Origin of the sequence: Sorangium sp. So ce185 (assembly GCF_051526825.1) — a bacterium.
In the GTDB taxonomy this organism is placed as follows: Bacteria; Myxococcota_A; Polyangia; order Polyangiales; family Polyangiaceae; genus Sorangium; species Sorangium cellulosum_D.
The window spans coordinates 9,995,276-10,110,618 of record NZ_CP150316.1 but is presented as its reverse complement, the minus strand read 5'-3'; the positions used below and the strand labels follow the sequence as shown (position 1 = coordinate 10,110,618).

The following is a 115,343-nucleotide window of genomic DNA, read 5'->3' as shown; positions in this document are numbered from 1 at the left end:
CTCGTCCCGATCCTGGGCTGCAGCAGCGAGCCTGAGGGCACGAATCCTCTGGTCGAGGGCCCTACGGCGGGGCCGACGTTCCACAAGGACGTGGCGCCCATCCTGCAGAAGCGCTGCCAGGGCTGCCACTCGCCCGGCGAGATCGCGCCCTTCAGCCTGACCGAGTACGCGGACGCGAAGCAGGTCTCGAGCCGGATCGTGGCGGTGACGCAGGACCGGACGATGCCGCCCTGGGGCGCGATCGAGACGGACGAGTGCACGCCGCGGTTCGGCTGGAAGGACGACAGCAGGCTCACCGACGCGGAGCTCGCGACGCTCGAGGCCTGGCATGACGCCGGCGCCCCCGAGGGCGACCCCGCGGACGCGCCCCCGGCGCTCGACTCGTCGGGGATCCATGGACTCGAGGGGGTCAGCGCCACCATCGAGCCTTTGAAGCCGTACGTGACGGGCGGCGACGAGGACCAGTTCCGCTGCTTCGTGATGGATCCGAAGCTCACGGAGGACACGTTCGTGAACGGCATGAACGTGATCCCGGGGAACTCGAAGGTGGTCCACCACGTGGTCGTCTTCACCGACCCGCACGCGGAGAGCGACGCCATGGCCGACGCCGACGGCGGCTACGAGTGTTTTGGCAGCGCCGGTGTCCAGGACACCCAGGTCCTCGGCGTGTGGGTGCCTGGCGGGCGGCCGACCGAGTTCCCGTCCAACGCCGGCTTCCTCGTGCGCGCTGGATCGAGGCTGGTGATGCAGGTCCATTACCACCCGGCGGGCGCGACCGCCGAGCCTGACGCGACGAAGATCCAGCTGCGGTTCCTCCCGGAGACGCCGGAGTACCGGGTCGTCTTCGTGGCGTTCGGCAACTTCCCCTCGCAATTCCCGAACGGCGACGGCCTCCAGCCGGGGCCCAACGACAGGGAAGGGGTCGAGTTCTTCGTCCCGGCGGGGGCCAAGGATCACACCGAGGTCATGAAGATGACGCTCCCCGAGACGTTCATGGGGGAGTCGCTGGTGGATGGCATCCGGCTCTACAGCGCGATGACCCACATGCATTATGTCGGGACCGACATGAAGGTCGACGTCGAGCGCCCGAGCCCGCAGGGCGCCGATCCGGCCGAGGAGTGCGTGGTCCAGACGCCGAAGTGGGACTTCAACTGGCAGCAGACGTACACGATCGACGCGCCCATCGAGGAGCTCCCCGTCCTGAAGACCGGCGATGTCATGAGCTTGCGTTGCCTCTACGACAACACGATGGACAACCCCTTCGTGCGGAAAGCGCTCAAGGAGGAGAACCTCACGGCGCCGAGGGATATCGTCCTCGGCGAGAGCTCGCTCGACGAGATGTGCATCGGGCTCTTCAACGGGTTCGTGAAGAACTGACGGGCGCGCCGCACAACTTATTGAGCAGCAGGAAGCGGGTAGCCGCATCGACGGTCAGGCTCTGGACTTCGCGCCTGCTGGACACGAGATCCTCGCTCAGTCGTACCGGAATCTCCTGTACCAGCACACCAGGCAGAAGACGAGCATCGCTCCCAACACCGTCACGCGCACGTCAGTGAGCCAGAACCTGGGGTGCAGCGCGATGGGCACCGCGCCGGCCGCGAGGATCGCCGCGAGCTGCCCGAGATGGCGGCTCCGGAGATCGGCGAGACCCCGCGGGCGACGCACTCGCAGGGGAGCCCCACCGAGCGTGGCCGACGCGCCAAAGGACGACCTGAGCTGGCGCACCAGCGCGTCGTACGAGGCATCATCGTCGGGCACGGGCTGGAGCGACAGCTCGACCCGAGGAGCCCACCAGAGCAGCCTGCGGAAGTACCACCGCCGGAGCGCTCCTCCCGCTTGGCACGCTCCCAAGAAATGCATGTATCGAAGGAGCGCATCGCACAGCGGCGCGGAGAAGGTCTCCCGGGCGACCGGGCGGACGACGAGGATCTCCCCGATGTGCGCCGGGTCGAAGCGGGCGTCGCGCTCCAGGAGCCTGCCGTTGTTCCACCATGTCGCCTGCTCCAGGGGCACGACCCTCGCCAGCCGGTCCTCCTCCGTGGTCGCCGGTGAGTCATCCATGATGCGGACGCTCTCCTGCATCTGGAGCGCGTTCCGGCCCACCGCGAGCACGCAGCTGGGCGGGGAACCGCGACTCGGTCGGCGGTACATGACAGCGACGGTGGCCTCCTCCTCCAGGGAGATCCCGAGGGAGGGGATCTCGACTCGGACGCGGCGCGGGTCAGCATGGAGGCGGATCACGTGCGGCATGCAGGATCCATAACCCGGTGGCGCTGCGCGGGCGAACAGAGCCAGACCACCGCCTCAGCCGAGCCGCGATGGCCATGCCGCGATGGACGCTCGCTTGGCCTCGCCGGCGCGGTCCAGCGCGCAGACTCGCACCTGGGATCCGCCCCGCCGGCCTGGTGCCCGCCGCGGAGCTCCCCCTGGACTCGGGGCACACGCAGGTCACACGACGTGACGGATCCGGGACGCTGCCCGGAATTTACAGGGTGGAGACGGCTGCACCGGCCCCTGCGGGTCTACCGCACGAGCCTGGCACGCTGCTTGAGAATCTAGCATGGCTGTAACCACCCGAGAGACTACCCGATGCCCTCAGTTACCCATGAAGCCCTGGTGGAGCTGTTCAAGCACCGGCCGACCCTGGCCGCCGAGTTGCTGCAGGACGCGCTCGGCCAGCCGGTCCCGGCCTTCACGGAGGCGCGCGTCGAGTCCTCCGACCTCGCCGAGATCATTCCCTCGGACCGGCGGGCGGACGTCATCGTCGTCCTGCTGGTCGGCGAGCAGGAGCGCCCGGCGATGGCGATCGTCGTCGAGGTCCAGCTCGGCGTGGACCTGGACAAGCCGTACGTCTGGCCGGTCTACGTCACCCAGACGAGGGCCCGGCACCGCTGCCCCACCCGGCTGCTGGCCGTGACGATCGATCCGAAGATGACGCGGTGGTGCTCGCAGCCGATCGACACGGGCCACCCTGGCTGGATCCTGGTGCCGCTGGTGCTCGGCCCCCAGGGCGTCCCGGTCGTCACCGACGCCGAGCAGGCGAAGGCGGCGCCCGAGGTGGTCGTGCTCTCGGCGATGGCGCACGGACAGGAAGAGGTGGGGGAGGCGATCGGCGTGGCGTTCCTGGCGGCGGCAGCCGAGCTCGATGAGGAGCGGCGCGCCTTGTACGGGGACCTGGTGCTATCCTCGCTGAACGAAGCGGCGAGGCGGACGTTGGAGGCGATGATGAAGGGCGGATACGAGTTTCAGAGCGAGTTCGCGCGCAGCTACGTGGCGAAGGGCCGGGAGGAAGGGATGCGCGAGGGCACCCTGAAGACCAAGGCGCAGGCCGTACTCGTCGTGCTCGAGGCTCGCGGGCTGGAGGTCCCCGCCGATGTGCGGGAGCGCGTCATCGTGAGCACCGACGTGGCGGAGCTGGATCGCTGGCTGCGCCGGGCGGCCGTCGTCAGCGACGCGAAGGAGCTCTTCGCCACGAACGGCTCCTGAACAACGCCGCAGCTCTGCGGGCCGGCGGACTTCCGCGGTCTCGTGCCGCCTATGATGGGCACGCCTTCGCGCGCGCTGATGCCTTCCTAGCGGTTGAAGAGCAGCTTGTCGGCGAACTTGCCCTCGAGCACGTGGGCGAGCAGGTCGGGCGTCGACAGCCCGCGCGTGATGAGCTCGTCGGGCGCCGGCGCTATCACGATCGAGCAGATTCCCGGCCATGGCGTCGCGTTCTGGGCTGTCTTGCTGTTGGGGGGTGTTGCGGCTCAGGCTGGCTGATGGCTCGCTGAGCAAGCCCGCGATGGTCATCAAGGGGCCTGCTCGATGAGCTATCAACCAGCCTGAGCGTCAACAAGCCCCGTGCCCTGACGTCGGGGCACACGGAGGTCACACGGCGTGGCGAACCCGGGGGGCTGCACGTAAACAGGGCCAACCTGTCGATTGGTCCGTTGCGGACGTAGTCGCCGGTGGATGGCCGTACGACTCCGCTGAGCTTGTTCCGTCGGTGATCGTTCCTGTGGTGGCCCGCGGCTCGCTTGGGCGGCGCACATGCGAACACCTCATCTCGCCTCAGTAATGTTGCTCTCCCTCTCGTCTGCGCTCGGTGCTGCCTCGTGCGCCCTGAGCCCGGGTGCGACGTGGGAGACGGACGACGACATCGAGGCCTGGATCACGGCCATGGCCGGTGGTGTGCGGGACAGCCAGCAGGACTTGGACGAGTCGGAAAGCCCCGAGTTGTTGGTCATGCAACAGGCGACGGATGTCACACCGGATGCGGCTCCGCGCGGCAGATGCGAGGACGCCTGTATGGCCTATTATGGGGTTATTGACAGGTTCTGCTCGCAAGTTCCAGTGAAGTGGAAGATTCGCTGCCATCTCGCGAAAGCTTCTGGAAATGCTGCATGCCACGCACGTTGTCCCTGACGACCCGGTTGACGGACTGGGGTAAGATCGGGTGCTATTATGCCAGCATGGACATCATCGGCGAACGGAAAGTTGTCTTTCGGCCAGCCGGAGCGGAGCGAGAGCGCGAAATTTCCCTTCGTGTCGGCCGACCTCAAGAGCGGCCGGATGACGGCTGGGAGGTCCAGATCGACATCTTGGATCCAGAGAAACCATGGGAACTGCCGCCAGTGTGGGGGACCGATGGGCTAGGGGCGGTCATCCTCGGCATCTTCGCGCTCTCCAAGTACGTCGAGTGGTACACCATGAGGGGGCGGCTGACGTTGCCCGAGCACGGAGAAACCGCGTTCCCCGAATGGGCAGTCCTGCTGGAGGCGAGCACGCCGCCGGCTCCTGCCCAGGGGACAACGCCGGCCATGGATGGTGAGGCGGAGGGGTAGGATCGCTCTACTCGCCCCCGTTCACCCGCCGATCCAGGCAGCCCCTCGAAGCCCGCCGGCCCGGCTGAACGCGGGAGGGCCGGGTGAAGAAGAAGCGGAAGGGGCCAAGCGCCCGCCTGCCGCGAGACATCCCCGAAGGCGACCGACGATCGAGGCGATCCTTGCTGGCTGCTGCGCCACATGCTGACCCGGTGCGGCGTGCCCGCCCACGATCGCGACGACGTGCTCCAGGAGTGTGTCTTCGTGGTGGAGGCGCCGGGAATCGAAACGCCTGCCGAGGGTGGGGATCCGCAGGGATCGCGTGGGTTTCCGCACGAGATGGGAGCGGCAGCCGTGCCGTCGACGGCAGCTAAGTGCGCGAAACCGCGTCAGGCAGACGAATCGCGGACGAAACCGGCGGACCCGCGGACGGTGCTTCTGGGCCAGCTGGCGGGAGGCATGAGGGAGGCGCTCGCCGTGGGCGACGTCGACACGGCTCGCGTCGCCCACGATACGATCGGCCGCCTGCTCGGCGCGCCGGGGGCCGACGCGGCCGGCGTCATTGACCTCGCCGCCGAGCGCGTTCGCCGCGGCGGGTAGCGCCGGCCGGAGCGGCGCTCGCCGCGGGCGACGTGGAGGCGGCGCGCATCGCCCATGAGACCATCGGGCGGCTGCTCGCTGCAGCAGCGACAAGGAGGTCGAGCCGTCCAGCGCGTAAGCGGCCTAACGCCCTGGGCTTCTGCCGCGGGCGGGCGAAGCCTGTCCGTCGGCGAGCAAGCCCTTGTTGGGCGGCATAGGTACACACGCGCCACGACTGCGAGCTTTGGTGCTCGACCACGACCCCATGAGTCAGGCCTTCAGGTTACCCGGGAACGTTTGTGGGGGAGGCTCACGTCGTGAACGCTGCCCACTTGTTGCGAACAGCGAGCCACAGGCCGGCGGCAAGGACCACACTACCCAGACCTCCCAGAGGCTGCACAAGGGCCATCTGGTAGAACAGATTCGCGAGGGCCAAGATGATGTAGCCGGTGACGCCAATGGCTTTCCAGCGCCATGCGAGAACGACGCAGAGCAAAGAGGCAACGGCATGCACGGCGTTGAACCAGGGAGTGGGGCCGTCGCCTCGTGTGATCATGTAGCACGCAAACAGCCGGGCCGCTTCGCCGAAGGCCATGAAGATCATCCACGCGGTCAGGAACGGTCCTCGTGTGGGCGAGTCGCTTGGAACGTGGCGTCTATTCATGGGCTTGGTCATGACGTCTCCGAACGTAGGGCACAGGAAAGGCGGCCTGCTAGCAAGAAGTGGGGTCCCGGTCGGTCTGGATGTCGAGGGCCCATGCTGCCAGGCGCCCTTGGTCTCCTGGAACAGGTCGATTCGTGCGAACGCCATGGCGAGTGGCAGTGTTGGCGCAGCGATGGCTACGACAGCGGCTCTGTCACTGAGGACGAGTCCAGCAACCAAGCTCGATAGCGGCGCTATTCTAAATGTAATACATGCCAGGGTCGCCAAGTGCGATGGTTTCCGCTGAGGCGTTCTGTGGAGGGTACGGGCGGCGTCGTCATGCGTGGAGTCCAGAACGTTGGCGAAGATTGACAACGAGACGACCCTTCCGTTGACGTCGCAGCAACTGCCGCCGAGTCTTCTGCTCGCGCGGCCGGGCACCGCATTCAGAGCGGTCTCTCTGGTGCTCGCTGCCGCTCCCGCTACCCCCATGACCACCCCATCCTGCAAGGCCAGCGGAGATACCGTTCCGTGTCAAGACGGGGCATGCGCTCGGCAGGGTGCCGCCGGCAGGGTGGGGGGAGGCAGGCCGGCCGGGCAGGGGATGGGCCGGTCCCGCAGGGGAGGGCGCCCACCGCTGCCTACATCATCACGAAGTCGCGTCCGCTCGCCCGGCCTGCTCGCGTGCTCCGGGCGTCGCAGACCTCGGACCCGGGATCTGTCCCGCCGGCCGGCTGCCCGCCGCGGAGTTCCGTGGAGCCCGTACCCTGGCGTCACCTGCCGCGCCGGTTCCCGGTGGTCTCGCTCACGCCGGACCCACCACAAATCCAGCGGCGCCGAAATTTGTCAGGTCACACGCAGGTCACACAAAAGCAAGAAGACACGGCTCTCGCCGTGTCTTCTGAGTGGAGGCGCCGGGAATCGAACCCGGGTCCGCAAGGCATCCAGTCTACCTTCGTTCACGTGCGTAGTCGCCATGCGCCGGCGACGGCGTTCGTAGATTCGGCTACGACCTATCCCTCACTGAATCTCGGCCGCGTTATCGAGGGCACCCTCACGCGACCCAGCCCTGTGGTTGACACCCTTAGAGTACTAGGACGACCTTCTCCTCGGATGGCTTAGCGGTTATTAGGCCGCAACAGCGTATGCGTTGTCGTTCGCACTTGTAACGTCCCGCTTGATAGGCGGAGCAGGAGCCGCCAGCACGCAGACAGACCTTCAGTCCCCACGTCGAAGCCGATCGCCCCCTCGTGGTTCGTTCAGACGGACCAAACATTGCTAGAAACTGCGCTGCCGTCAACCCCTTCGCGTCAGATCGCTCTGCCGCTGAGCGCGCTGTGCGGCGGCCGTCGGTCCGCGGTCTCGGGTTCCCGGGTCGGTCCGCCTCTTCCCGGCCTTCTCTCTTCGGCCTGCCCCCGGCGCCGTCCTCACGCATCCGTCCGCTTCCGCGGCTCCGCCGCGCTCCCCTGCGTCCGCTCCGCTGCGCCCTGCCGCGCCCGCTCCCGCGCTTGCACCTGCTCGCGCTCGCGCCTGCCCCCGGGCGCGAGCGCCGCTTCCCCCGCTCGCGTCGCTCCCCGCTGCCGCCCCCTCGCGCCGCTTCCGCCGCTCGCGTCACCCTCCCCGCCTCCCGTCGCCTCCGTCTGCTCGCCAGCCGCTCTCGACGGCTCCCCCTGGCTCGGCTAAGAAGCCCGCGAAAAGGAAAAGGAGACGGGCAGCTTATGACGAGGATGGTCCTGTGCGTGAAGCTCGGCCGCGAGGCTGAGGGGCTGGAGAAGCCGCCGCTCAAGGGCGAGGTGGGCAAGCGGATTTACGACAACGTCTCGAAGGAGGCGTGGCGGATGTGGCTGGAGCACTCGAAGATGCTGATCAACGAGTACCGCCTCGATCTGATCTCCGAGGCCGGCCAGCGGATCTGGATGACCGAGCTCGACAAGTACTTCTTCAGCGGCGGGAACGAGGCCGCGCAGCCGCCGCCCGACTTCGTGGCGCCCAAGGACAAGCAGGAGTAGCCGCCTCCCGTCGGCCCTGCCGCCGGCGGCGCTCCCGTCCACCTGCCGGCTGCGGTCCTGCGCTCACCCCCGGCTCATCCGCACCGCCTCTCCCCCGGCCCGCTCCCCCGGCCCCAACCCCCCGGCCCCCCGGGCCCCCTGGCCCCCCAGCCCCCCCGCTCACCCCCTCACTTCAGCGGCCCCGGTGCCGGCAGCGCCCCCCCGCCGCGCACGTACTCGATCAGCGCCGCGCCCATCTGCTTGTCGACCTTCTCGCACTTCGCGCTGACCGCCCCCATCGTCGCGCCCTTGCACTCCTTCCGCCGCTCGGCGACGATCTTGCCCACCTTCTCGTCGGCCTGGAACGCCTCGCGCGTCTTCTCATCCAGGCTCTTCCACGGGATCGGCGCGAACTTCGGCTTCGGCGGCACGTGCTGCCGGACCTCCTCCGTCATCAGCGACGCGCACGTCCCGTCCCAGCGCAGCACGTCGTAGCCGCCCCCGGCGCCGCTCACGACCATGCCCCCGGTGTCCGGCGCCCGGTGATAGAGGATCAGCACCTCCTCATCGAACAGCAGCTTGTCGTTCGAGGACGACCCGCCGGAGGCGTTCCACGCCTCGGTGTCGCGCGTGAGGTACCCGCGCGTGAACGGCGACCCCTTGGCGAACAGGCTGAGCGCCACGTCCGGATAGAACCCGCTGCAGAGCCGCTTCACGAACGCCGCCGGCGGCACACACACATCGCCCTTCTGCTCGCACGTCGTCGGGATCTGCCTTGACGCATCCGCCGCCGCGTCCTCCTCCTTCTTCCCGTCCCCGTCCTCCGCCGCCTCGCCGCCCGGCGCCGGCGCCGACGCCGCCGCCTCGGCCTCCGCAGGCTCCGGCGCCGACGGAGGAGGCGCCGCGCCGCCACAAGCGACAAGGGAACCGATCAGAACAAGCACAAAAGAGCTCTGGACAGATCGCATGGCCCACGAACCTACCGGAGCCGGCACGACCCTCCGCATGGAAAAACGTCAACAACCCACGACGCAACGCGCCAACACGACCGCAAACATCGTGGCGCAACGCAGGAAATCCACCCCACCGTTCACAACGCAATGCGCCACCCGTCTCGACGGTTCCCCGCGACGGCCGTGATGGTTCAGTTTTCCGACAGCGCTTGACATCAGCTGCCCATCAGCAGAGTCTGAGCCCGTTCCGGCAGGAGGTGGTCATGCTGGATCTTTCTTCGTCCGCATCATCATCATCGCGTGTTGGCGGTTCGCGTAAGTGGAAGTCTCACACAGGCGCTCGTTCTTGGGGACGACGGGTGTCCGCTGGTCTCGCTCGGTGTGCGATACTCGCCTCCTGGGCGCTCCTCGTCGGCTGCGGCGCGGCCGAGGAGCAGCTCGAGCCGTGGGACACCGGCGAGGTGATCACGGGGGCAGGCGGCGGCTCCGCCTCGGGTGGATGGGAGAGCGTCGCGGACGGCTCGGGCGGGACCGGGGGCGGCTGGCCGTCGTCCGCGAAGCTCGGGCCGCCGTATCCCATCGTGCTCGCCCACGGCTTCTTCGGATTCGAGGACTTCGCGGGCGCCGGATACGTCAGCTACTTCTACAACGTCAAGCAGACCCTCGCCGAGGGCAACGAAGCGGTGTTCACGCCCTCCGTCGATCCGTTCAACAGCTCCGAATACCGCGGCGCTCAGCTGATCGCGCGGATCGAGCAGATCCTCGCCGAGACGGGCCACGAGAAGGTGAATATCATCGCCCACTCGCAAGGCGGCCTCGACGCCCGCGTGGTCGCGCACGATCGGCCCGATCTCGTCGCCTCCGTCGTGACCGTCGCCACGCCGCACCTCGGGTCGAAGATCGCCGACATCGCGCTCCAGCTCGTCGCCCACGAGCGCCTGCAGGACGTGCTCGACGACCTGCTCAACGCGATCGGGGCGCCGCTCTACGACCAGATCGGCGAGGAGACGAGCGTGTTCGCGTCGCTCGAGCAGTTCTCGACGCCAGGCATCGAGGAGTTCAACGCGAGGTACACCGACTCTCCCGGGGTGTTCTACGCCTCCTTCGGCGGCAGGACCGACCGCGCGCGCGGCGGCCGCGACTGCACGGCGCTCGCCCCGGCGCCCTTCGTCGCGCAGTTCGACGAAGGCCTCGATCCGGTGCACCCGCTGCTCGCGCTGACAGAGACCATCCTCGACGGCGGCTTCGGGGAGTCGATCCCGAACGACGGCCTGGTGCGCGCGCGGGACGCGCGCTGGGGCAACTTCTGGGGCTGTCTCCCCGCTGACCATTTCGACGAGATCGGCCAGCTCTTCGGGCAGAGCCCGGGCGAGGGGAACACCTGGCTCTATATCGACTTCTACCGCGCCGTGATCGAGCGGCTCCGGCAAGAAGGCCTCTGACCGCCGTCGAAAACCGCCCCGAGCGGCGCCCGGTCCAGTACCATGCCCGGCCGATGCTCAAGGCGCTGCTCACCTCGTCGCTCCCGCTGCTCGCCCTGCTCAGCGCGGCCTGCAGCAGCGACGTGCGCCGGTTCCCCCTGCGCGATCCGGTCTGGCGCGACGCCGATCTGAACCCCGTCGCGCTCCCCTGCCGGCCCGATCCCGAGGCGCCCAAGGACGACCCGCGGCACCGCCTCTGCACGCCGGAGCCGTACGAGTCGTCGTTCGCGTGGGACGCCGCCGACAACCTCGTCTTCCGGCCGGTGACGCGGTTCCTCGCCGTGGATCCGGGCGGGGAGGCGGTCAACGTCAACAGCGTCGACGAGGTGCCGGACTCGAGCTGGTTCACGAACCGGATCGGAAAGCGGCCGCTCTCCGTCGAGGAGCTCGTGAGCGGGCCGTGCGGCGACAAGACGCTCGACCCCGAGGCGCCGGACGGGTCCTGGGTCATCGACATGGGCAAGCCGAACGGCGCGAACCCCGGCTTCCGGATCAAGGTCGAGGGGGTCGGCAAGTTCATGCTCAAGGCCGATCCCGCGGAGCAGCCCGAGCGGGCGACCGGCGCCACCGCGATCGCGGCGCGCCTCTACCACGCGGCCGGCTACTGGGCGCCGTGCGACTCGGTGGTCTACCTGAAGCCGTCGGTCCTGAAGCTCTCGCCCGGGCTCACCGTGACCGACAACAGCGGCACCTCGAGGCCGTTCGATCAGGCGGCGCTCGACGGCGTGCTCGCCAAGGCCGCGAAGCGGGGGGACCGGGTCCGCATGGTCGCCTCGCGCTGGCTGCCGGGCCGCGCCCTCGGGCCGTTCAAGTACGAGGGGACCCGGGAGGACGACCCGAACGACGTCATCCCGCACGAGGACCGGCGCGACCTGCGCGGCGGGCGCCTGCTCGCGGCGTGGCTCAACCACTTCGACTCGCGCGAGCAGAACTCGATGGATGTCTGGCTCTCCGAGGACGAGGACGACAAGGACGCATCGCCCGGCCACGTGCGGCACTACTACATCGATCTCGGCGACTGCTTCGGCAGCGAGTGGGACTGGGAGGGCATCTCGAAGCGCCTCGGCCACGCCTACTACTTCGACGCCGAGTACGTGCTCCTCGACTTCGTCACGCTCGGCATCCCCGAGCGGCCGTGGGACCGGGCCACCCGCGACCCCCAGGGCGACATCTTCGGCTTCTTCAACGCCCGCGACTTCCGGCCGGAGCGCTGGCGGGGCGGCTACCCCAACCCGGCCTTCGGCCGCATGACGGAGCTCGACGGCGCCTGGGCCGCGCGCACGCTCGCCCGCTTCACGCCGGAGCTCGTCGAGGCCGCGGTGCGGGCCGGCGATTTCACCGCCCCGCGGCACACCGCGTGGCTGATCGACAAGCTCCTCCAGCGAAAGCAGGCGATCATGGCGCGGTACCTCACGCGCCTGTCGCCGATCGCCGACGTCGCCGTGGCCTCGCCGGCGGAGCTGTGCGGCGTGGACCTGGCGCGGCGCACCGGCGTCGCGCGCGCGCAAGATCTCCGCTACGAGGCCGCGATGTACGCCGGCGAGGCGCTCGCCCTGCGCGCGCGGCCGGTCGTGCGCCCCTCGCCGGACGGCCGCGTGTGCCTGTCGCTCCCGCACATCGCCGATCAGGGCGGCGCGCCCGACGGCGCGCCCTCGCGCTACGCGATCGTCGACATCCTCAACGGCCAGGCGCCCGGCCCGCTGCGCGCCCACCTCTACGACCTCGGCCCGCGCCGCGGCTACAAGCTCGTCGGCATCGAGCGACCCGACGATCCATCCGCGCCCGACTGAGCCCCTGAACCCCCGCGCCCGCCCCACCGAGCGGCGGTCACCCGCACAGGAGACGGGTCCAGATCGGCGTTTTCGGCGCGGAAGCGCACTGAAGTGCGCTGAGCACCGAAAACGCCGAGATGGGCCCGTATCCGAAGCGGGTGACCGTCGCTCGCTCAGAACCCGCTGCTGGCGCCGACCATCAATCGCAGATCTTGCAGGCCGGCCCCCTGCGCGAAGGTCTCGGTCGCCGAGCCGATCAGGAAGTCGAAGGAGTGGTCGCGCGCGCTGCTCGTGCGCAGGCCGAGCACGAACGACATGCGCAGCAGGTCGAGCTCGAAGTCGCGGAGGTGCTCGCTGAACACGTTGCCCGCGGCCACCTGCACCGTGCCGTCGAGGAACGCCCAGATCGGGTATCGGTACTCCAGCGTCGCCGCGGCGGCGCTCCGCCCGCGGAGACGGCCTTCGCGGAACCCGTGCATCGGCGCGCCGCCGCCGAGCTCGGTGAGCTCGGTGAAGGGGACCTCGTCGGGGCCGAGCGGGTCGGCGAAGGCCGCCGAGAGGACCAGGCTCACGATGCGGTCGTGCCCGGTGAGATCGACGAACCCGCCCAGCGAGCCGCCGTAGCGGATCCACCGGCTCTGCAGCGGCCGCTCCAGGTCGGCGGCGTGCTCGCCGGAGAGCTCCAGCCGGACGCCGTGGCCCCGGTCGGGGCGCGGACGCCGCGAGTCGAGGGCGGCCCGGGCCCCGATGCGGTACGCCGTGTACCCCGTGTCGAACGCGGGCGGCAGCGGATAACGACCGTTCGCGACCCGCCAGCCGACCGTCGGCTCGCAGCAGATGTCCTCGAACTCGACGGTCTTCGCGCCGGTGTACGCCTCGACGAAGCTGAACGCGTCGAAATCGACGTGGACCGTCGCGCTCCCCTGGATGCTGTGGGCGGCGTAGCGGGCCCAGTCGCGCCCCAGGGACCTCGGGCCGATCCCCGCGAACAGCCAGTCAGGCCGGGTGTCCGCCTCGCCGCGGAGCTTCAGGTGCGCGCGCCCGTCGAGCGGGATGCGGTCGGCGATCGTGAGCCGCAGCCAGTCGATCCCGCCCGTCGCCGCGTGCACGCGGAGCTCGTTGCCCGGGAAGAACAGGTCGTCGTAGAAGAAGTAGACCCCGACGCTCTCGCGAAAGCCGAAGTCGAAGAGCGCCGTCGGGACGATGCCAATCGTGTCGTTGGGCCCGAAGGTGAAGATGTCCTTGAGCTCCTCGATCCACTCGCCCTTCTCCGCCGCGACCGTGAGATAGCCGAGCGGCCGCCGGACCAGGTACTCGCTGGCGAGGTAGGCGGGGAAGAACAGGACGCGCGGCACCCAGAGGAGCGCGTCGCCGGCGCTCGCCCCCTCGTCCGGGCGACCATCGTAGTCGGGCAGGGGGCGCCTCGCGCTGGGCGCCTGCGGCGCCGCGACGGGAGGCCGCGCCGGCGCAGCCGCCGCGCGGGGCGCTGACGGAGATCCCGGGGCCGGAGGTGGCGCCGCGGCCGCTGGCGCCGCGGCTCCCGCCTGCGGCGCGGCCGCCCCAGTCTGCGGCGCGGCCGCTCCAGCCTGCGGCGCGGCCGCCCCAGTCTGCGGCGCGGCCGCCCCCGGCCGCGGCTCAGCGGCCCCCGCCTGCGGCGCGGCCTGCGCCTCGGCGCACAGCGACAGCACCGCGCAGCTCGCGAGCGCGGCCGTGCGCCGCCGAAAGCCCGTGCCGATCGCGCGCGTCCATCCCTTCTCGTCAGGTCCCAATCCGCCTCGTCTCTCGCACGTCGCCGCGCGGGAGCCTAGCGGAGTTCCCGACCGGCGGGACGTTTGTCCGCGCGGCGCGCCCTCTGTCCAACGCCCTGTACGGCGCTTCACACACGCGGCGCCGCGACGGAGGTTGCCGGCCGGGACCAGGCTGGATAGCCTCCCGCGCTCGGGCATCGGTCCTGTTCCGGTGCCGCCTGAACGGCGGTTGTCCCGGGATGGAGCGGCGCGTGGCGAGCACTGGCGAGAACGAGACACCGGCCCGAGGGGTCCTTCACCGGCTCCTGTCGATCTTCGCCGAGGTGAAGCCGCGCGAGGTCTTCAGCGTCCTCGTGCTGACGCTGAACGTCTTCCTCCTGCTCACGGGCTACTATCTCCTCAAGGTGGTCCGCGAGCCGCTCATCCTCGCGGGCGGCGGGCTCGAGATCGGCGGGCAGAAGCTCGACCTCGACGGCCCCGAGGTGAAGGCCTACGCGGCGGCGGGCCAGGCGCTGCTCCTCGTCGGCGTGGTCCGCGCCTACGGCGCCATGGCCCGGCGCTTCGGGCGCATGCAGCTCACCACCGCGCTGACGCTCTTCTTCGCCGGGAACCTGGTCCTCTTCTTCTTCCTCGCGCGCCTCGGCGTCCCCCTCGGGGTGCCGTTCTACCTGTGGGTGGGCTGCTTCAACCTCACGGTGATCGCGCAGTTCTGGTCGTTCGCCAACGACGTGTACACCCCCGAGCAGGGCAAGCGGCTCTTCGCGATCGTCGGTATCGGGAGCTCGCTCGGCGCCATGTTCGGCGCGCAGATCGCGAAGCGCGTCTACGTGCCAATCGGCCCCTACAACATGATGCTCGTCGCGGCGGGCGTGCTGCTCGCCTGCCTGTGGCTCACCTACCTCGTCCACCGCGACGACCTCGCGGGCCCGGGCGGCGGGCCGAAGAAGGCCGACGCGCCGCCCGGCGGCGCGGCCGGCGGCTTCAAGATCATCGCCGGCGACCGCTATCTCCTCCTCATCGCCGCCCTGACGCTCGTCCTCAACTGGGTGAACTCGACCGGCGAGTACATCCTCGATCGCACCCTGATCGAGTCCGCCACGAGCGCGCTCGGCCAGGAGAGCGCGCCGGCCGCCGCAGGCGAGAAGGCGCCGGCCGACGCAGGCGAGAAGGCGGCGGCCGCCGCCGGCGAGAAGGCGCCGGCCGCCGCCGAGGGCGCGGACCCGGGCGCGCCGCTCGCCGCGGGCGCCCCGGTCTACCTCGTCGATCCGGAGGCGTCGCGCCTGCTCGAGGGGAAGATCGCCGCGGTCAAGGGCGGCGCGTTCGACGTCGAGGCCGGCGGCAAGGTCGTCGAGGGCGCCGAGAAGGGGCTCGTCCACCCGCGCACCGAGAAGGGGAAAAAGGCGGCGCTCGGCGCGATCATCGGCACCTTCAAGGGCGATTTCTTCTACTGGGTGAACACCCTCGGCGTCGTCCTGCAGCTCTTCCTGGTCTCCCGCATCTTCAAGTACTTCGGCGTGCGGTTCGCCCTGTTCATCCTCCCGACCATCGCCCTCCTCGGCAACGCGTCCCTCGCGGTCCTGCCGGCGCTCGCCGTCGTGCGCGTCGCGAAGATCGCCGAGAACAGCACCGACTACTCGGTCCAGAACACGGCGCGGCAGGCGCTCTTCCTGCCGGTCGGCCGCGACGCGAAGTACAGCGCCAAGGCCGCCATCGACACCTTCGTCGTCCGCGCGGGCGACGTGCTCGCCGCCGTCGGGGTGATCGTCGGCCAGGTGCTCGCGCTCTCCGTCCGGCACTTCGCCATGGTCAACATCGCGCTCGCGCTCGCGTGGCTCGGCGTCGTGGTCGGCATCGCCCGGGAGCACAAGCGGCGCGCCGCGGACGAGCAGGACGCCGAGGACCTGAAGGCCGCGTAGCCTCAGGGCCGGCCCGCCGCCGCCTCCGCCTTCCAGGCCTCGTAGGCCTCCATCAGGGCCAGGTACACCCAGCGGCCGATCACCTCGGCCCCCGCGCCCGACGGGTGCGCGAGATCGGCGCCGCCGAGCCCCCGCTGGACCCATACCCCCATCGAGCCGGAGCCGCCCATCGCGCCGAACGTGTCGAAGTAGCCGCACCCGACCTGCCCGGCCACCCGGCGCTGGATCGCCGCGAGCTTCGGGATCACCGGCCGGCTCCGGTAGACCTCGCCCTTCTTGTCGGCGCGGTCCATCGGGCCGACGAGCAGGCACGACGACTCGGGCAGCGCCGCTTTCACCTGATCGAGCACCGCCTTCATCGTCGACTCGACCTGATCGAGCGGGAACAGCTCGCCGTCCTCGCTCTCGTTCATGCCGTACTGGAACACCGTCAACGACGGGTTCCGCGCGCGCAGCTGCTCGGCGAAGTGGGCGTCGTCGCTCTTGTCGAGGAAGCGGATGCGGCAGCCTTGGATGCCGATCGCGTCGAGCACCACCCCCGGCGTGTCCCGCTCCATCCAGACCCCGAACGCGCGCACCCCCGGCCCGCGCGCCCACACCTCGAGCGCGTGCGGCCCGTCGGGCACCTCGTAGGTCGCGATCGCCGAGCTGACCGCGTCGGCCCGCGTGTCGATCGTCTCGCGGCTCTCGCCGTCGATCTTGATCTCCATCCGCCCGCCGTCGGGGTGCTTCAGGTAATCGACGGCGAACCGCGACACCGCGCGCCCGTAGCTCCCGGTCTCCGCGGTCGCGAAGCGCGAGAACACCCCCGCGCCCTGCGAGCGGAACGACACGCCCCCGAGCCCGTACAGCCCGTCCTTGGCGAACGGGCCGACGACGCGGCTCACCTGCCAGCCCGGGCCGGCGGAGCGCACCACGTCGTTGTGGAAATATCCAGGCCACGCGTTGGCCATCAGCATGAACCCGTGGCCCGCGTCGCCGAACCGCTTCTGCAGCTTGCGCCGCAGCGTCGCGGTCACGAAGTCGCTCGCCACGATGGAGTCGCCGAAGTAGGTGACGCGCGCGATCGACCCCGGCGCCTTGCGCTCCACCGCGGCGAGCGCGCGGAAGAACGGCGTCATCGCCTTGCCGCTCGGGTCCTCGATCGGGCGCGGCGGCTTCCCCTCGGAGGCGACCGCGGCCGGCACGAGCTCGGCGGCCGCGGGCGGCAGCGCGACCTCCTCGGGCTGGCGCAGCTCGGCCTGCTCGGTGGTCTCCGTGGCGAGCGTCGTCTCCCCGACCGACGCGACGGGCGCCGGCGCCGGGACCACGACGAGCCCCTCGCCCTCGGGCAGCGGCGTGAGCAGCCGCAGCCGCGAGAGGCTCGGGTGCGCGTAGGGCAAGAGCACGAGCAGCGCGAGCGTGGCCAGCGCGCCGGCCGCCGGCGAGACGAGCCCGTTCCGCGGCGGCGAGCCCGCCGGCGCGCCTCCCGCGGGCGGCGCGCCGCGCCCGCCGGGCGGGGGATCGCCGCGGTCGGCCGGCTCGCGATCAGAGGGCCCGTGGACGGCCGGCTCGTGGGCGCTGGTGCTGCTCGTGGAGGTCATCGATGCGCGGACGGGAGAGGAGGGGGGCGCTCTGCGACGGCGTGCCCGCTCAGAGGCCGGCGTCCGGAGGAGCGTTGCGCTTCTCCAGCTTGTCCAGGGCCGCGGTCGCCCTGTCGCGGCAGCTCATGTCGCCCTGGTGGATGCAGATCGCGCGCAGCAGCTTGATCTCGCTGGCCGACGCGCGCCCGCCCCAGACCTTCGGCTCGAGCGCCTTTCGCTGCGCCGGGTACGAGCTCGAGTCGAGCGGAGCGCTCGCCTGCGGGGCCCCGGTGCCCGCGGCGCTGGGCGTCGAGGACGCCGGCGGCGCTGGCGTGGGCGTGTGCGCGTGCTGCTGCGGGGACCAGGACATCTGCGGCGCGCCCTGCGGCGCGGGCTCCGGCTCGGGCGGCGCCTCGGGGTCGACCTGCCGCCGCATCTCGGCCACCCGCTCGCGGAGCGCCGTCGGGACGCCCGGGGTCTTCGCGATCTCGTTGAGCAGCGAGAGCTTCTCGCCCTTCGTCGCGGCCCGCTCGACCTGCTGGAACATCCCCTCCGCCCAGCGCTCCTCGATCTCCCGGAAGCGCTGCGTCTCCCGGGCCGGCGCCGTCTCGGCGATCTCCTGCAGCTTCCGGTGCGCGGCGTCGATGTTCCCCGCGCGGAGGTGCTCGTGCGCCGCGTCGAGGATCTGCGCGTCGTTCCCCCCGACCTCCGGCGTCGCGGGCCGCGCGTCCGGCTCGGGCGCCGCCGGCCCCTGCGAGCGCGCGCGGGTGACCGCGACCACGGCGATGGCGAGGATCACCGCCACCGCGAGGAGGATCCCCACCGCCTTGCTCGCCCCGCCGAGCGAGCGGGACGACTGCACCGCGGGCGCCACGCTCCCGTACACGCCCGCCGAGGCGGCGCCGCCGTCCGGTCCGGCGCGAAAGATCTTGCCCGCGGCGACGAAGCGGAGCCGCACGTCGCCGAGCTCGAGCGCGTCGCCCGCCTCGAGCAGCCCGCGCTTCAGCTCGACGCCGTTGATGCGCACGCCGTTGGCGCTCTGCTTGTCGACGACCTCGTAGCGGCCGTTGCCGAGGCTGATGAGCTCCGCGTGCAGGCGGCTCACGGAGCTGTGGTTGATCGAGATCGTCGCGTCCTCGGAGCGCCCGATGGTGAAGCGCTCCCCGTCGAGCGGGAACTCCGCGCCGGGCGTCGGGCCGACGACCATGACGAGCCGGTTCGGGCGGGTGTGGAGCGGCAGGTGCGCCGTGCTGCGGCTGCCGGGCGGCGGCGTGGGGCTCGTCACCGCGGACGAGAGCGCCTCATCGACGATCTCGATGCGGTAGTCGCCGAGCTGCACGAGGTCGCCGTGGCGCAGGTGCTGCTCGCCGGTGACGCGGCCGCCGTTGACGAACGTGCCGTTGTAGCTCTCGAGATCGCGGATGATCCAGCCCTGGCCGTTCTTGACCAGCGTCGCGTGGCGCCGCGAGACGTTGCGGTCGGTCAGCCGGATCGAGTTCGACTCTCCGCGCCCGAGCGCATACTCCTCATGGGCGAGGGGGAGCCCCGTCTGTTTCCCCTCGTCATCCTCGATCGTCAGCTTCCACATAGCGGGTTCGGGGCATTCAGGCGACGCCAGGCTCGCCCCGCGAGCCGCTGTGGATCGGTGGCATCCGCCGCTCGCCGTGCGAGCCTCCTCTTCGAGGCCGGACTACTTTAGCGAGTCCGCCTCCGGGAAGGCAATGACGGCGCGTCGGCCGATGGCGAGCGGCCGGGACCGCGGCGTTTCGCCGGCCTCCGGCGGCCAGCGGCCGACGGCGGGGGGCAAGAACCCGGCGGGCCAGCAGGCGGGCGCGCGGGCGAGGGCGCGCTCGCAGGCGCCGAGAGCCGCCGTGCGCCGCGCGCCGCCGGCTGGACGCGGTGTTGCCGCGCCCGCAAGCGGCGTCGCCGCGCCCGCACGCGGTGTCGCCGCGCCCGCAAGCGGCGTCGCCGCGCCCGCAAGCGGCGTCGCCGCGCCCGCGCACAGCCGCGGCGGAACGTCGCGGCCGCGCGGCGTTCCGCCCCGGGTCCGCGCTCGGCGCGGCGCGCAGCGGGCTAATGGCCGCCTCCCACGGGCCGAAACGGGTGGAGGAACGCCGACAGCGCCCCCGGGTTCCGGGTCTGCAGCCAGAGCCGCCCGTGGCCCTGGAGCTCGCAGACGAGCCCCTCGCCGGACAGGAACAGGCCCTTCAGGCCGGCCAGCTTGCGCACCTGATACCGCAGGCCCTCGGTGAACGCGAGCAGGTGTGTGTTGTCGCAGATATATCCCTGGTGCTCGCGCCCGACGTCGATCGCGTGGATACCGCCGTAGCTCGAGAACCAGATCAGCCCCTCGCCGTAGGCCCGCAGGAGCGACAGGCCGCCGGCGAAGAAGCCCTTGGCCCCCTGCCACTTCGTGTCGAGCGTGATGCCGGGCGTGGAGGCGAGATAGGCGCCCGACTGGAGGAAGACCTCCATCCCCGAGCGCAGGATGATGCGCTCGATCGACCCCTCGGGCGCCGGCGCGAGCCGCATGGACTGCATGGGCGCGGTCGCCGTGAACGTGTTCTGGAAGAGGCTCTCTCCGGCCGTCAGCCTGCGCTTGAGCGCGCTGGCGAGCCCGCCTTGCAGGCTCGTCTTCATGTCGATGGCCGCGTCGCGCGCGACCATCGCGCCGCTCTCGGCGATGATCTGCTCGCCGGCGTGCTCGAAGGTCACGTGGAGCACGCCGAACTCGGGGTTGTCTCGGATCTCGTCGCGCACGCCTTCCCCTCGGTCTCTAGGGTTGCCGCGGGGCGAGCCGCGCGCCGATCGCCGCGCCGTACCGGCCGGCGTTGCGCGACTGGACCCACAGGCTGCCGCTGCCCTCGACGTGGCAGACGAGCCCCTCGCCCGAGAGCCACGTGCCGAGCCACGTCGACGTGTTCTTGCCGATCCGGCACGAGAGCGTCGACTCCCACGCTGCGAGGTGGCCCGTGTCGATGACGACGTGGCCTCTCACCGGGAGCTCCTCGAGCGCGCCGAAGGCGCCGATGATCATCTGACCTTGCCCGGCCGTCTCGAGGGCGAAGAGCCCCGCTCCCGAGAAGAAGCCGCGCAGGCCGCCCGAGCGCGTCTTCACCTCGACCTCCGGGCTGGACGCGACATAGGCGCTGCTCTGGACGCACCATTGCCTGTCGCCCACCTCGAGCACCGCCATGTCCCCGGACAGCGGCGTCGCGAACAGCACCTCTGCGTGGCCGCCCTCCGCGATGAACGAGTTCCGGTAGAACGACTCTCCGGCCAGCATCCGCTTCAGGCCCGACATGATGCCGCCCGACTGCGTCTCCACCCGCACGTTGGTCGACATGCCCACGAGCGCGCCGCTCTCGGCGATCACGTGCTCGCCCGGCGCGAGCCAGCACTGCGCGAGGGCCTGGGAGGGACGGTAGAGGAGATTCACCTGCATCGGACGTCTCCGTCGCCCCTCAGGGCGGGAGCAGCGGCGCGAGCCACCCCACGAGCGCGCCGGCGCTGCGCGACTGGATCAGCACGCGGCCGCGGCCGGTGAACTCGCACACCACGCCTTCGCCGGAGACCATGAGGCCCATGAGCCCCCCGCCAGGGCTCCTGATCTTGAGCGCGAGCGACGCGTCGAACCCGACGAGGTGCCCGCTGTCCACGATGAGCGACCCGTCGCAGGGGAGCTCCTCGATCGCGCCGTAGCTCGTGATCCAGAGATCGCCGACGCCGGAGGCCTCGATGAAGAAGACGCCCTCGCGCGCGAGGACGGCGCGCAGCCCACCCCAGCGCACCTTGACGTCGATGTCGCCCGCGCTCGCGAGGTAGGAGCCGGCGCTGAAGAGCATCGTCTCCCCGCGGAGGGGGACGTGCTTGACGCGGCCGCTGAGCGGCGGGGCGAGCCACACCCACCCGCCCTCCGGCGCCTCGATGTGGTTCACGAAGAACGTCTCGCCGCCCGCGAGCTTCCGGAGCAGCGCGACGACTAGCGCCTTGAGCCGCCCGAAGAGCCCGGCGCCGCGGCCGGCGTTGAGCCGGACGACCGTGCGCAGGCTCGGCGAGCGCGCGACCATCGCGCCCGCCTCCGCGAGCAGCGCCTCGCCCGGATCGAGGCTGACCTCCAGCAGCGCGGACGACGGCTCATGCTTGGTGCGATGCTGCATTCGTCTACCCGCGGGGCACGTACATATAACGGACCCACGGCGGGAGCGGAAGCGGGAAGAAGGTGTGTCGAGGTGAGCCGGCGCGGCGTATTTCATGTTTTCTGTCCAGCGGCTCGCTCGCGCTGACTTCTACCCTTCGGCGTGGGTAGACTGAGCGCGTGAGCGACAGGCGACTTACGGCCTCCGAGCCGACGCCCCGCACCGAGCCGCGCAGCGAGCAGGGCCAGGGGTCCGGCTTCGTCGCCGCGCCCCAGCGCATCGCGGGGCGCTACGAGATCCTCGGCCTGCTCGGCACCGGCGGCATGGGCAGCGTCTATCGCGTCCGCGACCTCGAGCTCGACGAGGTGGTCGCCCTCAAGATGCTGCGGCGCGATCTCGCCGACTCGGCCGGGATGCTCGAGCGCTTCCGGCAGGAGGTGAAGCTCGCGCGCCGCGTGACGCACCGGAACGTCGCGCGGACGTTCGACTTCGGCGACCACGAGGGCGAGAAGTTCCTCACGATGGAGTGCGTCGACGGCGAGTCGCTGCACAGCGTGCTCGCGCGGACGGGCCCGATGCCGGCGCAGCAGGTCATCGGCATTGGCTGCGCCCTGTGCGACGGGCTCGGCGCCGCGCACGCGGCCGGCATCGTGCACCGCGACCTCAAGCCCGAGAACGTGCTCCTCGACAGGGGCGGGCGGGTCGTCATCACCGACTTCGGCATCGCCCGCACCTCGTCCGGGCCGAGCGCCGGCGAGTCGTCCGGCTTCGTGCTCGGCTCCCCCGCGTACATGTCGCCGGAGCAGCTGACCGGCGAGCCCGACATCGACGCGCGCACCGACATCTACGCGCTCGGCATGATCCTCTTCGAGTGCCTCACCCACCGGCGCGCCTGGCCGGGCGCCGGCGCGATCGCGGCCGCGATGGCCCGGCTCAGGTCCCCGCCGCCGGATCCGCGCTCGGTCCGTCCGGACGTGCCCCTCGCCGTCGCGGACGTCGTCCTGCGGTGCATGGCGACGCGCCGCGAGGATCGCTACGCGAGCGCGGCCGAGGCTCACCGCGCGCTCCTGCTCGCGCGCTCGCGGGTGTCGATCGCCCCGCAGCCGGCGCAGTCGCTCGCCTCGGTGATCGCCGCGTCCGCGGCCACGGCCGCGCCGACCGCGCCGCAGCCGATCGAGCAGAACCCGACCCGCGTCGCCGCGTCGGTCGAGGCGGTCACCGCGCCGCAGCCGCGGCTCATGTCGCCGACGCTGTCGGCGCCCGCGCCCACGCCGACGCCCACGTCGCCGCCCTCGTCCGCGTCCTCGCCGGGGCTGAAGACGGTCGCCGTGCTCCCGTTCCGCAACGTCGGCGCCCCGGACGACGAGTACCTCGCCGACGGCTTCACCGAGGATCTCACCGACACCCTCTCGATGACGGCCGGCCTCAAGGTGCGGCCGCGCGCCGCGGTGTCCCGGGTGCGGCTCGACGGCCGCGACCCGCGGGACATCGGCCGCGAGCTCGGCGTGCAGGTCGTGGTCGAGGGGTCGCTCCGCCGCACCGGCGGCGGCTACGGGCACGACGCGCCGCGCTCGCAGCCGTCGGCGCCGTACTCGCGGCCGGGCTCGCGCCTGCCGCCGGCGGGCGTGCGCGTGACCGCGCGCGTCATCAGCGTCGAGGACGGGTTCCAGCTCTGGGCGAAGCGGTTCGACAGCTCGCCCGAGGCGCTGCTCGCGGTGAGCGACGACGCGGCGAGCGCCATCGCCGGGGCGCTCACCGTCGACGCCGCCAGCCGCGAGCGCGAGGCGCCGAGCGACCCGCGCGCGATCGACCTGTACCTGCGCGCCCGCCACCAGCTGCGGCACCTCTGGTACGGCGACGCCGCGCCGGCCGTGTCGCTCTTCGAGGAGGCGCTGTCCTTCTCTCCGAACGACCCGAGCATCCTCTCCGGCTACGCCATCGCCTCGGCGCGGCTGATGGCCGCGCAGGGCGACGGCAGGGCGCAGCTCGCGAAGGCGCAGCAGGCGGCCGAGCGGTCGATCGCGCTCGCCCCCTCGCTCGGCGAGCCGTGGGTGGCGCTCGCGACGGTCCGCTTCAGCGCGAGCGACCCCATCGGCGCCGTGCCGGCGCTGCGCAAGGCGCTCCAGCGCGCGCCGAGCCTGGCCAAGGCGCACGAGCTGCTCGGCCGCATCCTCCTCGAGGCGGGGCTCGTCGACGAGGCGGTCTTCCGGCTCGACACGGCGCTGTCGCTGGACCCGGGCGAGCTGTTCCCGCGCTGGGAGCTCGCGCGCGGCCGGGCGCTGGTCGGCGACTGGGCGGGGGCCGGCGTGCTGCTCGACACGCCCGCGGAGGACCCGTCGAGCCGCTTCCACAAGGCGATCATGCGCGCCCGGTTCGGGCTGTGGCGCGGCGCCCCGTACCCCATCGACGACCTCTTGCCGTCGTCGGCGGAGAACGTCCCGGTCCAGTACGCGCGCATCTACCGCGACGTGCTCGCGACGTCGCGGCTCTCGGACGAGCAGCGGGCGTACTTGCGCGCGAAGTCGGACGGCTCGGAGCCGGGCAGCCGCCTGCGCCCGCTCTTCCTCCAGATGGAGGCGGAGATCCTCGCCTTCCTCGGCGAGGACGACGCGCTCTTCCGCACGCTCGCGAGCGCGGTGGAGGCGGGGCTCTTCGACGCCCTCTGGATGCAGCGCTGCGCGGTGCTCGACCGCGCGCGGTCCTCCGCGCGCTTCGCCCCGCTCCGCGCGCGCGTCGAGGAGCGCGCCGCGGCGGTCGTCGCCGCGTTCAGGGCCTGAGCGCCGCGGGCCGCGCGCGATCGGCGCTCAGGTCGCCGCCCAGATCGGCGCCCAGATCGGCGCCCAGATCGGCGCCCAGATCGCCGCTCAGCCCCTGCGCGCGCTCTTGGCGCCGCGGGAGACGGCGGGCATCAGCACGTCGCCCTCGACGTGCCCGGCGACGTCGAGGAGGGTGCGCCCCTCCGCGTCGCGCCCGGGCCGCTCCCGCGTGTAGCGCGCCGCCGGGGCGGCGAGCACGACCCCGAGCTCTCGCGCCGCGCTCGTGAGCTCGGCCGACAGCGCCGCGTCGATGAGCCGGGACCGCTCGCCGCTCGACGAGCCGGCGGGGATGGCGACGGCCACCGAGCCCGTGACGACCCCCTCGCGCGCGAGCAGCCCGTGCGGCGAGCCGGTCGTCCGCGCGAGCGTCAGCGCCACGCGCGCCGCCTCGAGGCGGTCGCGCGCGGCGGCGAGCGACGCGGCGCCGCGGCGGAGGATCTCGCGCGCGTCCTCCCCCGGGTCGCCGCGGTACGCCTCGGCGAGCTCCGCGTTCGCCTCCCTGATCCGCGTGATCTCGGCCTCGGCGGCCGCGATCTCGGCCTCGTACTGCGACAGATCGATCGAGCTCATAGCGTGTCGTCAACCTCGGTTCGTGAACAGGATGCTCCCCGCGAGCAGCGCGCCGGCCGCCGCGGCGCCGTAGAGGCAATAGCGCGCGAGCGCCGCGTGGCCAGCGAGGTAGAGCTGCAGCCCCGCGAAGCCCGCGGCGATCGCGAGCGCCGCGTAGATGAGCTGGCGCACCCCCGTGTACACGAGCGACGCGGCCTGGGCGAGGCCGCGGATCTTCACCTCGGCCTCGCCGCGGTTGGCGCGCGTGAGGTACTTGCGCAGGTCGTCCGGGATCGTCAGCGCCTTGATCCCCATGTCCTTCGCCGCGTCGAGGGCGATCTGCGCCCAGTCGCGGCTGCCGAGGACGAAGTCCTGCAGGTACGGGCGCACGACATCCATGGGGTTGAGGTCCGGATCGAGCTGCGTGCAGACGCCGGTGAGCAGGAGCAGGGTGCGCTCGAGCAGCACGAAGTCGCGCGGCACGTGGAACGCGCCGGAGAGCTCCTTCAGGCCGATGTTCATGCGCCTGAGGTCGATGAGGCTCTCGATGCCCTTCTGCGGGTCGAGCTTGATGTCCTTCAGGTTGAAGGACTCGAGCTTCACCTCGTCCTGGAAGCGCTGGTGGAAGAACTCGACGACCTTCTCGCTGACGTCGACGGTGTCGCGGCGCGAGAAGAAGCGCATCTTGCGCAGCGCCTTGATGATCCCCTCGGTGTCGCGGCGGATCACGGCCTCGAGGAACTCGGGGATGCCCTCGCGCATCTCCTGGGAGAGCTCGGCGACCGCGCCGAAGTCGAGCAGGATGAGCTCCCCGTTCGGCCCGACCAGCATGTTCCCCGGGTGCGGATCCGCGTGGTAGATGCCGTCGATGAAGATCTGCTGGCAGAAGACCTGCACGATGTGCCGGGCGAGCGCCTTGCGGTCGACGCCGTGCGCCTCGAGGGCCGCGACGTCGCCGACCTTGATCCCCTCGACGAACGTCGTCGTCATCACGCGCCGCGTGCAGTAGGGCTCGATGGGCCGGGGGAAGCGGACCTGCGGCTGCTTCGCGAAGTTGTCGGCGATGCGCACGATGTTCCTGGCCTCGCGCACGAAGTCGAGCTCCTCCAGGATCATCGAGCGGATCTGGTGGTAGTAGGCGTCGAGCCCCTGCACGGGGACGAACTTCGCGACGATCGCCATGATGCGGCGGATGGTGAGCAGGTCGAGGCGGACGATCTCGTCGATGTCGCGGTGCTGCACCTTCACGGCGACGCGGGTGCCGTCCATGAGCCACGCCTCGTGGACCTGGCCGAGCGACGCGCTCGCGAGCGGCTCGCGGTGGAAGCGGGCGAAGACCTGGTCGATGGGCCGCCCGAGCTCCTCGGCGATGCGCGCCTCGATCTCCTCGTAGGGGCGCGGCGGCACCTGGTCCTGGAGCCCCTCGAGCCCCGCGCGCAGCGTCGCGGGGAGGAAGTTCGCCATGATGCTGAGCATCTGGCCGACCTTGATGAAGAGGCCCTGGAGCTCGACGATCGTGCGCTCGATGCGGCGGGCGTTCCTCGCGTGGACCTCGTCCACGCGGCCCTGCGCCCACGCGTCGCCGAAGAGGCGGCGCAGGAAGAAGAACCAGAGGTAGCTCGCGATGACGGTGAACGTCGTCAGGTAGGCGCGGACGAAGCGGCCGCTCTGCGCGGCGTTCTGCCGGAACGAGCGCGGCGCCGCCGCGGGGCGCCGCGCCGGCTCGAGGGCCGCGGGCGCGGCGCCGGCAGCATCGGGCGGCCTCGATGCGGTGGTCGCGCCGTCGGGCGGCGTCGACGCGGTGGCCGCGCCGTCGGGCGGCGTCGACGCGGTGGCCGCGCCCTCGGGCGGCGTCGACGTGGTGGCCGTGCCGTCGGGCGGCCTCGGCGTGGCGCCGTCGGGCTCCCGATGGATCGCGCCGGGGCGCAGCTCGCCGGGCGCGCGCGCGGGCTCGGTGGGCGAGCGAAGCAACCCGGGGGACGGGCCCTGCTGTTCCGGGGCGGCGCCGTGTGACACCGCGGCAGCCTAGCATCGCTCGGCGTCAGCCCGCGAACACGCGGGCTCGATGCGGCGCGCCATGCCCTCGTCGCGTCATCGCGCGGCCGCCATGGCCTCCGCGATCGCGTCGTGGACCGCGGGTCGCGCGCGGCGGATCGCGTCGGAGGCGCGCGTCGGGTGGACGCGGTTCGTGAGCAGCACGCCGACGAGCTCGGCGTCCGGGTCGATCCAGAGGCTCGTCCCGGTGAAGCCGAGGTGGCCGAAGGTCCGCGGGCCGAAGCGGGCGCCTGCGCTCGGCCTCTCGCCGCTCTTGCCGTCGAACCCGGCGCGCAGCGACCCGCCTGGCCGCGGCTCGATCAGCCGCCGCACCTCGTCGCGCGAGAGCCACTCCGGCCGCTCGCCCGCGAGCGCCTCGAGCAGCGCCACCCCGAGCCGCGCCACGGACATCGCGTCGCCGAAGAGGCCCGCGTGCCCGGCCATCCCGCCCTGCGCGATCGTCCAGGCGTTGTCGTCGTGCACCGCGCCGCGGATCACGCCCCCGCGGAACGCCACGTCCTCGGTGGGCGCGACGCGCTCGTCGAAGCGCGGATCGCGGCGCCGCAGCGCGCGGGCCGGCGCGACCGCGAGCCCGAGGGGTCCGGTCACCTCGCGCGCGACGACCTCGTCGAGCTCGGCCTCGCCGCGCCGCGCGACCGCGGCGCCGAGGAGCAGGTACCCGAGGTCGCTGTACACCGGCGGGAACCCGCCCTCGGGCGGATCGCCCGCGCACCCTTCGCGGCGCCCGTCCGCGCAGGCGCGCAGCGCCTCGAGGGGATCGATCGGCGCGCTGTCGTCCGGCGGGTGGAGCGTGCGGTGCGCCTCGAGCCCGGCGCGGTGCGCGGCGAGGAGCTCGAGCGGCACGCGCGCCGATCGCGTGCCGGCGAGCTCGGGCAGCACCTCTCCGAGCGGCTCGTCGTACCTCGCCTTGCCGGCGCGAACGAGCCGGGCGAACGCCAGCGCGGTGAACGGCTTCGTCACCGACGCGAGGTCGAAGATCGCGTCCATCGTCGCCGCGGGCGGCGCGCCGCCCGCGCCCGCCGGCGGGCTGTCCTCGAACCACAGCCGCCCGGCCGCGCCCGATCCGTACCGGACGTTGTTCCGTGTGCGCATGGCGGCGGTGACGCAGGCGCAGGGCGCGGCGCGGTGTTCTTCGACCGCGAGCGCGGCGATCGGCGTGAGGTCGACGAGGGCCATGGCCGAGGATGAGGAGGGGCGTGCGCCCCTGTCAAACGAGCTCTGACGGCGGGCTGGACCGGGGTCGGGGAAACGCGGAACGTTCCTCGAAAGATCGAGCGGCGCGGCCGGTCCTGCTTCAGGATCTCGCGGTGAACTCTCCCTCGAGCACCGAATCACGCGCCGCCGTTGCGTCGCTCGCCGCGCTCGCGGCGAGGTACGACGATCGCCGGCCCGATCGCTGGGCGCCGGTCCCCGAGCAGCTCGACGCCGCGATCGCGTTCGACGTCGAGCTCGCCGAGGCTGGGCGCGTCGCGCGCGCGCCGCTCGTGGCCGAGCTCGCGCGCCGCTTCGAGTTCCCTGCGCACTACCTCGACGCGATCCTGCTCGTGCCGCGCGAGCGCTTCGTCCTCCCGGAGGATCTCGCGGCTTCCGCGGACGACACGCCGTTGCCGCTCGACCGGGCCGGGCACGCGACGGTGAGCGCGCCGCACGCGTACCTGCTCACGTTCAGCCTGCTCGGCCTCGCGCCGGGCGATCGCGTGCTCGAGCTGGGCACCGGCACGGGCTACGGGGCGGCGCTCGCGCGGCGCATCGTCGGCCCGGCCGGGCACGTCGCCTCGATCGAGATCGATCCTGCGCTGCACGCGCGCGCGGCGCGGCTCCTCGGCGCGCGGCCGGATCGCCATGGCGACGACGCGGCGTTCGCGGGCAGCGGCGCCGGTCCGTCCGACGAGGGCGCGAGCGTCGCGCTGCTGTGCGGCGACGGGCGTTCGCTCGCCGAGCGCGTGCTCGCGTCCGGGCGGGCGATGCCGTCGGAGCGCCCCTGGAAGGTCGCGGTGACCTACGCGCTGATCGAGCCGCCCGCCGCGCTCGAGGAGCGGCTGGCCGACGGCGGCGTCCTGGTCGCGCCGGTCGGCGCGTGGGAGGGCCACCAGGAGCTCATGCGGGTCGAGCGCCGGCAGGGCGCGCTCCTCCGCGAGGTGCACGGCGCGGTCCGCTACGTGGCGGAGCGCGGTCGCGGGTAGGCAGCTCGCTGGGCGAAGCCGGAGAGCGCGGCCGCCGGCGGGCCGGCCCGCGTCCGCCGGCGCATCGCGCGCAGGAGCGTCTCGTGCCGCTCGTGGAACGCGGCTGAGGTGCCCCTGTCCTCGGCCGCGGGGCGCTCGTTGCGCTTCCGGACCCGATGCTCCGTCGCCTCGACCACTGGAGCCGCCGCACGGCCATAGCCCCGAGGGCTGTGTCGTCCGGTTCGACCCGCCGCATGTCCAGATGACACACCTCCCTGTCCAGATGACACACCTCCCTGTCCAGATGACACACTTCCGTGTCCGGATGGCGCACCTCCGCGTCCGGGTGACTCACTTTCGTGTCCGGGTGCGAGCTGTGACGGTCCGTGCCAGCATTCGGCGCCTCGTGGCTCATCGAAGCCGCCGTCTTCCGGCCTAGCGGTGAGCGCCGGCGGGGGTCTCCGCGCGGCGGGGGCGGGTGGGCGCGGCGAGCACCGAACGAGGTGCCATAAGGTTTCAGGGGGCTCTGCGTCTCAGGCGCGCCTTGTGTGGCGCGCGACGAAACGTCCCAGGAGGCATGGCCCGAAGTGAGACATGCCGGGCGGTGTTCTCAGCGCAAGCGCTCACGCCCCCGTCTTGGCGGATGGCCGAGCGCCCACCCGCCCCCGCCGCGCGGAGACCCCCGCCGGCGCGTGCGTCTCGGGATCGCGCTCCCTCCGCATCCGCATCCGCGTCCCCGTCTCCGTCGCGCGCCCTGCGTCCCACGTCGCACCACCCCCGCGCCCCCTGGATCAGAGAAAGCCCCACCGTCTTTGACCCCCGGCCTCGCCGAACTTTATCCTGGCGTTCCCCGGAGGCGGGGCCGCCCCGGCGCGTCGGCTCGGCCCGCCGTGGACCCAGGGAGAAGACCGGAAGCACTATGGCGGAGTTCGTTTGGGAGGCGCGCGGCCGCACCGGAGAGATCCGGAAGGGCACGATGGAGGCCGAGAACGAGGCGGCGGTGCAGAACCGCCTCCGCGCTCAGCAGCTGAGCCCGACCCGCGTCAAGAAGAAGGGCGCCGCGCTCAACATCAGCCTGAGCTTCGGCTCGGGCGTCGAGGCCAAGGACCTCGTCAAGTTCATCCGCCAGTTCGCGACGATGATCGACGCCGGCCTCCCGCTGGTCCAGTGCCTCGAGATCCTCTCGAACCAGGAGCCGAACAAGATCTTCCAGGCGGCGCTGCGCGACATCAAGAACACGGTCGAGCAGGGCGCCACGTTCAGCGACGCGCTCCGGCGCCACCCGAAGATCTTCGACGACCTGTTCGTCAACCTCGTCCAGGCCGGCGAGGTGGGCGGCATCCTCGACAGCATCCTGAACCGGCTCGCGATCTACATCGAGAAGCGCGTGAAGCTCGCGCGCCAGGTGCGCGGCGCGCTCGCGTACCCGATCGCCGTCATCGTGATCATGATCGTCGTCATGGTCGTGCTGATGTCGTTCGTCATCCCGTCCTTCGAGACGATGTTCGCGGAGTTCGGGGCGAAGGACGCGCTCCCGCAGCTCACGAAGATCGTCATCGCGACCTCGAAGGCGTTCGTCACCTACCTGCCGCTCATCGCCGTGCTGACCGTCGCCGCGATCGTCGGCGGGACCTACTTCTACCGCTCGCCGTCCGGCAAGCGGATGGTGCACCGCCTCGTGCTCCGGCTCCCGATCCTCGGCCCCGTCATGCAGAAGATCGCCGTGGCGCGGTTCTCGCGCACGCTCGGCACGCTCCTCGGCTCCGGCGTGCCCATCCTCGACGCGCTCGACATCGTCGCGAAGACGGCGGGCAACGTCGTCGTCGAGGAGGGCCTCATGTACTCGCGCCAGAAGATCTCGGAGGGGAAGAACATGGCCGAGCCGCTCGGCGAGATGCAGGTCTTCCCCGGCATGGTCGTGCAGATGGTCGCCGTCGGCGAGCAGACCGGCGCGCTCGACACGATGCTGAACAAGATCGCCGACTTCTACGAGGAGGAGGTCGACGTCGCCGTCTCCGCGCTGACGTCGCTGCTCGAGCCGCTCCTCATGGTCGTCGTCGGCAGCATGGTCGGCGTCGTGCTCATCTCGATGTACCTGCCGATCTTCGATCTCGCCGGCAAGATCAAGGCGGAGTGATGTCGCCCGCGGCCTCCCCGGCGGACCCCGGCGGCGAGGCCGTGGCGCGGCCGGACGAGGTCGGGGCCGGGCCGCCGCCGGCGCCGGTCGCGTCGCCGCTCCCGCCCGGCGCTCCCGGCGGCGCCGAGGCGCCGCTCGCGAGCCGGCTCACCTGGCTCATCGCGCTGCGCCTCGCCGTGCTCACGGTCTTCCTCGTCGTGACCGCGGCGGTGTACCTCCGCGGCTTCACCCCCGGGGGCTTCTCCAGCATCGTCGCGCTCGTGACGGTCGCCGCGGCGTACGGCGTCTCCGGCATCTACGCGGTGTTCCTGCGCATGCAGCGCGCCCTCCGCGGGATCGCCCGGGCGCAGCTCGTCACCGACCAGATCACCTGGACCGCGCTCGTGTACATCACCGGCGGGGCCACGAGCGGCGCCACGTCGCTCTACGGCCTCACCTGCCTGACGGGGGCGATCCTCCTCGGCGTCCCCGGCGCGATCGTCGCCGCCGCGTCCGGGGCGGCGGCGTACCTGCTCCTGTGCGCCGCGCTCGGGCTGCACCTGCTCGGCGTGCCGCCCGACCAGCCCTCCGGCGCGTACGTGACGCAGTGGGACGAGCTCCGGTACCCCATGTTCGTCAACCTGCTCGCGATCGTGGTGGTCACGCTGCTCGCGAGCTACCTGGCGGAGCGGCTGCGCGCGACCGGCGGCCGGCTCGTGCAGGCGACGGCGCGGGCGGAGCAGGCCGAGCGGCTCGCGGCGCTGGGCCGCCTCGCCGCGGGGCTGGCCCACGAGATCCGGAACCCGCTCGGCTCGATCGCGGGCTCCATCGAGCTCCTGCGCACGGGCGGGACGCTGTCCGACGAGGACCGGAAGCTCTGCGAGATCATCGAGCGCGAGACGGCGCGCCTGAACGACCTCGTGGGCGACATGCTCGATCTGTCGCGCCCGCGGGTGCCGGCGCTCGAGGCCGTGGACCTGTCGGCGACGGCCCGCGACGTCGTCGTGCTCGCGGGGCGCTCGGGCCGCGGCGGCGACGTCGAGGTCCGCTTCGAGGGGCCGCCGTCGGCGCCCGTGAGCGCCGACGCCGCGCAGATGCGCCAGGTCGTCTGGAACCTCGTGCGGAACGCGATCCAGGCGAGCTCGGCGGGCGCGGTCGTGACCGTGCGCCTCTGGCGCGACGCGGGCGCCTGGCTGCTGGAGATCCGCGATCAGGGGCGGGGCATCCCGGCGGGCGCCCGCGATCGCCTCTTCGACGCGTTCTTCACGACCCGCACGCACGGCATGGGCATCGGCCTGGCGGTGGTGAAGCGGATCCTCGACGATCACGGCTTCGGGATCGAGGTCGACAGCCGCGAGGGCGAGGGCACCGCGTTCCGGGTGCGGGTCCCGGTCGGCCCGCTCGCGGCCGGCGAGCCGGAGCGCCGCGCGGACGCCGCGGCCGGCGCGCAGCTCGCCCCGCGATCCCGCCCGGCGGGCTGACGCGGGGGCCCCCGCCGCCGCGCTCGCCGCGCGTCACACCGGGCGCGTGGCGCTCCGTTCACGCTCTCCCGCGCGCCGCGCCTGGACGCTCCGCGGGAGATTGCGGCGGAGCCCGCCGCCGGGCGTGAATAGCCCGCGGAGACCGTCGTCTGCCCCTGGACAGCGGCCCAGCGCCGGCGGATTGCCCTGTGGTTTCGCGGTGTTCATGGAGAGCACGGACCGGACGTGACCGCGCCGGCGCGGGCCTCGTCCGACGTGGCAGGCCGCTTGCCTCGTGCGTAGAACGACTAGAACGAGGGCGAGCAGCGCAGGCGACCGAGGCTCGCGCGCAGCTCGCAGGTACAGAAGGAGAACCATACGTGACACGCAGGATGAACCATCTCTTCGCGGCGACGTTCTCGCTGCTCGCGCTCACGCTCGGCCAGGTGGGCCTCGCGAACGCCGGGCCGGCGACGGACGTGGTCAAGGCCAAGCAGACGGTCCTGTTCGACCTCCTGAAGAAGGGAGGGGCCGACAACCAGAAGAAGGTCGGCGCGATCTTCGACGAGATGCTCGACTACTCGGCGCTGGCGGAGAGCTCGCTCGGCAGCGAGTGGGCCGCCCGGACCGACGCCGAGAAGAAGCAGTTCACCGAGCTGCTCAAGCAGCTCGTGCGCAAGGCTTACGAGCGCAACCTGAAGAAGACGCTCGACTTCAACATCGAGTACACGAGCGAGACCGAGAGCGCCGGCGTCATGACGGTCAAGACGAGGGCCGTCTCCAAGAAGGACGCGCGCGAGGAGCCGGTCGAGATCGCCTTCAAGCTCTCCGAGAAGGGGGGCACCTGGCTCGTGCGGGACATCGTCACCGAGGGCGTCAGCCTGGTGGGGAGCTACCGGGCGCAGTTCACGAAGATCATCAAGAAGGACGGGTTCCCGGCGCTCGTCCAGAAGATGAAGGACAAGCTCGCCAAGGGCGACGTCTGACGCGCGACCGCTGACCGCCCGGCGCGGCCGGCGACCGGCGCGGCCAACCGGCCGGTGCGGCCGCGCGGCCGCGCGGCCGGCGCGCCGGCGCAGACCGGCCGCCTCCGGCCGCTCGCGACCCCTCCCCGGGCGGCCGGCCGCGCCTCGCTCGCTCCGTCGCGTTCCCCTTCGTCCGGCGTGATTGCCGTGAACTCGCCTCAATTGCCGCGGGGTTGATAGCCTTGGCGGGTATGGCTGCTGGACAGAGGCGCGGCCGGTCGGCGCGCGCGCTGGGCCTTTCGCCGTCGCTGCGCGCGCTCGCGCCCGGCGGCGGAGCGGCCCCGCGCCCGCCCGACGATCGCCCCGTCCTCCGGCTCGCGGTCAGCAAGGGGGCGCTCGCGATCGAGCTCGGCGAGCCGTTCGCGATCGGCCCGCTCCGCGTCACCGAGCTCGTCGTGCGGCTCGCGGGGATCCGGTTTCCCGTCGACCTCTCCGGCGGGGTCGCGCGCTTCCGGCACCGGCGCGGCCAGCTCGCCCGGCTCGTCGTCGAGGCGCAGGGGACCGAGCTCGCCGGCTGGGCCGCGCCGCGGCTGCGCGGCTTCCTCGGCGACGGCGCGCCGCAGCTGATCATCGCGCCCATCGAGGACGGCGCGCTCGTCGCGCTGCGGTCCGGCGAGGCGGCGCTCGCGTTCGAGGTCGCCGTCGCGCCCGGCGAGCGCGCGCTCAGGCTCCTGCCGGAGCGCGCCCGCGGCGTCGGCCTCGCGGCCCCGCCGCACGCGCTCGCGCTCCAGGCGCTCTCGATGATGGCGGGCCCGCACGGCCGCATCGTCGAGGGCGCGATCGTGCTGGACGCCGCGATCGAGCGCGTCGTCCGCCTGCTCCTGCCCGCCGCCGGCGCGAGGGCGCCCGCGGTGGCCGGGGTGCAGTGGGCGTCGGTCGTCGCGGAGGCGGGCCGCTTCCGCGCCGAGGGCGCGCTCGACGCGGCGCCTCCGGCGCTGGGCGATCGCGCGCTCCGGGCGCTCGAGGCGGCCGAGCTCGCGGGCGCCGCCGACGAGCTCGCGCTCGCGGGCGGCCTCGACGACGCGCGCCGCGTCTACCTCGCCGCGCTGGAGCGCGCCCCGCGGCACCCGGAGATCTCCGCGCGCCTCGCGTGGATCGACCTCCTGGCCGGCGAGCGCGCCGAGGGGGCGCTCTCGACCGTCGTCGACGCCATGCCCGCCGTCGACGCCGGCCTGCTCGGCGGCGCGCTCCTCGAGGCGGTCGGCGACCGCGACGGCGCCTTCTCGGCGCTCGCGCGCGCCGCGCACGCGGAGCCGTACGGCCCGCTCGCCGCGCTCGCCTGGCTGCGCGCGGCGAGGCTCGCGGACGCCCTCGACGTGCGCCTCGACGCGCTGAACCTCGGCGTCGCGCGCGCGCCCGGGCTCGACGCGCTGCGCTGGGCGCGGATCGAGGCGCGGCTCGACGTCGCCGACGTGCGCGGCGCGCTCGCGGACGCCGAGCACCTCGAGGCCGCCGCGCGCGGGGCCGAGGCGCGCCACGCCGCCTCCCGCAGGGCCGCGGAGGCGTTCCTCGCGCGGGGCCACGCGGCCGACGCGCGGGCGCTCTTCGAGCGGGCGCTCCGTTACGCGCCGGAGAGCCCCGACGTTGTCGCGGGCCTCGCGCGCTCGCTGCGGGCGGCGGGGGAGGGGAGGCGCGCGCTCGACCTCCTCGCCCGCGCGCGCGTCCTCGCCGCGCGCAGCGGCGCGACCGCCGGCGCGCTCGATCTCGAGCTCGGCCGCGGCCTCGCGGAGATCGCCGGCGATCTCCCCGCGGCGGTCGCGCGCGTGCGGGCGATCCCCCCCGGCGCGCCGGAGTCGCTGGAGGCGCGGCTGCTCGAGGGCCGCTGGTGCGCCGAGCTCGGCGATCTCGGGGGCGCGTCGGTCGCGCTCGGGCGGCTGCGCGACGCGGTGGAGCTCGCGCTCCAGGACCGCGCCGCCGACCCCGGCTCCGCGCGCGCGGGCTCGCCGCTCGTCGGCGGCCCGGCCGCCGTCGCGGCCCTGCTCGCCGAGGCCGCCGAGATCGAGGAGCGATCCCGCGGGGATCTCCTCGCCGCGCAGCGCCACCTCGGCCTCGCGCTGCGCCTGCGCCCGCGCGATCCGGAGATCGCCGCCGCGTTCCGCCGCGTCTCGGGCGAGCTCGCGCCGCAGGTGGCGCCTCCGCGCGGGGCGCGGCCGAGCCCGGCGCCTCGGCCCCACGCCACCGAGCAGCGGATCGAGGTCCACGTCCCCGCGCCGCCTCGCCGGCGCTCGATCCCGCCCGAGCCCGTGGTGGTCGCGCCGCCGCCGGCCCCGTCGCCGCCGATCGCCCGGACGCCGGCCGTGACCGCGCCGATCGCGCCGGCCCCCGCGCCGCGGATCGCGCCGCCGCCGGCCCCGCCGATCGCGCCGCGCGATCCCGGGCTCCTCGACGAGATGCCCACGTTCGACAGCAGCGACACGTCGACCGACCTGCCCGACATGCCGCCCGTCCCGAACAGCGTCACGCTGGCGGAGGGGCAGGCGCCGTTCGTCCGCGCGTTCGGCGTCGACGACGAGCTCCTGGCCGAGCGGCTCGCGGATCGGCTCCGCGCCGATCCCACCGACCACGGGGTGGCGATGGCGCTCGCCGACGTGCTGGAGCGGCTCGGCCGCGATCTGGATCTCCTCGCCCTGCTCTCGGCGCGCCTGGAGGAGGGGGATGAGGCCGCCCGCCAGGAGGTCGCGCCGCGGCGGCGCGGCGTGCTCGCGCGGCTCGCCGCGCGGGCGCGGGCCGAGGGGCGCGCCGCCGAGGCGGAGCTCTACGAGATGCTGCTGCACGCCGAGCTCCCCTGATCGCGACGGCGCGCCGGGCGCGCCGCGCGCTTGGCCCGATCGCCGGGCCCGTGATAGCCGGATCTCCTGCGCAGCGCGCGCAGCGCTTGGAGGTGCAGCATGGCCGAGCAGCCGACGAACCGCGTCCAGCAGGAGGGCTCGCCGCGCGAGCCGGGCGCCTCGCCCGCGAGGCCGGGCCGTCCGATCATCGTGCAGAAGTACGGCGGGTCGTCGGTCGCCGACGTCGACAAGATCGGCAAGGTCGCCGACCGCGTCGTCGCCGCGAGGCGCGCCGGCAACGACGTCGTCGTCGTGGTCAGCGCGATGGGCAAGACGACCGACGGCCTGCTCGCCCTCGCCCGGCAGGCGGCGAGCGCGGGCGGCGGCGCGGCCGCGGATCCTCCCCGGCGCGAGCTCGACATGCTCCTCTCGACCGGCGAGCGCGTCTCGATGGCGCTCCTGTCGATCGCCATCCAGGCCCGTGGTTTCGAGGCGATCTCGTTCACCGGCTCCCAGTCCGGCATCCTCACGAACGATCGCCACTTCGACGCGCGCATCATCGAGGTCCGCCCGTTCCGGATCGAGGACGAGCTCGCGCGCGGCCGCATCGTGATCGTCGCCGGCTACCAGGGGATGAGCTACCGCCGCGAGATCACGACGCTCGGCCGCGGCGGCTCCGACACGACGGCGGTGGCGCTCGCCGCGGCGCTGAGCGCCGAGCGCTGCGAGATCTACAGCGACGTCGACGGCGTGTACTCGGCCGATCCCCGGGTCGTCCCGGACGCGCGTCACCTGCCGGAGCTCGACGGCGCGGTCCTCCAGGAGATGGCCGAGTGCGGCGCGAAGGTCGTCTGCGCCCAGGCGGTCGAGTGGGCGCGGCGCTCCGGCGTGGCGCTCTATGCGCGCTCGACGTTCGACGCCGTCCCCGGCGCGCGGGAGACGGTGGTGCGCCGGTTCGTTCCTGGCTCGACGTCGTCGACGCACTCGGCGCGCGCGATCGTCGCCGAGGGCAATGTCGTGCTCGCGCGGGCTCCCGGCGGTCTCCGGCTCGACGCGCTCCTCCGCGCGGCCGGCGAGCTCGGGCTGGGCTTCCGCGATCTCTCGTTCGGCCCTGGCGGCGGGGCGTTCGTGATCCCGCTCCTCAACGTGCCCGACTGGCAGGGAGCTAAGCGCCAGCTGGTCGCGCTGCAGCCGTCGCTCGAGCTCGACGAGGGCCTGGCCTCTGTCAGCGTCGTCGGCGACGGCCTCACCGCGACCGCGTCGCCGCTGTCCCGCTTCATCGAGGTCCTCGCCCATGCCGGCATCGCCCCCCGCTTCACGGTCGCGTCCCCCCTGCGCCTCGGCGCCCTCGTCGACGCCGCCGACGCCGCCCCCGCGCAGCGCCTGCTCCACGCCACGTTCGTCGAGCCCTGAGCCTCAAGCCACCTCGTCCACCTCTTCGACCCCGTACACCGCAGGCCCCCGGGGAGGGTGTTGTCGGCGCGGGGCAGGGGGGTGGGGATGGGCCGATGTTTGAGCCTGCGATGTGCGTCATCCGGCTTGCCGGATGGCGCACATCGCAGGCGAGTTCGGCGGGGCCCCACCCCCCTGCCCCGCGCCGACAACACCCTCTCCGGGGGCCGGGCATCTCGGCGAGCTAGTGCTTCCGTTGCCGGGTGAGCGCGATAAGCCCCGCCCAGCACGCGACCCACACCACCTCGCGCGACGGATCCCACGCGATCGCCGCCGCCCCCACGGACGCAGCCTCCTCCTCGCCCCCGCCAGGCCCCGTCGCCCCGATCTCGGCGACCATCGTGGGCGCTGCGTTCGACGGCACATGGACGAGCTGCGCCCGGCGCTCGCCCTCGCGCGCGACGAGCGCGAGCAGCGGCGAGGTCTTGTGGTCGCCCGCGAACGCCAGCGCCACCACCGCGGGGAGCCCCTCGATCACGCGGAAGGTCTCGCCCCCGTCGCGCGACACGCACAGGAGCCCCGCGCCGGACAGCGCGATCGAGCGCCCGCCCGCCGCCGCCGCGAGCCGACCGTCGTCGGCCTCCGCCGCGCGCCGCGCCGCCCCGGACAGCGGCACGACCGGCGAGCCCTCGTCGTCGCCGCGCAGCCGCTCGAGCTGCGGCCCCGCGGCCGCGCTCGTGAGCGCCACGATCACCCCCTCGCTCGCGCTCATCCGGAGCACGCCGTCCCGCAGCGCGGGCCCCGGCGACAGCGACAGCGCGCCCCGCGGCGGCGCGATCGCGGCGTCGCGGCGCGGCGAGCCCGCGCTCACGGCGGAGCCGGCCTCCGGCGGGACGGCGACCGCGCCGGCCGCGGGCGACCACAGCGTCTTGCCGGCCAGCACCCAGAGCCGCCCCGGCGTCGTCGCGAGCGTCACCGGCGCCCCGCCCGAGCCCCACGCCCCGAGCGCGCTCGCCGTCTTCCCCCGGTCGTCGCTCAGCAGCAGGTTGCCGCGGCGCGTGGCGATGAGCAGCGCGCTGTCCGACAGCGCGATCGAGGACGCCGACGTGTCGACGCCCGCGCGGCGCGCCGACAGCGCTCCCGCGTCGACCACGAGCACGGTCCCGCGATCGCCGCCCGCCCGGTCCGCGCGGCGGGAGCGGCCCCCCGCGCGCGCGGCCGGCTCGCTCGCCAGCGCGGGCCCTTCGCCGGCGCCCCCGGCCACGACGCAGCCGCCGGCCACCGCGAGCGTGCTGCACGGGACCGCCGCCCCGGCGCCCTCGACCACCGTCCACGGCTGCGCGTCCCAGACCGGCGCCTGGTCGTCCGCGAGGTCGGGCAGCTCCGCGAGCAGATCCTCGCCCTCGTAGGTGCCTTCTTGATCCGCGTCGAGCGCCGGCAGCTCGCGCTCGTCGACGTCGTTCGACGGATCCTCCCCGGTCCCTTCCGCGCCGCCGTCGTCGTGCCCCTCGCCGTGATCGTCGAGGTCGTCGTGCTCGGCGTCGTCGTGCTCGGCGGCCTCGTCGGACACCCACGAGCCCGCGTCGGCGTCGTCGATCCCCTCGTGGAGCGCCCCCACGTCGATGCCCTCTTCCGCGGGCTCGTCCTCCCCGGCCGCGCCCTCGTCCACGGCGAGCTCGACGCCGACCTCCAGGTCGCTCGCGTTCGCGTCGTCGAGCCCGTGATCCGCGTCGTCGAGCGTCTGCAGGAGCTCCTCGAAGGTCTCCTCGGCCGCCTCGTCCTCGTCGTGCCCGAGCGGCGGCAGATCGATCAGCTTGTTGTCGTGCTCGTCGTGCTCGTCGTGCTCGCGCTCGTCATCATCGACGGCGGTCTTCGGCTGCGGCGCCGGGCACGCCTCGCGTGGGTCCGCCGTTCGCTCGCTGCAGTCTCGTGAGGCTGACATCGGCGGGAGTGTAGCGCCCCTCGAGGCGCTTTCGCCCCGCGCCGCGCCTCCGCCCACGCGCTCCGCCGCCCTCCAGAGCCCGCCTGCCCCGGCGCGCCGCGGCGTCGGCCTCCCCGCGGCCCCGGCCATCGCCCGCCGCGCCCGGCGACCCCGTTGCCGCACCGCACCGGAGATCATCTTTGTACAAAGATTGTCTCAGGCGCCGATGCGTCGCAGTCGCTGTGAGCAATAACACTAAAAATCCAGGCACTATACGGCGTTTTACGGACAATTTCGTGTCCTTCCGGAGCGAAGGCTTGATACAATGTTTGTGTATAGTATTTGACGAAGGGTGTTCGTGATCCTAGAGTCCGCTTCGATATGTTCGACATCGTCGTCACCTCGGCGCCGGCAACGCCCTTTGCCCATCGGGTCGCGTCTGCGCTTCGCGAGGCCCGCATGCGGGTAGTCACGTGCGAGGTCGCGCCCAACCGGCCGCCGCCGGACGCGCTGCGGGTCGACGCGGCCGTCGCCTGCGCGCAGAGCCCGGCGGCCCTCATCGACATGGCCCGCTCGCTCCGCGCGGTGCTCGACGGCCCGCCGCCCGTGATCGGCGTCAGCTCCTCGCGCACCATCGTCTCGATGGCGGAGCTCGCGGGGGTGCTCGCGGACGACGTCCCGGGCTCGGTGCTCGCCGCGCAGGTCCAGCGGCTCGCGGCGCAGGCCGAGCGGCAGCGGAGCCGCGTCATCCTGCGCGGCGAGCTCGACGACGTCGGGCTCGACGGGCTGCTCGCGTCGCTCGCCTCGCGCAGCCGGAGCTGCTTCATCCGCGTGCGCGCCGGCGCGCTCCGCGCCGAGGTGACGGTCGACGCCGGGCGCCCCATCCACGCCCGCGCCGACGGCGTGCGGCCCTCGGAGCGCTGGACCGACGCGCTCGACGCGCTCGGCGCGTGGCGAGGCGCCACCTTCGAGGTCGTCGCGAGCGACTCGAGCGGGCCGCACCGCGGCGAGCGCGAGAGCCACTACCCTCCGGCGTTCCCCGCCGACGACGCGGCCGACGTGGCGCTGGCCGCCGCCGTCGTGAACGCCTGCACCGCCTACGCGCGCGCCTGGCTCGGGCCGCCGATGACGTCGCGGCTGCTCGCGTCCTCGTGGACGACGGCGCGCGAGCACCACAGCGCGCTCGACGCCTTCGCCATCAGCGGCGACGCGCTCGTCTCGGTCGCCCAGATCGATCGCGCCCGCTCCGCGATCCCGCAGGCGGTCGCCGCCTGGATCGTCGCCTTCTTCGACGCCGCCGCGGAGAAGGTCCCGTCGCGCTTCCAGCGCCACCGCATCCGGGAGGTCCTCGGCGGGCTCACGCGCCTGGTCGAGCAGGTCGGGTGGGCGAGCGTCTTGTTCGAAGGAGCCGAGCGATGACCCAGATGCCGACGATGAACGAGGTGCCCGAGAGCCCGCAGGACGCCCTCCCCCTCAGCGTGGAGCGCCTCGCCGAGATGACCTCGCAGGAGGTCGACGACCTCCCGTACGGCTTCATCATGCTGGACGAAGAGGGCGTCGTGCTCCTCTACAACCGCTACGAGCAGCGCATGAGCCGCCTCCCGTCGGCGCGGGTCGTCGGAAGGAACTTCTTCCAGGAGATCGCCCCCTGCACCCGGGTCGAGGCGTTCCTCGGCCGCTTCCGCGCCCTCGCGCAGCAGCCGCCGGGCGCGACCGATCGGTTCGCGTTCCGCTTCCACTTCCTCCACGGGGCGCAGGACGTCTTCGTCCAGCTCGCGCGCGCGCCGGTCGATCGCGTGTTCATGACCGTGCACCGCGTGCCGGTCCAGCGCGACGAGCACGAGCGCCCGGCGACGATCCGCCACGAGCGCGACCGCGGCCGGCTGAGCGGCCCGCTCGGCGCCATGTTCCCGCTCGCGTGGGATCAGATCGCCGCGCTGCTCGCGCGGGTCGGACAGGGCGCCGCCCGGGAGCTCGGCCGGGGCGTCGGCCGCAGGATCGCGGGCGTCGCGGAGGGCACGGTGGCCCGTGCGGGCGCGGCCGCGCTCGACAAGGCGCCGGTGCTGCTCGCGGTCGGCGCGCTCGATCAGGCGCTCGCCGAGCTCGGGATGGGCCGGCTCGCCGCGGATTTCTGCGCCAACCCCCCGCGCGTCGCCTGCTTCGTCCGGCCGCCGGTCGAGTCGGGGTCGGTCGAGCTGTCCGCCTTCTACGAGGGCGTGCTCGAGACGACGATCGGCGCGGCGCTCAACGCGGCGCACGTCGCCCGGTGCATCGAGGGGACCGAGCTCGCGGCCACGCCGTGGCGCTTCGTGGTCGTGCCGATCGAGCGCGCCCACGAGCTCCGCGCCTTCGAAGGTGAGCGGCCCGACGATCTCGCGAAGCGCTTCGGTCTCCTCGAGAGCGGCTCGGGGGCCGCGGATCGAGGGCCGGCCGCGGCCTCTTGACGCGGCGAGGGCCCTGGCCATCCCCGCCTGGTGTGCCCGCTGGATCCCTCCGGCGAGCGGTGCTTAGCTCCGCCGTCGATGGGCCGGCGCGACAGCAATTCAAGGCGGATCGCCGCCGCGTCTCCGGCCGATGGGCAGCCTTCGGCGGGGGACGCGGGGCAGCTCGGGCCCGCTCGCGGCCCGCTCTCGATCGCGGAGGCGAGCGCCGGGATGCTGGTGCAGGACGTCGTCGTTCATCCGGCCGACGTCGTGTTCGTGAAGGGCATCGTCGAGGCGAGCGACGGCGTCGCGCTCCTGCTCGCGGATCGCGGGGGTGAGCTCACGCTCGCGTCGCCGCTCGACCGGGGCGACGAGTTCGCCGAGCTCCTGCTCGATCTGGAGCGGGACGTCGGGGCGCGGCGCCGCGGCGCGCCACGCTGAGGGGTGCATGACGGAGCGCCGCGATCCGAGCTCGGTCGATCTCGTCCAGGATGCCTCGCTGGACGCCGCTGTCCACGAGGGCGTGGCGCAGGGCCTGCCCGCCCCCTCGGGCGCGCTGCTCGATCCGCGCATCCTCGCCGCCTGGCGCGAGTGGCTGGCCGCCCTCGCGACCGACGCCGAGGCGGCCATCGCCGCGGCGCACGTGTACGGCGAGCTCGGCCCCGAGGCGCGCGAGGCGTGGCTCGACGTGCTCGCCGAGGACGCGCCCAAGCTGCAGGTCCCCGCGGTCGCGATCTACGCGCCGCTCCTGTCGGTCGAGAGCGACGCGGCGCGCCGCGAGCGGATCGAGGTCGCGATGGGGGAGGGGGAGCGCGCCCCGCGCCCGGCCGGGGGCTTCGCGCTGCGCGGCATCGCCGCGGGGGGCGATCGCGTGGTGGCGCTGGTGACGCCGCTCTACCTGCGCTTCGTGCGGGTGCTCTGGTGTCGGTATCTCCCGGAGGACGGCATCGCCTGGGCGCGGCACGACCCGATCGTGCGCGCGGAGGAGGCGCCCGGCCCTGGCATGGTGCTCGACGGCGCGCAGCTCGAGGCGACGCCGATCAAGCTGGTCATCGAGGAGCTGTGCCATGCGATCCTCGCGCAGCAGCGCAAGGGCGCCGAGCTGCCGCCGTCGCTGCAGCTCTGCGCCGATCTGTTCGACGCGCACCTGGAGGGGGATCCGCTGCCATGAGGTCGCTCGCGCCGGCTGGCTTGCAGCTCGTGCTCTTCGCGCTCGGGTGCGCTGGCAGCGGCGACGCGGTCCGTGAGCCCGCGGCGGCGACGCCCGCGGCCGCAGCGGAGGCGGCGCCGGCGCGGGGCCAGGCGCTGAGCTTCTCGTACGAGACGCTCGACGGGCGCGAGCTCTCCACCGCGTCGCTCGCGGGCAGGTTCAGCGTGATCGGCTTCGTGGCGACCTACGACGTGGCGTCGCAGGCGGAGGCGCGGTTCCTCGCCGGGTTGCTCCGCGATCACACGCCGCGCATCAACGCGGCGCTCCTCGTGCTGGAGGCGAGCGAGAACCGGCCGCTCGTCGAGGCGTTTGCCGCCACGCTCAAGCTCCCGTATCCGGTGGCGCTCGCGGACGCCCCGACGATCGCCGGGGAGGGACCGTTTGCCGGGCTGCACCACGTGCCGAGCGTGGTGATCCTCGACGCCGAGGGGAGGGAGGCGTTCCGGCACGTGGGGCTCATCACCCAGGAAGCGCTCGAGGAGGTCCTTCGCGGCCTGGAGCGCGAGGGCGCGCGGCCCGCGAGGTAGGTTTTGTCCGCCGCCGCGCGCCGGTCTGGGCGATGATGGCGCGCATGCTCGACCACATCGGTTTTCCGGTTTCGGACTATGAACGGAGCAAGGCCTTCTATCTGGCGGCCCTGGCGCCCCTTGGTTACGGGCTCGTGATGGAGGTCACGCCCGAGATGACCGGGGGCGCGGATAAGCACGCCGGTCTGGGGGCCGATGGCAACCCGCAGTTCTGGATCGGCACGGGCGGCGTGCTGCAGGGCCGCATGCATGTGGCCTTCGTCGCGAAGACGCGCGCCGATGTCGATGCTTTTTACAAGGCCGCGCTGGCGGCCGGAGGCGCCGACAACGGCCCGCCGGGGCTCCGGCCGCAGTACCACCCGGGGTATTACGGGGCGTTCGTGCTCGATCCGGATGGGCACAACATCGAGGCCGTGTGCCATGGGCCCTGAGAGGTGATGGCTTCAGGGGGCTCGTCCTCCCGAGCTACGGGGATCGTGGCTTGATGTGAAGAGAGAACAAACACAAAGGCGCAAGGAGGGAGGAAGAAGGCATCTTCCTCCCTCCTTGCGCCTTTGCGCCTTTGCGCCTTTGCGCCTTTGCGTTGAAATCTCTTTACCCGCGTCGATCCGGCCGACGCTCACGTCCGCGCGATTTCGCGATCAGAGCCTGCTCAGCAGATCCGCCTTCTTCGCAGCAAACTCCTGCTCGGTGATGATCCCCTTCTGCCGCAGGTCCGCGAGCCGCTCGATGGCAGAAAAGATATCCGCCTCCGGACCCGAGGAAGCGCGGGGCACGGCGGCCTGCGCCGGCACCGGCGGAGGCGCGGCCCCCGGCGCCTGCTGCGCGGCCGCATCGCCGGAGACGAGCGGCAAGCTCTGCACGCCCACGACGCCGTACTGGCTCGAGAACGTGACCGACGACCCCGACCCCTGCTGCTGCGACACACCGCCGATCTGGTGATCGAGCGTGTCATAGACGCTGACGCGCCCGTCGACGTCGACGGCCAGCCGCCGCGCGCCGGGGAAGACCGCATAGCGGATGTTGTTCTGCGACCCGCTGGAGCTCGGCGCACCGAGCTCCCCGGGCCACCAGCTCCCAGCGCCGCCCCCGGACGCCGGCACGAACAGGCTGACCGGCGAGCCCCCCAGGACTCCGCTGCCGCCTTGCTGCTGCTGCTGCCCGCCCTGCGCAGGATAGCTCGCCGGCGCCGGAGCGAACGGCTGGCTGGCCAGCAGATTCGACAGCTCGGCGCACAGGCCCTCCACCTTGGACTTCAGCGCGCTGTTGAACATGTCCCCGATCATGGTCATGCCGCCCTGCATCCACTGCCCAGCGCCGCCCAGCTCGGGGTGATAGAACTGCGCCATCGTCCCGTTCCCGTTCACGAGCGCCTGCAAGAGCGTCATCACCGCGTCGGTGCTGACGAAATAGCGCTGTGACAGGTCGGAAACTCTCCGCTGACCTTCGGGGGTGAGTGGCTGCATGGGGCGCTCCAGGAGGGAAGCGCCGAGCCTTGCACGGCGGTCCGCCGCTCGCAATGCGGGCGAGCGGCGATGAGGAGGGAGACGACCGCTCAGCCCGCGAGCTTGCGCGCGCTCGCGAGCTGGACGCACACCGCGACGACATCCATGGCGACGCGAATCTGCTCGAGCGGCGGCATCGACGGGGCGATCCGGATGTTCCGGTCGCGAGGATCGCGGCCGTACGGGTACGTCGCCCCGGCGCCGGTGAGCTTCACGCCCGCCTTGTCGGCCAGGCGCACGACCTCCTTCGCACAGCCGTCGAGAGTGTCGAGGCTGATGAAGTAACCGCCGCGCGGCGAGGTCCAGCTGGCGATGCCCTTGCCCCCGAGCTCGCGCTCGAAGATGCTCGTCACCGCCTCGAACTTGGGCCGCAGGAGCTCGGCGTGCTTCTGCATGTGGCCCAGCAAGCCCTTGTAATCCTTGAAGAAGCGCACGTGGCGCAGCTGGTTCACCTTGTCCGGGCCGATGGTCTGGATGCCGAGGTGCTTCTTCGCGTCCGCCACGTTCGCGGGGCTCGACGCCATGGCCGCGACGCCGCTGCCCGCGAACGAGATCTTCGACGTCGAGGCGAAGACGATCGGCCGGTTGGGGTTGCCCGCCGACTGACACGCCGACACGATGTCCGCGAGCCGATCGCCCTCGGCATACAGGTCGTGGACCGCGTAGGCGTTGTCCCAGAACAGGCGGAAATCCGGGGCCGCCGCCTTCATGCTGGCGAGCCGGCGGACGACCTCGGGCGCGTACGTGGTGCCGGTCGGGTTGCTGTACTTGGGGACGCACCACATCCCCTTGATGGCCGCGTCCTGGGCGACCAGCCGCTCGACCTGATCCATGTCCGGGCCGGCGTCGTTCAGATCGACCGCGATCATCTCGATGCCGTGGTGCTCGCAGATCGCGAAGTGGCGATCGTAGCCGGGGCTCGGGCAGAGGAACTTGACCTTGGGCTGCTTCGCCCAGGCGCCGTTGCCGTCGGGCACGCCGTGGACGAGCGCGCGGACCACCGCGTCGTGCATCATGGTCAGGCTGCTGGTGCCGCCGACGATGACCTGCGCCGGGGGCACCTCGAGCAGCTCGGCGAAGATGGCCTTCATCTCGGGGAGGCCGTCGAGGCCCCCGTAGTTGCGGGTATCCGACCCGTCCGAGGCGACGAGGTCGTTCGCGGTGGGCAGGGCGAGCAGGCCGTTCGCGAGGTCGAGCTGCTCGGACGACGGCTTGCCCCGCGTCATGTCGAGCTTGAGGCCGCGGGCTTCAAAGGCAGCATAACGTGCCTCGAGCTCCCGGGTGAGCGAGGCAAGAGCATCGGGGGACAACGAGCGCAGTTCGGTCATGGCGGCCGATGTCTAGCAGAACTTCGCGGCCGCGTCGCGACCCGCGTGGGCCCGCGCTCCTCGCGCCGGAAATGCCGCGGCCGGCAGCGGAAACGCCGCAGCCGGGCCGCCCGTCGCCCCGTACGCCCGCCGCGCGCCCGCCGCCGCCGCGCCCTCGCGGCCGGCGCCTCGCCCGCGCCTGGGCCCGCTGTGACAGCCGCCCTCCGCCGTGATGCGTTTTGCCACGAGCCCTGTGCCGCCGCGCCCCGCCTGGCCCGGAGGCCGCGTCGGCGGCCTCTGGTACGGCCGATGCATCGGGCCGGGTGATCTCATGTTCAGAGGAGGATCCATGGCTGTCGAGGCCCTGCGCAAGAATCACATGATGGCTCACCTGCTCGGCGCGCTCGAGCGCGGCGAGTCGATCGGGCGCTACGGTCGCCTGGTATTCGCGATGATCGCCAACCACTTCCTCGATCGCGACGAGCTCGTCGACTGGCTCAGCCGCGACCCGGAGGGCGGCGCCGAGGAGGCCCGCTCGCTCGCGATGCAGGTCGAGCGGCGCGGCTACAGCCCGCCGCGGCGCGAGCGGATCCTGGAGTGGCAGCGGCAGCAGGAGTTCCCCATCATCCCGAACGCCGACGATCCCGACGAGGGCAATGTCTACAAGGACCTCGAGTTCCCCGAGGAGGTCTATCAGCATATCAATGAGTACTACGAGCACAAGGCGGCGAGCTGACGGCGGCCGCGGTCCAGCAGGGCCGCGACGCGAGCTCGCGCGGCGGCGCCTGCTCGGCATGGGGAGTGCTGGGGCCCTGGGCGGGCTGCTGGGATGCGGGCGAGGTCAGGCGACCACGCGCCCGTCCATGCCTCCGGAGGAGGATCAGGCAATGCAGGCAAGGAGCGCCGGCGTCACCACGAACGACCCCTCGCGCCTCCGGGCGCGGCCGAACGCCAAGCCCGGGGGCGAGCTCTCGACCGGGCTGAGGCCGCTCGGGCTGTCGCCGCGGCGCGACGGGCTGCTCTACGTCCCGGCGGGCTACCGGCCGGACCGCCCGGCGCCGCTCGTGGTCCTGCTGCACGGGGCGGGGGGCAGCGCGCACCACGGCATCGCGCTGCTGCGAGAGCTGGCGGACGCGGCGGGGCTCCTGCTGCTCGCGCCCGACTCCCGCCATTCGAGCTGGGACATCATCTCGGACGACGCGTACGGGCCCGACGTCGCCTTTCTGGACGGCGCGCTCGACCAGCTGTTCCGCAGCGCCGCGGTCGATCCGGCGCGGATCGCGATCGGCGGCTTCTCGGACGGCGCGTCGTACGCGCTGTCGCTCGGGCTGACCAACGGCGACCTGTTCACGCATGTGATCGCGTTCTCGCCGGGCTTCATGGCCCCCGCCGAGCAGCGCGGCCGGCCGCGCATCTTCATCTCGCACGGCACGCAGGACCAAGTGCTGCGGATCGACCCCTGCAGCCGCCGCCTCGCGCCGCTGATCCGGGTCGCCGGATACGACCTGCGCTACGAGGAGTTCGAGGGCCCGCACGTGGTTCCCACGGAGATCGCGCGCGACGCCCTCCGGTGGTTCTTGCCCGAGGTGGGCTGATCCTACCGTGAGAAGAACACAGAATTAACGCAAAGCCGCAAAGGCGCAAAAAAAGAGAAGAGAAGTAGGAGAAAGAATCCCTCCTGAACTCCTCTCTTTTTTTGCGCCTTTGCGCCTTTGCGCCTTTGCGTTTTATCTTCTCTCTCTGTGCGTCTCCCAGCCCAACTCGCCGTCCGGGAGCCACATCCGAGCGGTGGGCCGCCGGGACGGGCCCGGCGGCGTCCGCCTCACTCCGCCGCGATGGCTTCCTCGCTGTAGGTCGTGTGGCGCACCTCGGGGTTGTTCTCGAAGTACGCCTTGCCGGCCAGGCGCTTCACGAGCGGGCTGAACCGCTCGGCCGCCTTGCCGGCGATGATGTCGCGGACGAGCGCGACGTCCTCGCGCGCCCGGGAGAGCGTCTCCGGGTCGGTCAGGAACGCCTTTGCGGCCACCGCCTTGGCCGGCGCCGCCTTCACCGCCTCGCGGACCGCCTCCGCCGCCGCCCGGACCTTCACCGCGGCGCGCTCGGCGGTCGACTGCTTGATGAGCGGCGCCACCTCGTAGACCAGGTTCGCGGCCGACCCGGCGACCCGGTGCGGCGCGTGGTGCAGCGGGCTCGCGTACTTCGGGTGCCGCTCGAGGAACGCGCGCACCTCGGCCTCCGTGACGCCCGCCTCCTCGTAGGCGCGGGCGAGCTCCTGCTCGGCCAGGATGCGCGCCTTGAACATGTACATCTGGATGCGCGAGTAGAAGTTCGTCGCGCCGTCGCCGCTCGTCTCGACCGCGCAGAAGATCGTCCCGGGGTAACGCGCCGTGATCAACGACTGCACGCCGTCGGAGACGCCCGAGGAGGGCATGCAGCCGAACGGCTTCACGCTCACCGTGAGGTGCGCCTTCGACTTCACCGCGTTCACGATGAGCTTGCCGACCTCCATGTGCCCCTCGCCGCCGCGGAGGTCGTTCGAGTAGTAGTCCTTCGCCACGTCCGCGACGAGATCCATGTCCGGGAGGTGGTAGTCGAACAGGCCGAGCGGCAGCGCGAACGCCTGGAAGCCGACGCGCAGCGCCGACTCGGCGAGGCGCATCGTCGCGAGCCGCTTCGCCACGCCGAACTCGTCGAGGCCGGCCAGGCCGTAGTTGCCCTCGTCCGCGCCGCGCAGGTCGCGCCGCTCGCGGGTGTCGCGGGCGCACTCCCAGATGTTGTAGAGCAGCCACGCGGTCGTGAGCTGGATGTCGTTCTCGCCGCCCTCGCTCTCGAGGAACTTCTGAAGGGCGTAGTTGCCGTCGCCCTCCGTCGTCATCGCCCAGAACTCGCCGATGATCGACGTCTTCGCCTTGGGCCGGAGCTTGTCCACCCGAACGGCCTCGAACTCCTTGCGCGCCTCGTAGAGCGCGCGGAAGACGTTCGTCTGCTCGTAAAGCGCCTTGTAGAGGATGCGCTTCGCGCTCTCCATCGCGCGGTTCGTCGCGCCGGGCTCGACCTCGTAAGGCCGGACGCGGTAGCCGAGCGCGTTCAGCGTGTCGCCGCAGACGATCGCCTTGATGATCGCGATGAAGAAGGCGGGGTTCATCTCGAGGCCGACGTCGTCGCCCGTCGCCTGCGAGAGGCCGCCCGTCTGCTGGAAGAGCATCACCCGGAAGCCGTCGAAGCCGGCGTCGCGCAGCGCCTTCCGGTACTCGGTCACGTACATGCCGAACCGACACGGCCCGCAGGCGCCCGCGGTCAGGAACACGTAGTTCTTGATGATGTCCTCGGTCTTCATCCCCTGCTTGTCGCGCAGGTCGATGAGGTGCTTCACCAGGCCGCCGACCGTGAAGTACGTCGGGTTGCACTGCCCGCGGTTGCCGAACTCCTTGCCCGTCTGGAGGCCGGCGTTGTCGCTCATCCCGAAATAATGGACGTTGTAGCCGAGGCCCTTCAGCGCGCCCTCGCACAGGAAGTCCTGCGCCGCGGTGAGGCCGCTGATGAGGAGCGTCACGTTGTCGCGCTCCTTCTTCGTCATCTTCGGCTTGAGCATGTTGTCGACCCACTGCCGACGCTCGGCCTTGATGCCGAGCCGCTCCCGCTCGGCCTCCTCGAACGCCCTGAGCTCCGCCTCGATGTCGATGTCCGCCTTGATCGATTTCTTGTCGCCGACCAGAGGAAGGCGCGTCTTCTGCGTGATCGTCTGTTCCATGGCGTGGCTTCCCTTCGCTCGGATGCTGGAAGGGGGCCGGGCGCGCCGTCCCCCCCTCGACATTGGCCGTGTCTTCAGGCTTCCAAGGGGACGACGGTCCCGTCGGACTGCTTCTTCTTGAGCTGGACGAGGCCCGTCTTCGGCGCCTCGGGCGGAGACGCCGGCGCGACGTAGCTCCGCACCTTCTCGGCGAGCGCCGCGATCTCCCGCTCGAGCGCGGGGTCGGTGATCTTGCGCGCCGCCTGCTGCTCCCGCTTCAGCTCGAGCAGCTCGAGCCGCTTCTCGTCGATGCGGTGGACGAGCTCCGCCTTCTTCTTCGCCGCGTCCTCGAGCGCCTCCTCGTGCAGCTTGAGGCTGTGCGCGTACGTCTTCACGCGGATCTTGATCGAGCCGCCCGGCTTGTTGGCGTCGATGTCGTGCAGCGCGGCGTACGGGGTGGCGCTCGAGCTCACGATGCTGTCGATGATGCCGTAGGTCGGCGCGTCGTGGCCGCACTTGAAGCTCGAGAGGTCGAGCAGCACGACGTTCGGGTGGCGGGCGGCGAACTTGACCGCCCACACCTTCTGCGCGCTGTTCGCCGAGTAGTTCTCGGGCCAGACGTCGTTGATGTCGAGCGGGTGCTGGCCGTTCGCGATCTCGTCCTTGAAATACCGCGCGAGGTACTCCATGTCGCGCGGGATCGACCGCACCGAGAGGATCGGATAGCCGAGCACCTGGAACTCCTCCGGGATGCCGTGGTTCAGGCCCGGATCGGAGTGGTACGGCCGCCCGACCATCAGGATGGCGACGCGGTTCTCGGCCTCGACCGTCTCGAGGATCGCCCGCCCCTTGTCCTGGAGGTCGCGCTCGAACTGCGAGAGCGCCCGCATCCCCTCGCGGTGCGCGTGGTCGCTCTCGTCCTCGGTGACGCCGAGCCGCGGGCCCCACGTCTCGAACATCCGGCGCGCGGTCAGCGTCATCTCGGAGAACGTGAGCGGCGGATCGAGGTACTCGATGCCGCGCGTCTTGAAGAAGTCGATCTCCTTCGTGAACGCCGCCTTCATGACGTCCGGCACGCCCGCGACGATGGGGCAGCTCGTCTTGTCCATCACCCCCTCGCCGAAGCTCGGCACGTGGGTGAGGATCGGGAAGAAGATGTAATTGAGCTTCTTCTCGTCCGAGTGGTGGTGGAAGAGGAGGTTGTGGATGTGGGCCTGCGCCACCTTGGAGGGGAAGCACGGATCGATGGAGCCGTACTTGCCGCCCTCGACCCACATCTCCTCGCTGGTCGCGTCGCTGAAGACGACGTTCTGCTTCGGGACGCCGAGCGCCTCGAAGTAAGCCCGGTAGTACGGGCCCGTCGAGTAGATGTTGAGGACGCGCGGGATGCCGATGCGGACGCGGCGCAGGCGCTCGCGCACCTCGGGCCCGCTCCGCCGGAACGGGCGCGTCGTCTCCACCCGGCGGATGCCGAGGAAGCCCTTCTTGACGACCACGTCCTTCACCGGCGCGCCGTCCTCCGGCAGCGGGGCCGTGTCGTAGAAGTGCCGGAAGGCGAGCTTCGACTCGTAGTCGACGAGGTTCGGGAACTGCTTCGCGATCTTCTTCCGCTCGGCGACGAGCGCGAGCATCGCCTGCTCGCTCTCGACCGTGCCCTTCTCGCACGAGAAGCCCGAGATGTAGCGGCTCGTCGTCCCGTCGGGCCGCTTTGCGTCGATGAACGTCCGCTTGCACTCGTTCGGGCAGAAGTGGCAGACGGTCTCCTCGTCGTTCTTCGTCGTGTATTCGAGGGCGATCGCCGCGTCGATCCCGATGAACGTCGAGCGGCCCCTGCGCTTCACGACCCGGAGCGTCTCGAACGCGGCGCCGAGCGCGCCGGCCTCGCCGGTGTGCGGGTGGACGAACACCTCCGCGCCGGGGACGCGCTCCTTGATGTAGTCGACCTGCGCCTTGACCGCCGCGAGGTTGTACTGCGTGCCGCCCTGGAGCACGTAGCGCGTGCCGAGCGCCGCGAGCCGCGGGATCTGCACGACGTACTGCCACACGTTCTTCGGCAGCACCTGCGCGAGGCCGGCGAGCAGCTCCTCCTTCGAGAAGCCCTCCTTCTGGAAGTTCACCCGGTCGGTGTCGAGGAAGACGGCGCAGCCGTAGCTGAACTTCGGCGCGAGCTCGGCGCCGAACGCCGTGTCGGCGTACTCGGTCACCTTCAGGCCGAACTGGTCGGCCATCGCCTGGAGCAGCATGCCGTTGCCGGCAGAGCACGAGTTGGAGAGGCGGAAGTTCGCGATGTCGCCGTTCTTCATGAACAGGACCTTGATGTCCTGTCCGCCGATATCGCAGATGACGTCGACGTCGCCGAAGAACTTCACGGCGCTCATCATGTGGGCGACGGTCTCGACGATGTTGACGTCGGCCCGCATGCACTCCTGGAGCACGTCGGCCGCGTACCCGGTGCCGCCGAACCCGAGCACCTCGAGCTGCGCGCCCTGGTCGGCCACGTACTGCCGGAGCTGGGCGAGCAGCTCCTTCGCGTCCTGGATCGGGTTGCCCTTCGAGAGCTGGTAAGCCTTGCAGACGATGGCCCCGTCCTCGTCGATGAGCACCGCCTTCGACGAGGTGGAGCCGCCGTCGAGGCCGATGACCCCGCGCACCACCTGGCCGGGCGCGAGCTTCATCGGCGTGAACCTCGGGATGCTGTAGAGCTTGCGGAACTCGTCGACCTCGTCCCGCGTCTTCACGAGCGGCGGGCCCGCGCTCTCGCCGAGCCGGGCCTTGCGGCCGTTCGTCATGTACTCGATGAGCCCCGTCTTGCCGGCGTAGCGGCCGACCTCCGGCGCCTCCTTGAGCCCGTACACGCAGGCGCCGAACGCCGCGTAGTACTGCGAGTTCTCCGGGACGAAGATCGTCTCCTCGATCGGCCGGTCCTTCGGCCAGTCGTAGCCGCGCTCGTCCCAGGTCTCGGGGATCCGCTTGCGCCAGCACTCCTGGAGGAAGGGGAGGTAGGTGTTGGGGCCGCCGAGCAGGATGACCTTGTGCTTCAAGGTCGAGCCGCGCGTGAGCACCGACAGGTTCTGGAGGACGATCGCGTCGGCGAGCGAGCAGAGGATCTCCGTCGAGGGGATGCCGCTCTTCACGAGGTTCACGATGTCCGTCTCGGCGAAGACGCCGCACTTCGCCGCGACGTGGTGGAGCTTCGAGTCGTCGAAGTGGATCTGGACCACCTCGCTCGACGGCAGGCCCACCTTGATCATGCACTTGTCGATGGTGGCGCCCGTGCCCGAGGCGCACTTGTCGTTCATCGACGGCGCGGCGGTCTTGTCGCCCGTCTTCTCGTCCCGCTGGAAGATGATGATCTTCGCGTCCTGCCCGCCGAGCTCGATGACGCTGCCCACGTCCGGGTGCAGGTTCTCGACCGCGAGCGTGACCGCGTTGACCTCCTGGACGAACTTGGCGCCGAGGCCGGCGCAGAGGGGCGCCGCGCCGGAGCCCGTCATGAACACCCGCCAGCTCTCGCGCGGCGACGCGGGGAACGCCGCCTCGATCGCCTCGATGAGCTCCAGCACCTTCTCCGGCTGCTTCGTCTGATGCCGCTGGTAGTCGCTCCAGAGAATCTCGAGCGTCTGCGGATCGAGCACGACCGCCTTCACGGTCGTCGAGCCGACGTCGATGCCGACCACGACCGGATCCTGGATCTGCCTTCCCATCGGGGCTCCTCCCACCGCCGTCGCCGGTCACCAGCGCCCGACTGACTGGCTGGTCAGTCGTGATGGCTACAACGGGATGACCCGAAAATCAAAATGATTCGGTGCGTCTTGGCCGGCGGCGATCGCCGGTTTCCGGGGATCTGCGTCCGGGGCGCACGGTTCCGCCGCTGGGCTCGGCGCGCAGCGGCGCCGTGCGGTCGGCGCGTCGGCCCGCGTGGCGTCCACCGTCCTCCGATCTTTCCGGCGCTCTTCGGGCGGCCCGTCCGGGCGACGCCGCGGCGGAGACATCGCGCCCCAGGTGACGGGCCGGTGGTGGTAAAGCGACCGGCCCATGAACAAGTCCGAGCGCCGCCAAGCCCTCCTCCGGGCGGCGCGCACCGTGTTTTCCGAGAAGGGCTATCACGAGGCGAAGGTCGACGACATCGTCGCGCTCGCGAAGGTCGCGAAGGGGACGTTTTACCTGTACTTCCCCGACAAGCGCTCGGTGTTCGGCGAGCTCGTTCGCGGGCTCTTCTCGCGCCTCGGCGGCGCCATCCTGCGCGTGGATCCGTCGGCGGACGTGGAGGCGCAGGTCAAGCACAACATCCGCGCGATCGTGGCGGTCTTGCTCGACGATCCGGCGCTGACGAGCATCCTCCTGTCGCACGCGGCGGGGCTCGATCCGGCGTTCGTGAAGGAGCTGCGCGCCTTCCGCCAGGAGGTGAAGCTGCTCCTGGAGCAGAGCCTCGCCGAGGGGCAGCGGCTCGGCGTCATCGAGCCGGGCGACACCGAGCTCTACGCGACGTTCACGATCGGCGCGCTGAAGGAGGTGCTGTTCGAGAACGCCCTCGAGGACCAGGCCCGGCCGCGCGAGCGGATCGTCACGGCGCTCTACGATCTCCTGCGGCGCGGCTACCTCCGGATGGACCCGGCGCCCGGCCAGCCGGCGCTGCGCGCCGAGCCCGACCAGCCGGCGCTGCGCGCCGAGCCCGGCAAGCCGGCGCCGCGCGCCCGCCGCCGAGGCAACTGACCGGCGCGTCAGTCAGGGCGGTGACTATGCAGGTCCAGCGGACGGCGTACGGCCGAGGCGCGGCATGACGATGTGCGCGATGAAATTGTGCAGGGTCCGGGTGCCGAGCTGGTCCGGGGAGATCCGGTCGAGGAGCGCCGGGACGTCGAGGCCCTCGGCCTGCAGGACCTCGCGGCGAAAGGCGATGTAGCCGGCGATGACGTCGTGATCCATCTCGGGGTGGAACTGCACGCCGTAGCAGGTGCTCGTGAAGCGGATGACCTGGTGGTCGTCGAGCTCGGTGAACGCGAGGCTCCGGGCGCCCTCGGGCAGCGTGCCGACCGTGTCGACGTGGGTCGCGTGGGTCTCGAAGCTCGACGGGAGGCCGTCGAAGAGGACGTCGTCGGCGCGGCGCTGGACCCGGATCCGGCCGATCTCGCGGCCGCGCGGGTTGCGGATGACCTCGCCGCCGAGCGCCTGGGCGAGGATCTGGTGGCCGAAGCAGATGCCGAACGTGGGGGTGCCGGCGCGGACGACGTCGCGCAGCCACGCCTCGCAGCGGAGCATCCAGGGGTCGCGGTGGGGGACGTTGGCCGAGGAGCCGGTGATGACGAAGGCGGCGATCCCGGGGGCGTCGGGCGCGGGGAGCTCGCCCGTGCGGGCGTCGAAGACGGCGTATCCGCCCCGCCAGGCGGCGCCGATCGTCTGCTCGATGAGGACGGCGAACTCGCCGCGCCGCTCGAGGACCGGGGGCACGGGCTCACCGGTCTTCACGATGACGATCTTCGTGTCCTTTTCGTCCTGTCCCACCCGGTGAACATAGCAGAGCGACCGCCTCGGCAAGGGCGGGACTTGGCAGCGCGGGGCGGGGGCGCGAAGATGCTCCCGCATGTCGGCCTATGTCGTGTCGCGCCCCGTGTGGCGGCGGTTTCGCCCGCGTTTCCTGGCTCGCGCTGCGGCGCACGTGAGGGCCGGCGGGCACGCGGCCATCGTGCTGCCGGACGAGCGGATCGATCTCCTCCTCTCGGTCGACGCGCAGGGCAAGCTTACGGAGCTCGGGCTGTGGTCGCTGCTGTCGATCGAGCAGCAGCGCTTCCGGCGGGTGGCCGAGGGCCCGGCCCAGGGGCTCGCGACGGCGCGGGTGAAGCGGCAGTACGAGGGCTCGGTGCTCGACTGGTGCGAGCGCGACAGCGTGCACGCCGGGGCGATCCGCGAGGTGGCGCTCGACTGCCTGGCGTGCGGCGCCTGCTGCCACGACGCCAACGTGGTGCTCGACGACGTGGACCTCTCGCGGTGGCGGGGGGCCGGGCGGGGCGACCTCACGGGGCGCGCCTACGTGCGGCGGGCGCGGGACGGGAAGATCACGCTGCGCTTCGCCGCGAGCGGCCGCTGCCAGCACCTCTGCGAGGACAGGCGCTGCGCGATCTACGAGATCAGGCCGGACAACTGCCGCGCCTTCGTCGTGGGGAGCGAGGCGTGCCTGTCGGCGCGCGAGGAGACGCTCGGGATCCGGGACGGGGCGGCGCTTGGATAGGCGCGCGGCCCCTCACGGGAGCGGCGCGCAGGCGGGGTAGAGCGCGTTGAAGTCGTCCCGCTCGAGGTACACCGTGATGACCTCGGGGTACTTGACCAGGCCGCCCGGCCAGCCGTCGGGTCCGCTCGCCTCGGTGTAGCAGTCCTCGACGAAGTCCGCCGAGGTGTTCTCGCACGTCTGCTGCTCGGGCTGCGCCAGGTCGCGGCAGGGGCCGGCGAAGGAGAGCGCGCAGCCCTCGCTCGCGCCGCAGGACCGCCAGGGCACCTCGGCGCTCGAGCTCGCGCCGCACTGCGCCTCCACCGCGGCGCCCGCGCACGCGTACATGCCGTGATCCGGGCCGCTGCCGAACAGGTTGCCGTAGAACGCCGCCTCCTGCGCGTTGAACTGCGCCCGCTCGGTCGTGGTCGTCCCGAGCGCCGCGTGCTCGCCGCGCAGCGAGATGGGCACCTCGACGCCGTAGCCGTTGACGTGGGCGAGCAGGCACGCGCTCACCCAGCGCTGGCCGGCGGGATCGAGCGGCTCGTCGCGCCAGTCCGGGGCGACGCCGACGCCGCCGGGGAAGGTGTAGGTCACGCCGCCGTGCGCGCCGCTGAGGCTCTCGCCCTCGGGCAGGGCGCACCGGATCACGTAGGTGAGCAGCTCGCGGCCCTCGGGGGTCTCGATGAGCTCCGTGGAGGAGAGGTCCGCGCCGCTCGGCGACAGCCCGCCCGCGGACAGGCCGTTCATGGAGAGGCGATTCATCGAGAGGCGGTTCATCGAGAGGCGGTTCATCGACGTGAGCGCCTCTCCCGTGGACCCCAGCTGCGCCTCGGCGGGCTCGCCCTCGAGCGCCTCCGCGAGGCAGCCGGTCTGCGCGACACCCGCGGCGATCGCCGCGATAAGGATGAGCAGGTCATGCGTGCGTGACATCGATCGCTCCTGGGGCCGAATGCCGCGAGCTGACGGGGGTCTCCTGGGATCACGGCGAGGCGCCTCGACCAGCGGACGATCGCTCGTGGCTCACCCCGAGCCGCCCGGGAGCTGCGGGGCGTGTGAGACCCGGAAGCTGCCCTCAGGCACGGCGATTCTGCCGATGTCGGGCAGTGCAACGTCCAGGCCGCGAGGGCGATCTCGCACGGGCCGCGAGCCTCCGGGCAGGCTCGGCCGCCACGCGTCCGCCCGACGATCCGGGGGGCCGGCGATGGATGGTGCAGCTGGCCACATGGGGCGATTTGTCGCGGGCTCGCGCGCGCGATCGCGGGCTCGCGCGCGCGATGGAGAGCCGTGGGTCATCGCGCTTCGAGGGCGAGCGCTCTCGGAGCGCGACGTCCCGCTGCGCTCCGCGTCCCACGTGGTGGGAGGATCGCGGGCGGGTGGCGCGATACGCGCGCGCGGCGGCGAGGTGGCGCGCTCTCTGGTACGTAGGCGTCGAGAGGCGCCAGACGATGCAGAAGATTGAGGGTGAGCTCGCGCGAGGGCCGGAGGAGGCAGGGGGCGCTCCCGGTGCGGCGCGCGACGTTGTCGAGGGGGCGAGGGGGCGGACCGCCGCCGCGCGGCTCCGGGCGCAGCGCGCCGCCTGTCTCCTGATCTTCCTCGCCAACGGCTTCTGCATGGGCACCTGGGTGACGCGCATCCCCGATTTCAAGCGCGCGCTCGCGCTGAGCGAGGCGACGCTCGGCAACGTGCTGCTCGCGCCGGCGCTCGGCGCGTTCGTGGGGATGCCGCTCGCCGGGTGGCTCGTCGCGCACCTGGGGAGCCGGGTCGTGGCGGTGTCCGCCGGCGCGGCGTTCGCGATCAGCCTGTTCGGGCCGGGGTTCGCGCGGACGCCGGTCGAGCTGTTCCTCGTGCTCACGTTCTTCGGCGTGTCGAACGGCGTGATGGACGTGTCGATGAACGCCAACGCCGCCGAGGTGGAGGAGGCGTGGGGGCGGCCGATCATGTCGTCGTTCCACGCGCTGTACAGCGCCGGCGGGCTCGCGGGCGCGGCGGCCGGCGGGGCGCTGGCGCACGTGGGGGTGGCGCCCGCCGCGCACCTCTCCCTCGCCGCGGTGGCGGCGCTGCTCCTCGTCGGGCTGCTCTCGCCCTGGGTGCGGCCCGGCGTCCCCGCGCCGGAGCCGCCGAGGAACCCGTTCGCGCTGCCGCCCCGCGCGATGTGGCCGCTCTGCGCGATCGCGTTCCTGTGCATGTTCGGCGAGGGCGCGATGGCCGACTGGAGCGCGGTGTACCTCCGCGAGACGCTCGGCACGACGGCGGCCTTCGCGGCGACGGGGTTCGCGGCCTTCTCGATGGCGATGGCGGCGGGCCGCTTCCTCGGCGACGGGGTGAGCAGCCGGCTGGGCCCGGTCGCGGTGGTGCGCGGCGGGGCCGTGCTCGTGACGGTGGGGCTCGCCGCGGCGCTGGTGATCGGCCGTCCGATCGCCGGCCTGTTCGGGTTCGCGTGCGTGGGGCTCGGGCTGTCGTGCGTCATCCCCACGGTCTTCAGCGCGGCCGCGCGCTCCGGGCCCACGGGCACCTCGATCGCCGCTGTCGCGACGTTCGGCTACCTGGCGTTCCTCGGCGGGCCGCCGGTGGTCGGCCACATCGCGGCGGCCACGAGCCTGCCGTTCGCGCTGTCGCTCATCGTGGTCGGGGCGATCGCCATCGTGCTGCTCGCCGGGGCCGCGGGCGGTCCGGCGAAGGCGGCGGAGGGCGCGGGGAGCGTGGCGGGCGAGGGCGTGGAGACGTGAGCGGCGGCGAGGTTGGCAGCGACCCGCCCGCCATCGAGCCACGAGACCACGGCAATCAGCGTCAGCTTTCCTCGCCGCTCGGCGTCTTCGGCGCGTCGACCCGCAGGGGGGCATCGAGGGGCCTGCCCGTCTGCGGGTCGAACCGCGGGGGCCGCTCCCCCTCCGGCGCGCTCTGCCCTGCTGACCGCGCCTGGCTGGCCTGGAAGGGCAACGTGGGCCGCGGAACGAACTGCGCGATGTCCGCCGTGCCCTCGGGGATGCCGGCGCGCATGGTTTCGGGCCGGGCGCTCGCGTGCGCGGCCCAGGGCGAGACGTCGGCGCGCTCCGGCGACGAGCGCGGCAGGACGAACGCCGGCTCTTGAGGCGACGCGGACAGCGCTGGCTGTGGCGCGAGATGCGCCGGTGCGGCGTTCCCTGTCGCCGGCCGCTGCGGCGGGCCGAGCGACTCGAGCGACGGCCGCTTCGCCTCGAGGCTGCGCCGGGTCCGCGCGAAGGCCGAGCTGAAGCGGAGCGCCTGGATCCCCTGGTTGCGCTTCGCCGAGAGCGCGAGCTCGGCCGTGTGCTCGGCGTCGGCCCGCTCCCAGTCCGCCGGCGCGACGCCGAGGCGCGCGAGCACCTCGTAGAGATCCGCGCCGCGGAAATAGACCACATGGGCCAGGACCTCGGCATACCGCTCAAGCCGCATGGCGCTCCCGTCCTTTTCGCTCACGTTTGCCCTCCCTCGTCACGGCACGTCCGCGTCGGGCGGGACGGGCCTCTTCAGGCGACGCAGGTTGTCGCACGACTCTTCTCGATAGGGGCACACCGCCGTGAAGAGCTCCACCGCCTTCTCGACGTCCTTCTGCGTCCCGCGGCCTGTCTCGTACATCTCCGCGAGCCGCTCGCAGCTCATCAGCCAGCCGACGTCGCGCTTGTCGATGCGGCAGCCCAGCTTCGTGACCTCGAAGAGCTTCTTGTCGACCTCGGGCCCGCTCCCCTGCTTCCGGATACGCCCCGCCATGCGAACGCACGCCAGGTCGCGGCCGTGCTGACAGGCGGCCATGTCGAAGAAGCTCGCCTTCTCCGGGTCCTTGGGCATGCCCTTGCCGCGCTCGAACAGCTCCGCGAGCTCCTCGCACCGCTTGAAGTCGCGGCTGACGGCGCATGCGCGGTAGGTGAACTCTGCCACGGCTTCCGGTCCTTGCGGATCAAAGCCGTCCTCCTCGACACAGCCGATCGCGAGCGAGCAGGCTCCCCGGCCAGCGCGGCACTCGGCCTGGGAGAACTTGCAGAGCTTGCTGCCGAGCTCCTTCGTGAAGCTCTTCCGCTCGGCCGGCGTCCTGTCCGACCAGGGGTAGCGAAGCACGGGCCAGCACGCGCCCATCTCGCCCGCGCCGCACATCGTGCGGAGCGTCATCGCCAAGGTCTCCGCGCGGGCTTTGTCTCCGCTCCGCTGGGCCACTTCCATCAGCGTCGAGCACGCGGCGATGTGGGACGCCGCGCAGGCCTCTTCCGCGGTCTTCTGTGCAGTCTTGCCCACGGTGTCCTGAAAGATGCTCAGCTCCTCCGGATGACGGAGCACATCCAGGGCGAGGGCTAGGCAGCCCTGCTGTTCGCCGTGATCACAGGCCATCTTGTGGTGAACAGCCTCCACCAGCTTTGCCGTCGCTTTGATCGGCCAGTCGTGAGCATGGTAGTACTCGACGGCGAACTCCATGCACGCCTTGGTGTTCTTGCCTTTGCATGCTCTCGTATAGAGATCATCCGCGCGCGACGCATCCTCCGCCACGCCGAAGCCGTGGAGGAATAGCCAGCCCGCGGCGCGGCAACCCTCTATGTCCCCCCGCTCGCAGCGCAGAACGTCCGCCGAGGGATCCTCCGCCGGCGGCAAGGAGAAGAGCACGATGTCCGGAGCCTTCGCCGGCTCGAGCGGCGCAGCGCTCGGGGCCGGCGGCGGCGGCACGACGACCTGTCGCGCCCCGGGGGCCCTCGACGGCGCGCTCGATGCGCCGCATCCGGTGAGCAGCATCGAGAGAGCCGCCGCGATGAAGGCCGAGCCGTCAGGCAGACGCTTGAGCATTGCCGTCTCCCATGAGCGAGGGCGCCCCGTCCAGGAACATCGAGGGCGTGAGCGCGTCGATTCGCTCCTTGGCCGCTGCCCCTGTGCCGAACCTTGGATGCCAATAGATGTCATTCCAGGCGGTCTCCTTGAGCTTGTTCTCGATCGCCTTGGGCCAGGCGGCGCTCTGTTCTGGCCCGCCTGAGCCACCCGACATGTACTTCCATCGGCATTGGAAGTGCGCCTTGCCCGCGTAGTCCGCTTGCTGCCGCCCGCTGTTCGTGATCACCACGGCGGGGAAGTAGTGCTTGTACAATTTCGGGCTTGCAGGGACGCCGAGCTCGGCCTTGTAGTTGGGTGCGACTTCAGACATGAACATGCTCAGCGTCATCTCGCGCCCGCCGTGTGCCCACATCGACCGGGCGAGGACCCCGCGCGGGATGAAGAAGATCACCCACGGCTGCAGGTTCGTGAAGCCGGGGGTGTTCCTGATCCCCCAGAGCATCTGCGCGATGGTGTAGTTCTGCTCCGGCGAGCTGCCGTACATGCGTGCGAGCCGGCTCACGTAGAGCACGTCGTCCGGCGTCATCACCGCCTTGGTGGGCCGCAGCGTCAGGGCAAGGCGGAACAGGCCTATCGGTCGCGCCTTCTTGATGAACGCGGCCATCTCGCCGAGGTCCTCGGGGGGAGGCGGCGTGACGCCCATGCCGCAGAAGCCGAGCATCTGCCCTGGGCCGACCTTGTTCTGTGCGCTTCCGTCGACGATGCCGACCTGCATGAACTCGACGAGCGCTCCCCGTCCCGGGCTCTCCCGCCTCTCGCCCTTGATCTTCGCCCAGAAATTGGCGCCGTTGCCGGTGTCCATGAGCTGCACGAGCGGCTTGTCCTTGTGCACCCGGAGCACGTAGTGGATATGCGAGCCGTCGAGCTGCTTCTTGAGATCGATGACGACGGCCTTCGTCCTGGTGTCGAGCGCCAGCGCCTTCTGACGCTCCCATTCGGCGAGGCCTTTTTTTAGCTTCTCTTGCATCTGAGCGCGCTTTTGCTCCGCAAGCGCCGTTTGGCCTTTTTTCTCGAGAAATTGAATGTCCTTGAGGAGCACGGGGTCCTCCTTCGGCTTCGCGAGGTCCAGCTCTTGCTGGTAGTCGGGGGCGACCCTGTCTTTCTGCGAATAGGGGCTCTCGACCTCCTGCGCTCCGGGCGTCTTGCGCGCTGCGAAGTGTTTCAGGAGGACCTTTTCACGAATGCATTCGTCCTCGTATCTGCTCAGATAGAGCGTGACCTTCCGGGCTCCGGCGTCGGGATCGAACACGAAGATGGTCCCTGGCGCGAGCGGCGGCGAGAGCTGCCTGGCGCGCTCGACCGTGAGCAGGTCCTCGTACGCCACGGGCGGAGGCGATGATCCTGCGCCCGGCCCCGCGTTCGCCTTGTCCGCAGCAGCGGAATGGAGCGTATACCAGCGCCCGCCCTGCGGGGGCGGCCCATCGCCGGGGGCCGCGGGCTTTCCGGAGAAGATGGCGCAGCTTCCGGTCGCGAACTGGGCTGCGTAGCCGATGCTGTCCAGGTGCTCGATGCGGAAGCCTCGCGTCAGCGCTCCGTAGGTCGCAAGGTGCTGGCAGGCGACGACGATCGGCACGGCGGGATCATCGTTCTTCTGCTCCTTCCAGCGGGGCCCCACCGGGTCCTCGAGCAGCCTGTCGTTCTTCATCGGGCCAACGACCGGCGCCTCCTCGCCTTTGACCAGCAGCGAGTCGTCGGGGGGCCCCGAGCCGTCGGGTAGACTCGATGCCTCTCCCGGCGACCGAGCTTCCCCCAGGTCGTCGCGAATCGGCTCTGGTTTCAGCCAGGATTCGATGTTGTAATGCCCATACGTGACCTTGTGCTTCTTTGACTCCCGCGCGAGCGTGCTCCGGTACCGCCGCTGGATCCGGCTGAAGATGTACGTCTCCCAGTTCTCCGAAGAGGGGAAACCCGCCACGCCCTTCTTCGTCCCCATCTCGTAGCAGCCTCCGAGATTGCCGTACGTGGCCCCGAAGAGGATCTCCGTGACCGCCTGGGCCCATTGCTCCTCCTTGGGGTCCGCGCACCAGTTCATGAGCGGCCCGGCCTGCGTGAGCCACACCTGATCCATGGGAAAAACGCGGATCCGCTGGTCGATCCACGCGAGCACATCGCCGATCGTCTCCGGCCGGGAGAGCGCGCCCTCCGGCACCTCGTGGCGCTCCGGTCGTACCCCATCGTCGCCGAACACGGTGCCGTCCGGCGCCCCCGCGGCCATGTCGTTGATCGCGACCGTCAGCCGCGGCGGCTCGTCCCCATAGGGGTACGCCTCGGAGAGCTTCGTCAGGAAATCCCCAGCCGGCGCTTGCGCCGGCCCACCACCGCCCTGGTTCCCGTCGGCCATCTCGATGCTCCTCAGCTGCCGTGTACTCGCGTGAGCTCGCTCGCCGTCTGCGCGTCGAGCTCGCCTGATTCTCCGAGCTCGTGGTCCTTCTGGAACCACGCGAGCGCCGCCCGGAACCCCTTGTCCGCCGGAGGGCCCTCCTTGATCGCCCCCTCATAGTAACCGAGGTTCTTCAGCCGCCGCAGCGCCCCTTCCACCGTCGTCGCCTCGGGCAGGGCGGCGACGCGCACGGTCCACTTCTTCCTGGGGCCCGTCGGGTACTTCGCCGGCCACATCGTGATCTCGACGAGCTGCGCCGTCTCCGGGATCTCCACCGCGATCGCCCCGTCCACGTCGGTCTCCCCCTCGAAGAGCCGGCCCTCGGCGACGAGCTGGTAGCGCTTGCCTCCGTACGGTTCGAGCTCCTCGTCCGTGAGCTGCACCTTGAACGGCACCGTCTTCGCCTCGTCATCCTCGCCGCCGGGCGGCGGTTCGTCGCGCGAGCAGTTCAGCTTCACCAGCTTGCCCCACAGCGCGGCGTCCTCGTCGAGCTCCAGCGCCGCGTCGGTGGAGAGCATGCGGATCTTCTTGGCGGCGAGCTCCGCCTCTTCCCCGAGCGACAGGGTCGGTCCCTTGCCCGCCAGCGAAAGCGCCTGCGTGCCGGCGATCTCCACCCTGCCGGCCATGATCCGGATCCCCTCCGGGCTGATCTCAAGGGAGCTCTCGCCCGCGGAGAGGGTGAGGCTCCCCTGCGTGATGAGGCGCAGCGACTTCGAGCCGCCGAGCACCAGCGAGCCCGAGACGTTGATCTGCGCCGCGCCCGCTTCGTCGCCCGTGCCGACGTCGATGCTGTACTCGCCCGTGACGCGGAGGATGGACGGACCCTCGACGGTGAGCACCGAGCCGCCGAGGAGGTTTGTCGTGTCGATCCCGTCGACGCGCAGCGCGCGGCTCCCGAGGACGTGCTCCTCGCTCTCGCCGAAGACGCGGACGCTCCTCCGGCCCTCGACCTCGAGGTCGTCGTCGCGACGAACCTTCGTGAGCCGATCGCCTGTGTCGAGCGCGTCGCGGCCGGCCACCGCGACGGAGCGGTCGCCTCCGACACCGACCCGCTGATCGGTCCCGACGCGAACGTCGAGCTCGCGCTCGGCGCGCAGGTGGACGAGCTCGCTGCCCTTCCGATCCTCGAAGCTGAGCTCGTTGTGGCCGCCGCCGTTCGGACTGCTCCGCGTCTTCACGCCGCTCCGGGTCCTGGCATCCGGGAGCTGGAACGGCGCGCGGTTCACCGCGTTGGCGACACAGCCGGTGACGATCGGGCGATCGACGTCACCACCGAGGAACGAGACGACCACCTCCATGCCGACGCGCGGAACGAACTGGGTGCCGAAGCCGCGCCCCGCCCAGAGCTCGGCGTGGCGGATCCAGCACGAGCTCCGGTCGTCCCCCTGACCCTCGCGATCCCAGTGAAACTGGACCTTGATGCGCCCGAACGCGTCGGTGTGCACCTCCTCGCCCGGCGGGCCCACGACGGTCGCGGTCTCGACGACCTGCTGGATGCGCCGCGGCGCGGGGCGCGGTCGGACGCAAACCGTGTCCGGCGCGCAGGCGAAGCGGGCGCGGTAGGTGGGCGAGCCGCCCGCGACCTGCGGCGCCTCACCCTCGTGGTCGACGCGCGTCACGACCCAGCCCCGGTCGTACGCCGCCACGTCGTGCTCTTTCAGGAAGAAGCGGTGGCCGGGCACGAGCCGCCGGCACGCGGTCTCCCCGCGAGCGACCACGGCCTTCCGGCGCAGCTGTTCCAGCCGGATCGCGGCGTCCTCACGAGCAACCTCCACCTTCTCGTAGTCGCCATGGTGCTCGTAGTGCTCGTACCGGCCGTCCTCCGCGCCGCCGTCGAGCTGCGCCGTCCTCGCGGACGAGGAGGGGTGGAACAGCGGACGTTCGAAGTCGTAGTCGCGGACGACGGCTGCGGTCGGCCGGACGGAGCGCGCCGCGACGAACCGCTGGACGTGGTCCTCGCCGGGCGTGAGGGCGCCAGTCCCTGCCGGCGCGCTCCTGTGAATGAGCCGTGGGGCGCCGGGGATCGGTGGATAGATGCTCGCGTCGTCGCCGATCACCATCCGCTCGGCGCCTTCGCCGGGGTCGTGCTCGAAGTAGTAGAAGAGCCCTTCCTCCGCGAGGAGGCGCGTCACGAAGTCGCGGTCCGTCTCGCGGTACTGCACGCAATAGGCGCGCTTCGGAGAGGCGCGGACCCGGGCGAAGCGGCGGGGGATACGCCATTCCTCCAGGACGAGGTCGACGATCTCGTCGACGGTCCTGTCCTGGAAGATGCGGCTAGCGCGGCGCCTGCCGAGCAGCGACAGGCGCGAGGCGAGGCGGAGCCGGTACGCGCTCCGGCCATCGTCGAGGGCGGCGCTCCACGCCACGTGGGTGCAGACGCCATGAAGCACGCGGAGCGGTGCGCCCTCGCCCTGGAGCGCGAGGTGCATCGGCTGCTCGAGGACCTGCGGCTCGAAGGCCGCCGGGTCGGCGAACGGCACGGCAACGTCGATGTCGATCTGGCAGCCGCGCGAGATGGACTCGCGACCGCGAAACGCGAGTACGGTGAGGTCCCGCGCGGCGAAAGAGCCAGCGCGAAGCTCGAAGGTGCTTGGATGAGGCGCCCCGTTCAACATGGATGGGCCCGTATACCACGACCGAGAGTCATCCCCCCGCTCTCAGCGTCTTTCTCACGCGCTGGCCCGCGACGGCAGGCCGCATGTCCCGGCGCATCAGATTGGCGGTCAGCAGCTTCAGCAGCAGCGCGGCATGGTTGGCGTCGACGCTGTGGCTCGTCACGCGACCGCATCCCCACCGTGCTTCAGATCGCCGATGAGCGGCTCGATCCCGCGCGCGCGTCATATCGCGCCGCGACGTCTTCCGGCGCTTCGACCGGCTCGTTGGTCAAGAAGACCTGCACCGTATCGTCGAGGCCCTCCCAGAGATAGCCCGTCAGGTTCTTTCCCATGCGTTCGACGTGGACCCTGGCAGGGTTTGGCCGCCGGATTCGCTCCTGACGCCGCCCGTCGCGTGTCCTGTTGAACCCGAGCTTGCGGCGGCGCACCGTGGAGGTGCTCGGCGTGGCCTTCGTTGGGTCATAGCAACCCGGACGGGTCGCCACGCCGAGTGTTTGTTCGGAACCGGAGCCGTGCGCGCCATGGGACGAGGGTCGCCGGCGTCCACGCGCGGCGTCGATTCGCAGCACGTTGCCGTCTCGCAGGCGAGGAAGGTGTGCCAAGACGACCTTGGCCTGTGCCAATCGAGGGGGGTCCGACACTGGCTCAACCGCAATGCATTGCGACACACCGGGGTCCGGACCCCTCGAGAACGCTCCGCGGGGCGCCATTTTAGGCAAGATTGTGCCAAAAAACGCTCTAAATTGTGCAGTTTTGCGCCATTTGCCCCCGGGAAGCGCCGGATTTTGTGCCAGAAGGGGGGTCCGGACCCCTCCAGACCGCACTGCACAGCGCTGGTGCGCGGTCGAGACCCCTCCGGGACCGCGCTGCACAGCGCCGGCGCGGGGTCGGGACCCCCTCCGAACCGCACGTCGTATCGTCCAAGTTCGCCCTCCCAGCGCGCTCCAGGGTCGTGACGCCGGCGGCCTGGACTGGTTTGCGGTAGTTTCACCGCGAGACCCGCAGCATGGACAGCATCGACCCGAACAACCCCGTGGTGCGGCTCTGCGCCGAGGGCATGCAGGCCGAAGCCGAGGGACGGAACGAGGACGCCCGGGCCCTGTTCGAGCAAGCATGGGCCGCGCGCACCGACGATTACGAGGCGTGCATCGCCGCCCACTACGTCGCCCGCCACCAGGGGAGCGAGCAGGAAACGCTCGCATGGAACCAGGAAGCCTTGCGCCGGGCCGACGCCGCGGGCGGCGACCGGGTTCGCGGCTTCTATCCGTCGCTCCTCCTGAACCTGGGGCGCTCGCACGAGATGCTCGGCGACACGGTCGAGGCGCGCGCCTGCTACGAGCGCGCGGCGGCGCTGCTCCACGAGCTCCCCGCGGGGCCGTACGGCGACACGGTCAGGAACGCCGTGAAGCGCGCCCGCGGGCGGGTCGAGTAGCCCGCGCCCTTCCGCCCCGTGCGCTCACGGCGCCGGGGGGCGCTTACGGCGCCGGTGTGCCGGGAACCGGGGCGTCTTGCGGCGCCGGCGCGCCCTCCGGCGCCGGCCCATCCATCGCGCAGCGGAAGCCGATCCACGCGTGCGCGGTCACCGGCGCCGCGGCGGTGCGGTACGTCGCCGAGAGCTTCTCCGGGCCGTCCAGGAAGCTCCCGCCCCGGATCACCTTGAGCGGGAACGACGGGTCGCCCTGCGGGTTCTCGCCGCCGGGCGGCGGAAAGACGAGGCCGTCCGACACCCACTCGGACACGTTGCCCGCGAGATCGTAGACGCCCTCCGGGGTGCGATCGCTCGGGTGGGCGCCCGACGCGCAGGTCGCGACCTCGGTGCCGCGCGCGAGGCAGCCCTCGTTGCGGTCGTAGCAGGCGCGCTCGCACGCCGGCGCGTCGTCGCCCCAGACGTAGGCCCGCCCCGCCGCGCCGCGCGCCGCGACCTCCCACTCCGCCTCCGTGGGCAGCCGGCGGCCCCGGAAGCGGCAGTAGCTCTCGGCCTGGGAGTAGTCGACGCAGTTGATCGGGTGCCCGGTCGCGTTGCGCGGCTCGTTGCAGCGCCGCGACCACAGCTCGGCCTCTTTCTGGTCCTCGGACGCCGCCGGCGCCTGCGCGCCCGGCAGGAGCTCGGGCGTCAGCGAGACGTGATCCGCGGTGGAGCACATGCGCTGCTGCATGCAGGCGCGGTAGGCGCGGACGGTCACCTCGTTGCGATCGATGTAGAACCCGCGGGTGAGCGTCACCTGGCGCGCCTCGCCCGCGGCGCCGATCGTGGTCGTGAGCGGCCCGATGAAGACCATGTCGGCCGGCGGCGCGGCGGGCGCGGCGGGCGCGGCGGCCGACGCCTCGGTCGCGGCGCTCTCCGCCGGCGCGGCGGTGGCGACCGCCGTCGCCGCGCCCGCGGGGGCCGTCGCCACGGCGCGCCCGGTGGGCGACGCCTTCGCGGGGGCGCGCGCGGCCGGGGCCTGCGCCGGCTTCTTGCTGGCGGGCGACTGCGTCAGGAAGTACGCCGCCGCGCCGGCGCCGCCGAGCAGGAGCGCCGCGAGGAACCAGGGGAGCGCCGCGCGCACGGGGCTGCGGCCGCGCTGCGGCGGGGCGACCGGCGGCGCGGCGTACGGCGGGCCGCCGGCCGGGTGCGGGGCGGCGCCAGGCGGCGCGGCGTACGGCGGGCCGCCGGCCGGGTGCGGGGCGGCGCGGGGCGGCGGGGGCGGCGGGCGCGCCCCGGGGTAGCCGGCGGGCGCGACCGTCTCGATCATGGAGTCGTCGACCTGCGCGGTCCGGGAGCCGCCCGTCGCCAGCGCGCCGGCGGCGTAAGCCGCGCCAGACGCCGCAGCCGCGCCGCCCGTGAAGCCGGCCGCGCCGCCGCTGCCGGCCGCGCCGCCCGTGGAGCCGGCCGCGCCGCCCGTCGGCGGCCCGCCCGCGCCGTGGCTCACCTTGACCACGGCGGGCCGCGCCGGCGCGGGCGCGCGCGCGTCGGCGAGCATCGTCGGCTCGACCGGCAGGCCGGCGTGCCCCGCCGACGCGCCGAGCCCGCGCGCGGCCGCATACTCCGCGGTCGACAGCCCGCCCGCGTGCTCCGCGCCGTAGGCGTCCAGCCTCGGGCCCGACCCGGCGCGCTCGCCGAGCGCCGCGGCCGAGAGCGCGTCCCAGAACTCGCCCGCGCTCGTGAAGCGGTGCTTCGGCTCGATGGAAAGCGCCTTGTCGAGCACGCGCTCGATCGCCTCCGGCGCGCTCGGCAGCCCGCGCGCGCGCAGCGTCGGGCGCACCGCCGGGTCGGCCGAGGCGATGTAGAGCTGCGTCGGGTCGTCCCCCTCGAGCGCGCGCCTGCCGCTCACGAGCTCGACGAAGATGAGCGCGAGCGCGAACACGTCGGTCCAGGGGCCGGTCGCGCCGCGGGCCTTGTTGAACTGCTCGGGCGCCCCGTAGCGCGGCGTGAACGCGCTCGGCCCCTGCCGGGTCGCCGCGAGCGCCTCCGTGAACGTGGGGTGGTCGGCCAGCACCTTGGCGATGCCGAAGTCGAGCACCTTCAGCGTCCGCGCCCCGCCGACGTCCGTGAGGAACAGGTTGGCCGGCTTCACGTCCCGGTGCGCGACCTTGTGCGCGTGCGCGACCGCGAGCGCGCGCGCGGCCGGCGAGAGCAGCTGGATCGCCTCGGCGATCGACATGCCGAGCTCGCCCCGGTCGCGCCGGTCCCGGAGGTATTGCCCGAGCGTCTGGCCCTCCAGCCACTCCAGCACGAGGTAGGGCACCCACACGCCGGCCGGGGTCGTGAACGCGCCGACGTCGAGCGCCTGCACGATGCCCGAGGTGGCCCGCGACAGCCGGTGCAGGATCCGCCCCTCGCCCCGCAGCGTCTCGAGCAGGGCGTCGCGCTGGGCGGCGTCGAGCGAGGTCGGCATCTTCAGGCACTTGATCGCGATGAGCTCGCCGAAGCCCTCGTGGATTCCGCGGTAGACCACGCCGAACCCGCCGTCGCCGATGACGGCGGCGACGCGGTACTTCCCCTCGATGGTCTGGCCCGCGAGGCCGAAAGGGTCGTCGGAGGGCTCCGTCATGCCCCGCTCCTAGCGCGGAGCCGCTCGCAGGCAAAGGGGCTTCAGCGCCGCGCACGCCCGCTCGCGTCGGGTGGCGCTGGTTGGCGCTGGTTCACGTCCCTTTGCGCCCGTTCGCGTCGGTTCGCGTCGGTTTGCGCCCGCTTGCGCCGGCTCGCGCCTGCTGGCGTCGGCTTGCGCCCGCTCGTGCTCGTTTGCGTGTTTGCGCCGGGCCCGGTTCGTTGGTGCTGCTTGCATCCGGCGGCCGGCGGGGCCATGGCGGTCTTCATGAAGGCACCGCGCGCGCTCGTGATCCTGGCCGAGGGAGCTGAGGAGATGGAAACCACCATCATCGTCGATGTCCTCCGGCGCGCCGAGGTCGAGGTCGTCCTCGCCGGGCTCGACGGGCCGGGGCCGGTGCGCTGCAGCCGCGGCGTGCGCCTCGTGCCGGACGCGGATCTCGCGGCGGTGTCGGGCGACTTCGACGTCGTGGTCCTCCCGGGCGGCAAGGGCGGGGCCGACCGGCTGGCCTCCTCGCCGGCCGTGGGGGAGCGCCTGCACGCGCAGGCGCACGCGGGCCGCACCGTCGCGGCGATCTGCGCGGCGCCGATCGCGCTCGCGGCGCACGGGCTCTTCCAGGGCAGGACGATGACGTGCCACCCGTCCGTGAACGACGTGGTGTCGGCGCACGGCGCGCTCGCCGCGAGCCCGGTGGTCGAGGACGGGCAGCTCGTGACCAGCCAGGGGCCGGGCACCGCGATGGCGTTCGCGCTCGCGCTCGTCGAGCGCCTCCGCGGCCCGGAGGTCGCGGCGAAGGTGCGGGCGCCGATGATGCTGCCGTCCTGAACGCGCGCGGCCCTCCGAGGCGGCGAAGCCGGCCACGACGAAGCCAGGGGCAGCGATTATGCCGCCTGCAAGTGCTCGATCAGGATCTTCACGCCAAGGCCGATGAGCACGACGCCCCCCGCGACGTCGAGCCGCTTGCCGAGCATCGCCCCGAAGCGCCTGCCGGCGAAGAGGCCGATCGCGCTCAGGACGGCTGTCGTGATCCCGATGGTGACCAGGGAGAGCGCGAGCGGCGCATTCAACATCGGAAGCGTGAAGCCGATCGCGAGCGCATCGATGCTCGTCGCGATGGCGAGCACGAACATGACCTTCAAGGCGAACAAGTCCTTGGGCGCATCGTCGTCGTCGTCAGCGCTGGACCGCGCCTCCCACAGCATCTTGCCGCCGATGGCCGCGAGGAGCCCGAAGGCGATCCAGTGATCCCACGCCTGCACCAGAGGCCCAATACGCGCGCCGAGGAGCCACCCGATCAGGGGCATGAGCGCCTGAAACCCGCCAAAGAAGCCGGCGACGAGCGCGACGTGCCGGGCGCGAATCACGGGGACCGCCAGCCCCCGCGCGGCCGAGACCGCCGTTGCATCCATGGCCAGGCCGAGGGCGAGCAGCAGAATTGCGCCGAAGCTCACGACGCCACCGCCGACCATCCGGAGATGAATCTCGAGGATCTGCGCATGAGTCCGTTGAGGGCACCTCGCGCCAAGGTCACCGCCTGGAGCACCCCTGCACAGCCGAGGTCGCCATCGGGCGCCCGCCCCACGGCCTCCAGCCGATCGCGCGTGCGTCGCGCGCGAGCCGTGAGCCTCTTCGTCGTCTCGATCGTGTGCACCCGGAGAGCGTAGGGGACCATGCTACGTGCCACAAGCGGGCAGGGGCCTGCTCAGCCCGGGGCGTCCGCGCGGCTCATGCAGATTCCTGAGCCCTGAAGGGCGGCTCACGTGCGCTATCCGCCGTGGCCGAGCCAGCGCTCACCTCCACCAGCTTCGATCGCCGCCGGCCGGTTGAACTAGAATGGCGACCGGCCGGCGCTTCAGGTCGTGCGAAAGCGGCGGCGCCGGGGAGGAAAATGCGATGCGAGCGATGGTCATCCCCGCCTTCGGCGGGCCCGAGCTGTTCGAGCTGCGTGAGGTAGAGCGGCCCTCGCCCGGACCGGGCGAGGTCCTGGTGCGCGTCGTCGCGTCGGGCACGAACCCGGTCGACGCGAAGATCCGGGCCGCCGGGAGCTGGGCGCAGATCGCGCCGCCGGTGGTCCTCGGCTACGACGTCTCCGGGGTCGTCGAGGCGGTCGGCCCGGGCGTCGGCGGCTTCGCCCCCGGCGACGAGGTCTTCTACACGCCGGAGATCTTCGGCAACCCGTCGGGGAGCTACGCCGAGTACAACGTGGCGCCCGCGTCGATCGTCGCCAGGAAGCCGCGCGGCATGTCGCACGTCGAGGCGGCCGCCATCCCGCTCGCGGGCGGCACCGCGTGGGAGGCGATCGTGCGCCGGCTCGCGGTGAAGCCCGGCGAGACGGTGCTCGTCCACGGCGGCGCGGGCGGCGTCGGCTCGTTCGCCGTGCAGTTCGCCCGCGCCTCGGGCGCCCGCGTGCTCGCCTCCGCGGGCGCGGCCAACCAGGAGACCCTGCGCGGGCTCGGCGTCGATCGCCCCATCGACTACACGTCCGAGGACCCGGCCGAGGTCGCCCTCCAGGAGACCGGCGGCGCCGGCGTCGACGCGGTCTTCGACACCGTGGGCGGAGACCTCGTCGCGAAGAGCCTGCGCGCGACGCGCCCGGGTGGCCGGCTCGCCTGCGTCCTCGCGCCGCAGGGCGACCTCTCCCCGCTCTACGTCAAGAACCAGACGCTCCACGGCATCTTCCTCACCCGGGAGGCCGCGCGCCTCCGCGAGATGACGCCGCTCTTCGAGCGGGGGCTCGCGTTCCCCATCGTCTCCGGGGTGCTGCCGCTCGAGCAGGTCGCCGAGGCGCACCGGCGCCTCGACTCGGGCCACGGCGCCGGCAAGCTGATCCTCTCGATCGCCAAGGGCTGAGCCGCCCGCGTCGAGCCGCCCGCGCCGAGCCGCCCGCGCCGAGCCGCCCGCGCCGAGCCGCCCGCGCCGACGACCGCGCCGCCCGCCCGGCACCCGGGGCGCCCCCATCGGTCGGGTCGTTTGCAGGACCACAAGCGCGCACAGATGGCCTTATACTGCGCCGCGTGCTGCCGCTGCTCGCCCTGACCGTCGTCGTCGTGCTGTGCCTTGGCTACCGCTTCTACGGGAGGCTCGTCGCGCGCAACTACGCGCTCGACGACGCCGCGGTGACGCCCGCGGTCAAGGTGAACGACGGCGAGGACTACGTGCCCACGAAGCCGTTCTACCTCTTCGGCCAGCACTTCAGCGCCATCGCCGCCGCCGGGCCGATCGCCGGCCCGATCCTCGCCGGCCAGGCGTTCGGGTGGCTCCCGTGCGTGCTCTGGATCGCGATCGGCGTCGTGTTCATCGGCGCGGTGCACGACTTCTCCGCGCTCATCGCGAGCGTCCGCCACGGGGCCGAGAGCGTCGCCGAGATCGCGAAGCGGCACATCGGCCGGCGCGCCTGGCTGTCGATGATGATCTTCATCTGGCTCGCGCTCTCCTACGTGATCGTCGCCTTCACCGACATCACGGCGAGCACCTTCGTCGGCAAGACCGAGGAGTTCGAGGGCGGCACGTTCCAGTTCAACCCCGGCGGCGCCGTCGCGGCGGCGAGCGCCGCCTACCTCGGCCTCTCCCTCGTCATGGGCGTCGTCGAGCGGTACCTCAAGCCGCCGCTCTGGCTCACCACGCTGATCTTCGTCCCCGCGACGCTCGGCGTCGTCTGGCTCGGCACGAAGATCTCGACCGCGTTCGTGCTGCCGGTCGACAACCCGCAGCGCGCGTTCGGCCTCATCATCCTCGTCTACTGCTTCGTGGCCTCGCTCCTGCCGGTCTGGCTGCTCCTCCAGCCGCGCGGCTACCTGGGCGGGTTCATCCTCTACGTGGCGCTCGCGGTCGGCGTGATCGGGATCTTCTTCGGGAACCTCCGGTACCCGGGGGAGTTCGAGCTGCGGCAGCCCGCGTTCACCTCGTGGAACGCCGGCGGCGCGACCGGCATGCTCTTCCCGTTCCTGTTCGTCACCATCGCCTGCGGCGCCTGCTCCGGCTTCCACGGGCTCGTCTGCTCGGGGACGACGTCGAAGCAGATCTCGAAGGAGACGCACACCCACGCGGTGGGCTACGGCGCGATGCTGGCCGAGGCGTTCGTCGCGCTGATCGCGCTCGCGACGCTGGTCATCGTGGCGCAGGGGACGAAGCTGCCCGGGCCGGGCAAGATCTACGGCGACGGGATCGGCAGGTTCCTCACCGTGATCATCGGCAAGGAGCACTTCATCTTCGCCGCGACGTTCGGCGCGATGGCGTTCTCCACCTTCGTGTTCGACACGCTGGACGTCTCGACGCGCCTCAGCCGCTACATCCTCGAGGAGCTGTTCAACTGGAAGGGGAGGGTGTTGTCCGCGGCGGCGACCGCGCTCTCGCTGGCGCCGCCGACGCTGTTCATCATGACCGCGCGCCCGCCCGCGCCCGGCGTGCGGCCCGCGTACCTCGACTTCTGGACGCTGTTCGGCACGAGCAACCAGCTGCTCGCGGCGCTGACGCTCCTCGCGGTCACGGTCTGGCTGCACCGCGAGAAGCGGCGCATCTGGTACACGGCGATCCCGATGGTGTTCGTCATGGCGATCACGGTGTGGGCCCTCGTCCTGCAGGTGCGGACCGCGCTCGTCGCCGTGAAGAACGAGGGGCTCGCGCTGAACGCGACGACGATGAACGGCCTCGTGGGGCTCGCGCTGATCGGGCTCGCGCTGTCGCTGATGGTCGAGGCGGTGAAGGCGATGAAGAACGGCCCGGCGGCGGACGCGGCGCCGGCGCCCGGGCCGGCGCGCTGAGAGGGGCGCGCTCCGCCGGGCGCGCCGCGCGTCACCCCGCCGCGGCGCGCCCGCGCAGGCGCTGCTCGGCCAGCCGCTCGGCGGCGAGCGCCGGCGGCGCGCCGTCGGCCGCCGCCATCTCGAGCACGCGGAGGACCGTGTCGTAGATCGCGTGGACGCGCCGCTCGACCTCGGCGCGGGACCAGCCGAAGAGGTCCGCGCCGCCGCTCAGCACGCCGCCCGCGTTGGCCACGACGTCGGGCACGTAGAGGACGCCGCGCGCCGCGAGCGCCTCGCCGTGGCGCGGCTCGAGGAGCTGGTTGTTGGCGGCGCCGGCGACGATCTCCGCCCTGAGCTCCCGGACGGCGCGGTCGTCGAGGACGCCGCCGAGCGCGCAGGGGGCGAAGATGTCGGCCTGGGCCGAGGCGATCGCGTCCGGCGGCACGACCGTGGCCCCGAGCTCGGCGGCGACGTGGCGGGCGCGATCCGGCGCGACGTCCGTGACGAGGAGCCGCGCGCCGGCCCGGCGGAGCTCCGCCGCGAGCCGGCCGCCGACGCTGCCGCAGCCCTGGAGCGCGACGGTCCGGCCCGCGAGGTCGTCGCTGCCCCAGCGGTGGCGCGCCGCGGCCTGGATCGCGCGGAGCACGCCGCGCGCGGTCCACGGCGACGGGTCGCCCCCCTCGCCGGCGAGGCCCTTGACGTGGCGCGTCTCGCGCCGGATGAGCTCCATGTCCGCGGGGGTGGTGCCCACGTCCTCGCCGGTGATGAACCTGCCGCCGAGGCGCTCGATGAAGCGCCCGTGCGCGCGGAAGAGCCGCTCCCGGTCGAGCGGCCCCGCGCCGCGGAGGATGACCGCCTTGCCGCCGCCGACGTCCATCCCGGCGAGGGCGTTCTTGTACGTCATGCCGCGCGACAGGCGCAGCGCGTCCACCAGGGCCTCCTCGTCGCTCGCGTAGCCGAGGAGCCGGGTGCCGCCGAGCGCCGGGCCCAGCGCGGTGCTGTGGATCGCGATGATCGCGCGGTAGCCCGCGGGCTCGTCCGCGCAGAACAGCACCTGCTCGTGGCCCATGGCGGCGAGGGTCTCGAACACGCTCTTCATGGCGGCCGAGCGTACCACCGCCCGGCGCGCCGGGGGCGCTCGGGCGCCGCGGGGGGCGCCCGCCCTCCAGGTCCGAAAAGCGCCAGTGGCGCGGCGGCGCACGCGCTACGACGCTCGCATGCGGCTCGACGAGGAGGCTTGCTATCGCGCGCTCGAGACCCGCGACCGTCGCTTCGACGGTCGCTTCTTCACGGGCGTGCTGTCGACGGGCATCTACTGCCGCCCGATCTGCCCGGCGCGGACGCCGAAGCGGGAGCGCTGCGTCTTCTTCCCCTCGGCGGCGGCCGCGCAGGAGGCCGGCTACCGCCCGTGCCTGCGCTGCCGCCCCGAGGCCTCGCCCGGGACGCCCGCGTGGCTGGGCACGTCGGCGCTCGTCTCGCGGGCGCTCCGGCTCATCGCGGAGGGTGCGCTGGACGACGCGGACGCCCCGGCGCTCGCGGCGCGGCTCGGCGTGGGCGAGCGCCACCTCCGGCGGCTCTTCCTGCGGCACGTCGGCGCCTCCCCGCTCGCCGTGGCGCAGACGCGGCGCCTGCTCTTCGCGAAGAAGCTCCTCGACGAGACCGCGCTCTCGATGACCGAGGTGGCGCTCTCGTCGGGGTTCTCGAGCGTCCGCCGCTTCAACGACGCGATCCGCGCCACCTACGCGCGCACGCCGCGCGAGCTGCGCACGGCCGCCTCGAAGCGGGGCGGGGGAGCGGCGGGCGGCGCGCCGGACATCGCGCTCCGCCTCCCGTTCCGCCCGCCGCTCGACTGGGGCGCGCTCGCGGGCTTCCTCGCGGCGCGCGCGATCCCCGGCGTGGAGTCGGCGGACCCCGGCGCGTACCGCCGCGCGGTGCGCGTGGCCGGCGGGCACGGCGTCGTCGAGGTGCGCCCGGCGCCCGGCGAGCCTCACCTCCTCGCGCGGCTGCGGCTGCCCGGCACCGAGGGGCTCATCCACTGCGCGGAGCGCCTGCGGCGGCTGTTCGACCTCGGCGCCGATCCCGACGCGATCGCCGCGCACCTCCGGGCCGACCCGCGGCTCGCCCCGCTGGTCGCGGCGACCCCGGGCGCGCGGGTGCCGGGCGCGTGGGACGGCTTCGAGCTCGCGGTGCGGGCGATCCTGGGCCAGCAGGTGAGCGTCCGCGCCGCGACGCAGCTCGCGGGCCGCCTCGTCGAGCGGCACGGCGAGCCGCTGGCGGTGCGCGGCGGCCTGCCCGAGGGCGCCGAGGGGCTCCGCTTCGTCTTTCCGTCGCCCGAGGCGCTCGCCGCGGCCGATCTGACGGATCTCGGCCTGCCGCGCGCGCGCGCCGCGACGATCACCGGGCTCGCGGCGCGCGTGGCCCGCGGCGAGGTCGCGCTCGACGCCTCGCGCGGCCTGGACGAGACCGTGCGCGCGCTCTGCGCGGTGCCGGGCATCGGCGCGTGGACCGCGCACTACATCGCGATGCGGGCGCTGCGCGAGCCGGACGCGTTCCCGGCCACGGATCTCGGCCTGCGGCGCGCGCTCGGCGGCGTCTCCGGCGCGGAGCTCCTGGCGATGGCCGAGCCGTGGCGGCCGTGGCGCGCCTACGCGGCGATGCTCTTGTGGACGGCGGACGCGCAGGGAGCGCGGCCCGCGGAGAGGGAGGTGTCGGATGGATCTCTTGCTGGATGAGGTCGAGTCGCCGCTCGGGGCCATGCTCCTCGCGGCCGGCGGGGGCGCGGTCCACGCGCTCGAGTTCGCGGATCGCGCGCCGCGCCTCCGCGCCTCGCTCGCGGCGCGCTACGGCGCGGTCACGCTGCGCAGCGCCGCGGATCCGCACGGCCTCTCCGGCCGGCTGAGGGCCTACTGGCGCGGCGACCTCGGCGCGCTCTCGGGCATGCCGGTCGAGCCCGGCGGCACGCCGTTCCAGCGCCGCGTCTGGGCGGAGGTGCAGCGCATCCCTCCCGGCGCGACGCGCTCTTACGGCGAGGTCGCGGCGCTGCTCGGCCAGCCGTCGGCCTCGCGCGCGGTGGGCCTGGCGAACGGCAGGAACCCGGTCTGCCTGATCATCCCCTGCCATCGTGTCGTGGGCGCCCGCGGCGAGCTCACGGGCTACGCGGGCGGCCTGGAGCGGAAGCGGTGGCTGCTGGCGCACGAGGCCGCCGCGCCCGCGCGCCTCGGCGGCGCTGCGCGCGCGCAGACGCGGGGGGAGCGCCCGGCGGCTGGACGATTGTGAAACGAGATAACGTCATTGGCGTAACTCAGGTGCTTCCCTGAATACGACACCTCATGAGACGGGGAGTCATCGCGCTCGTCCTATTTCTGGGGTAGGCTCTGATCATGGTCCTCCGCCTCCCCGACGACTACCGCATCGATCCCGAGGACCCGCGCGCGCCCTCGCAGGAAACGTGGGACCGCATGAGCCCGGAGCAGCGCGCCCGCGTGGTCGACATGCTCCCTTCGGAGTTCACGCTCGATGCGGCTCCCCCGGAGGGCGACGCGCACAGCAAGGCCTCCGCGGGAGCCCGCTTCACGCTCGACGCCTTCTTCCGTCGGATCGGGCGCCGGATCTACGTCTCCTCGAACCTGGCGGTGTACTACCCGGGCGAGCGCTGTTTTGCCCCCGATGTGCTCGCGGTGTGCGACGTCGAGCCGCACGATCGGGAAAAGTGGGTTGTGTCCACCGAGGGCAGAGGGATCGATCTCGCGATCGAGGTGCATGTCTCGGGAAGCCGGCAAAAGGACGAGGTCGACAACGTGGAGCGGTATGCCCGCCTGGGCATCGAGGAGTACTTCTACTTCGATCGTCGCCGGCGCATCCTCCAGGGATACCGGCTGCCCAGCGCGCGCGAGGGGGGCGGTGCGCGACCCCTCGCCTACCGGCCGATCGTGCCGCAGGAGGGCCGATTCTCTTCGGAGGTCCTCGGTCTCGACCTGCTGCTCGAGGGCGACCGCTTGCGCTTCCTCCACGGGAATGACGTGGTCCTCGAGGCGGACGAGCTGATCACCCGGCTCGGGGTTGCACTGAGCGAGGCGCTCGCGAGCAAGGAGGACGCCGAGCGCCGCGCGCAGGCCGAGGCCGAACGCGCGCAGGCCGAGGCCGAACGCGCGCAGGCCGAGGCCGAACGCGCGCAGGCCGAGGCCGAACGCGTCTCGCTGCTCGAAAAAGAGCTCGCCGAGGCGAGGGCAGAGCTCGATCGTCTCCGGCGCGCCGAGGATCCCCGGGGCTAGCACCCAGGGACCGACCGTCCCGGCGACCTTCTACTTCTTCGCCCCGAGCAGCGCCGCGATCGTCGGATAATCGCTGTCTTCCACCGCCCCCTGGATCACGCACGTCACCTGTCCGCTCGGCGACGCGAGCGCGTGGATCGGCAGCTCGTTCGCCTCCTTGACGCCGAGCGCCCTCATCCACCCGGCCCGCTGGGGCCCGTCCGGCAGCCAGTACGAGGCGCGCACCCCGTTGCCCGGCTGCGCCTCCAGGAACCGCGACAGCTGCCGCTCGTCGTCGTCGATCGAGATGAACGCCAGATCGATGAGCACGCCGGCCGCCCGCAGCTTCTGCTGCCACCCGAGCAGCCGCGGCATCTCCTCCAGGCACGGCTTGCACCACGCCGCCCAGAAGTTCACCCACACCCACTTGCCGACGCCGAACCCGATGTTCGCCGGCGGCGCCTCCGCCCCCTGGGCCGCGACCGCCGTGAGCCCCCCCACCGAGGGCGCCGGCCGCGGCGACTGCCCCGCGCACAGGAGCCGCGGCGCGGCCGGCGCCGCCGCGCTCGCGGGCGCCCGCGCGCTCGCCGTCGCGGCGCCGCCCGGCGCCGTCACCGCGTTGCTCCGCCCCTGGCCCGGCGTCGGGGGCGGCGGCAGATCCGCCTTGTCCCCCTCGCACCCGCCCGCGAGCCCCGCGGCCACGGCGAGGGCCACGAGCGCGCCGATCCTCCTCGCGGCGCTCACAGCTGGCAGTCCACCCAGGAGACGAACGCGCTCCGGTTGATGGCCTCTGCCGTACATGCCTTGTCCTTGCGCGAGACGTTCCATTGGCAGTATTCCGCGCCGAGCTGGGCGAACTCGTTCCCGAGCCACAGCATCCCGACCTTCTTGTCCAGGTCCTGCTCCTTGAACTTGTCGGAGATGTCGAAGAGCACGCTGTTCGCGCGCTTGTGCGAGAGCGTCCGGTTGAACTCCGGCGTCCCCGTCTTCGACGCCCGGGCGACGATGAAGAAATAGCGCGCCCCGCGCCGATCGAGCCACATCTCCTCGATCATCTTCTTCGCCCCGTCGTCGAGCTTCTCCGACCCGTCGTCGAACATCACGACCCCGCCGCGCTGCTTCAGCGGCGTGAAGAGCGCGTTGAAGTCGTCGTCGCTGATCGACGCGAGCGTCTTCACGTCGGCCGGCTGGCACCCGCGCCGCGCCTCGGCCCCGACGAGGCCGCACGCGTTGAGCACCCGCTGCAGCACCGTCTTGAACGCCGGCGTGCAGTACGGCGCCTCGGCGTCGTTGGCGATGGCCACCGCCGGCCTCACCGCCGCGGCCACCCCCGTCTTCAGGCGCTGCGACGCGGCCTGCACCTCGCCGTGCACCGTCACGCCCGACGCGACGAGCATCGCGCACCCGGCCACGATCCCGATGACCCCTGCGCCCTTCATGACCACCTCACCTCGTCCGGAGGGCCGGCGCGAGCTGCCGGATGGCATACGACAGCCCGATGTCGGTGTCCTCGTCACAGAGCCGCGTCGTGCCCAGGAACATCTGCGGCGTCGACACGGGAAGCTTGTTGTCCACGATGAACCGGAGCATCCGGTTCAGCCGCAGCGACGTCTCCTTCGAGTCCATGCACGCGTCGAGCCCCGGCCAGCGCTGCCGGATCGCCGCCTGCACGTTGGCGGTGCCGGCCCCCGCCTTCGCCCCCTCCAGGAGCTCCTCCTGGTTGTCGTAGGCCCACTCGAGCACATCCATCGCCCGGTGATCGCTGCAGAGGATCGCCTTGGAGAGGAGGCACGCGCCCGGGTGCACCGGCCGGTCGAGCATCCAGTTGCACTCGCTGTCGAGCGGGAACAGCACCAGCGTCACGTCGAGCTTGTCGAACACCCCCTCGGACACGAGCCGCTGGTGGAACGCCTTGCACGTCGGGCAGAGCGGATCGACGAAGATCGTCGCCGGCTGCACCGCGCCCGGGTGCTTCACCTGGAGCAGCGCGCCGTTCGGCTCGGTCGGCTTCTCCAGCTTGCCGCAGCCGGTCATGTAGCTCGCGTAGCTCGGCAGCGCGCTCGCGTAGAGCAGCGCCGGCGTCACCGTGCACACGCCGAGCGCGACGAGCCACCCCGGCAAGAGCAGCTTCGAGCCCATGCGGCGCGCCGGCGCGGGCCCGGCGGGCGCCCCGGCCGGCGCGTCGACGCCGAGGGGCGCCATCGGCACCGTGGGCCCCACCCCGGCCGCCCCGGCCGGCCGCGGCGTCGCGCTGGACCAGGCCGCGGCGCGCGCCGCCCTGCGGTCCTCGACGAACGCCCACACGCCGCCGGCCGCGAGCAGCGCCGACGAGACGTACATCCCGACGCACGTCTTGCAGAACACCCCGAGGCGCAGCGCCGAGATGAGCGCCATCAGGATCGACACCGCGAGCGGCGTGAGGCCCGCGACGAACAGGAAGTGCGCCGCGCGCCGCGGCGCGTGCTGGCCCGAGAGCAGCACGTAGAGCGCGAACGCCGCGAAGAACGCGAACGCGCCCAGCGCGAACAGCGAGATCGGGATACCGCCCCAGAAGCTCTCGCGGAACAGCGCGGAGTAGGGGCTGTACATCGCCACGCGGCACGCCGTGTCGGCCCCCGCCTGCGCGCCGAGGCCGGGGATGAAGCTGCAGTGCAGGTCGTGGACCTGCCGGTCGAGGTGCCGGATGTAGTCGAACGTCGACGAGGCGCTGAACGCCAGCCCCAGGAGCGACCCGCTGAGCGCGAGCGCCGCAGGCCCGCGAGGACTACGACTGCCTGACATGGCCGAGTGGATTACGCGACGTCGGGCAACGCGTCAAATCGAGGACGCCCGCGCGTACGGGCGTCTCCCGACGCGGCGCGATGAGCCCGCCGGCTCAGGGGCCCGCCGCGCGCTCCTCGGCGAGGAAGAGCGTCGTCGAGAACCGCCCGACCGGCTCGATCCACTGCTGATGACAGCGGAACCCCGCGCGCTCCCCCATGCGCACCACCCCCTCCGGGGTGTACTTGTACGAGCTCTCTGTCCAGATGGATTCGCCCTCGTCGAAGGCGACCTCGAGGTCGAGCGCGCCCACGCGGATCGACTGCCGCCGGCGGCTGACGAGGTGCATCTCGACGCGCGAGGCCTCCGCGCTCCACGCCGCGCGGTGCTCGAACGCGCGGAGGTCGAACGTCGCGCCGAGCTCCCGGTTGACGCGCGCGAGCAGGTTCTTGTTGAAGGCCGCGGTGACGCCGAGCGGATCGTCGTACGCGAGCAGCAGGTCCGCCGCGGGCTTCACGAGGTCGGCGCCGAGCAGCAGCCCGTCCCCGGCGCGGAGCGCGCCGCGCACCCCCGCGAGGAACGCCGCCGCGGCCGCCGGGGCCAGGTTGCCGATGTTCGAGCCGAGGAACAGCACGAGCACCGCGCCCCCGTCGCCCCGGGCGTCGACCGCGCGCCGCGCCGCCGCGCGGGCCAGGCCCTCCTCGTACCTCGCCCGGTGGGCCGACGCCTCCACGCGCGGCAGGCGGCCCAGGGTCCGGCGCGAGAGGTCGAGCGCCGTCTCCGAGACGTCCACGAGGTGCACGCAGAGGCGAGGCACCCGCTTGCAGAGCGGCGCCGCCAGCAGGGCGAGCTTCTCCCCGCTGCCGCAGCCGAGCTCGACGATCGAGGCGCCGGCCCCGAACGGCGCGACCATCTCCTCGGCGTGCCGCTCGAGCAGCGCCCGCTCCGCGCGCGTCAGCGGATACCAGGGGAGCTGACAGATCGCCTCGAAGAGGTGCGAGCCGAGCGCATCGTAAAAATACTCCGGCGAGAGGTGCTTCGGCGACGCCTTCAGGCCCGACCGGACATCCGCCATGAAGCGGTCGAGCGGTTCTGTCGTGTGCATCACAGAACCTTACCCGCGGACCTCTGAGAGGGCTCCTCGAAATCCGTGGAGGTCCAACGATTTGCAAAGCCACCACCCGCTCGTCCATTCCCGCGAGCGTTCCCGCGAGCCGCCCCGATTTCTCGGGATCGTCACGGCCGTTGCCCACGCGATCGGCCGCTGCTAGGGAGCTGCCCTCGGGGATCCAGGATCCCAGAGCCCATTCCGATGACGACCTCTGCACCCGGCGCGGCGAGCGGCGCGCCCCTTCCCGTGAAGCTTGGTCCGTTCGACGCCGAGTTCCTCGCGGACCTGCCCTACGACCCGTCGGTCCTCTTCTTCGACGAGCTCCTCGAGGTGGACGCCGAGAGGAGCCTGGTGCGCTGCCGCATGCCGACCGACCGCCCGATGCCGCTCGTCGACGCGCAGCGGGCGCACCCGCTGCTGCACCCGCGCCACGTCGCCGGCGCGATCATGGTGCACGCGACGGGGATGCTCGGCTTCGTGCACGCCTACCACCTGCTCGGCCTCCGGCACCGCGAGGGCTGGATTGGTTATGGCACCAACATCCACCGGGTGGTCTTTCGCAAGCTCGTCCAGCCGGGCGCCCCCATCGAGGCGACGTGCGTGGCGACGCGCTCCCGGCTCGGCCAAAAGCGGCACATGATCCGCTATTCGTTCGAGTTCCGGCACGAGGGCAGCGTCTGCTACGAGGGCGATCAGACCGCCGTGTGGATGCGCGTGCAGGACGTCCCAGCCATGGATTCTCGACCCGCGCTCGAGGAGCTCGAGCGATCCCTCGCTTGACCCGCGCGTTCGGCTCGTCTACCGGCCCTCCCATGCCGGATTTCGATGCGGGATCGATCGTCCCGTCCACACGCGATCTTCTCCAGGTGCTCTCCACCCGTAGAAAGAACATGGCTCTGGTCGGGCTCGTCGGCTCGGAGTCGCCAGCGGAGGATGCGGCGCGGCTGCATGAGCTCAACATCTCTGCGCTCGCGTTCGCCGAGGCGGGGCCCGCCATGCAGGGGGCCGCGCGCGCGACGAGGACCGTGCCGTCGCTCTGCCTGTCCCGGGTGAGCGATCGCGACGGCGCGCTCGCGGCGCGCTACCACGGGGCGGACGGGGTCTGCATCGACGCGCTCCTGGCGCTCGACGACTGGGACCGCCTCGCGAAGGGGGCGAGGACGATGCGCATGCTGCCGCTCGCCCTGGCCGAGAGCCCGGAGGGGGCCGAGGCCGCCGCGAAGGTCGGCGCGCGCGCCGTCCTGGTCCGGGGCGCCTCGGCCGACGCGGTGATCGCGTCGGTCGCGTCGCTCCCGAAGACGCTCACCGTCGTCGCCGAGGTGCTCTCGGCCGACGCCGACGCGCTCCGCCGCCTCGTGGGCCACGTCGACGCGGCGATCGTCCCGCCCTCCGTCCACACGTCGCCCCAGTTCCCGGCGCTCGTCGCCGAGGTCGATCCCTGAGCCGGGGCGGGGCGGCCGCCGAAATGTCGGGCCGCCCCTCGACGGCCCGGCCTCCCGCCTCCACGATCGGACCTCGATGAACGACGCCCACGGACTGGACGAGCAGCGGCGCGCGCTCCGCGAAGGGGCGCTGGTGCAGCCCATGCCCGAGCTCGGGACGCTGATCGTCACCGGCTCGGACCGGCAGACCTGGCTCAACGGCCTGGTCACGTGCGATCTCGCCCCGCAGAAGCCGCTGCCCGCCGGGGCCAAGGCCGCGCCCCCCGCGGGCGGGGCGTACGGGCTCAACGTGGTGAAGACCGGGAAGATCTTCGCCGAGGTGTGGATCGTGATCGCGGAGGACCGCATCTACGTCGGCGCGCTCCGGGATCGCATCGAGGCGCTGCGCGAGAGCTTCGATCGCTACCTCATCATGGAGGACGCCGAGCTCGCGGACGCCACGGGCGAGCACGCCTGGGTCTTCGCCCACGGCCCGCGGGCCGCCGATCTCGCGGCGGCCGGGCGCGCGGCCGGCGCGGACGCCGCGATCGTCGACTGGACCGGCCTCGGGGGCGCGCTGCTCGTCGCGCCGCGGCAGGCCGAGGGCGCCGTGCTCGAGGCGCTGCGCGCCGCGGGCGGGGCCGGCCCCGTCCTGCCCACGACGGCGGCGGCGTGGGAGGTGCTCCGGGTCGAGAACAACGTCCCGCGCTTCGGCGTCGACTTCGACGACCAGAACTTCCCGCAGGAGGCGTCGCTCGAGGAGCGCGCCGTCTCGTTCAACAAGGGCTGCTACCTGGGGCAGGAGACGGTGTTCATGCTCCAGATGCGCGGCCACGCGAAGAAGCGGCTCGTGCAGCTCGCCGTGGAGGGTGAGGACGCCGTGCCCGCGGGCGCGGAGATCGCGCTGCCCGACGGCGCCGCCGTCGGCGCCGTGACGAGCCAGGTCAAGGATCCGGGCGGGCCGCGGGTGCTGGCGCTCGGCTTTGTCAAGTACAAGCACGCCACGGTCGGCGCGGAGCTCCGTGTCGCCGGCCGGGCGGCCGAGATCACGCGCGCGCCGGGGGCCTCGCCAGGGACGGGCGGCGCGGCGCCGAAGCGCTGACCGCTCCGGCAGGAAGCGCGTGACCCGGCGCGTGTGCGCCGCATGAGCGGAAGGACCACCGGCGGCGCTGCTCTCTGCGGCACCCGCGGCCTCCGGCGCGTGAGCCCCTGGTCACTTCCTCAGGCTGCGCTCGAAGGGCGTCACGCACGTGCGCGCGAGGCTCGGTCCGCCCGGCACGCGCACCGCGCCGAGCGGCCGAGGTCATGGCAACGCGACGAGCGCGGGTGTTCGCTCAAGAGGCAGGGGAGCGCATCGGGACGATCATTGCTCGATGGTTGATGAAATTGCCACGTCAACTTCCAAAAAATGCTCAGAAAAAAAGCTTCTGAGCATGAGAAATTACGCCGCGTTGTGACAATTTGTGTCTGTGTATTGTAATGGTGGCGAGCTTCGCTGATAGGCGTGCTGAGCTCCCTTGACAGGGATTGCCCTCTTGATAGGGTCGTGTCGTTCGGCGTTCCCTGGCACAGGGGGAGAGGCGCGGAGGGCTCGCGATGGCTCAGCGTTCCGTTCGCCTGGAGTCGACCGCGTTGTCCGGGGTTTCCTTTGCCTTGTGCAGGACGCGGCCCTCGATCGACATCCATGGCCTATATCGTTATGACGTCGAGCTCGCGTTGGACGATCCGGAAAGCCTGCGCGGCCGTGAGATCTGGAAGAGCCGCGCGACGCTGGTGTTCGTGGTGAACGGCGAGGAGACCGCGGTGCATGGAATGGTCGCGGAGCTCTCGCAGGCCCAGCAGTTGGGCCGCAGCGGTGTCAGCCTTCATTTCGCCCTCGTGCCGCGTGTCTGGGACATGACCCGGGCGCCTGCGAGAGCGACCTTCCTCGACCGCACCGTTCCCGACATCATCGCACAGAAGCTGCAGGCCGCCGGGTTCGCCGAGGGCGACGACTTCGTCCTGCATCTGAGTCGCGAGCACCAGCCGCGCGAGCGCCTGGTCCAGCACGACCGGAGCGACTTCGACTTCATCCAAGAGTTGTGCAGGAGCGCAGGGCTCTCCCTCTCGTTCGCGCACGGCGATGGACGCGACGTGCTCGTCATCTCGGACATCCCGGACACGGAGCGCGCCCAGGGCTCGCGCGGCCCTTGACCTCTGCGGCTCCGCCGCGGCGGTTTGAAATCGCGGCACCGCCTCGTGTATGGTGGTCATGTGCCACCCATCACCGCGCGGCCTTGCCGTGCCTCCGTCTGCTCAGCTCCATGAGCGCCGACACTGGCATCGACATCCCCGGGCCGATGTCCGCGGCGCTCCACCGCTTCTCGCGAGGCTTTCTGCCGAGCTCGGTGCTGCAGCGCGAGCTCATCGAGCTCCGGGCGATGGGCTCGGAGCGGAGCCTCATCCCGAGGAGGCTCCATGTGGAAGGCGACGTGCTTCTCGTCACGTGCGAGGTCGACAGCCCGGACGTCTCGTTGCGCGGCACCGCGCTGGAGGACCTGAGTCGCCTGCGCCTGGAGGGGGCCTGCGAGGACGGCACCCGGTTCTCTGCGCGCGTCGCCGCCATACTGTCCCTGGAGTGGAGGACGGCGCGCATCGCGCGCGCGGTGCTCTCGTGCGACGACTGGATGATCGGCAGGCCCGCGGCCAGGCCGATGCTCTGGGGGGGGATCACGGACGTCGAGCTGCCTTCCGGTCGCGGCAACCTCCGCCTGACCACCGCAGAAGGCCACGTCTCGGAGGACGACTACTGCCTCCGAGGGCAACGGTATACCTACTACCTGATCCGCCACCAGCGCGAACGTGGCGACGTCCGCTGGCTCGTCGCCGTGGATCCTCGTGGCGCGACGGAGCTTGACCGCGACATCTTCCGCCGTGACCTGAGGAGCATCGCGTTCTGCTTCGGACGTCCATTCCGCGTCGGCGTGCTTCACGGCCTGACCGAGGACGGCGGGCGGGCAGGCTTCGTCAAGATCGGCGCTGAGGAGCACCTTGCAGGGCGCCGCCGCGCGCTCTCCCCCGTCCCGCCAGCGCGGAGAGCCGCCGAGGCTTCATGGCCGGTGGCCCTGTTCGAGGCCATCTCGAGGTACAGCGTGCGTCCCGACGCGCGCGAGGCCGCGCTCACGACGGCGATCGCGAGCTACGTGGAGGCGCTCCACGAGACCTCGGCGGACGGTGCCGGGCTCAAGCTGCTGCGCGGCGCGCTCGCGGCGGCGAAGCTCGTGCTCGATGGCAAGGCCGTCCAGCGAGCGGACAGGGAGCGTTGGAAGAGCTGTGTGCAGCACGCCGACATGATCAAGGCGCAGGCGGGGGCCCTGCTCTCGAACAAGCTCCTCGCCGCGCTGCGGAGCGCAGAGCAAGCGCGGGCGAGCACCTTGATCGACGCCGCCTTCTCCGCCGTGGGGCTCAGCCTGCTGCAAGAGATGGAGGACGCGATCACCGCCGTCGCGAGCAGCCTCCTCGCAGAGGACGCCGTGGCGCGGCCAGACGAGAGGAGCGCCGCGATCCTCGGGTCCGTGCTGGTGGCGCTCGTGGCGAAGGCCGTGGGGTACGAGGGACCGATCTGCGGGTGGGAGAGGCCGCCGTTCGAGGATTCCTGTGAACCCGCCGGCGAGTGGTGGCCTGTGAAGAAGAGCGCTGGCGATCTCGTCGGGCGCTTCTCCGCGGATGCTCCCGGGCACACGGGCCCGCGCGGTGCGCGCCCGCATTGGCCTCATTTCAGCGAGTCGAAGGTGCCCATCGAGGGGCCCGTTGCGATGATCGCCTCGTTCGCGGAGGAGTTGGAGGAGAGGACCGATGGCCTCGTCATCGCGAGCGTCAAGCCGCTCACTCACGTCCCGGGGGAGCCTGCCGCGTTCGATTTTGTCCTCGCGCCGGCGGGCAAGCCCAAGTCGGAGGTCCGACTCCTCGTGATCCACGAGACCGGGACAGGGGAGGTTCGGATCACGGACTGGGACGGCGAGGAGCGCACGCTCGGCGAGGAGCGGCTCGCTACTTTCCTGGATGAGCTCGCGCGTCGGAGGGACACGGGGGAGCTCGTGCGGCGGCTCCGGGCCGCTGCGCGGGAGCCGCCGGAGCCGTGAGGAGCCGGCCGTATACCGCCCTTCTGTGGAACATGGGCATCTACCATGATCCGGAGCTCTCCGATCGCGTCCGGCTGTCGCGGCTCGCCGTCCTCAGGACGCTCATCGCGCTGTACGCTCCGAGTTTCGTGGCGCTCCAGGAGGCACCCGATGATCTCGGGCGGGGGGACCTCGGGCCCAGGTATCGGGTCATCTCGGGCTTGGGTGGCATCACGACCGCGGTCCTCCAGACGGCGTGGAGGGTGCGCGATCACAGCACGATGGAGGGCTGGAGGGCGCTCGTCGTCAAGGTCGATCCCCTCGCCGGGGGGCTCGACCTCTGGCTCTGGAACTTGCACCAGCCGATCCTGCACAAGGACTCCGAGGAGCGGCGGACGCTCTCGCGGTGCGAGCCGCGCGATGATCTCCGTCGGTTCAGGGCGCGCGATCCCGACCGGGGTGAGCTCGTGGTCGGCGACTTCAACCTGGAGCCCCACGACGTCGCGATGGTGGGCCGCGACGGCTTCTACGCGCGGAGCTCCCCTGAATGGGTGCTGTCGAGGCCGAGCCGGCGAGACCTCTTGTACCGGCCTCTGTACAACGCGACGCCGACACCCTCCGCCTCGCAGCGCGACGATCCCCCCTACGGGAGCTATTACCGCGACAAGGGCAAGGACGGCGCGGGGCCGTGGTTCAGGCCGGATCAGGTGCTCATGTCGGCCGAGCTCTTGCGCTGCGGCAAGCCGCGGGTGACGCTCCTGCCGCGGGCGGGCGAGACGGACCTCTGCGCTCCAGCGCATCGGCGTCCCGATCCGAAGGTGGGCTCGGACCACCTCCCTCTCCTCATCGAGCTCATGGCCTAGTACAGCGTTCCCCAAGCTCGTCCCTGGATCCGAGGTGAGCCCGCCGAGGCCCTCGCGAGGTCCGGACGCACTTCCCATCGCGATGAAATTTTTCAACGACGACGGCGGCTTCGACAAGCTGCGCTCCACAATCGCGGTGGAGTACGCGATCGTGCTATGCGTAGCAGATGCTCATACACCGCCTGAAATTCTCTTCTTCCGCCGTCCTCACGTGTGTGGTGCTGCTCGTCGCAGCGTGCAGTGACGGCGCCGACTCGCCGGGCGCGACGACGGGGACCACGAGCAGCAGCGGGACAGCGTCGGGTGGCGGCTCGCCCGGCAGTTCCAGCTCGAGCGCAACCAGCGGGGGCGCGGCCGGCGGGGGCGCGGCCGGCGGGGGCGAGGCCGGCGGGGGCGCCGGCGGAGCGGGCTCGGGTGGCATGGGCGGCGGATCCGACGGTGGCGGAGGTACTGCGGGCGACGGAGGTGCAGGGGGCAGCGCTGGCGAGGGCGGCGGCCCGGCATTCCAGCCCTGCCCGGCGAGCGGCTCCTGTAAGATCATGCCCTTCGGCGATTCAATCACGCAGGGTTTCAACGTCGCCGGCGGCTACCGCGCTCCGCTGTTCCACCTCGCGCTCGAAGCGAACCACGACATCACCTTCGTCGGTTCCGCCAGTGATTACAGCGTGCCCATGGTGGACGGAGTGACGTTCCCGAGGAACCACGAGGGTCACGGCGGCTGGACGATCGAGGGCAACAACGGCATCGCGAAGCTCGTGGGCACCAGCATTCCGAATTACAAGCCCAACATCATTACGTTGATGATCGGAACGAACGACATCAACGGTAACATCAACCTTGCGGACGCACCGAATCGCCTGGGCAAGCTGCTCGACTCGATTTTCATGACTGATCCGAACATCCTCGTGGTGCTCGCGCAGATCGTGCCGACGAGAACGGACGGCACGAACAACGCCGTCAAGGCCTACAACGCGGCCATGCCCGACCTGGTTTCGACGCGCGTCAGCAAGGGGCAGCACATCGTGCTGGTGGACATGTACACAGCGTTCACCAACGACCCGAACTACAAGCAGTCCCTCCTCGCCGACAATCTCCACCCGAACCAGGCAGGGTATAACCGCATGGCCGATGTTTGGTTCCAGGCGTTGAGTCCGTATCTCCGCTGAAATCGAAAGGCGAACGCCACCAACGCTTGAGCAGATTCGCGGCGCAAATGCCGGCGGATTCCACGGATCGCGACGGTTCGGCACCGCAAATTCGTCCTTGGGGAGCGCTGTACTAGCCCTCGAGCTTCGCGCCGCTTCCGCCGTTGCCGGTGAGCTGGGTCTTGTACAACGCGTGGTAGGCGCCGCCTGCGGCGAGGAGCTCCGCGTGCGTGCCGCGCTCGACGATGCGGCCTGCGTTCATCACCAGGATCACGTCGGCGTCGCGGATCGTCGAGAGGCGATGGGCGATGACGAAGCTCGTGCGCTGGGCGCGCAGGGCGGCCATCGCGCGCTGGACGAGCACCTCGGTCCGGGTGTCGACCGAGGAGGTCGCCTCGTCGAGGATCAGGATCGCCGGGCTCGCGAGGAACGCGCGCGCGATCGTGATGAGCTGCTTCTCGCCGGCGCTCAGGTTGCCCGACTCCTCGTCGATGACCGTGTCGTAACCGGCGGGCAGGGCGCGCACGAAGCGGTCGACGTGCGCCGCGCGCGCCGCCTCCTGGACGTCGGCCTCGGTCGCGGCCGCGTTGCCGAACGCGATATTGTCGCGGATCGTGCCCGAGAACAGCCATGTATCCTGAAGCACCATACCGAGCTTCGCGCGCAGCTCGTGGCGAGGCAAGCGCGCGATGTCGACACCGTCGATGAGGATCCGACCGCCGTCGAGCTCGTAAAACCGCATCAAGAGGTTCACGAGCGTGGTCTTGCCGGCGCCGGTCGGGCCGACGATCGCGACCGTCTGGCCTGGCATGATCGTGAGATCGAGATCCTCGATCAGGGGCTCGTCGGGCTTGTAGCGAAACGTGACGTGCTCGAACCGGACCTCGCCGGCGACCTTCGGTAGGGCCGCGGGCGGTGCGGCCTCGGGCGACTGGCCCTGTTCGTCGAGCAGCTCGAACACCCGCTCTGCGGAGGCAACGCCCGACTGGAGGACGTTCGTGACGGACGCGAGCTGGCCGAGCTGCTGAGAGAACTGGCGCGAGTAGTGGATGAACGCTTGCACGCTGCCGAGCAGCATCGCGCCCGACGCGACGCGCAGGCCGCCGACGACGGCGATGGCGACGTAGGTCAGGTTCCCGACGAAATTGACCGCCGGCATGATGGTGCTGGACATGAACTGCGCGCGGAAGCTGGTCTCGAACAGCTCCTGATTCGTGGACTGGAAGCGCGCCTCGACGTCGCGGCGCCGCCCGAGCACGTTGACGAGCGAGTGGCCGGTGAACGCCTCCTCGATCTGGCCGTTGAGCGCGCCGACCTGCGCCCACTGCGCGACGAACTTCGCCTGCGCGCGCTTCGCGACCGCCGCGGTCGTGAGCACCGAGAGCGGCACGGTGAAGAGCGTGATCACCGCGAGCGCCGGCGAGATCACGACGAGCATGACGACGATGCCGGCGAGCGTCAGCGCGCCGTTCATGATCTGCGTCAGCGTCTGCTGCAGGCCCTGCGCGATGTTGTCGATGTCGTTGGTGACGCGGCTCAAGAGCTCGCCGTGCGGGCGGCCGTCGAAGTAGGCGAGCGGCAAGCGGGCGAGCTTGTCCTGCGCGTCGGTGCGGAGCTGCCGCACGGTGCGCTGCACGACCTCGTTGAGCAGGTAGCCCTGCAGCCAGGCGAACAGCGACGCGCCGGTGTACAGCGCCATCACGAGCAGGAGCAGCTCGGCGAGCTCGCGGAGCTGGATGCCGCGGCCGGGGACGAGGTCCATGTGGCCCACGAGCTCGGCGAGCCGCGCCTGGCCGGAGCGCTGGAGCTCCGCGACGGCCTCGGCCTTCGTGGCGGCCGCCGGGAGGCGGGCGCCGATCACGCCGGAGAAGATGATGTCGGTCGCGCGGCCGAGCAGCTTCGGTCCGGCCAGGCCGAGGCCCACGCTGAGCAGCGAGCACGCGATCACGACCGCGAGGCGCGCGCGCTCGGGGGCGAGGCGGCCGAGGAGGCGCCGCGCGGAGGGCGCGAACCGCTTCGCCTTCTGCGGCGGCGCAGCCCCCATGCCGAAGGGGCCGCGCTGCAGCATCGGGGAGCGCGCCCCCCCGGGGGCGGCGGGCGGCGGACCGGCGCGACGCGCGCTCACGCGGCCACCGCCGCCTCGCGCTGCGAGGCCACGATCTCCGCGTACGTCGGGCACGACGCGAGCAGCTCGCCATGCTTGCCCTGGCCGACGAGCTCGCCGCCGTCGAGCACGAGGATCTGGTCCGCGTCGACGATGCTCGACACGCGCTGCGCGACGACGATCACCGTGGCGGCGCGCGTGCGCTCCGCGAGCGCCGCCCGCAGCCGGGCCTCGGTCGCGACGTCGAGCGCGGAGAAGGCGTCGTCGAACAGGAACACGCGCGGCCGGCGCAGCAGGGCGCGGGCGATCGAGAGCCGCTGGCGCTGGCCGCCGGAGACGTTCGTGCCGCCCTGCCCGATCGGCGTGTCGAGCTTTTGCGGCATGGCCTCGACGAAGTCGCGCGCCTGCGCGGCGGCGAGCGCCGCCCAGAGCTGCTCGTCGGTCGCCGCGGGGTCGCCGTAGCGCAGGTTCGAGGCCACCGTGCCGGAGAACAGGAAGGGTCGCTGCGGCACGAGCCCGATGCACGACCACACCGCCTCGAGGGCGAGCATGCGCGCGTCGACGCCGTCGAGCCGGACCTCGCCGCTCGTCGGATCGATGAGCCGCGCGATCAGGTCGAGCAGCGTGGTCTTGCCCGAGCCGGTGCTGCCGACGATCGCGGTGACCTGCCCCGGGCGCGCGACGAACGAGATGCCGCGCAGGACGGGCAGCTCGGCGCCCGGATATCGGTACTCGACGTCTCGCAGCTCGACGACGCCGGCCGGCTCGACGAGCGTCACGGGCTGGTCGGGGGCGCGCACGGACGGCTCGGTGTCCAGCACCTCGAGGATGCGCTCCGAGCACGCGGCCGCGCGCGGCAGCATGACGGCCATGAACGTCACCATCATCACCGCCATGAGGATCTGCGTCAGGTAGGCGAGGAAGGCCGTCATCGAGCCGATCGCGAGCCTGCCGTCCGCGATCTGGTGCGCGCCGAACCACAGGACGGCGACGCTCGAAGCGTTGAACACGAACATGATGGTCGGGAACATCATCGCTTGCAGGCGCCCGATGTGCAGCGCGGCCTCGGTGAGGTCGCCGTTCGCGCGATCGAAGCGCGCCGCCTCGGCGCGCTCGCGGACGAAGGCGCGGATCACGCGCACGCCGGTGATCTGCTCGCGGAGCACGCGGTTCACCGCGTCGATGAGGGGCTGCATCCGCCGGAACTGCGGCACCATCCGCGACATGATCGCGACGACGGCGCCCGCCAGGAGCGGCACCGCGATCGCGAGCAGCCAGGCGAGCGACCTGTCCTCGCGCAGCGCCATCACGACGCCGCCGACGCACATGATCGGCGAGAGGACGAGCATCGTACTGCCCATCATCACCACCATCTGCACCTGCTGGACGTCGTTGGTCGTGCGCGTGATGAGCGACGGCGCGCCGAACCGCGACAGCTCGCGCGCGGAGAACTCGCCGACGCGGTGGAACACCGCCGCGCGCAGGTCGCGGCCGAAGCTCATCGCGGCGCGCGCGCCGGCGTAGTTCGCGGCGACCGAGCACACGATCTGGACGCCGGTGATCGCGAGCATGATCGCGCCGAGCTCCAGGATCCGCGGCGTGTCACCGGCGGCGATGCCGTGATCGATGATGTCGGCGTTCAGGCTCGGCAGGTACAGCGAAGCGAGCGTCGCCACGAGCTGGAGCGCGACGACGATCGCGAGCAAGGGCGCCTGCGGGCGCAAGAAACGGCGCAATAGCTGCCTCAGCAAGGCTCCTCCTCTTCGGAGCGGCGGCGGATAGCGCCGAGCAGGATCGTCACGACCTCCGCGGCGGTCAAGGTCATGCCTCGGCGATCCGCGGGCGCGTGTCCGCGAGCGACGCCATGCGCGCGCGGTGCTATGAGAGCGGCGATCTTGGCCATGAGCTCCTCCAGCCCTTCCGCCCAGCCCGGTCGCCCCCGCATCCTCACCGGAGACACGCCCACCGGGCGCCTCCACGTCGGCCACTGGGTCGGATCCATCGAGAACCGCGTCCGCCTCCAGGACAGCTACGAGTGCTACCTCCTCATCGCCAACGTCCATGCGTTCACGACGCGCGCGGACCGGCCGGACGACATCCGCCGCGACATGCTGGAGATCGTCAAAGACTGGTTGGCCGCGGGCATCGATCCCGAGCGCTCCACGCTCGTCCTCCAGAGCGAGGTCCCCGCGATCGCCGAGCTCACGTGGTTCCTCGCGATGCAGCTCCCCTTCAACCGGGTGATGCGGAACCCGACGCTCAAGCACGAGATCGAGACCAAGGGGCTCGGCGACAAATATAGCTTCGGGTTTCCGCTGTACGCGGTCGGGCAGTGCGCCGACATCCTCGCTTTCCGCCCCGCGCTCGTCCCGGTCGGCGAGGATCAGGTCGCCCACCTCGAGATGTGCCGCGAGGTCGCGCGGCGCTTCAACCACGTTTACTGCGACGTCGATCCGGCGCTCGACGACGAGGCGCACGTCACCGCGGGAGGCCTGTTCCCGATCCCCGCGCCGCTCGTGGGCCGCGTCGGCAGGCTGGTCGGCACCGACGGCGTCCACAAGATGTCGAAGAGCCTCAACAACGCCATCTTCCTCTCGGACAGCACCAAGGAGATCAAGAAGAAGGTGGGGGCGCTCTACACCGGCCGGCAGAGCATGACCGACCCGGGCGACATCACGAGCTCCCTGTTCCAGTACGTGCGCGCGTTCATCAAGGATCCGGCGCGGGTCCAGGCGCTCGAGGAGCGCTACAGCCGGGGGGACAACATCGGGGACGGCCACATCAAGGCCGAGATCACGGCGGCGATCGACGAGCTCCTCGGCCCGATGCGCGCCCGCCGCGCCGAGTACGACAGACCCGGCGGCGACGATCTGGTCCTGGACATCCTGCGGGAGCACGCGGCGCGCGCCAACGCGGTGGCCGAGGAGACGCTCTACCTCGCCAAGCAGAAGATGAGGATGGATATCGGCCGGCGCACGCTCGGCCTCTGATTCGCCCCGCGTCGCCGGTGGCTCAGCCGCGCGCGGCGCGGCGGCGCCGCGCGGGCCGCGCCCCGCCTCACGGGAAGATCTCGCGCTCGCCGTACACGGCCGCGAGCCGCTGCAGCGCCACGGCGTAGGCGGCGAGGCGCAGCGTGCACTTCTTCTGCCGCGCCATCTCGGTCACCTCGCGGTAGGCGCGCTTCATCGCCTTCTCGAGCCGGGCGTCGACCTCCTCGAGCGTCCACGTCTCGGACCGCTTGTTCTGCACCCACTCGTAGTAGCTCACCGTGACGCCGCCCGAGTTGGCGAGGACGTCCGGCAGGATGTCGATCCCGCGCTCCAAGAGGACCTTCTCCCCCTCGGGCGTGCACGGCCCGTTCGCGCCCTCGGCCACGAGCCGGACCTGCAGCCAGCTCGCCTCCTCCACCCCGACCTGGTTCTCCAGGGCCGCCGGGATGAAGATGTCCGCCTTGAGCCGGAAGAACTCCTCGCGGCTGATCGGCTTGCCCGCCGGGTAGCCCGCGATCGAGCGGTGCTTCTTCACGTAATCCTGGAGCTTGTGCGGATTGAACCCCTCCGGATTGTAGAGGTACCCGGTGTGGTCGCCGACCGCGACGGTCGAGGCGCCGAGCTTCGACAGGAGCACGGCCGTGTTCGAGCCGACGTTGCCGAACCCCTGCACGAGCAGCGTCGCGCCGCCGAGGTTCACGTCGTTGTCCTCGGCCCACTCGGTGATGCAGTGGACGACGCCCTGCCCGGTGGCCTTCTCGCGCCCGTACGTGCCGCCCGACGCCACCGGCTTGCCGGTCACGACGCCCTTCACCGCCTGCTTGAAGAGCTGCCCGACGGTGTTCATGTACGTGTCCATGGCCCACGCCATGGTCTTCGCGTCGGTGCCGACGTCGGGCGCAGGGATGTCCGTCTCCGGGCCGATGTTCGAGCCGAGCGCATGGAAGAAGCGGCGCGTGATGCGCTGGAGCTCGGCGCGCGACACCTCGTTCGGGTTGAACTTGATGCCCCCCTTGCCGCCGCCGAGCGGCAGGTTCATGAGCGCGCACTTCCACGTCATCATCGCGGCGAGCGCCTTGAGGTCGTCGAGCGACACCGTCTCGTGGTAGCGAATGCCCCCCTTGAACGGCCCGAGGAGGTTGTTGTGCTGGATCCGGTAACCCTTGAAGAGCCGGATGCTGCCGTCATCCATCCGTACGGGGAAATTGACGATGATCTCGTTCTTGGGCTGGCTCAGGATCGTGGTGATGTACCCCGGCAGCTCGATCAGGCGGGCGGCCTCGTCGAGATAACCCTGGACGACTTTGAAGAACTCGTATTTGTGCTTATGGCCCGGAGCAGCAGCGCCGCTCACCGGCGGAGTCGTGTTCTTGGTACTGACTTGATCTTCCATGGCTCTGTAACTTTCTAGTGCGCGGCGCGGCCCAGTTCAATGTGTCGAGCGCAATCATGCGGCGCGTCACGCGGTTGCAGACGGCCGGGGCATTGCGTCAGCTCGGCAGTACGCGGCGCGGCGCCGCGCGGGCGCTGCGCCGGCGCGACGCCGCTCACGATCGCGACCAGAGGACGTAGAGATACGTGATGGTCCCGGTGACGAGCAGGGCGTCGACCCGGTCGAGGATGCCGCCGTGGCCGGGCACGATCCCGCCCGAGTCCTTGATCCCGAAGGAGCGCTTGAACAGGGACTCCCCGAGGTCCCCCGCCTGACCGAGGCCGCCCGCGACGATCGCGAGCGCGAGCCCGTCGACGAGCGGCAGCGACCGGAGGAACCAGAAGTGGGCGAGCAGCGCGCCGAGCACCGCGAAGAGCAGGCCGCCGAGGGCGCCCTCGACGGTCTTCTTCGGGCTCACCGCCTCGTAGAGCTTGCGCCGGCCGAGGAAGCGGCCGGCGAAGTAGGCGCCGGTGTCGGAGAACCAGGAGAGCAGCAGCGCCAGGACCACGAACGAGGGGCCGTCGGCGCCGGCGTCGCGCCGGAGCAGCGCCAGCGCGCCGAGCCCGCCGCCCACGTAGAGCGGGCCGAAGGTCATCGCCAGCACGCGCAGCGCCGCGGTGCGCATGTCGCCGAGGCGCACCAGCGTGACGAGCATCGCGACGAACGGCAAGAGGAAGATCAGCGCGAGCAGCGCGGCCGGCGAGCCGCCGAAGCGCCAGAGCACGCCGAGCACGCCGAGGGTGAGCGCCACGCCGGCGACGCGCGCCGCGCGGTCGTCCGCGTGGGTCATCGCGAAGAACTCGAGCGCGCCGATGGCGGAGGCGACCGCGACGAGCGCGGCCCACCCCCAGCTCGGGCCGAGGTAGAGCAGCGAGAGGAGGAGCGGAGCGGCCACGATCGCGGTGAGGACCCGCATCGTGAGGTTGGAAGCAGCCAAGCGTCAGACCCCCGTCCGTGAGCCGTTGTGAGAGGCGACCTCGCGCGCGCGCCACGGCCTCCCCGCGCCGAGCGCGCCGCTCGCGCGGGCCGGCGCGTCCGCGCCGCCGCCCTCGGCCTCGTCCGCGCCGCCGCCCTCGGCCTCGTCCGCGCCGCCGCCCTCGGCCTCGTCCGCGGGCCCGGCGGCGCGGACGCGCTGCTGGTAGGCCGCGATCGCGTCGAAGAGGTCGTCCTCGGTGAAGTCCGGCCACAGCCGCTCCGTGAACGACAGCTCGGCGTACGCGGCCCCGTAGAGCAGGAAGTTGGAGAGCCGCTGCTCGCCGCCGGTACGGATGATGAGGTCCGGCTCGCCCACGCTCAGGCTCGGCAGCCGCGCGGCGAGCAGCGCCCCGTCGATCGCCTCCGGATCGAGCCTGCCGGCGACCGCCTCCATCGCGAGCTCGCGCGCCGCGGCGGCGATCTCCTCGCGCGCCCCGTACGACAGCGCCAGCGCGAGCGTCATCTGCCGGTTCGTGGCGGACGCCTTCCGGAGCGGATCGAGCACGTCGCGCACGGGCTCGGGGAGCCGGCTGATGTCGCCGATCGCGACCAGGCGGATGTCGTTCTCGAGGATCTCGCAGCGCTCGCTCATCAGGAACTCGCGCAGGAGGCCCATGAGCGCGTCGACCTCGTTCCGGGGCCGCGCCCAGTTCTGCTCGCTGAACGCGTACAGCGTCAGCGCCTCCACGCCGAGCCTCCGGCAGACGCGCACGATGCGCCGCACGGCGGCGCTGCCGGCCTTGTGCCCGGCCTCGCGCGGCTCGCCGCGCAGCTCCGCCCAGCGGCCGTTGCCATCCATGATGATTCCGACGTGGCGCGGGAGATTTCTGGCTTCTACGAGGTTCATCGGCTGGGGGAGTTTCCCTTGTTGACTAACGACTGTCGACTGTTGAGTCTTCACGCCCATGAGCACTGGGGTTGGTCTCACGGTCACGCTGCGCGTCAGGATGGGCGCGCACGACGCACATTACGCGGGGGAGCTGTGCGATGGCGCGCGTATTCTCGCGCTCTTCGGCGACGTCGCCACCGAGCTCCTCATCCGTCTGGACGGCGACGAGGGGCTCTTCCGTGCGTACGAGGCGGTCGAGTTCCTCGCCCCGGTCCGAGCAGGCGACTTCATCGAGGCGACCGGGGTGGTCACGAAGGTCGGCGCCACGTCGCGCGCCATGGCCTTCGAGGCGCGCAAGGTCGTCGCCAGCGTCCGCGAACCCGGGGTGGCGCCCTCGGCGGCGGACGCGCTGGCCGAGCCGGTCATCGTCTGCCGGGCCCTCGGCACCTGTGTCGTCCCGAAGGAGCTCCAGCGACGGCCGCGCCTCGTCCTGCCGGCGCTGTCGGCGCCGCCCCCGGACCACGCGCAGCTCCCGGAGCCGCGGCCGATCATCACGCCGCCCCCGCGGATCATCGTCACGCCGCCCGAGAGCGCCCTGATCCTGACCGCGGCGATCGTCGGCGCCGAGACGACGCGGGCGCAGACGCCGCACCTGCCGGTCACGGCGCGCGAGCTCGCCGACGAGGCGGCGCGCTGCCGGGACGCGGGCGCCGCGGTGGTCCACCTGCACGTCCGGAACCCGGACGGGACGCCGAGCCAGTCGCGCGCCCTCTTCGCCGAGGCGATCGCCGCCATCCAGGAGAAGACCGACGTCATCGTCCAGACCTCGACCGGCGGCGCCGTCGGGATGGGCGTCGACGAGCGCGCCCAGCCGCTGCTCTGCCGCCCCGAGATGGCCACCCTGAACTGCGGCACGCTCAACTTCGGCGACGGGATCTTCGACAACGCCCGGCCGCTCATCCGGGACATGGCGGCCCGGATCCGCGAGGCGGGGAGCATTCCCGAGCTCGAGTGCTATGAGGTCGGCCATATCCATGAGGCGCTCAGCTTGCTCGCCGAGGGGCTCCTCGCCGAGCCGCTCCACTTCCAGTTCGTGCTCGGCGTGCCCGGCGGCATCGCGGCGCGCGAGGACGTGCTCCGGTTCATGATCGGCCAGATCCCGCGAGGCTCCAGCTGGGGGGTCGCCGCCGTCGGCCGGCACCAGCGCCCGATGACCGAGCTCGCCATGCAGCTCGGCGGGCACGCGCGGGTCGGGCTGGAGGACAACATCTACCTGGAGAAGGGGGTGCTGGCGGAGGGGAGCGCGCCGCTCGTCGCGCGCGCCGCCGCCTTCGCGCGGAGCGTCGGCCGAGAGGTGGTCGATCCGGACCGCGCGCGCCAGCTCCTCGGGATCCGCCCGCGCGCCGCGGCGGCCCAGGCCGGCGCTGCTGGAGGAGGGAGCGCGCTCGCGCAGGGATGACCGAACGGCCGCTCTCCACCTGGATCGATCACCTCCGGGGCCGGCTCCCGGTCGCGCTCGGCGTCGCCCTGCTCGGGGCCGTCGCGCGGCTCTCGACGCCGCCCCCGCCGGCGCGGACCGCCGACGCCATCGCCGGGATGCTCGGCGACGCGATCGGCGGCGCCGTCAGCCCGGACGATTTCGTCTGGGAGGAGCGCGGCGGGTTCCTCTCCGACGCGCTGCTCGGCCGCCGGGTGCTGTTCCTGGGCGTCCCGCGGCCGCCGGGCGGCGAGCCCGCGCCCGACGAGCGCGGCGCCGGGCCTGCCGCGGGCGCCGGGCCTGCCGCGGGCGCCGGGCCTGCCGCGGGCGCCGGGCCTGCCGCGGGCGCCGGGCCCGCGCCCGACGAGCGCGGCGCCGGGCCTGCGCCGGACGGGCGCGGCGCCGCCGACCTGTACCGCGCGCGCGTGCGCCTCACCCGCTCCGGCCGGCCGGTAAGCCTGGGCGGCGTCCGCAACCTGACCGACACGCCGCTCGGCGACGACCGCAACCTGGTCGCCCGCGGCCGCCGCGTCGCGGTGACCACCTCCGCCTTCGGCGTCGTCCAGGGGATCACGCTGCTCGATCTCGGCGGCGGCGCGCCGGGGCCTCGGCCCCTCGGCGAGCGGCTCCGCGCGGCGCTCGACGGCTGGCTCGAGACCGGGAGCGCCGACGGCGCGTCGCGCACCGAGATCGTCTTCGACACCCCGCCCGCGTCGGCGCGGCTCGACCTCGTCGACGAGGGCCTGGTGATGGCCCTCGGGCCGGACGCGGTGCCGGCGGCGCTCAACGCCGGCACCGGCGAGGTCGACACCGGCGGCCGCGATCCGTTCGGCGCCCGCGCGCACCACCTCCCGCGCCGCGCGCCGTCGTTCCTGGAGCTCGCCGGGCCGTCCGCCGGACGCCTGCTCGGCCCGGGGGCGGCCGCCGCGGTCGAGCGGCTCGCGCTCGCCGCGGGCCGCGCCGCGGCGGGCGTCCGCCCCGCGCCGGCCGCCGCGTACCTGACCCACGGCGCCGCCGCGCCGGAGCCCGCGCCGGAGGGGTGGCCGTCGCTCTGGCCTCCGCCCCAGGTCGAGCCCGCGATCCAGCCCCCGCTCCCGGGGGAGGGGGGCTGGGTGCTCGTCTCGCCCTCGCTCCCGCGCGTGCTCCCCGGCGCCGAGGGCGACCCGCAGCGCCCGTGGAGCCCCTTCGCCGCGACCACCCTCCGCCCCGATCCGCAGCGGGAGCACGTGCGCGTCCACCTGCTCGCGATCGACACGCGGCACGTCAAGTTCACCTTGCAGGCCGGCTTCGAGGCGCCGAGGCCGACCGTCGGCCCGCACGGCACGGGGCGGCTCCCCGACGCGGCGACGCTCCGCGGGGCCATCGGCCTCGGCGTCGGCGCGCGCGGCCCGGGCGCGCCCCCCGCGGGCGCCGGGGCGCTCGGCATGGTCGTCGGCGGGCGCGCGCTCGTGCCGCCGCGCGACGGCGCGGCCACGATCGGGGTCGATCTCTCGGGCCGGCCGTACTTCGGCGCGTGGCCCTCCGGCGGCGACGTCGCGCGCGTGCCCTGGGCGCTCTGGCAGGGCCCGCCGGCGGCGAGCCCCCGCGATCTCCGCGACGGCGGCGGCCGGGGCTTCCCCTGGGCGCTCTGGCAGGGGCCGTCGCTCTTCGAGGCGGCGAGCCCCGCGAGCCCCGCGCCGGCGCTCCCGGCGCTGGCCGGCCTCCCCGCCGAGCGCGCCCCGGCCGGCGAGGCGCTCTCGCCCGGCGACGGCGACGACCTCGTCGTCGAGCGCTCGGCGCTCTGCATGACCGATCGCGGCTTCGTGATCCACGCGTGGAGCGGCGCCGCCGACGCCGCCGCGATGCGGGCGGCGCTCGAGCGCGCCCGGTGCCTCGCCGGCGTATCGCTGGGCCGGGCGCCGGATCCGCTCGGGGTCGCCTTCCTGAGCCGCCGGGAGGACGGCGGCCTGGTCGCGGAGCGCCTCGCGCCGGAGATGTCGCTCGCGCCGCCGGCGCACGTCGCGGCGGCGTCCCCGGGCCCGTTCCTCTACTTCGAGTCGCGCTCGACGGACGGTCCGCCGGCGCCCGATCTGTCGCTCCCGGGCGAGCGCGTCGGCTGGGCCGCGGACGGCGGCGCGCAGCCGCCGCCGGCGTGGAGCCCGGCCGTGTACGCGGCGAGCTCCGTGCACCTCGGCGCGCAGGTCCGCCTCCACGCCTTCGCGCCGGATCGGTTCCTCTTCCGCCTCCGCGCCGGCTCGCGCGAGATCTCGCCGCGGACCGCGCCGAAGCTCGACGCCGAGGTCCCGGCCGACGAGCGGGCGCGCGTCATGGCGGCGATCGGGGTCGGCACCGGCCGGCGGCGCGGCCCGCGCGGGCTCGCCGTGGGCGGCACCGTCGGGCTCCGCTTCCGGGGCGAGGGGGGCCTCCTGCTGGTCCGCGGCGGCCGCGTCGAGATCCGCCCGGCCGGCGGCGTCGAGATCGGGCCGGGCACGGACGCGACCGAGCTGCCGCTCACCGCCGACGACGGCAGGCTGCGGCCCGAGGCGCGCGAGATCGGCACGATGCGCCGGCGCAGCGCCGCGTGCGCGCTCGACGACGGGACGCTCCTCGTGGCGACGACGACGTTCGACAGCGACGAGGCGACGACCGAGGCGCTGCTCGACCTCGGCTGCGCGCGCGTCGTCGCGCTCGATCGCGGCGCGCACCGCAACGCCTTCGTGCACCGCGCCGCCGGCGACCCGGCGCTGCAGCCGGCCTACGAGGAGACCGCGCTCTTCGCGGTCGGCCTCGCGATGCCCGGCCGGGCGCGGCGGCTCACCGAGCCGGCGCGCCCCTGAGCGGCCGCGGCTCCGGCGGGGCCGCGGTCACGCCGCGGCCGCGGTCAGGCGTGGGACAGCATGCCGCGGAGCATCCCGAGCGCGCGCGTGTGCAGCTGCGACACGCGCGGCTCGCCGACCCCGAGCTCCGCGCCGATGTCCTTCAGCTTCGCCCCCTCGAAGTAGTACATGCCGATCACGCGCCGCTCCCGCTCGGGGAGCTGCGCGATGGCGAACGACAGGGCGCGCCGGGTCGCCTGCGCCGAGATCGCCTCGATCGGGTCGTCCCCGCCGGCCATGTGCACCGACTCCTCCGCGGGGGTCACCTCGCTCAGGCTCACGAAGACGGTCGTGCCGCCGACCTTGCCGGCGGCCCCGGCCTCGACCGCCTCGCGCGCCCGCCGCGAGAGCCAGTCCTGCGCGCGGAGCTCGTCGACGATCGCCCCGCGGATCCGGAGCTTCGCGTAGCCGGCGAACGTCTCGCCGTCGCTCCCGCCGTTCTTGCGGAGCGAGTCGACGAGCCCGAGCATCCCCGCGCTGAGCAGATCGTCGCGCTGCACGTTGGGCGGCAGGTGGCGCGACACCTGGCGCACCAGCTTCCGGACGAGCGGGAAGTACCCCTTCAGCACCTCCGCGCGGAGCGGCGCGCACGTCTGCTCGCGGCGCTGCGGCCCGCTCGCGCAGGCCGCGTCGGTACAGCACGGCGGACAGCTCGCGTGGGGGTCCGGCTCCGCCGCCTGCCACCCCTCCTCGTACGTGCAGGGGGACGGGGCCTCCCCGGAGTCCCAGACGTCGTGCGCGCAGCTCGACGTGAGCTCGGCGGGCTCCCAGGCGTCGTGCGCCAGCGCCGCGCCGGGCTCCTGCTTGGGGGCGCCCGGCGCATCGTCGTGCGCATCGAGCCCGAGCGCGCCTGGCGCTTCGATCAGCGCGCGGTCACACGTGACGACCGGGCAGGTCTCGCCCAGGATGACCGGCTGGACAAACTCCTCCGCGTCACAACACGGAAGGAGTGGCCTGGGAGGAGCGAACTCTTCCCGCTGCAGTCGGGTCGATTGCTGCACGTGAGGTGGATTGGTGCCACAACTCTCGCAGCGTGCAAGGTAGAGCCGTGCAATTGTGTCTGGTGCGGATGTTCAGTGTGTGGAGAGTAGCCAGCGGCCTCGACGGTTCACTTCCCCGCCGCTGAAGCGGCCGGAGCCGAGGTGGGTGCTCCTGCACCCACACCCTTCTGCGGTTCGCTGCCGCCGCGCCCCGCGTCCAAATTTGTCCCTGTAGTATTCGACCCTTGCGGCTGGGTGGGGCGGGGTTCCCCTGACCCATACACCTCTTCTTCGGCCGACACGGGGACATCGCGCGCCGCCTCGTCGGCCGCGACAGCGCCCCTCGCGCCCTCGTAGCGCGGCGCCTCTCCAGGACCTGAGTAATCCACCCAGTAGACCTTATCTGATCGAACATCCAGGTGAACGAACGTCGAGTTGGGGTAGTATCCCACACCCGCGTTGCGAAAACCGCGGCAGAAATCGCGGACCACGGTGTTGGGCACGCCCTCGACCATGAAATCGATCGCGCGACCGAAATTGTGGTTGGAGTGCGGGGTGTACTGGGTCGGAGAGTAGGGCCGATAGCCGCTGACGACGCGGATGGTCCTGCCGCCGAAGTGGTCGCTCACCATACCGATCAGCGTGGCCAGGCGCGGATCGATAGGGATCGAGGCGGTGGGGGACGCGCGCATCAGCCGGCTGAGCTTGGGGAGGGACTTGGGGACGAGGCGCCCCTTCGGCGTGAGCAGCCGGAGCTCGAGCCGCTCGGCGCCGCGCACCAGGCGGACCCAGCCGGGGCGCTTGGGCCGCTGCACGTAGCGCTTGCTCGGCGGCAGCGACCGGGGGTCGGCCTTCGCGTCGCGCTTCGCCGGCCCCTTGCCCCGGGCCTCGGCGGCCCGCTCCTTCGCGCTCGCGCCGCGGCTCCGCTCCGGCTCGTCCCGCAGCGCGGCCGCCCGGCCGGGCGCACCCCGCGGCGGGCGCGCGCCGGGCTTGCCCCGCTCGGGGATCACGAGGACGAGGCCCGGGTGGATCCGCTGGCCAGGCTTGAGCCCGTTCGCCTCGCGGAGCGCGTCGACCGTGATCCGGTACCGCTTCGCGATCTTGCCGAGCGTCTGGCCGGCGTAGACGGTGTGCTGGCCGTCCTCGGCGAGCGCCTCGCCGGGCGCGGCGCTCAGGAGAAGGGCCGCCGCGAGGGCGGCGACCACGGAGCGCAGCCGCGAGGACCGCGGGCGGGGCTCCATCGCGGCCCCGGCGCGGAGGCCGAGCGTGCCGCAGAAACGGGAGATCTCCGGATGCATGAGGGGACTCTGACCTGACGTCATCCGTGCCCGACGACCGAGCCCCGGACAGTGCTACCCTGGGCTGGCGCGCGCCTGCCGGGCCGACCGGCGGCGCCGTGCCGCGTATCGAGCTTCGATAGGCGGGCGAGAGGCAAGCGTAAAGCGGTTTTTTGCCCCGCGATCGGCGGTGGTGCGAAGCTTCGCCAGAAGCGGCCACAAGGGATCAGAGAGGATCGGGCGCCCGGGAGCCGGGCAACGCGGCCCGGCCCTCTCTTTCTTCATCAAGGCGGGCGCGGATCGGGACGGACGGGATGTCGGAAGGCAAGAACTTGGTCGGGGTCGACATCGGATCGAGTGCGATCAAGATCGCTCAGATCAAGGAGGGCCGTAAGGGCTACGGCCTCGTGCGGCTCGGTTACGCGCCGCTCGCGCCGCAGGCCATCGTCGACGGCCACGTCATGAACGCGCAGGCCATCGTCGAGGCGCTCGGCCGCGCCTTCTCCGAGGCCAAGATCCGCCAGCGCGAGATCGCGCTCAGCATCAGCGGCCAGGCGGTCATCATCCGCAAGATCACGGTGCCGCTCATGACCGCCGCGGAGCTCGACGAGCAGATCCAGTGGGAGGCCGAGCAGCACATCCCCTTCGACATCAAGGACGTGCACGTCGACTACGAGGTGCTGCGCCGCCGCCCCGAGGCCGGGCAGATGGACCTCCTGCTCGTCGCGGCCAAGCGCGACGAGATCAACGACTACACCCAGATCGCCAGGAACGCGAAGCTCAAGCCCATGGTGGTCGATATCGACGCGTTCACCGTCCAGAACCTGTTCGAGGTGAACCGCGGCATCCCGCCGGACCAGACGTTCGCGATCATCAACGTCGGCGCGAGCCTCGCGTCGATCAACATCGTGTCGCGCGGCGCGAGCGCGTTCACCCGCGACATCGGCAACGGCGGCAACTACATCACCGAGCAGATCCAGCGGAAGCTCGGCATCAGCTTCGAGCAGGCCGAGGAGTTCAAGTGCGCCAGCGTGACCTCGGGCCCGGGCGGCGTGCCCGCCCAGGTCATCGAGACCATCGAGCAGGTGTGCGACTCCATCGCCGGGGAGATCCAGCGCTCGCTCGACTTCTTCCTGGCCACGAGCGGTGAGGGCGACATGCACCGCATTTACCTGACCGGCGGCTCGTCCAACCTGCCGGCGCTGCCCGCGGCGATCGGGCGGCGCGCCCGGGTGGCCGTCGAGCTGATCCAGCCGATGGAGCGCATCACCGTGGAAGCGAAGGAAGTCAACCAGGAGCTGCTCCGGCTCCGGGCGGCGCAGTTCTGCGTCTCGCTCGGGCTCGCGATGCGCAAGGACCGGGAGAAGCGCTCGTGATCCGCGTCAACCTGCTCCCGCAGCGCCGCGGCACGCGCGGGGCCGCGCCCCAGACGAGCCAGCGGTGGCTGCTCGTCACGCTCGGCGTCGTGATCCTCGAGATCGTCGCCCTCTTCCTCTTCCACCAGACGAAGGTCGAGGAGCTCGACGAGCAGACGCGGAAGAACACGGTGCTCCAGAGCCAGATCCAGGAGATCCGCACGCTCGTCGCGAACCACGAGGAGATCAAGAAGGCGCTCGAGGTCCTCCGCGCGCGCGAGGACGCGATCGCGAAGCTCCAGGCGGCGCGCAGCGGGCCGACGGCGGTGCTGCTCGAGCTCGCGCAGCTGCTCACGAACGGCAAGGGGCCGACCGCCGACCCGGACAAGCTCGCGCAGCTCCGCAAGGAGAACCCGCTCGCCGTCTACAACCCGTCCTGGGACAGCCGGCGGCTGTGGCTCACGAGCTACGTCGAGTCCCAGCGGACCGTGCGCATCGAGGGGCTCGCGCGCGACGGCACCGACGTCTACGAGCTCGCCCAGCGGCTCAAGCTGTCCTCGTACTTCTACGACGTGCAGCTGCTCCCGGGGAAGAAGGAGAACGAGAAGGCGTCGCGGCTCGAGCTCGTCTCGTTCGCGCTGCAGCTGAAGGTGAGGTACTGATGGCCACGAAGCCCCAGCCCGTGCAGGCCGGCTCGGCGCTCGACCGGCTGCCGCCGCTCGCCAAGGTCGGCGTCGGCGCGCTCTTCGCGGCGCTCGTCGGCATCCTGTACTTCGTCGGCTTCTACGCCGAGGTCGACTCGCAGATCGAGGGCGCCGTCCAGCGGCAGCAGTCGCTCCAGTCGGAGCTCACGAAGGCGCAGGCGTCCAAGGCCGCCTACCAGAAGGACCTCGACGAGAAGACCCGCCGCGAGCAGCTGAGCCGCGAGCAGAAGAAGATCCTCCCCGACGAGTCCGAGACGCCGGCCTTCCTCTCCGCGATCCAGGGCGTCGCGACCGTCTCCGGCGTCAACCTGACGTCCTGGAGCCCCACCGAGGAGATCCCGCAGGAGTTCTTCTCCAAGGTGCCGATGAAGCTGACGCTCTCGGGGAAGTTCCACCAGGTGGCGAAGTTCTTCCACGGCGTGGGGCAGCTCGATCGCATCATCAACCTCGAGGAGGTCCAGATCAAGGAGCCGAAGGTCGTGGGGACCGACGTGGAGGTCCAGGTGGAGTGCCTCGCGACCGCGTTCCGCGCGGTGCGCGCGGGGGAGACGCCGACGAGCGGCGTGAAGCGGCGGAGCGGCGGAGGTGTGCGGTGAACGCCGGCCGGATGATGCTGCTCGCGCTCGGGGCGACCGCCCTCGCGGCCGTCTCGCTCGCGGGGTGCGAGGACGAGGCGGACGTCATCGCGCCGAGCGCGCCGAAGGCCAAGCCGGCGTCCAGCGCCTCGCCGGCGCGCGCCGCCGGCTCCGCGGCCGCGTCCGCGGACGCCGGCGCGCCCGAGCTGCCGCCGCTGCCGCTCCGGGAGTTCCAGGAGGCCGACTTCTCCGAGAGCGACCGGAGCCGCGACCCGTTCCGGAGCTTCGAGTCGCTCTTCGCCACGCAGGCCCGGGGGCGGGTGACGATCCAGCGCCAGGTGCTCGTGGATCGCTTCGCGCTCGACGAGCTCAAGCTGGTCGGCGTCGTCTCGCGCGCCCCCGCCCGCGCGCTGCTCACCGATCCGACGGGGCTCGGGTGGGTGGTGAAGGTGGGCGACTTCGTCGGCAAGGCCGAGATCGTGCACGCCGGCGGCCCGACGGGCGTCGACGTGGCCGTGAACTGGCGGGTCGACCGGATCCGCGACTCGGACGTCGTCTTCATCCGCGAGGACCCGTCGCACCCGGAGATCCCGCCGACCACGCGGGTGATCGCGCTGAGGCCGCTCGGCGACGCGGAAGAGTCGTCCTTCGGTTCGCCCTGACCGCCACGAATTGGGCCCGATCCGGGCACCCGAAGTAGCCTCCCGGCAGCGTGACGCAGATCTCGCGTCACCGCGAAGCGGGAGTGCAATGAAGAGCAATCGAGACTATCGCCCGAGGCGGGGCGCGCTTCGCCGTGCTGCGGCACTCGGGATGATGTTGATCCTCGCTCCTGCGGGAGACGCGGACGCCGCCGCCCCGATCCGGGTGAGCGACGTCAGGCTCACGGCGCCCTCGGAAGACAGGGCCGAGATCGTGGTCGCGACCAGCGGCGCGCCGCGCTTCTCGGCGCGCGTGGCGGACGGCGGCAAGCGGATCCTCGTCGACCTCGAGGGCGCCGAGGCGGCCGGGGCGCCCGGCGCGATCACGGACGGCAACGCGATCGTGGCGGGGGTGATGACCCAGGGCTTCGGCGCGGCGGCGCAGCGCACGACGCGGGTGCTCGTGCAGCTGGCGCGCCCGGCGGCCTACCGGATCCGCGCCGAGCAGGGCGCGCTCGTGATCGAGCTCGCCGCCGCCGACGCGACCGCGCCGATGGCGGCGCGGGCCCCGGCCTCGCGCGAGGCGGCGGCGCCGGCCCGCGAGCCGGCGACGATCACCGACGTGCGCTTCGAGCACCAGGCGACGGTCGACCGGGTCATCATCGAGCTCTCGTCGATCCCGAGCTACCGCGAGTCGACCGGGAGGGCCGGCCGCCGGGTGATCGAGCTCAGCGGCGCGCGGCTCCCCGACGCCCTCCAGCGCAAGCTCGACGTCGGCGCCTTCGGCGGCCCGGTGCGGGCGATCTCGGCGTTCCGGCGCAACAGCGACGGCTCCAAGGTCGTCGTCGAGGTCGAGCAGGCCGAGGGCGCCGCGGGCGCGCTCGCGCGCGAGGGCAACGCGCTCGTGCTCAGCGTCGCGAAGGGGGCGCTGCCCTCGACGCTCTCGGGGATCGGCGTCGACGGGGGCGCGGCGCGGCGGACCCGCACGGTGGCGCGCGAGGATCTCCTCGGGGACGCGGCGCCGAAGGTCGAGACCTCGTTCGACGGGGCGGCGAGCAGCCAGGAGTCGCTCGTCGAGCCCGACCAGGCCGGCGCCTTCACGCCCGCGCTCGCGGGGCAGCAGCGGCGGTTCACGGGGCGGCGGATCGACCTCGACCTGAAGGACGCGGACATCCACAACGTCCTCCGGCTGATCTCGGACGTGGGGCGGGTGAACATCGTGACCGCCGACAACGTGAGCGGGACGGTCACCATCCGGATGCGCAACGTCCCGTGGGACCAGGCGCTCGAGACGGTGCTCCAGGCCAAGGGCCTCGGCGTGGTCCGGCAGGGCAACATGATCCGCGTCGCGCCGATCGCCGATCTCAACAAGGAGCGGGAGCTCGCGATCGCGCGGCGCAAGAGCGAGCTCCAGCTCGCGCCGATCGAGACGCGGCTCATCCCGATCAACTACGCGGAGGCGAAGGACCTCCAGGATCGCGCGAAGGACATGCTCTCGCCGCGCGGCTCGCTCGCGGTCGACGAGCGGACCAACGTGCTCATCGCGCGCGACGTCGCGGGCAACCTGAACCAGATCGAGGAGCTCGTCCGCTCGCTCGACACGCAGACGCCGCAGGTGCTGATCGAGGCGCGGGTGGTGGAGGCGACGAGCCGCTACGTGCGCGACATCGGCATCCAGTGGGGCGGCGACGGGACGTTCAGCGCGGCGACCGGCAACCCGACGGGGCTCGTGTTCCCCTCGGCGATCGGCGTCGCCGGCGGCGCGACCGACACGAACACCCCGACCGGCGGCCTCTCGCCGTTCTCGAACTCGGTGTCGAACCCGAACTTCGCGGTGAACCTGCCGGCCATCGTCGGCGCCGGGCAGGGCGGCGCGCTCGGCTTCACGCTCGGCTCGATCAACAACACCGTCAACCTCGGCGTCCGGCTCTCCGCGGCCGAGGCGAGCGGCATGCTGCGGATCATCTCGAGCCCGCGCATCCTCACGCTCGACAACCGGGAGGCGCGGATCAGCCAGGGCACGCTGATCCCGTTCTCGCAGATCAGCGCCCAGGGCGTGCAGACGACCTTCCAGGAGGCGAAGCTGCAGCTGCTCGTCAAGCCGCACGTCACGTCGGACGGCAGCGTCGCGATGCACGTGAAGATCAACCGCGACGAGCCCGACTTCAACCAGACCTCGGCCCGCGGCGACCCCACCATCCTGAAGCGCGAGGCGGAGACCGACCTCCTGATCATGGACGGGCACACGGCGGTGATCGGCGGGATCTTCACCCGCAACACCGGCCGGAACCTCGATCAGGTGCCGTTCTTCGGGGACATCCCCGTCCTCGGCCTGCTCTTCCAGCGGCGCCGCGCGAGCGACACCCGGAGCGAGCTCGTCATCTTCCTCACGCCGCGCATCGTGAACCGCGCCGAGGCGCTCGGCCGCTAGCCGCGCCGGGGCGCGCCCGCCGCGCGCCCCGTTTGCCTCCGATTCCCTCGGACCTCCCTCAGACGCGCTTCCGCCGGGTCGCCTCCCGCATCTGCGGGACGGCGGCCGTCACGACGCCGCGCAGCCACGCCCGCGCGGGATCGTCCTCGGTCCGGCCGTTCCAGGCCATCGCGATCTCGATGGGCGGCAGCTCGAACGGCAGGTCGAAGGTGCGGAGCGGCATCAGGCTCGAGAACGCGCGGCCGAGGCGCGTGGCCACGGTGGCCACGAGGTCCGACGACGTGACGACGTGCGGCAGGAGGAACACGTGCGGCACCGCGATGACCTCGCGGCGCGCGACGCCGCGCGCGGCGATGAGGTCGTCCGCGCCCCCGTCGTCGGCGCCCTGCCGGGGGACGACGGCGTGCCCGAGGGCGGCGTAGGTCTGGAGGTCGACGCGCCCGCGCGCCCTCGGGTGGCTCGCGCGCGCGAGCCCGGCGAAGCGATCGTCGAAGAGCGCCGCGCGGCGCACGTCGGGCGGGAGCGCGCCCTCCGGGAAGACGCCGATCGCGAGATCGATCTCGCCGTTGCGGAGCGCGTCGGCGGCGCGGGCGTCGAGGGGGAGCAGGTGGAGCGCGAGCTTCGGTCCGGTCTCCGCGAGCACCTCGTTGAGCTGCGGCAGCAGGAGGAGCTCCACGTACGCCGTCGTGGCGATCCGGAACGTGCGCTCGCTCTCCCTCGGCTCGAAGGGCGGCCTCGTCCCGCCGAAGAGGCTCGCGAGGTCGTGCATGATCGCCGCGACCTGCGGGGTCATCGCCTCGGCGCGCGAGGTGAGCGCCATCTGCCGCCCGACCCGGACGAGCAGCGGGTCGGAGAACAGCTCGCGCAGCCGCGTCAGCGCGTGGCTCATCGCGGGCTGGCTGAGCCCCACCCGGCGGGCCGCGTGGGTCACGCTGCGCTCCTGGAGCAGGGCGTCGAGCGCGATCACGAGGTTGACGTCGATCGCCGAGAGATTCACCCGCGGAATGATAAGCGAAGCGCGCATCCATGCGATGGATACTTACGTTTTCTTGCGCGCGGGCGTGCGCGGGGGCGAGCGAGCGCACAGGAGCGTGGGCGGCGGGGTGCCTGCGGCGCTGTCGTGCGGCCAGCGCGGCTGCTAGGGTCGCCCGCGGCTCCGCCCGACCGGCGGCGCCCTGCGGAGACCATGACATCGACCGTTCTGCTCGGGGGGATCGACCACTTCCACCTCATGAACGATCGCGCCATGCGCGCGCGCGGCCAGGCGGGCAATCACTGTCTGTTCGTGCTCGAGCTCGACGGCCGCCTCGACGTCGGCCGGCTCGCGGCGCGCCTCGAGCGCGCGACGCGGGCGCTGCCGGAGCTCCGCTTCCGGCTCGACAACGGCGTGCTCGGGCGGGTGGGGCGGCCCCGCTGGGTGGTCGATCACCACCGGCGCGCCCCCGAGCCGCGCCTCCACGAGGTCGCCGGCGAGCGCGAGCGCGCGGCGCGCGTCGAGGCGGTGCTCGCGGAGCGGATCTCCGCGGAGCGGCCGTGGGCGCTCGACGTCGTGCGCGGGGCGGGGGAGGGCGACACGGTCGTGCTCCGCCACCACCACGCGCTGACGGACGGCAGGGGCGCGGACCGGCTCGTCGCGTGGCTCGGCTCTGGCAGCGGCGACGCGCCGGACGACCCGCCGCTGCGGCAGGAGCGGCACGACGCGCCCGAGCGCCTCGTCGCGGCGATGGGCCGCGACGAGCGGCTCGCCCTGGCGCGCGCCTACAAGGCCCACGTGCTGGCGCTCGGCCGCGCGCCCATCCTGTCGCTCGCGCGCGCCTGTCCGGGGGTGCGGGCCGCGACCTCCCGCGTCGCGCGGCTCGCGCTGTCGGCGGAGGAGACCCGCGCCTTCGATCTCCGGGTGCGGCGGCGCGCGCGGCTCGCCGAGACGAGCCTGATGCTGATCGCGGCGGCGCGGCTCGCCGACCGCGCGCTCGTGGCCCGCGGCTTCGCCCCGCCGCACCACGTGGTCCCGCTGCCCCTCTCGCTCGATCCCAAGGGGGGCGCGCGGCGGCTCTTCGGCAACCACCTCACGATGGTCCTGCTCTCGCTCGGCCGCGACGAGCTCTACGACGACGCCCGCGCGGTGGCCCGCGTGGCCGAGCAGCAGCGCGCGATGGTGCGCGACCGGCTCGATCTCGCGATGATCGCCGCGCTCGATCTGGCCCGCTGGCTCCCCGGGCCGGTGTATCGCTGGCTCGGCGACCAGCCGTTCGAGGGCGAGCTCGCCTCGCTGATCGTCTCGAACCCTGGCGCCGTGACGGTGGACCGGTTCGCGGGGCTGCCGGTGCGCTCGGCGTACCCGCTGCCTGCGGTGGTCACGCCGCCGGGCTTCCAGGTCATCTTCAGCCGCTTCGACGGGCGCCTCTCGGCGTCGATCGTCTACGGCGACGGGCTGCTCCGCCCGGACGAGGCGGCGGCGATGCCGGGCGCGCTCCGCGCCGAGCTGCTCGGAGAGCCCGCGCCGCCGGCAGGCGGCGGGGTATAAGGGCCGGCGTCATGCGCACCTTCGACATCGTCATCATCGGCAGCGGCATCGCCGGCGGCTTCCTCGCGCGGCAGCTCCGCCTCGCGCGCCCGGATCTCGGGGTCCTCGTGCTCGAGGCCGCGGGCGCGATGGAGGACTACAAGGTCGGGGAGAGCACGGTGGAGGTCGCGGCGAACTACATGGTTCGCCGGCTGAACCTCGGCACGTACCTCTACCAGCACCAGCTGCCGAAGAACGGGCTCCGCTTCTTCTTCGACGGGCCGGGCAAGGATCTCCCGCTCCCGCGGATGAGCGAGATCGGCTCGGACCACATGCCGTTCCACCCGAGCTTCCAGCTCGAGCGCGCGCGGCTGGAGCGCGATCTCGTCGCGATGAACCGCGCGGCGGGGGCCGAGGTCGAGCTCGGCGCCAAGGTGGTCGACCTCGCGATCGACGGGGGCGGGCGGCACAAGGTGGTCTACGAGCAGGGCGGCGAGCGGCGCGAGGTCGCCTGCCGCTGGGTGTGCGACGCCTCGGGCCGGCGGCACGTGCTCCTCCGCAAGCTCGGCGTGAAGGTGCACAAGGAGACGCGGCTCAACACCGCGGCCGCGTGGGGGCGTTACCGCGGCGTCGCGGGGCTCGACGCGGTCACGGACGCCGCGTGGCGGTCGCGCGCGCGGTACACGTCGCGCCACCTGTCGACGAACCACTTCATGTACGACGGGTACTGGATCTGGTTCATCCCGCTCGCCGGCGATCTGATGAGCGTGGGCGTGGTCTTCGACAAGGACCGCATCGGGGAGGGGAGCGCGCCGGCCGGCGCGCTGCCGGGGCCGCGCACGCGCGCGGACTTCGAGCGCTTCCTCGGCGCGCACCGCGCCGTGCGCGAGCTGCTCGAGGGGGCGGAGCTCGAGGATTTCCAGGCCTACGCCCACCTGCCGTACCACGCGGACCGGTACTTCTCGACCGACCGTTACGCCGTCACCGGCGAGGCGGGCGCGTTCACCGATCCGTTCTACAGCCCCGGCTCTGATTTCATCGCGACCGCGAACGAGTTCATCACGCAGATGATCCTCGCCGACGTGGGCGGCGACCGTGCCGGGTTCGAGGAGCGGGTCGCGGCGTACGACGCGTACTACCGGTTCAAGTACGACAGCACGCTGCGGCTCTATGAGCGGATGTACCCGGTGTTCGGCAGCTTCGAGCTCTACCGGCT

89 protein-coding genes, 1 other RNA gene and 1 pseudogene (2 of these 91 running past the window's edge) are annotated in these 115,343 nt (G+C 72.3%); 50 read left to right on the top strand and 41 right to left on the bottom strand.

The window, feature by feature from the left end:
• Positions 1–1,377: the 3' portion of a hypothetical protein gene (locus WMF26_RS37145; RefSeq protein WP_437996578.1), read on the top strand. Its footprint begins 36 nt before the window's first position; only the last 1,377 of its 1,413 coding nucleotides appear in the window; its start codon lies off the left edge, out of view; it ends in the stop codon at positions 1,375–1,377.
• Positions 1,378–1,473: 96 nt separating this feature from the next.
• Here the strand turns inward: WMF26_RS37145 and WMF26_RS37140 are convergent, their stop codons facing one another.
• Positions 1,474–2,061 carry a hypothetical protein gene (locus WMF26_RS37140; RefSeq protein ID WP_437996577.1) on the bottom strand — a complete coding sequence of 196 codons (588 nt, stop codon included), beginning with the start codon at positions 2,059–2,061 and terminating at the stop codon, positions 1,474–1,476.
• Positions 2,062–2,589: 528 nt separating this feature from the next.
• Between WMF26_RS37140 and WMF26_RS37135 the strand changes: the two genes are divergently transcribed.
• From WMF26_RS37135 to WMF26_RS37125, 3 genes are all read left to right on the top strand, one after another.
• On the top strand, positions 2,590–3,486 hold the full coding sequence (locus WMF26_RS37135; protein WP_437996576.1) for a hypothetical protein: 897 nt from the start codon (positions 2,590–2,592) through the stop codon (positions 3,484–3,486).
• A 968-nt stretch (positions 3,487–4,454) separates the two neighbouring features.
• Positions 4,455–4,826 (top strand): hypothetical protein, encoded by a 372-nt coding sequence (locus tag WMF26_RS37130; protein WP_437996575.1) that lies wholly within the window; start codon positions 4,455–4,457, stop codon positions 4,824–4,826.
• A 180-nt stretch (positions 4,827–5,006) separates the two neighbouring features.
• Positions 5,007–5,405 carry a hypothetical protein gene (locus WMF26_RS37125; protein WP_437996574.1) on the top strand — a complete coding sequence of 133 codons (399 nt, stop codon included), beginning with the start codon at positions 5,007–5,009 and terminating at the stop codon, positions 5,403–5,405.
• Positions 5,406–5,694: 289 nt separating this feature from the next.
• Here the strand turns inward: WMF26_RS37125 and WMF26_RS37120 are convergent, their stop codons facing one another.
• Positions 5,695–6,060 (bottom strand): hypothetical protein, encoded by a 366-nt coding sequence (locus WMF26_RS37120; protein ID WP_437996573.1) that lies wholly within the window; start codon positions 6,058–6,060, stop codon positions 5,695–5,697.
• Between the two features lie 870 nt (positions 6,061–6,930).
• Positions 6,931–7,275: a transfer-messenger RNA gene (gene ssrA, locus WMF26_RS37115) on the bottom strand.
• A 470-nt stretch (positions 7,276–7,745) separates the two neighbouring features.
• Between ssrA and WMF26_RS37110 the strand changes: the two genes are divergently transcribed.
• Positions 7,746–8,036 carry an oxidative damage protection protein gene (locus WMF26_RS37110; RefSeq protein WP_437996572.1) on the top strand — a complete coding sequence of 97 codons (291 nt, stop codon included), beginning with the start codon at positions 7,746–7,748 and terminating at the stop codon, positions 8,034–8,036.
• Positions 8,037–8,203: 167 nt separating this feature from the next.
• Here WMF26_RS37110 and WMF26_RS37105 read toward each other — a convergent pair whose 3' ends face one another.
• The gene (locus tag WMF26_RS37105) at positions 8,204–8,983 is read right to left on the bottom strand and encodes a hypothetical protein (RefSeq protein ID WP_437950850.1); all 780 of its coding nucleotides are present in this window, start codon (positions 8,981–8,983) and stop codon (positions 8,204–8,206) included.
• Positions 8,984–9,327: 344 nt separating this feature from the next.
• Here WMF26_RS37105 and WMF26_RS37100 point away from each other — a divergent pair, with 344 nt between their 5' ends.
• The gene (locus WMF26_RS37100; RefSeq protein WP_437996571.1) at positions 9,328–10,410 is read left to right on the top strand and encodes an alpha/beta fold hydrolase; all 1,083 of its coding nucleotides are present in this window, start codon (positions 9,328–9,330) and stop codon (positions 10,408–10,410) included.
• Positions 10,411–10,463: 53 nt separating this feature from the next.
• Positions 10,464–12,239, top strand: coding sequence for a hypothetical protein (locus WMF26_RS37095; protein ID WP_437996570.1), 1,776 nt, complete (start codon positions 10,464–10,466; stop codon positions 12,237–12,239).
• A 155-nt stretch (positions 12,240–12,394) separates the two neighbouring features.
• On the opposite strand, the gene WMF26_RS37090 is transcribed toward WMF26_RS37095, so the two are convergent.
• Positions 12,395–13,990 (bottom strand): BamA/TamA family outer membrane protein, encoded by a 1,596-nt coding sequence (locus WMF26_RS37090; RefSeq protein ID WP_437996569.1) that lies wholly within the window; start codon positions 13,988–13,990, stop codon positions 12,395–12,397.
• Between the two features lie 230 nt (positions 13,991–14,220).
• Between WMF26_RS37090 and WMF26_RS37085 the strand changes: the two genes are divergently transcribed.
• Positions 14,221–15,885: an NTP/NDP exchange transporter gene (locus WMF26_RS37085; protein ID WP_437996568.1), complete on the top strand. Its 1,665-nt coding sequence runs from the start codon at positions 14,221–14,223 to the stop codon at positions 15,883–15,885.
• A 2-nt stretch (positions 15,886–15,887) separates the two neighbouring features.
• Here the strand turns inward: WMF26_RS37085 and WMF26_RS37080 are convergent, their stop codons facing one another.
• From WMF26_RS37080 to WMF26_RS37060, 5 genes are all read right to left on the bottom strand, one after another.
• A complete protein-coding gene (locus WMF26_RS37080) occupies positions 15,888–17,468 on the bottom strand; it encodes a GDSL-type esterase/lipase family protein (RefSeq protein ID WP_437996567.1) in 1,581 nt (526 codons plus the stop codon).
• A gap of 49 nt (positions 17,469–17,517) precedes the next feature.
• Entirely contained in the window at positions 17,518–19,035 is a 1,518-nt protein-coding gene (locus WMF26_RS37075; protein WP_437996566.1) for an FHA domain-containing protein, read from the bottom strand.
• A 485-nt stretch (positions 19,036–19,520) separates the two neighbouring features.
• Entirely contained in the window at positions 19,521–20,207 is a 687-nt protein-coding gene (locus WMF26_RS37070; protein WP_061623586.1) for a TIGR00266 family protein, read from the bottom strand.
• 16 nt (positions 20,208–20,223) lie between these two features.
• A complete protein-coding gene (locus tag WMF26_RS37065) occupies positions 20,224–20,892 on the bottom strand; it encodes a TIGR00266 family protein (RefSeq protein WP_437314527.1) in 669 nt (222 codons plus the stop codon).
• Positions 20,893–20,911: 19 nt separating this feature from the next.
• On the bottom strand, positions 20,912–21,607 hold the full coding sequence (locus tag WMF26_RS37060) for a TIGR00266 family protein (RefSeq protein WP_437950843.1): 696 nt from the start codon (positions 21,605–21,607) through the stop codon (positions 20,912–20,914).
• A 158-nt stretch (positions 21,608–21,765) separates the two neighbouring features.
• Here WMF26_RS37060 and WMF26_RS37055 point away from each other — a divergent pair, with 158 nt between their 5' ends.
• Entirely contained in the window at positions 21,766–24,363 is a 2,598-nt protein-coding gene (locus WMF26_RS37055; protein ID WP_437996565.1) for a protein kinase domain-containing protein, read from the top strand.
• Between the two features lie 87 nt (positions 24,364–24,450).
• On the opposite strand, the gene WMF26_RS37050 is transcribed toward WMF26_RS37055, so the two are convergent.
• The 3 genes from WMF26_RS37050 to WMF26_RS37040 form a co-directional block, all read right to left on the bottom strand.
• The gene (locus WMF26_RS37050; protein WP_437996564.1) at positions 24,451–24,972 is read right to left on the bottom strand and encodes a hypothetical protein; all 522 of its coding nucleotides are present in this window, start codon (positions 24,970–24,972) and stop codon (positions 24,451–24,453) included.
• A 9-nt stretch (positions 24,973–24,981) separates the two neighbouring features.
• On the bottom strand, positions 24,982–26,967 hold the full coding sequence (locus WMF26_RS37045) for an AarF/UbiB family protein (protein WP_437996563.1): 1,986 nt from the start codon (positions 26,965–26,967) through the stop codon (positions 24,982–24,984).
• A gap of 75 nt (positions 26,968–27,042) precedes the next feature.
• Positions 27,043–28,182 carry a serine hydrolase domain-containing protein gene (locus WMF26_RS37040; RefSeq protein WP_437996562.1) on the bottom strand — a complete coding sequence of 380 codons (1,140 nt, stop codon included), beginning with the start codon at positions 28,180–28,182 and terminating at the stop codon, positions 27,043–27,045.
• A 131-nt stretch (positions 28,183–28,313) separates the two neighbouring features.
• Between WMF26_RS37040 and WMF26_RS37035 the strand changes: the two genes are divergently transcribed.
• The 6 genes from WMF26_RS37035 to WMF26_RS37010 all read left to right on the top strand — a co-directional run bounded on the left by WMF26_RS37035 (position 28,314) and on the right by WMF26_RS37010 (position 37,950).
• The gene (locus WMF26_RS37035) at positions 28,314–29,189 is read left to right on the top strand and encodes a protein-L-isoaspartate O-methyltransferase family protein (RefSeq protein ID WP_437996561.1); all 876 of its coding nucleotides are present in this window, start codon (positions 28,314–28,316) and stop codon (positions 29,187–29,189) included.
• Between the two features lie 898 nt (positions 29,190–30,087).
• Positions 30,088–31,305, top strand: a complete 1,218-nt coding sequence (locus WMF26_RS37030) for a type II secretion system F family protein (protein ID WP_061624224.1) — start codon at positions 30,088–30,090, stop codon at positions 31,303–31,305.
• Positions 31,305–32,765, top strand: a complete 1,461-nt coding sequence (locus tag WMF26_RS37025; protein ID WP_437996560.1) for a sensor histidine kinase — start codon at positions 31,305–31,307, stop codon at positions 32,763–32,765. The genes WMF26_RS37030 and WMF26_RS37025 overlap by 1 nt, the downstream gene beginning before the upstream one ends.
• 371 nt (positions 32,766–33,136) lie before the next feature.
• Positions 33,137–33,730, top strand: a complete 594-nt coding sequence (locus WMF26_RS37020) for an MlaC/ttg2D family ABC transporter substrate-binding protein (protein ID WP_437996559.1) — start codon at positions 33,137–33,139, stop codon at positions 33,728–33,730.
• Between the two features lie 230 nt (positions 33,731–33,960).
• Positions 33,961–36,558: a tetratricopeptide repeat protein gene (locus WMF26_RS37015; protein WP_437996558.1), complete on the top strand. Its 2,598-nt coding sequence runs from the start codon at positions 33,961–33,963 to the stop codon at positions 36,556–36,558.
• Positions 36,559–36,657: 99 nt separating this feature from the next.
• Positions 36,658–37,950 (top strand): aspartate kinase, encoded by a 1,293-nt coding sequence (locus tag WMF26_RS37010; protein WP_437996557.1) that lies wholly within the window; start codon positions 36,658–36,660, stop codon positions 37,948–37,950.
• 223 nt (positions 37,951–38,173) lie between these two features.
• Here WMF26_RS37010 and WMF26_RS37005 read toward each other — a convergent pair whose 3' ends face one another.
• A complete protein-coding gene (locus WMF26_RS37005; protein WP_437996556.1) occupies positions 38,174–39,871 on the bottom strand; it encodes a hypothetical protein in 1,698 nt (565 codons plus the stop codon).
• Between the two features lie 438 nt (positions 39,872–40,309).
• Here WMF26_RS37005 and WMF26_RS37000 point away from each other — a divergent pair, with 438 nt between their 5' ends.
• The 6 genes from WMF26_RS37000 to WMF26_RS36975 all read left to right on the top strand — a co-directional run bounded on the left by WMF26_RS37000 (position 40,310) and on the right by WMF26_RS36975 (position 44,441).
• Entirely contained in the window at positions 40,310–41,269 is a 960-nt protein-coding gene (locus WMF26_RS37000; protein ID WP_437332927.1) for a DUF4388 domain-containing protein, read from the top strand.
• On the top strand, positions 41,266–42,294 hold the full coding sequence (locus WMF26_RS36995) for a PAS domain-containing protein (protein ID WP_437996555.1): 1,029 nt from the start codon (positions 41,266–41,268) through the stop codon (positions 42,292–42,294). Before WMF26_RS37000 ends, WMF26_RS36995 begins: the two co-directional genes overlap by 4 nt.
• Positions 42,295–42,372: 78 nt before the next feature.
• Positions 42,373–42,714, top strand: a complete 342-nt coding sequence (locus WMF26_RS36990) for a hypothetical protein (RefSeq protein WP_061624805.1) — start codon at positions 42,373–42,375, stop codon at positions 42,712–42,714.
• Positions 42,715–42,721: 7 nt separating this feature from the next.
• Positions 42,722–43,444, top strand: coding sequence for a hypothetical protein (locus WMF26_RS36985; protein WP_437996554.1), 723 nt, complete (start codon positions 42,722–42,724; stop codon positions 43,442–43,444).
• A complete protein-coding gene (locus WMF26_RS36980; RefSeq protein WP_437996553.1) occupies positions 43,441–44,010 on the top strand; it encodes a TlpA family protein disulfide reductase in 570 nt (189 codons plus the stop codon). Before WMF26_RS36985 ends, WMF26_RS36980 begins: the two co-directional genes overlap by 4 nt.
• Positions 44,011–44,054: 44 nt before the next feature.
• Positions 44,055–44,441 carry a VOC family protein gene (locus tag WMF26_RS36975; RefSeq protein ID WP_437996552.1) on the top strand — a complete coding sequence of 129 codons (387 nt, stop codon included), beginning with the start codon at positions 44,055–44,057 and terminating at the stop codon, positions 44,439–44,441.
• 210 nt (positions 44,442–44,651) lie between these two features.
• Here WMF26_RS36975 and WMF26_RS36970 read toward each other — a convergent pair whose 3' ends face one another.
• Together WMF26_RS36970 and WMF26_RS36965 are read right to left on the bottom strand one after the other, a co-directional pair.
• On the bottom strand, positions 44,652–45,476 hold the full coding sequence (locus WMF26_RS36970; protein ID WP_437996551.1) for an SHOCT domain-containing protein: 825 nt from the start codon (positions 45,474–45,476) through the stop codon (positions 44,652–44,654).
• Positions 45,477–45,565: 89 nt separating this feature from the next.
• Positions 45,566–46,843, bottom strand: coding sequence for an aminotransferase class I/II-fold pyridoxal phosphate-dependent enzyme (locus WMF26_RS36965; protein WP_061624801.1), 1,278 nt, complete (start codon positions 46,841–46,843; stop codon positions 45,566–45,568).
• Between the two features lie 328 nt (positions 46,844–47,171).
• Here WMF26_RS36965 and WMF26_RS36960 point away from each other — a divergent pair, with 328 nt between their 5' ends.
• A complete protein-coding gene (locus WMF26_RS36960) occupies positions 47,172–47,558 on the top strand; it encodes a hypothetical protein (protein WP_061624181.1) in 387 nt (128 codons plus the stop codon).
• Positions 47,559–47,709: 151 nt separating this feature from the next.
• Complete coding sequence (locus tag WMF26_RS36955; RefSeq protein ID WP_437996550.1) at positions 47,710–48,417, top strand: alpha/beta hydrolase; 708 nt, start codon at positions 47,710–47,712, stop codon at positions 48,415–48,417.
• Between the two features lie 227 nt (positions 48,418–48,644).
• Here WMF26_RS36955 and WMF26_RS36950 read toward each other — a convergent pair whose 3' ends face one another.
• Positions 48,645–50,573 carry a 2-hydroxyglutaryl-CoA dehydratase gene (locus tag WMF26_RS36950; RefSeq protein ID WP_437996549.1) on the bottom strand — a complete coding sequence of 643 codons (1,929 nt, stop codon included), beginning with the start codon at positions 50,571–50,573 and terminating at the stop codon, positions 48,645–48,647.
• A 74-nt stretch (positions 50,574–50,647) separates the two neighbouring features.
• Positions 50,648–54,256, bottom strand: coding sequence for a BadF/BadG/BcrA/BcrD ATPase family protein (locus tag WMF26_RS36945; protein WP_437996548.1), 3,609 nt, complete (start codon positions 54,254–54,256; stop codon positions 50,648–50,650).
• 331 nt (positions 54,257–54,587) lie between these two features.
• Here WMF26_RS36945 and WMF26_RS36940 point away from each other — a divergent pair, with 331 nt between their 5' ends.
• The gene (locus tag WMF26_RS36940) at positions 54,588–55,265 is read left to right on the top strand and encodes a TetR/AcrR family transcriptional regulator (RefSeq protein WP_437996547.1); all 678 of its coding nucleotides are present in this window, start codon (positions 54,588–54,590) and stop codon (positions 55,263–55,265) included.
• Positions 55,266–55,289: 24 nt separating this feature from the next.
• Here the strand turns inward: WMF26_RS36940 and WMF26_RS36935 are convergent, their stop codons facing one another.
• Positions 55,290–56,054, bottom strand: coding sequence for a glutamine amidotransferase (locus WMF26_RS36935; protein WP_437996546.1), 765 nt, complete (start codon positions 56,052–56,054; stop codon positions 55,290–55,292).
• A gap of 79 nt (positions 56,055–56,133) precedes the next feature.
• Here WMF26_RS36935 and WMF26_RS36930 point away from each other — a divergent pair, with 79 nt between their 5' ends.
• Positions 56,134–56,778, top strand: coding sequence for a YkgJ family cysteine cluster protein (locus WMF26_RS36930; protein ID WP_437950821.1), 645 nt, complete (start codon positions 56,134–56,136; stop codon positions 56,776–56,778).
• A 12-nt stretch (positions 56,779–56,790) separates the two neighbouring features.
• Here WMF26_RS36930 and WMF26_RS36925 read toward each other — a convergent pair whose 3' ends face one another.
• Positions 56,791–57,687 (bottom strand): hypothetical protein, encoded by an 897-nt coding sequence (locus WMF26_RS36925; protein WP_437996545.1) that lies wholly within the window; start codon positions 57,685–57,687, stop codon positions 56,791–56,793.
• Positions 57,688–58,202: 515 nt separating this feature from the next.
• Between WMF26_RS36925 and WMF26_RS36920 the strand changes: the two genes are divergently transcribed.
• Positions 58,203–59,483, top strand: coding sequence for an MFS transporter (locus tag WMF26_RS36920; protein ID WP_437996544.1), 1,281 nt, complete (start codon positions 58,203–58,205; stop codon positions 59,481–59,483).
• A gap of 61 nt (positions 59,484–59,544) precedes the next feature.
• On the opposite strand, the gene WMF26_RS36915 is transcribed toward WMF26_RS36920, so the two are convergent.
• From WMF26_RS36915 to WMF26_RS36895, 5 genes and pseudogenes are all read right to left on the bottom strand, one after another.
• Positions 59,545–60,168 (bottom strand): hypothetical protein, encoded by a 624-nt coding sequence (locus WMF26_RS36915; protein WP_437996543.1) that lies wholly within the window; start codon positions 60,166–60,168, stop codon positions 59,545–59,547.
• Positions 60,169–60,207: 39 nt separating this feature from the next.
• Positions 60,208–61,542, bottom strand: coding sequence for a hypothetical protein (locus tag WMF26_RS36910; RefSeq protein ID WP_437996542.1), 1,335 nt, complete (start codon positions 61,540–61,542; stop codon positions 60,208–60,210).
• Positions 61,523–63,925 carry a hypothetical protein gene (locus tag WMF26_RS36905; protein ID WP_437996541.1) on the bottom strand — a complete coding sequence of 801 codons (2,403 nt, stop codon included), beginning with the start codon at positions 63,923–63,925 and terminating at the stop codon, positions 61,523–61,525. Before WMF26_RS36905 ends, WMF26_RS36910 begins: the two co-directional genes overlap by 20 nt.
• Positions 63,926–63,936: 11 nt before the next feature.
• Entirely contained in the window at positions 63,937–66,579 is a 2,643-nt protein-coding gene (gene tssI, locus WMF26_RS36900; RefSeq protein WP_437996540.1) for a type VI secretion system tip protein TssI/VgrG, read from the bottom strand.
• 37 nt (positions 66,580–66,616) lie between these two features.
• Positions 66,617–67,049, bottom strand: a pseudogene (locus WMF26_RS36895) (transposase); the annotation flags it as partial.
• A 536-nt stretch (positions 67,050–67,585) separates the two neighbouring features.
• Here WMF26_RS36895 and WMF26_RS36890 point away from each other — a divergent pair.
• Positions 67,586–68,011, top strand: coding sequence for a hypothetical protein (locus WMF26_RS36890; RefSeq protein WP_437996539.1), 426 nt, complete (start codon positions 67,586–67,588; stop codon positions 68,009–68,011).
• Positions 68,012–68,054: 43 nt separating this feature from the next.
• On the opposite strand, the gene WMF26_RS36885 is transcribed toward WMF26_RS36890, so the two are convergent.
• The gene (locus WMF26_RS36885) at positions 68,055–70,613 is read right to left on the bottom strand and encodes an SUMF1/EgtB/PvdO family nonheme iron enzyme (RefSeq protein ID WP_437996538.1); all 2,559 of its coding nucleotides are present in this window, start codon (positions 70,611–70,613) and stop codon (positions 68,055–68,057) included.
• 264 nt (positions 70,614–70,877) lie between these two features.
• Here WMF26_RS36885 and WMF26_RS36880 point away from each other — a divergent pair, with 264 nt between their 5' ends.
• On the top strand, positions 70,878–71,435 hold the full coding sequence (locus WMF26_RS36880; protein WP_437996537.1) for a DJ-1 family glyoxalase III: 558 nt from the start codon (positions 70,878–70,880) through the stop codon (positions 71,433–71,435).
• Between the two features lie 56 nt (positions 71,436–71,491).
• Here WMF26_RS36880 and WMF26_RS36875 read toward each other — a convergent pair whose 3' ends face one another.
• A complete protein-coding gene (locus WMF26_RS36875) occupies positions 71,492–72,079 on the bottom strand; it encodes a manganese efflux pump MntP (protein ID WP_437996536.1) in 588 nt (195 codons plus the stop codon).
• Between the two features lie 424 nt (positions 72,080–72,503).
• Between WMF26_RS36875 and WMF26_RS36870 the strand changes: the two genes are divergently transcribed.
• Both WMF26_RS36870 and WMF26_RS36865 read left to right on the top strand, forming a co-directional pair.
• On the top strand, positions 72,504–73,460 hold the full coding sequence (locus WMF26_RS36870) for a zinc-dependent alcohol dehydrogenase family protein (RefSeq protein ID WP_437996535.1): 957 nt from the start codon (positions 72,504–72,506) through the stop codon (positions 73,458–73,460).
• A gap of 164 nt (positions 73,461–73,624) precedes the next feature.
• A complete protein-coding gene (locus tag WMF26_RS36865) occupies positions 73,625–75,370 on the top strand; it encodes a carbon starvation CstA family protein (protein WP_437996534.1) in 1,746 nt (581 codons plus the stop codon).
• 31 nt (positions 75,371–75,401) lie between these two features.
• Here the strand turns inward: WMF26_RS36865 and WMF26_RS36860 are convergent, their stop codons facing one another.
• Entirely contained in the window at positions 75,402–76,448 is a 1,047-nt protein-coding gene (locus WMF26_RS36860) for a Glu/Leu/Phe/Val dehydrogenase dimerization domain-containing protein (protein WP_437996533.1), read from the bottom strand.
• Between the two features lie 118 nt (positions 76,449–76,566).
• On the opposite strand from WMF26_RS36860, the gene WMF26_RS36855 reads away from it, so the two are divergent.
• From WMF26_RS36855 to WMF26_RS36845, 3 genes are all read left to right on the top strand, one after another.
• Entirely contained in the window at positions 76,567–78,081 is a 1,515-nt protein-coding gene (locus tag WMF26_RS36855; RefSeq protein ID WP_437950807.1) for an AlkA N-terminal domain-containing protein, read from the top strand.
• On the top strand, positions 78,062–78,625 hold the full coding sequence (locus WMF26_RS36850; protein ID WP_437996532.1) for a methylated-DNA--[protein]-cysteine S-methyltransferase: 564 nt from the start codon (positions 78,062–78,064) through the stop codon (positions 78,623–78,625). Before WMF26_RS36855 ends, WMF26_RS36850 begins: the two co-directional genes overlap by 20 nt.
• A gap of 104 nt (positions 78,626–78,729) precedes the next feature.
• Complete coding sequence (locus tag WMF26_RS36845; protein ID WP_437996531.1) at positions 78,730–79,620, top strand: Uma2 family endonuclease; 891 nt, start codon at positions 78,730–78,732, stop codon at positions 79,618–79,620.
• Positions 79,621–79,650: 30 nt separating this feature from the next.
• Here the strand turns inward: WMF26_RS36845 and WMF26_RS36840 are convergent, their stop codons facing one another.
• The 4 genes from WMF26_RS36840 to egtD all read right to left on the bottom strand — a co-directional run bounded on the left by WMF26_RS36840 (position 79,651) and on the right by egtD (position 83,464).
• Entirely contained in the window at positions 79,651–80,313 is a 663-nt protein-coding gene (locus WMF26_RS36840) for a TlpA family protein disulfide reductase (RefSeq protein WP_437996530.1), read from the bottom strand.
• Between the two features lie 26 nt (positions 80,314–80,339).
• Positions 80,340–81,038, bottom strand: coding sequence for a hypothetical protein (locus WMF26_RS36835; RefSeq protein ID WP_061621296.1), 699 nt, complete (start codon positions 81,036–81,038; stop codon positions 80,340–80,342).
• A 7-nt stretch (positions 81,039–81,045) separates the two neighbouring features.
• A complete protein-coding gene (locus WMF26_RS36830; RefSeq protein ID WP_437996529.1) occupies positions 81,046–82,380 on the bottom strand; it encodes a vitamin K epoxide reductase family protein in 1,335 nt (444 codons plus the stop codon).
• A 94-nt stretch (positions 82,381–82,474) separates the two neighbouring features.
• The gene (egtD, locus tag WMF26_RS36825; RefSeq protein ID WP_437996528.1) at positions 82,475–83,464 is read right to left on the bottom strand and encodes an L-histidine N(alpha)-methyltransferase; all 990 of its coding nucleotides are present in this window, start codon (positions 83,462–83,464) and stop codon (positions 82,475–82,477) included.
• A 207-nt stretch (positions 83,465–83,671) separates the two neighbouring features.
• Here egtD and WMF26_RS36820 point away from each other — a divergent pair, with 207 nt between their 5' ends.
• From WMF26_RS36820 to WMF26_RS36790, 7 genes are all read left to right on the top strand, one after another.
• Complete coding sequence (locus tag WMF26_RS36820) at positions 83,672–84,250, top strand: hypothetical protein (protein ID WP_020739354.1); 579 nt, start codon at positions 83,672–83,674, stop codon at positions 84,248–84,250.
• Between the two features lie 110 nt (positions 84,251–84,360).
• Positions 84,361–84,912, top strand: coding sequence for a hypothetical protein (locus tag WMF26_RS36815; protein WP_061623407.1), 552 nt, complete (start codon positions 84,361–84,363; stop codon positions 84,910–84,912).
• Positions 84,913–84,988: 76 nt separating this feature from the next.
• Positions 84,989–85,993: a CAF17-like 4Fe-4S cluster assembly/insertion protein YgfZ gene (ygfZ, locus tag WMF26_RS36810; protein ID WP_437996527.1), complete on the top strand. Its 1,005-nt coding sequence runs from the start codon at positions 84,989–84,991 to the stop codon at positions 85,991–85,993.
• Positions 85,994–86,487: 494 nt separating this feature from the next.
• The gene (locus WMF26_RS36805; RefSeq protein ID WP_437996526.1) at positions 86,488–87,084 is read left to right on the top strand and encodes a contractile injection system protein, VgrG/Pvc8 family; all 597 of its coding nucleotides are present in this window, start codon (positions 86,488–86,490) and stop codon (positions 87,082–87,084) included.
• Between the two features lie 110 nt (positions 87,085–87,194).
• The gene (locus WMF26_RS36800; protein ID WP_437996525.1) at positions 87,195–89,012 is read left to right on the top strand and encodes a hypothetical protein; all 1,818 of its coding nucleotides are present in this window, start codon (positions 87,195–87,197) and stop codon (positions 89,010–89,012) included.
• Positions 89,013–89,044: 32 nt separating this feature from the next.
• Positions 89,045–89,854 (top strand): hypothetical protein, encoded by an 810-nt coding sequence (locus WMF26_RS36795; protein WP_437996524.1) that lies wholly within the window; start codon positions 89,045–89,047, stop codon positions 89,852–89,854.
• A gap of 167 nt (positions 89,855–90,021) precedes the next feature.
• Positions 90,022–91,020: an SGNH/GDSL hydrolase family protein gene (locus WMF26_RS36790; RefSeq protein ID WP_437996523.1), complete on the top strand. Its 999-nt coding sequence runs from the start codon at positions 90,022–90,024 to the stop codon at positions 91,018–91,020.
• A 112-nt stretch (positions 91,021–91,132) separates the two neighbouring features.
• Here the strand turns inward: WMF26_RS36790 and WMF26_RS36785 are convergent, their stop codons facing one another.
• From WMF26_RS36785 to WMF26_RS36775, 3 genes are read right to left on the bottom strand one after another with little or no spacing between them, the layout of a single operon-like run.
• Complete coding sequence (locus tag WMF26_RS36785) at positions 91,133–93,067, bottom strand: ABC transporter ATP-binding protein (RefSeq protein ID WP_438002476.1); 1,935 nt, start codon at positions 93,065–93,067, stop codon at positions 91,133–91,135.
• A 53-nt stretch (positions 93,068–93,120) separates the two neighbouring features.
• Entirely contained in the window at positions 93,121–94,854 is a 1,734-nt protein-coding gene (locus tag WMF26_RS36780; RefSeq protein ID WP_437996522.1) for an ABC transporter ATP-binding protein, read from the bottom strand.
• Positions 94,848–95,006 (bottom strand): hypothetical protein, encoded by a 159-nt coding sequence (locus tag WMF26_RS36775; protein WP_437996521.1) that lies wholly within the window; start codon positions 95,004–95,006, stop codon positions 94,848–94,850. Before WMF26_RS36775 ends, WMF26_RS36780 begins: the two co-directional genes overlap by 7 nt.
• Here WMF26_RS36775 and trpS point away from each other — a divergent pair.
• Entirely contained in the window at positions 95,005–96,093 is a 1,089-nt protein-coding gene (gene trpS / locus WMF26_RS36770; protein ID WP_061624810.1) for a tryptophan--tRNA ligase, read from the top strand. The genes WMF26_RS36775 and trpS overlap by 2 nt on opposite strands.
• Before the next feature lie 67 nt (positions 96,094–96,160).
• On the opposite strand, the gene WMF26_RS36765 is transcribed toward trpS, so the two are convergent.
• From WMF26_RS36765 to uppS, 3 genes are all read right to left on the bottom strand, one after another.
• Positions 96,161–97,486 (bottom strand): Glu/Leu/Phe/Val family dehydrogenase, encoded by a 1,326-nt coding sequence (locus WMF26_RS36765; RefSeq protein ID WP_437332891.1) that lies wholly within the window; start codon positions 97,484–97,486, stop codon positions 96,161–96,163.
• A gap of 154 nt (positions 97,487–97,640) precedes the next feature.
• Positions 97,641–98,462: a phosphatidate cytidylyltransferase gene (locus WMF26_RS36760; protein WP_437950793.1), complete on the bottom strand. Its 822-nt coding sequence runs from the start codon at positions 98,460–98,462 to the stop codon at positions 97,641–97,643.
• 3 nt (positions 98,463–98,465) lie between these two features.
• On the bottom strand, positions 98,466–99,347 hold the full coding sequence (gene uppS, locus WMF26_RS36755; RefSeq protein ID WP_437996520.1) for a polyprenyl diphosphate synthase: 882 nt from the start codon (positions 99,345–99,347) through the stop codon (positions 98,466–98,468).
• 58 nt (positions 99,348–99,405) lie between these two features.
• Here uppS and WMF26_RS36750 point away from each other — a divergent pair, with 58 nt between their 5' ends.
• Positions 99,406–100,788 (top strand): 3-keto-5-aminohexanoate cleavage protein, encoded by a 1,383-nt coding sequence (locus WMF26_RS36750; RefSeq protein ID WP_437996519.1) that lies wholly within the window; start codon positions 99,406–99,408, stop codon positions 100,786–100,788.
• Positions 100,785–103,622 carry a hypothetical protein gene (locus WMF26_RS36745; RefSeq protein WP_437996518.1) on the top strand — a complete coding sequence of 946 codons (2,838 nt, stop codon included), beginning with the start codon at positions 100,785–100,787 and terminating at the stop codon, positions 103,620–103,622. The genes WMF26_RS36750 and WMF26_RS36745 overlap by 4 nt, the downstream gene beginning before the upstream one ends.
• Before the next feature lie 44 nt (positions 103,623–103,666).
• Here the strand turns inward: WMF26_RS36745 and WMF26_RS36740 are convergent, their stop codons facing one another.
• A complete protein-coding gene (locus WMF26_RS36740; protein ID WP_437996517.1) occupies positions 103,667–104,662 on the bottom strand; it encodes a sigma-70 family RNA polymerase sigma factor in 996 nt (331 codons plus the stop codon).
• A gap of 107 nt (positions 104,663–104,769) precedes the next feature.
• Positions 104,770–105,939, bottom strand: a complete 1,170-nt coding sequence (locus WMF26_RS36735; RefSeq protein WP_437996516.1) for a DUF882 domain-containing protein — start codon at positions 105,937–105,939, stop codon at positions 104,770–104,772.
• Between the two features lie 293 nt (positions 105,940–106,232).
• Here WMF26_RS36735 and pilM point away from each other — a divergent pair, with 293 nt between their 5' ends.
• From pilM to WMF26_RS36710, 5 genes are all read left to right on the top strand, one after another.
• The gene (gene pilM / locus WMF26_RS36730; RefSeq protein WP_061628342.1) at positions 106,233–107,294 is read left to right on the top strand and encodes a type IV pilus assembly protein PilM; all 1,062 of its coding nucleotides are present in this window, start codon (positions 106,233–106,235) and stop codon (positions 107,292–107,294) included.
• On the top strand, positions 107,291–107,935 hold the full coding sequence (locus WMF26_RS36725; RefSeq protein WP_061628343.1) for a PilN domain-containing protein: 645 nt from the start codon (positions 107,291–107,293) through the stop codon (positions 107,933–107,935). The genes pilM and WMF26_RS36725 overlap by 4 nt, the downstream gene beginning before the upstream one ends.
• Positions 107,935–108,573, top strand: a complete 639-nt coding sequence (locus WMF26_RS36720) for a type 4a pilus biogenesis protein PilO (protein WP_061628344.1) — start codon at positions 107,935–107,937, stop codon at positions 108,571–108,573. The genes WMF26_RS36725 and WMF26_RS36720 overlap by 1 nt, the downstream gene beginning before the upstream one ends.
• Positions 108,570–109,214 carry a pilus assembly protein PilP gene (locus WMF26_RS36715; RefSeq protein ID WP_437950786.1) on the top strand — a complete coding sequence of 215 codons (645 nt, stop codon included), beginning with the start codon at positions 108,570–108,572 and terminating at the stop codon, positions 109,212–109,214. The genes WMF26_RS36720 and WMF26_RS36715 overlap by 4 nt, the downstream gene beginning before the upstream one ends.
• A 151-nt stretch (positions 109,215–109,365) precedes the next feature.
• A complete protein-coding gene (locus tag WMF26_RS36710) occupies positions 109,366–111,624 on the top strand; it encodes a type IV pilus secretin PilQ (protein ID WP_437996515.1) in 2,259 nt (752 codons plus the stop codon).
• A gap of 58 nt (positions 111,625–111,682) precedes the next feature.
• Here the strand turns inward: WMF26_RS36710 and WMF26_RS36705 are convergent, their stop codons facing one another.
• Positions 111,683–112,621, bottom strand: a complete 939-nt coding sequence (locus tag WMF26_RS36705; protein WP_437996514.1) for a LysR family transcriptional regulator — start codon at positions 112,619–112,621, stop codon at positions 111,683–111,685.
• A 189-nt stretch (positions 112,622–112,810) separates the two neighbouring features.
• Between WMF26_RS36705 and WMF26_RS36700 the strand changes: the two genes are divergently transcribed.
• Positions 112,811–114,148: a wax ester/triacylglycerol synthase domain-containing protein gene (locus tag WMF26_RS36700; protein WP_437996513.1), complete on the top strand. Its 1,338-nt coding sequence runs from the start codon at positions 112,811–112,813 to the stop codon at positions 114,146–114,148.
• Positions 114,149–114,159: 11 nt separating this feature from the next.
• Positions 114,160–115,343, top strand: the 5' portion of a protein-coding gene (locus WMF26_RS36695) for an NAD(P)/FAD-dependent oxidoreductase (RefSeq protein ID WP_437996512.1). The gene runs 646 nt beyond the window's last position; only the first 1,184 of its 1,830 coding nucleotides appear in the window; its start codon is at positions 114,160–114,162; its stop codon lies off the right edge, out of view.

Coding starts and splice junctions, on each gene's coding strand:
- WMF26_RS37140 (WP_437996577.1), bottom strand. CDS start 2,061: ATGGATGACTCACCGGCGACCACGGAGGAGGACCGGCTGGCGAGGGTC.
- WMF26_RS37135 (WP_437996576.1), top strand. CDS start 2,590: ATGCCCTCAGTTACCCATGAAGCCCTGGTGGAGCTGTTCAAGCACCGG.
- WMF26_RS37130 (WP_437996575.1), top strand. CDS start 4,455: ATGGACATCATCGGCGAACGGAAAGTTGTCTTTCGGCCAGCCGGAGCG.
- WMF26_RS37125 (WP_437996574.1), top strand. CDS start 5,007: ATGCTGACCCGGTGCGGCGTGCCCGCCCACGATCGCGACGACGTGCTC.
- WMF26_RS37120 (WP_437996573.1), bottom strand. CDS start 6,060: ATGACCAAGCCCATGAATAGACGCCACGTTCCAAGCGACTCGCCCACA.
- WMF26_RS37110 (WP_437996572.1), top strand. CDS start 7,746: ATGACGAGGATGGTCCTGTGCGTGAAGCTCGGCCGCGAGGCTGAGGGG.
- WMF26_RS37105 (WP_437950850.1), bottom strand. CDS start 8,983: ATGCGATCTGTCCAGAGCTCTTTTGTGCTTGTTCTGATCGGTTCCCTT.
- WMF26_RS37095 (WP_437996570.1), top strand. CDS start 10,464: ATGCTCAAGGCGCTGCTCACCTCGTCGCTCCCGCTGCTCGCCCTGCTC.
- WMF26_RS37080 (WP_437996567.1), bottom strand. CDS start 17,468: ATGACCTCCACGAGCAGCACCAGCGCCCACGAGCCGGCCGTCCACGGG.
- WMF26_RS37075 (WP_437996566.1), bottom strand. CDS start 19,035: ATGTGGAAGCTGACGATCGAGGATGACGAGGGGAAACAGACGGGGCTC.
- WMF26_RS37065 (WP_437314527.1), bottom strand. CDS start 20,892: ATGCAGGTGAATCTCCTCTACCGTCCCTCCCAGGCCCTCGCGCAGTGC.
- WMF26_RS37060 (WP_437950843.1), bottom strand. CDS start 21,607: ATGCAGCATCGCACCAAGCATGAGCCGTCGTCCGCGCTGCTGGAGGTC.
- WMF26_RS37050 (WP_437996564.1), bottom strand. CDS start 24,972: ATGAGCTCGATCGATCTGTCGCAGTACGAGGCCGAGATCGCGGCCGCC.
- WMF26_RS37040 (WP_437996562.1), bottom strand. CDS start 28,182: ATGGCCCTCGTCGACCTCACGCCGATCGCCGCGCTCGCGGTCGAAGAA.
- WMF26_RS37030 (WP_061624224.1), top strand. CDS start 30,088: ATGGCGGAGTTCGTTTGGGAGGCGCGCGGCCGCACCGGAGAGATCCGG.
- WMF26_RS37025 (WP_437996560.1), top strand. CDS start 31,305: ATGTCGCCCGCGGCCTCCCCGGCGGACCCCGGCGGCGAGGCCGTGGCG.
- WMF26_RS37020 (WP_437996559.1), top strand. CDS start 33,137: ATGAACCATCTCTTCGCGGCGACGTTCTCGCTGCTCGCGCTCACGCTC.
- WMF26_RS37015 (WP_437996558.1), top strand. CDS start 33,961: ATGGCTGCTGGACAGAGGCGCGGCCGGTCGGCGCGCGCGCTGGGCCTT.
- WMF26_RS37010 (WP_437996557.1), top strand. CDS start 36,658: ATGGCCGAGCAGCCGACGAACCGCGTCCAGCAGGAGGGCTCGCCGCGC.
- WMF26_RS37005 (WP_437996556.1), bottom strand. CDS start 39,871: ATGTCAGCCTCACGAGACTGCAGCGAGCGAACGGCGGACCCACGCGAG.
- WMF26_RS37000 (WP_437332927.1), top strand. CDS start 40,310: ATGCGGGTAGTCACGTGCGAGGTCGCGCCCAACCGGCCGCCGCCGGAC.
- WMF26_RS36995 (WP_437996555.1), top strand. CDS start 41,266: ATGACCCAGATGCCGACGATGAACGAGGTGCCCGAGAGCCCGCAGGAC.
- WMF26_RS36990 (WP_061624805.1), top strand. CDS start 42,373: ATGGGCCGGCGCGACAGCAATTCAAGGCGGATCGCCGCCGCGTCTCCG.
- WMF26_RS36985 (WP_437996554.1), top strand. CDS start 42,722: ATGACGGAGCGCCGCGATCCGAGCTCGGTCGATCTCGTCCAGGATGCC.
- WMF26_RS36980 (WP_437996553.1), top strand. CDS start 43,441: ATGAGGTCGCTCGCGCCGGCTGGCTTGCAGCTCGTGCTCTTCGCGCTC.
- WMF26_RS36975 (WP_437996552.1), top strand. CDS start 44,055: ATGCTCGACCACATCGGTTTTCCGGTTTCGGACTATGAACGGAGCAAG.
- WMF26_RS36970 (WP_437996551.1), bottom strand. CDS start 45,476: ATGCAGCCACTCACCCCCGAAGGTCAGCGGAGAGTTTCCGACCTGTCA.
- WMF26_RS36965 (WP_061624801.1), bottom strand. CDS start 46,843: ATGACCGAACTGCGCTCGTTGTCCCCCGATGCTCTTGCCTCGCTCACC.
- WMF26_RS36960 (WP_061624181.1), top strand. CDS start 47,172: ATGGCTGTCGAGGCCCTGCGCAAGAATCACATGATGGCTCACCTGCTC.
- WMF26_RS36955 (WP_437996550.1), top strand. CDS start 47,710: ATGCAGGCAAGGAGCGCCGGCGTCACCACGAACGACCCCTCGCGCCTC.
- WMF26_RS36950 (WP_437996549.1), bottom strand. CDS start 50,573: ATGGAACAGACGATCACGCAGAAGACGCGCCTTCCTCTGGTCGGCGAC.
- WMF26_RS36945 (WP_437996548.1), bottom strand. CDS start 54,256: ATGGGAAGGCAGATCCAGGATCCGGTCGTGGTCGGCATCGACGTCGGC.
- WMF26_RS36940 (WP_437996547.1), top strand. CDS start 54,588: ATGAACAAGTCCGAGCGCCGCCAAGCCCTCCTCCGGGCGGCGCGCACC.
- WMF26_RS36930 (WP_437950821.1), top strand. CDS start 56,134: ATGTCGGCCTATGTCGTGTCGCGCCCCGTGTGGCGGCGGTTTCGCCCG.
- WMF26_RS36925 (WP_437996545.1), bottom strand. CDS start 57,687: ATGTCACGCACGCATGACCTGCTCATCCTTATCGCGGCGATCGCCGCG.
- WMF26_RS36920 (WP_437996544.1), top strand. CDS start 58,203: ATGCAGAAGATTGAGGGTGAGCTCGCGCGAGGGCCGGAGGAGGCAGGG.
- WMF26_RS36915 (WP_437996543.1), bottom strand. CDS start 60,168: ATGCGGCTTGAGCGGTATGCCGAGGTCCTGGCCCATGTGGTCTATTTC.
- WMF26_RS36910 (WP_437996542.1), bottom strand. CDS start 61,542: ATGCTCAAGCGTCTGCCTGACGGCTCGGCCTTCATCGCGGCGGCTCTC.
- WMF26_RS36905 (WP_437996541.1), bottom strand. CDS start 63,925: ATGGCCGACGGGAACCAGGGCGGTGGTGGGCCGGCGCAAGCGCCGGCT.
- tssI (WP_437996540.1), bottom strand. CDS start 66,579: ATGTTGAACGGGGCGCCTCATCCAAGCACCTTCGAGCTTCGCGCTGGC.
- WMF26_RS36890 (WP_437996539.1), top strand. CDS start 67,586: ATGGACAGCATCGACCCGAACAACCCCGTGGTGCGGCTCTGCGCCGAG.
- WMF26_RS36885 (WP_437996538.1), bottom strand. CDS start 70,613: ATGACGGAGCCCTCCGACGACCCTTTCGGCCTCGCGGGCCAGACCATC.
- WMF26_RS36880 (WP_437996537.1), top strand. CDS start 70,878: ATGAAGGCACCGCGCGCGCTCGTGATCCTGGCCGAGGGAGCTGAGGAG.
- WMF26_RS36875 (WP_437996536.1), bottom strand. CDS start 72,079: ATGGTCGGCGGTGGCGTCGTGAGCTTCGGCGCAATTCTGCTGCTCGCC.
- WMF26_RS36870 (WP_437996535.1), top strand. CDS start 72,504: ATGCGAGCGATGGTCATCCCCGCCTTCGGCGGGCCCGAGCTGTTCGAG.
- WMF26_RS36860 (WP_437996533.1), bottom strand. CDS start 76,448: ATGAAGAGCGTGTTCGAGACCCTCGCCGCCATGGGCCACGAGCAGGTG.
- WMF26_RS36855 (WP_437950807.1), top strand. CDS start 76,567: ATGCGGCTCGACGAGGAGGCTTGCTATCGCGCGCTCGAGACCCGCGAC.
- WMF26_RS36850 (WP_437996532.1), top strand. CDS start 78,062: ATGGATCTCTTGCTGGATGAGGTCGAGTCGCCGCTCGGGGCCATGCTC.
- WMF26_RS36845 (WP_437996531.1), top strand. CDS start 78,730: ATGGTCCTCCGCCTCCCCGACGACTACCGCATCGATCCCGAGGACCCG.
- WMF26_RS36835 (WP_061621296.1), bottom strand. CDS start 81,038: ATGAAGGGCGCAGGGGTCATCGGGATCGTGGCCGGGTGCGCGATGCTC.
- WMF26_RS36830 (WP_437996529.1), bottom strand. CDS start 82,380: ATGTCAGGCAGTCGTAGTCCTCGCGGGCCTGCGGCGCTCGCGCTCAGC.
- egtD (WP_437996528.1), bottom strand. CDS start 83,464: ATGCACACGACAGAACCGCTCGACCGCTTCATGGCGGATGTCCGGTCG.
- WMF26_RS36820 (WP_020739354.1), top strand. CDS start 83,672: ATGACGACCTCTGCACCCGGCGCGGCGAGCGGCGCGCCCCTTCCCGTG.
- WMF26_RS36815 (WP_061623407.1), top strand. CDS start 84,361: ATGGCTCTGGTCGGGCTCGTCGGCTCGGAGTCGCCAGCGGAGGATGCG.
- ygfZ (WP_437996527.1), top strand. CDS start 84,989: ATGAACGACGCCCACGGACTGGACGAGCAGCGGCGCGCGCTCCGCGAA.
- WMF26_RS36805 (WP_437996526.1), top strand. CDS start 86,488: ATGGCTCAGCGTTCCGTTCGCCTGGAGTCGACCGCGTTGTCCGGGGTT.
- WMF26_RS36800 (WP_437996525.1), top strand. CDS start 87,195: ATGAGCGCCGACACTGGCATCGACATCCCCGGGCCGATGTCCGCGGCG.
- WMF26_RS36795 (WP_437996524.1), top strand. CDS start 89,045: ATGGGCATCTACCATGATCCGGAGCTCTCCGATCGCGTCCGGCTGTCG.
- WMF26_RS36790 (WP_437996523.1), top strand. CDS start 90,022: ATGCTCATACACCGCCTGAAATTCTCTTCTTCCGCCGTCCTCACGTGT.
- WMF26_RS36785 (WP_438002476.1), bottom strand. CDS start 93,067: ATGCTGCAGCGCGGCCCCTTCGGCATGGGGGCTGCGCCGCCGCAGAAG.
- trpS (WP_061624810.1), top strand. CDS start 95,005: ATGAGCTCCTCCAGCCCTTCCGCCCAGCCCGGTCGCCCCCGCATCCTC.
- WMF26_RS36775 (WP_437996521.1), bottom strand. CDS start 95,006: ATGGCCAAGATCGCCGCTCTCATAGCACCGCGCGCGCATGGCGTCGCT.
- WMF26_RS36765 (WP_437332891.1), bottom strand. CDS start 97,486: ATGGAAGATCAAGTCAGTACCAAGAACACGACTCCGCCGGTGAGCGGC.
- uppS (WP_437996520.1), bottom strand. CDS start 99,347: ATGAACCTCGTAGAAGCCAGAAATCTCCCGCGCCACGTCGGAATCATC.
- WMF26_RS36750 (WP_437996519.1), top strand. CDS start 99,406: ATGAGCACTGGGGTTGGTCTCACGGTCACGCTGCGCGTCAGGATGGGC.
- WMF26_RS36745 (WP_437996518.1), top strand. CDS start 100,785: ATGACCGAACGGCCGCTCTCCACCTGGATCGATCACCTCCGGGGCCGG.
- WMF26_RS36735 (WP_437996516.1), bottom strand. CDS start 105,939: ATGCATCCGGAGATCTCCCGTTTCTGCGGCACGCTCGGCCTCCGCGCC.
- pilM (WP_061628342.1), top strand. CDS start 106,233: ATGTCGGAAGGCAAGAACTTGGTCGGGGTCGACATCGGATCGAGTGCG.
- WMF26_RS36720 (WP_061628344.1), top strand. CDS start 107,935: ATGGCCACGAAGCCCCAGCCCGTGCAGGCCGGCTCGGCGCTCGACCGG.
- WMF26_RS36710 (WP_437996515.1), top strand. CDS start 109,366: ATGATGTTGATCCTCGCTCCTGCGGGAGACGCGGACGCCGCCGCCCCG.
- WMF26_RS36700 (WP_437996513.1), top strand. CDS start 112,811: ATGACATCGACCGTTCTGCTCGGGGGGATCGACCACTTCCACCTCATG.